Raw genomic sequence first — 112,871 nt, forward strand, 5'->3', positions numbered from 1 at the left:
CCGGGGGCCAGCGCCGCGCCGATCAGGTCGGCCGCCTGGAGGGTGAAGGTGCTGCGCAGGGTGGCGGGGTCGACGCCGGTGCCGGGAGTGAGCAGTGTGCCGAGGCGGCGTACCACCGCGGCCGCCTCGTCGCGCAGGGCCTGGGCGCGGGGAGTGGGGACCATGGTCTGGCCCGCCCGGACCAGGAGAGGGTCCTGGAGGATGCGCCGGAGGCGGGCGAGGGTGCGGCTCATGGCGGCGGGCGACGTGTGCAGGCGCGCGGCGGCGCGGGTGACACTCTGCTCGGCCAGCAGAGCGTCCAGCGCGACGGCGAGATTTGCGTCGATGACAGGGTCAGGACTGCTGCTCAAGGGCGTAATTCCATTTCAGGCAATGATTCCGTGCTCAAGTTCCCATTGTGGCAATGCCGTTGCCCTTCGCAGGATGAGGGACGTACCGATCCGGCACGACCCCCTGAGGTTTTCATGATCGTCATCACTGCTCCCACCGGGAACATCGGCCGCCACCTGCTGCCCCTGCTCCTGGAGTCCGCCCCTGCCCACGGCGAGGAGGTGCGGGTGGTCGTGCGCGACCCCGCCCGGCTCCCCGACCCGGTGCGCGAACGCGTCGAGGTGATCACCGGCTCGCACGGTGACGCCGGGGTCGTCGACCGGGCCTTCGAGGGCGCGGACGCCGTCTTCTGGCTCGTCCCCCCGGACGCCTCCCTGGCCCCGGAGGACGCCTACTGCGGCTTCACCCGCCCCGCCGCGAAGGCCCTCGCCGCGCACGGAGTCGGCCACGTCGTCGGTGTCTCCGCGCTCGGTCGCGGCACCCCGCTCGCCGACCGCGCCGGACTCGTCACCGCTTCCCTCGCCATGGACGAGCTGATCGCCGGCACCGGCGTCGCCTACCGCGCCCTGGCCAACCCCTCGTTCTACGAGAACCTGCTGGAGGAGGCCGACGCGATCCGCGAGAAGGGCGTCTTCACCGACGTCGTCGAGGGCGACCGCAGGGCCCCCCTCGTCGCCGTCGCCGACATCGCGGCCGTCGCCGCCGGCCTGCTGCTGGAGCGCTCGTGGACCGGCAGCGACAGCGTCCCGGTCCTCGGCCCGCAGGATCTGTCCCCCGACGACCTGGCCCGCATCATGACCGAGCAGTTCGGCCGCCCCGTCCGCTACGCACGCCAGCCGTTCGACGAGCTGTACACCGAGCTCGTCGGCTACGGCCTCAACGAGGCGTTCGTCCAGGGCATCGTCGACATGAAGCGGGCCAAGGACGAAGGCCTCGACGCAGGCGTCGCCCGTACCCCGGACACCGCCTCCCGCACCACCTTCGAGCAGTGGTGCGCCCGGACCCTCAAGCCCGCCGTCCTCTCCTGACGACGCACCACCCTTCACCGGACACACCATGCCCACCGCACCACAGCCACCCGCAGCCACTCCGGAGGCCCCCGTCATGCCCGCCGAGGACACCGCACCGCCGGTCACCGCGTTCATGCTCGTCAAGACCACACCCGAGTGGCTTGCCATGACCCCCCAGGAACGGGTGAACGCTTTCAGCACCCAGGTCATCCCGGCGATCAAGGCCAAGACCACCGGCGTCCGGTCACGCTTCTACGACACGGAGTTCTACTCCACCCGCGTCACCGACGTCTGGGTCTGGGAAGCCGACGACCACAACGCCTACCAGCTCCTCATCGACGCGCTGCGCGAAACCCCGTTCTGGGACCGCTACTTCGAGGTCGTCGACCTCCTCGTCGGCACCGAGAACGGCTACGCCCGCACCTACGGCGTCGACCCCGTCACCACCGTCAGCACCTGATACACCGCCCCGCCCGCGATGCAGGTGCGGTGCCCTCCGGCCCCTTGGAGCCGGAGGGCACCGGCGCAGGGCGCCTTCTCCAGCATTCCCGTGGAGAGATCAACTTCGGGAGTCAGGCAGTTCCGGGAGTCAGGCAGGGCGGTGAAGCCCTCCCTGGCGGAGGGTCCGCACGGCGAGTACCGGGTTGATGGGTGCGACGAGTTGCCCGACCGCAAGGGTCACGAGCCGGGGCGGCGGGGCTTCGCCGCGGAGCAAGGCGTTGACGTAGTCGAGCGCTTGGCCCGGAGAGAGCATCGCCAGTCTCTGCCGCAGGGCGCGCACGGCCTGCATGCGTCCTCGCGTGGCGGCGGTCTCGCGCAGCTCGTCGTGCAGCTCGTCCACCGCGGTTCGCACGCGCATCCCCCGGATCCGGGCGCGGTAATCCGCCTCCCACTCCCCGCCCCTCTCGGAGAGGACTCCGACCTGGTGCAGCCCTCCGTCGACGCGGTCCACCAGGTACGGCCCGTGGCCGATCAGCATGGCCGCGGGGTTCCGCGTACGGACGTACTCCTCGGACTGCCAGTAGACCTTCCAGACCAGCTCGTGTTCCGCCACGCGCAGCACTGCCGTGCGCACCGGCTCCACGCCCAGGGCCGACAATTTCTGATGCTCGCGGTCCAGCTCTTCCTCGACGAGACGAACCGCGGCTTCTCGCTCCACCACGCGTGCAGCTTGCCCTGCGGATCAGGAGCCGGCCAACAGGTTTCGCCCGCCGCAAGCACCGTTCGAAGCGCCCGCGCCTGCGCAGACATGCCTTTCCCGGGTTCTGGTTCAGCCGCGTTCCGGCAGGCGGATTGCTTCGATGTACGAGTCGTCGAGGAGGGCTTCGATCAGCGGTGCCGGTCCTGCGACCTTGGTGCCCCACAGGTCGTAGTCGGTGCAGGCGACCCAGGAGCGGTCGGCGGCCCAGAGGTTGGACGGGCTGAAGTCGGCTTCGGCGTTGTCGTACAGGGCTTTGGCGTCGCCGAGGCGTCCTGCGCGTACGTGCAGGTTGTCGAAGTCGCAGTGGAGCATGAGCGGGGTGTAGTAGGCCAGGCAGGAGGTGTCCGGGCCCGCGGGGCTCTGCTCGATCAGGATCTCGATGAGCCGGTCGTAGGTCTCGCGGTCCAAGCTGCCTTCGGTGGGCGGGCAGATGCCGAGCGGCCAGCTGCCGTTCTTCTTCGCCGAGGGGAAACAGTGCAGACAGGGCAGGTGGCCTTCGGGCACGAGCGGGTCGCCGGTTCGCTCCGCCAGCTCGGCCCAGCGCAGCCGTCGCCAGCCGTCCCCCGGGTGAGCGGCGCGGCCGAGACCGCCTCCGGTCGCGGTCCCCAAGGTGTTGAGGTCGATGCCGGCTACCGGATCGGGCTCAAGTGCCCCGTCAGCGACCAGGGCCCGGAGGTGATCGTCGTAGGAGATGCCACCCGGGCCCTGCTCGTGTTCGTACATGGCGTTCAGCACCCAGGCCGCGTCGGGCATGGGGGGCGGCATGAACCCGGTGACGCCGTCGCCGGCCAAGTCGTACAGCCAGTCGGTTTCGTCGGCCTCGGCAAGCGGCCACTGTGTGTTCAGCAGGCCGGACCGGACGGACCGGCCGGACTCCTCGGGCACCACGGGCATATCCGCGTCAATCCTCCTGGCGTAGGGCGGCCGTCCGTGCGGGAGGCGACCGCGTCTCGGGCCTGTCCGAGCGGGTCCCGCCCGGCTGGTCCGGGCGAGGCCACAGGTAGTGGTCGTGCGCGTGGGCCGGGCAGCAAGTGCGCCGGCCGGCCCGGGCGGCCAGGGCGTGCATGACGGCGACCGAGGACCTGCCGATGCGTGCCCCGGCGTTCCTGCGCCGGGACGGAGAAGCCAACCGTCTACGGCTGCCGCAGGCGCGGGAGCGGGCAGTAGCGATCGCCGCCTTCGGCCACCACGGTTTTCCCGGGGGCGATCTCCGTGAACCCGGCATCCGTCACCACGGGCAGACCGCTGCGGGTCAGCTCCTCCCAGGCCTCGCCCCGGGCGTACCGTACGGACAGCGGGAACCCTGCCGCGCGCCAAGCCGCCCGCTCTTCCCCGGACAGCTCCCACCACGCCAGCTGTGCAGCGTGCCCGGCCTGGGCCATCTCCTTGCCCGTCGACATCCCCAGCGCGGCGTTGAGCCACAGCACCGGGGCGCCGGCGACGGGTGCCCCGGGCGGCTGGGGATCGTCCAGCTCCGTGCCCGAGACCTGCAGCCGCGCCAGATCCTTCGGCCAGCCGTTCAGCGGCACCGGCGGGAAAACCCGCACCTCGGCGCGGTGCCCGGTGACCGTGATGCCCGGCAGCGCCCCGGCCCGGCGCCACTCCGCGCCGCGCGCTCGCCGCACCACCTTCCGGATCCGGGCGTCCTGCCAGTCCCGCACCGCCGCGGCCCACTCGCCGTCCCCGGCCGACCGCTCGTCCGACAGCAGCACCAGCACCGCCCGCGCCGCGGTCTCCAGGGCGTCCGTACGCGCCGGCGGCTCGGCCCGCTCGATCCGCGCGACGAGCGGCAGCACGAACTGGGGTGCCGCGTCGGGGGCGGTCTCTTCGCGGCGGACGGCGTTGTCGGCGTGGTTGCCGGGGTCGTTGCCGGGCCGGGCGGCGGCTTCTGCGCCGGTGCTCTCCGTGCCGGTGCTCTTTGCGTCGGCGCTCTCTGTGCCGGAGCTTTCTGCGCGGGCCACGGTCTCTGTGCTGGTCACCCGTCCAGTCTGCCAGCCGCCACTGACAGGGCCTCCGTCACCGACAGTCGTCACCGTCGGCCGCCGCCCGCTCGCCGCCCTACGGTGCCTACCGGCCGGCCGGTGGGCACCGTAGGGCGGCGAGCCAACATCGCCTGTCCGGCGCCGTGTTGCCGGCAGCACGCGGCGTACCACGCGCTGCGGCGGGCACCGGTAAGCCCACCCGGCTACTGTCGGGGACGGCGGAGCGGGCCGGGCCGCCGGGTGGCAGTGCCGGACAGCAGGGCCCGGTGGCAGTGCGGCGTGGCAGTGCCGGACAGCAGTGCCGGACAGCAGTGTTCGAGTGGTAGTGCCGGGTGGCGGTGGAGGTGCCAACACGTATGAGGCTGGACGGGGTAGGGCGGCGCTACGGGGTGCGGGGCCCCTGGGTGCTGCGGGACGTGCAACTGGAGGTGCCCCCGGGTGCGCTGCTGCGCATCGAGGGGACCAACGGCAGCGGGAAATCCACCTTGCTGCGGCTGCTGGCCGGGATCGACCGGCCCAGCGCCGGACGTATCACCGGCCGCCCGCGCAGCGCCTTTGTGCCCGAACGGTTCCCGGCCACGCTGCCCTTCACCGCCATCGACTACCTCACCCACCTCGGCCGTATCCACGGTCTGCGCGGCCCCGAAGCCGGGCGCCGTGGCACCGAATGGCTCGCCCGGTTCGGGGCGGCCGCGCACGCCCGCACCCCGCTGGCCGAGCTGTCCAAGGGGACGAGCCAGAAGGTCGCGGTCGCCCAGGCGCTGCTCGCCGAACCCGAACTCCTGGTTCTGGACGAGGCCTGGACCGGCCTGGACCAGGGCGCCCGGGACGTGCTCGACCGTGCGGTCGCCGAACGGGTCGCGGACGGCGGCACCGTCGTCTTCGTCGACCATGACCCGCAGCGGCTGGCGGGCGCGGCCGACGCCCGCTACCGCGTCGCGGACGGGCGGCTGCTGCCCCACGAGGAGAGCGGCCCGGCGGGGGACGAGGCGCCCGTGTCCGGCCCCGGAGTGGTCATCGAGGCCGAGGGCGCACCGGGAGCGCCGCTGCCCGGCGGGCCGGAGCAGACGCCCGTCGCCGGAGCACCACGGCTGCCCGGCGGCACGCGGGTCGTTCCCCGGCCGGACGGCACGACGCGGCTGACGGTCCCCGCCGTCCACTCCGACGCCTTGCTGCGCATCCTGCTCACCGCACGGCCGCCGTGGCACATCCGGTCGGTCACCGGTGCCGCGGCGGGGCCGGGGGACGGTCCCGGCGACGACGCCCAGGCGTCCGCCCCCGCATCCAGCCATTCGCCCGCCCCCGCACCCCCCTCTGCATCCGCACCCGCTCACACCTCCGCTTCCGCACCCGACGAGGCTCCCCTCCCGTGATCGCTCTTCTCCGCTATCAGGCGGCGCTGCTCATCCGCTCGCACCGCTGGCTGCCGCCGGTGATCCTCTACGCCGCCTGGCTGGCCATCGGCGTCCAGAGCGGTGGCCCCCTCCTCGACGGGTTGGGCTGGGCCGCCGGCGGTCTGCTGCCGGTCGCTGTATGGCTGACCCGGGCCTGTGTCACCAACGAGCCGCCGGCTGCCCGTAATTGCACCGTCGCGGCCGCCGGGCCCGGCCGGGCCCACCTCGCCGGAGTGCTGACCGCGGTCTGTACCGCGGTACTGCTCGCCCTCGCCGGTACGGCAGCGGTCGTCTTGGTGTCCGACCCGCACTCGGCCCGCCACCGGATCCCCGTACCGGTCCTGCCCGCGGCGGCCGCCGGGCTGCTCGCCGCGATGGCATGCGTGTTGGCGGGCACCGCGATCGGCGCGCTGAGCAACCGGCCGGTGCTGCGCAGCACCGGCTGGAGCATCCCGGTGGGAATGCTCGCGGCCTTGCTGCTGCTCGTGCTGGACGCCTCGCCCGCCAACGCCGCCGTCTCGGGCCTGGTCACCGGCTCTCTCGACGGCACGATCACCACCCCGTGGCTGCCGCTCGCCGCCACCGCGCTGATCGCGGCCGCCGCCACTGCCGTCGCCTGCGCCCTCAACTCCCGCCGGAGCTGAAGTGCCGGGGCGAGCGACCGGGGAGTTCTCCCCCGCCCCCTCCCCCCTCTCCCCCTTCGGGGGAGGGGCGGGGGGTGGGTTCGGGGGTGGGGGAGCAGCCGCACGCTCGACGCCCCGCCCCACGGCATCACGAGTGCCAAGCCCCACCCCGCCGTATCAGTGCTGCCAGGGCCCGGTCACCGCGAACGTGGTCCCCGGCGTATAGCAATTGACGTACATCGTCCGGTGGCCGGGCGAGAAGGTCACCCCCGCGAACTCACCCCACTCCGGCTTCTGCGGGGTGCCGATGTTCTGCCGGCCGCGCGCCATCGCATAGACCTCGCCGCGCCGGGTGAGGCCGAAGACGTGCTGGGCGCCCTCGCCGTCCTCGCAGACCATCAGGCCGCCGCTGGGCGCGAGACAGATGTTGTCGGGGGACTCGCCGGGCAACTGGAGGTCGCTGTCCGGGCCGAAGACGACGACCTGGGTCAGCCGCCGCTTCTTGGGGTCGTACTTCCACACCTGGCCGTAGTGGTCGGCAGCCGAGCCGGCGTCCCGGTGCGCAAAGCTGGAGACGAAGTAGACGCAGGAGCCGCCCCAGTAGCACCCCTCCAGCTTCTGGGCGTGGGTGATGCCGCCGGGGCCGAAGTCCTGGAAACGGACCGGGGTCTGACGGGCGAGCGGGTCCGGCACATCCACCCAGGTGACGTGGTCGAAGGTGGTGCCCGGTTGCTGGACGGTGGAGAGGTCGGGCACACCGGGGACCCGCAGCGCCTGGAGCCGGCCACCGGCCCGGAGCGAACCGCGGCCCCCCATCGGCTTCTCGGGCAGAAAGCGGTAGAACAGGCCGAACGGCTTGTCGAAGGCGTCCTCGGTCTCGTAGACGGTGCCGGTGCCGGGGTCGACGGCGATCGCCTCGTGCTGGAAGCGGCCCATGGCGGTCAGCGGGACCGCGCCGGTGCGCCGCGGGTCGTACGGATCGACCTCGAAGATGAAGCCGTGGTCCTTGGTGTAGTTCTCCTCACCGGCCCGGAGCTCGGTCTCCTCGCAGGTCAGCCAGGTGTGCCAAGGAGTGGGGCCGCCGGCGCAGTTGGTGGACGTACCGGCGATGGCGACCCGTTCCGAGCGGACGGAGTTGTCCCGGCCGAGTTCCAGGGCCGTACAGCCGCCCTCGCCACCGGGGTCGTACGTCAGCTCGCGGACCCTGGGGACGGCCTGGCGGGAGCCCGTACGGTTCTCGTGGTTGCGGACGAGGACGGTGCCGCCGCGGTGCCCGGGAGAACCGTGCGAGCCCGGAGAGCCCGCGAAGGCAGCCATACCGTCGCAGTTGCTGGGGACCTTGCCCTCCCCCGAGCGCAGCGGGTCGCCTTCCCGGGACAGCACCTGGTAGCGGAAGCCCCGGGGGAGATCGAGCAGGCCGTTCGGGTCGGGGACCAGCGGGCCGTAGCCGCGCCGTCCCATGCTCTGTGCTGTCGCGGTCCCCGTGAAGAGCTCCGTGAGGTTTCCGGAGAAGGCGATTCCGGCCCCCAGCGCGCCGGTTCTCGCCAGGATCTGACGTCGTGTCGCGGACATGGGCAACTCCCTGTTGGCGGACAGGTGACGTGACCCGCTCGTGTGTACCACGGGGCCGGGCCGCCGGGAACCAGGCGGCGGCCCGGGTGTTGCCGTGGGAGCGTCTACCGGGAGCCGTCGGCCACCAGGGTGCCCGCGTCGCGCGCCAGGGCCGTCAGCCGGGAGATCGCCCGGAAGTACTTCTTGCGGTAGCCGCCGCGCAGCATCTCCTCGCTGAACAGCTCGTCGAAGGCCTTGCCGGAGGTCAGCACCGGCACCTCGCGGTCGTAGAGCCGGTCCGCGAGGACGACCAGACGCAGCGCGGTGGACTGGTCGGGCACCGCCTGGACGTCGGTGAGGCAGACCGCCTCGATGCCGTCGCACATCGCGCCGTAGCGGCTGGAGTGCACCTTCGACAGGTGCTCCAGCAGGGAGGGGAAGTCGTCGAGGGAGGCGCCGGGCGTGCGGTACGCCGTGCGGGTGACCGTCTCGTCGTCGTACGGGGCGGGCGCCTCGGGCAGGCCGCGGTGGCGGTAGTCCTCGCCGTCGATCCGCAGCGGACGGAAGTGAGCGCTCAGACCCTGGATCTCCCGCAGGAAGTCGGCCGCGGCGAACCGGCCCTCGCCCAGCTTGCCGGGCAGGGTGTTGGAGCTGGCGGCCAGCGCCACCCCGGCGTCGACCAGCTTGCCGAGCAGGGTGGAGACCAGGACTGTGTCACCGGGATCGTCCAGCTCGAACTCGTCGATGCACAGCAGCTTGTGCTCGCCGAGGGTGCGGACGGTCTGCTGGAAGCCGAGCGCGCCGACGAGGTTGGTCAGCTCGACGAAGGTGCCGAAGGCCTTGCGCTCGGCCGGGGCGGGGGTGGCGTGCCACAGCGAGGCGAGCAGGTGGGTCTTGCCGACGCCGTAGCCGCCGTCCAGGTAGACGCCGCGCGGGCCCCGGGGGGCCGCGGGCTTCCTGGCGAACCAGCGCCGCTTGCCCGAGCCGGCCTGCCCGGCGTCGATGCTCTCCGCGAAGTCGCTCAGGACCTGGACGGCCTCGGCCTGGCTGGGCTGCTTCGGGTCCGGGATGTAGGTGTCGAAGCGGGCGCCCTGGAAGCGTGGCGGCGGCACCATCTCGGCCACCAGGCGGTCGGCCGGGACGTGCGGGGCGCGGGCGGTGAGCGCGGCGGGCGCCGCGTCGTCCCCGTCGGCCGGCGGTCCGGCTATCGGGTCGGGCTGCGGGGAGGAGTGCTGGGAAGGCGACACAGCCGTCCAGCCTATCTCCTGTGCGGGGGCCGCCGGTCCGGTGAGAGGGGCATGTCACACTGCCGCCATGCGACGCCTGTTCCCTCTCCCCGCCCCGTCCGCACCGGCCCCTGCCGCCGAGAACACCGAGGTGGGGGCGCTCGACCCCGCGGACCGTGCCTGGCCGCTGCACGAGCTGGCCGACGCCTACGCGTACCCGGCGGCGGACGACCCGGTGCGCTCGGGGCGCACCGGGTGGCTGCGGGCGAACATGGTGTCCTCCGTGGACGGCGCGGCCCATCACGAGGGCCGCTCGCAGCCGCTCTCCAGCGATGCCGATATGCGGATCTTCGGGGTGCTGCGGGGCCTCGCGGATGCGGTGGTGGTGGGCGCGGAGACGGTGCGGCAGGAGGGCTACCGGCCGGCCCGCGCCCGTGAGGCCTTCGCCGCCCGCCGGGCCGCCGCCGGCCAGGGCCCGGCCCCCGCCATCGCCGTGGTGACCGCCGGCCTCGCGCTCGACTTCACCCTGCCGCTGTTCACCGAGCCGCTGGTCCCCACCCTGCTGCTGACCGGCGCGGGCGCGCCCGCGGACCGGGTGGCACAGGCCCGTGCCGCGGGCGCCGAGGTGCTGTTCGCCGGCGAGGGGCAGGGCGTCGATCCGGCCCGGGTGACCGGGGTGCTGGCCGGACGGGGGCACACCCGGCTGCTGACGGAGGGCGGGCCGATGCTGCTGGGGCAGTTCGCGGCGGCCGGCGCGCTGGACGAGCTGTGCCTGTCGCTGGCCCCGGTGGTTGCCGTGGGTGACGCGCCGAGGATCATGAACGGTCCTGCTGTTCCGGTACCGGAGCGGTTCGCCCTGGCGTCCGTACTGGAGGAGGGCGGGTTCCTCTTCACTCGCTACCGCCGGGCATGACAATCGGCGGAATTGTCTGTTCCGCTTAGCTTCTGTTGGGCACACTAAAAGCCAACAGTCCCGCACGGCTACGGGGCAGGATGGTGTCTGTCGGGCTCCGCGCCATGCGGCGCCCCGAAGAGAAGAAGGGCGTCCGTCGTGTTCACGAGCGTATTGATGATCGAGAAGCCACTGACGCCCGCCGATGTGGAGTTTGTGACCACCCTGCACGGCGATGACCGGATCTCGTTCGTCGTGCTCATGCAGCCTCGCGGCAAGCAGGATGTTCTGCTAAGGGCCATCGACGACGTGGCCCTCGGTGAGTTCGACGACGCCGTACGGGAGGGCGAGGAACCGGGCGGCGCCCGGGCGGAGGCCCCCGCCGAGCTCGCCCTGGCCCACACGCTGCAGGCACTGCGCGACACCGGCGCCCAGGCCGTCGGGCAGGTGGTCGAGGACCATCCGCTGGACCTGCTGCGGTCCGTCGTCGGCGAGACCGGCGCGGACGAGGTGATCGTGCTGACCACCCCGCACTTCGTGGAGGAGTTCTTCCACCGCGACTGGGCCTCCCGCGCCCGCCACAAGGTCGGTGTCCCGGTCCTCAAGCTGTTCTCCCATGCGGCGGACGACCAGCCCCAGGGGACCGCCGGGGGCTGAGCGGTCCACCGGCACCGGGGACCCGCCCCGTATGCCGGGCCCCGTCCGCCGGGTCCCGCCGGCGGTCAGGGGCGGGTGACGGACCGGGGGCGCAGCCGGCCGTCCCGCACCTCGGCGACCGTGTCCGCCACGTCCAGATGGGCGGGGTCGTGGGTGACCAGCACCGTCGCGGTGGCGCGCTGCCGGGTGAGCGTGCGCAGCAGCGTGAGCACCGCGGCGCCCCGCTCGTGGTCCAGGGCGCTGGTCGGCTCGTCCACCAGCAGCACCGCGGGCTCGTTCATCAGTGCCCGCGCGATATTGACCCGCTGCCGCTGACCGCCCGACAGCTGATGCGGCCGCCGGTCGGCCCGGCCCTCCAGTCCGACCGCCGACAGCAGCTCCCGTGCCCGCGCCCGGGTTCGTGCCCGCGCCGTACGCGACGCGCGCCCGTCCAGGTGGGCCATCACCTGCAGCTGTTCGGCGGCGGTCAGCGACGGGAGCAGACTGGGCTGCTGGAAGACCGTGCCGATGGCGGTGCGGCGCAGCGTCGTCAGCGCGGCCCGGCCGAGCCCCGCGGTGTCCGTGCCGTCGATCACCACCCGTCCGCGGTCCGGGGAGATCAGTGTGGCGGCGACCGCGAGCAGGCTGGACTTGCCGGATCCGGACGGGCCGATCACCGCGGTCAGACGCCCGGCGGGCACGGTCAGCGAGACCTTGTCCAGCGCCGTCAGCCGGGCGTCGCCGTCGGGGTAGGTGAGGGTGACATCGGTCAGTTCGAGGCTCATCGGGCACTTCCCAGGGCGGTCAGCGGGTCCACGGACGTGATGCGGCGGATGGCGAGCGCGGCGCCTGCGGCACCCAGCGCGATCATGATCAGGGCGGGCGTCAGCACGGTGGCCGGGGCGAGCACAAAGGGCACCGTGCCGCCGATTCCGGCGCCCACCGCGGCTACCACGGCGCTGCCCAGGGCGGTCCCGGCCATCAGCAGCACGACGGCCTGTCCGAGCGCGTCCCGCAGCAGCGAGCGGGTCGAGGCGCCCAGCGCCTTCAGCACGGCGACATCGCTGCCGCGCTGGATCGTCCACACCGTGAAGAACGCCCCGATGACCAGCGCGGAGATGGCGAACAGAAAGCCGCGCATCAGCTGCAGGGACCCGTTCTCGGCGGAGTACGAGCCGATGGCCTGCAGGGCGTCCTCGGCGGCGACGGTCCTGGTGCCGAGTGCCCGGTCGGCGGCCGCCAGACCAGCGGTGCCGGAGGTCGAGAGGGCGAGGAAGGTCGCTCCGACGGTGCCGTCGGGTGCGCCGTTTCCCGCGGATGCGCCGTTCCCGCCGGGGGCCGGCTGTTCACCGGAGGCGGGGTGGTCACCGGCGGCCGCCCCGGTGCCGCCCGCCAGCCGCCGCCAGTCCTCCAGCGACGTCCAGACCACCGGCGTATGGGCGTACATCGCCGCGCCCGACACCGCCGCCACCCGGACCGTGCGGCCGCCGAGCGTCAGCGTTCCCCCGGCCCGCACTCCCAGCGAGGCGGCGGCCTTCGAGGACAGCACCGCCGCGCCGTCAGCCACTCGCGCAGGCGCCGGCTCCGAGCCCGGCCGCACGCCGAACAGCGACACCGCGGCGGTCCGGCCGCCGGACTCGGCCTTCGTCGTCGAGACCCCCAGCGGGTCGGCGCGCCGTACGCCCGGCACCCGCGCCCAGGCCCGTACGGTCCGCTCCGTCAGCCGCGAATCGGTGAAGGCGACGTCCCTGCCGTCGGCGGGCGCCGAGAACACCAGGTGGTCGGCGGGCAGCGCGGTGATCGCCGAGGTGTTCTCCCGGCCCAGGCCCGCAGTCAGGCCCGACAGCAACCCCACCAGCACCGTGATCAGCACGATGACGGTGCCCATCAGGGCGAACCGTCCCTTGGCGAATCTCAGGTCCCTCCAGGCGACGAACACCGGTGATGCCCTCCTCGGATCCGGGTGCCGGACTCCACTGCCCGGCATCGGCCTCCACCGTCGCGTGCCGGGCGGGCCGCGGACATCGCGCCGGGGAGTGGTCCCTCCGGATCGAAAGGAGTGCCCCGGCATCAACCCTTTGGTTGATGCCGCAGGTGGGGAGGGCACTTAGCCTGAGGGAGCCGTGACCGAAGAAACCGCGACCGAAGAAACCGCGACCGAAAACACCACGACCGGGGAATCCGCGACCGGGGAATCCGCGAGCGCCCCCTCCCTCACCCCCGTCCTGAGGGTCCTGCGCAGCTGTCTGCACCTGCTGGTGGCCGCGCTGCTCGCGCTGGCCTGCGTGCGCGCGGTCGCCGAGCACGCCCCCGCCGCCCCTGCCGTGACCGCCGCCGCGGCCGCTCTGTTCGCGGTGTACGTGACCGGCCCCCGGCTGCCCCGCCTCCGCAGCTCCACCGGCGCCGCCGCCCTCTGGCTGAGCGTGGTGGCACTGCTGTGGCTGGTGCTGCTCGCTCTCACCCCGGACGGCGTCTGGCTGGCCTTCCCGCTGTTCTTCGTCCAGCTGCATCTGCTCCCGCTGCGAGGGGGACTGGCCGCCGTCACGGCCACCACCGCCGCCGCCATCGCCGGATTCGGGCTGCACACCCACACCCTGAGTCTCGGCACGGTGCTCGGTCCCGCCCTGGGCGCCGCCGTGGCCGTCGCCGTCGTCCTCGGTTACGAGGCCCTCTACCGGGAGAGCGAACAGCGCCGCCGCCTCATCGAGGAGCTCACCGCGGCGCGCAGCGAACTGGCCGCCGCGGAACACGCCGCCGGGGTGCTCGCCGAACGCGAGCGGCTGGCCCGCGAGATCCACGACACCCTCGCCCAGGGCCTGTCCAGCATCCAGCTGCTGCTGCGGGCCGCCGAGCGCGCCCTGCCGCGGCAGCCAGGCACCGCCCTGGGCCATGTCCGGCAGGCCCGCACCACCGCCGCCGGCAACCTCGCCGAGGCGCGCCGCTTCGTCCGTGCGCTGAGCCCGCCCGACCTGGAGGCCGGATCCCTGTCCGCCGCCCTGGAGCGGCTGTGCGCCACCACGGCCCGTACCTCCCCGCTCGCCGTGCACTGCCAGGTCTCCGGCACGCCCACCGCGCTCCCCACCACGCACGAGGTCGCCCTGCTGCGCATCGCCCAGTCCGCGCTCGCCAACACCGTGCGGCACGCCGGTGCCGGACGGGCCGAGCTGACCCTCAGCTACATGGACACCGAGGTCGCGCTGGACGTCGTCGACGACGGCGCGGGATTCGTCCCCGCCGAGGTGCCCGCCCCGGGCTCCGCGGCGGCGGGCGGCAGCGGCTTCGGTCTTGCCGCGATGCGCGCCCGGGCCCGCGCCCTCCAGGGCACCCTCGTCGTGGAGTCCGCCCCCGGCGAGGGCACCGCGGTCGCCGTCACCCTGCCCTGTCCCGCCGCCCCGCCCGACGCCGCCCTGGAGGCCGCCCCGTGACCGCGACGGACACCCCCGTCCGGCTGCTGCTCGCCGACGACCACCCCGTCGTACGCGCCGGGCTGCGTGCCGTCCTGGAGACCGAGGACGACTTCGAGATCGTCGCCGACGTCCCGACCGCCGAGCAGGCCGTCGGCCTCGCCGCGCGGCTCGCCGTCGACGTCGTCCTCATGGACCTCCAGTTCGGCGGCCGGATGCTCGGCTCCCAGGCCACCGCGGAGATCACCGCCCGCCCCGGTGCCCCGCGGGTCCTCGTGCTGACCACGTACGACACCGACGCCGACATCCTCGCCGCCATCGAGGCCGGCGCCACCGGTTACCTCCTCAAGGACGCCCCTCCGGAGGAACTGGCGGCCGCGGTCCGCACCGCCGCCGCCGGGAAGTCCGCACTCGCCCCCACGGTCGCGCTGCGCCTCATGGACCGGATGCGCACCCCCGCCACCGCGCTCTCCCGCCGGGAGACCGAGGTCCTCCAGCTCGTCGCCGACGGTCTGCCGAACGCGGCGATCAGCAAACAGCTCTTCCTCAGCCAGGCGACCGTCAAGTCCTACCTCGTCCACATCTACGCCAAGCTGGGCGTGGACTCCCGCACCTCCGCGGTCGCCGCCGCCACCGCCCGGGGCCTGATCCGCCGCTGAACGCCGCGCGCCGGGCCGCATCCCGGACCCGGCCGGGGCCGGCATCCCGCACCCGTCAGGGGTCCACGGACCGGCACTGTCGGTGCCGGGTGCGAGAATCATGGACAGCACCACCGCTCGCGATGATCGACGATCAGGGAGACCCACCCATGGCACCCGCCATCCCAGCCTCGATGGACCGGCCGCACTTCATCGGCATCGGCGGAGCCGGCATGTCGGGCATCGCCAAGATCCTCGCGCAGCGCGGCGCCCAGGTGGCCGGCAGCGACGCGAAGGACTCCGCGACCGCCCAGGCCCTGCGCTCCCTCGGCGCCACGGTCCACATCGGCCACGCCGCCGGGCACCTGGCCGCGGACGCCACCAGCGTCGTCGTCTCCTCCGCGATCCGCCCGGACAACCCCGAGCTGGCCGCCGCTCACGAGCGCGGCATCCCGGTGGTCCACCGCTCCGACGCGCTCGCCTCCCTCATGGACGGTCTGCGCCCCATCGCCGTCGCCGGCACCCACGGCAAGACGACCACGACCTCCATGCTCGCCGTCTCCCTCGGCGCCCTCGGCCTCAAGCCGTCCTACGCCATCGGCGGCGACCTCGATGCCCCGGGCTCCAACGCCGAGCACGGCTCCGGCGAGATCTTCGTCGCCGAGGCCGACGAGAGCGACCGCAGCTTCCACAAGTACGCCCCCGAGGTCGCGATCATCCTCAACGTGGAGCTCGACCACCACGCCAATTACGCCTCGATGGAAGAGATCTACGAGTCCTTCGAGACCTTCGTCGGCCGCATCCGCCCCGGCGGCACCCTGGTCATCGCCGCCGACCACCCCGGCGCTCGCGAGCTGAGCGAGCGGATCTCCGGCCGCTACGACATCGAGGTCGTCACCTACGGCGAGTCCGCGGACGCCGACGTCCGCATCCTCAAGGTCAACCCCCGCGGAATGACCAGCGATGTCACCGTCACCCTCACCAGCGGCAAGATCCTCACCTTCACGGTCTCCGTCCCGGGCCGCCACTACGCCCACAACGCCGTCGCCGCCCTGGCCGCCGGCGTCGCCCTGGGCCTTGCGCCGCACAACCTCGCCTCCGCGCTCGGCAAGTACACCGGCGTCAAGCGCCGCCTCCAGCTCAAGGGCGAGGCGGCCGGCGTCCAGGTCATCGACTCCTACGCCCACCACCCCACGGAGATGACCGCCGACCTGGAGGCCATCCGCGGCGCCGCCGACGGCTCCCGGGTGCTGGTCGTCTTCCAGCCGCACCTCTTCTCCCGCACCCAGGAGCTGGGCACCGAGATGGGCCAGGCGCTCGCCCTCGCCGATGCCTCCGTCGTCCTGGACATCTACCCGGCCCGCGAGGACCCGATCCCGGGCATCACCAGCGCCCTGATCATCGATGCCGCGCGCACCGCAGGCGCCGACGTCACCCCCGAGAGCGACCAGGCCGCCGTCCCGGAGGTCATCGCAGGAATGGCGAAGCCCGGTGACCTTGTTCTCACCATGGGCGCGGGCGATGTGACCGACCTCGGCCCCGCCATCCTGTCCCGCCTGGGCAGCTGAGCTGAGGAGGACCCCAGATGCCGTACGAGATCGACAAGCCCGACGAGCAGTGGCGCGCCGAGCTGACCCCCGCCGAGTACCAGGTGCTCCGCCAGGCCGGCACCGAGCCCGCCTTCGTCGGTGAGTACACCGACACCAAGACCGAGGGCGTCTACTCCTGCCGCGCCTGCGGCGCCGAGCTCTTCCGCTCCGACACCAAATTCGAGAGCCACTGCGGCTGGCCGTCCTTCTACGACCCCAAGGACTCCGCTGCCGTCGAGCTCATCGAGGACCGCACCCACGGCATGGTCCGCACGGAGGTCCGCTGTACCCGCTGCGGCTCCCACCTGGGCCACGTCTTCGAGGGCGAGGGCTACCCGACCCCCACCGACCAGCGGTACTGCATCAACTCGATCTCGCTGCGGCTGAGCCCGGACGAGCAGTGAGCGGTGCGCCGGACGGCAGGTAGCGGACGCGCCCCCGGGGTGCTGAGCCGGCGGACCGCGGTGGGTCGTCCTGGTCCGGTCGCTGCCGGGTGGCCTGATCACCGGCAGGTGAGTTCGGGGTCGCCCCAGTCGGCGTGGTCGGAGTCGTTGCCGTTGCCGCCGTCGGTGACCACGAGGCGCAGTTGGCTGCCGCCGGAAAGGTCTGCGGTGAGGCGCTTCGCGGGCTGGTCGACCGTCATCAGGCCGCTGTCGGCGACCTGGGTGCCGTCCCGGTAGACCTGGAAGACCACGGAGCCGTTCGCGCTCACCTCGTCGTCGAGGCCGACGTCCACGGTGAGGGCGGAGCAGGAGCCGCCGAGGTCGTAGGTGACCTCGTCGTAGGCGTGCGCGCCCAGTCCCTGGGAGTAGGTGGCTCCCTGGATGGTGAGGGGATGTCCGTCGATGCTGCTGTCCTGCCTGAACGGCGCGAAGCTGTATTTCTGGGAGCTCCACGGCCGGTTGCCCAGCGGCACTTTGTGACCGTTCGGCGGTGTGTCCGCGGGACCGGGGCGGGTCGAGTGCGACGGCTTCGCCGGCGACGAGGGCCGGGAGCTCGGGTGCTTCGGCTTCTTGCTGTGCGTGGGGGACGGGGAGCTCGACGGCGATCGGGAAGCGGTCGCGGAGCTCCTGGCGGACGCCGACGGCGGCTGGCCCGTGGCGGGGGCCGAAGAGTGGTCCGACCGGTCGCGGTGCCCGGCCGCGGCATCGCCGCGCTCCGGACCGAACAGGGGGCCGACGGATATGGCGACGCCGGCCAGGACGGCCACGGCGACTGCGAGCACGGTGATCCGCGCCGGTGAGAACCGCGCCCGCCGGGGCTTGTCCGGCGCGTCGGGCGAGACCGTCCCCGAGAAGCTCATGCCGGCCGTGGACGCGCCGCCGGCGCCGGACGGCCGGGCGCCGCCGGCGGGGCCGGGGCCTTGTGCCGGCTGGGCGGCCAGCCAGGACGCGAAGTCGTCACGCAGCTCGGTGTTCCGGGCCGTGCGGTGCCAGGCGGCGGCGGTATGGCGTACCGCCGCGAGCAGGGCGGCCCGCCAGGGCGGATCGTCACCCTCGTCCGGGCCGGGGGAGTGCAGGACGTGGTTGATGGACTCCTTCGCCAGATCCGCCGAGGCCTGGGACGAGCGGCAGCAGTCACGGGCGTAGGCCAGCACGGCCGCGTAGTGCCGTTGGTGGAACTCGTTGAGGGCTATCTGGCCCGTCCGGGCCGTGCCGTCCGGAGCCGGTGTGCCGAACGGAGTGTCCGCCGCCCGGTCGCCGGACAGGGATGCCGCACGGATGCGCCGGACCAGCTCGGTATCGGAGGGTGCTGTCCCACCGGTGGTGTCGCAGTGCTCTTGCATGAGTGGGCTAATGACCCTTCAACGTCCTGACGGGCCATGAAAAATACCGCAAGCAGGACGGGTATCCGGCGGCCGGTGCGTCGTTCGGCACCGGATGGGCCGCGGGCGGCCGGCCCCCGCGGCCCGCCCCGTCACCTCATTTCCACGATTGCCGTCACCACCAGCCCGGACCCGATGAGCCACCCGCCGCTGAAGGCGGTCAGCTCCCTGCCGTCGATCACCGGGCCGGGGACGAGGAGTTGGGCGGTGAAGGTGGCGTCCGACGGGTCGAGGGTGAGGAGCGCGTCCTCGAAGCCGAGCCAGCGGTGGGTGAGGGGGTACCACGCCTTGTAGACGGACTCCTTCGCGCTGAACACCAGGCGGTCCCAGCAGACTTCGGGCTGGGCGCCGGCCAGCCGGCGCAGCTGGGTGCGTTCCTCGGGCAGGGTGATGAGGTCGATCACGCCGGGATCGTCCACGGGCAGATGGGGTTCGGCGTCCAGGCCGACGGTCCGTACGTCCGCGGAGCGGGCCACGGCGGCGGCGCGGTAGCCGGCGCAATGCGTCATGGCGCCCACGATGCCCGCCGGCCACAGCGGCTCCCGTTTGGGGCCGGGGAGCAGGGGCGCCGGGGCGATGCCCAGTTCGGACAGTGCGCTGCGGGCGCAGCGGCGTACGGTGCCGAACTCCTTCTGGCGCTTGGGCACGGCGCCGGACACCAGCGCCCACTCCTCGGGATACATCTCGGCCACCGGGGCGTCGTCAAAGGCCTCGGCGGTCACGACCGGGGCCGGCAGCAGTTTGTCGATCACGCGGGGGTCCCGGTGGTTCCGGCGGCGACGGGGGCGGGCGCGGGCAGGATCCGGACCGGCCGGCCCGGTGCGCGGGAGCGGCGCTGCCACTCCCGCGGATAGCCGAGCGACACCTCCTGATGGGGTACGCCGTCGCAGACCAGCAGCCGCGGGATGTGGAGGTGGCCGTAGACCACCGTGGCGGCACGGAACCGGCGCGGCCAGTCGGCGGTCGCCTCGGTGCCGCACCACAGCGCGAAATCCGGGTACCACAGGGGAGCGGTGGGCTCGCGCACCACCGGCCAGTGGTTGACGAGCACCGTGGGCATCTCCGGTGGCAGGGCGGCGAGCCTGGCCTCGGTGGCGGCCACCCGCGCCTGGCACCACGCCTCCCGCGTCGGATACGGGTCGGGGTGCAGGAAGTGCTCGTCGGTGCAGACCACTCCGGCCTCCACCGCCTGTGCGAGCGCCGCTTCCTTGGACGTCGTGCCCGGCTGCCGGAAGGTGTAGTCGTAGAGGAGGAAGAGCGGTGCGATGACGGCCGGGCCGCCGGCGCCCTCCCAGACCGGATACGGGTCCTCGGGGGTGAGGACGCCCAACTCGCGGCAGATCTCCACCAGATGCTCATAGCGCGCCACGCCGCGCAGCTGCACCGGGTCCTGCTCCGGCGTCCACAGCTCGTGATTGCCGGGCACCCAGATCACCTTGGCGAACCGGCTGCTGAGCAGGGTGAGCGCCCAGCGGATGTCGGAGACGTACTCGCCGACGTCGCCGGCGACCAGCAGCCAGTCGTCGTCGGACTCCGGTCTTAAGCCCTCGACGATGTCGCGGTTCTCCTGGTAGCGGACGTGCAGATCGCTGACGGCCACCAGGGTGCCGCGGTGGCCGCTGCCTTGGGGGGAGCCGGGAGCGGGTGTGGGGGCGGTTGTGGGGGTGCTCCCGGCGGCGCCGGGAGGGAGGGTGCGGATCTCGTAGGTCACCCCCGAAGTAAAGACGGTACGGGGGAGAGAGTGAAGGGCGGCCCGGGTGGCGGGGCTCCGCGTCACCGGCCTGGCGGTGGGGATCCGCGTCACCGGCCGCGCGGTGGGGGAGCGGGCCGGCCGCCGGACCCGCCGGCCCCGGAGCCGATGGACCCGCCGGGCCTGCCGGACCCGCCGGGCTTGCCGGACCCGCCGAGATTGCCGGAACCGCCGGGCCTGCCGGTCCCGCCGGACGGGGCGCTGCCGCCGCGGATACGGGTGGCCAGCCAGAGGTCGAAGCGGTCGTCGGGGTCGTCGAGGCGGCGGCCGGTGAGGTCCATGGCCTTGTCGAGGCGGTTGCGCACGGTGTGCCGGTGGACGCCGAGCCGCCGGCTGGTGGCGTCCCACGCGCCGCCGGTCTCCAGCCAGGCCGCGAGGGTGGCGATCAGCTCCTCGCCGTGGTCCGCGAGGTCGAGCGGGCCGAGCACGGCGTCGGCGTAGCCGTGCAGCGTACTGCGGTCGCCCAGGTCGAGCAGCAGCCGGCTGGCCTGGCTCTGCCGGGCCTCCGCGGGCTCGTTGCCCGCCCTGCTGACGGCGAGCAGCCCGGCCGCCTGGCGCAGCGACACCCGGACCGCTTCGGGGGCGGTGGCCGGCCCGATCCCGGCCGGGCAGCGCGGGGCGAAGCGGGCGAGCACTTCGCGGATGTCCAGCTCCTCACCCACCACCGCCTCGATGACCGCGCCCGGCGCCCCGTCCACGACCCTGACCAGGCCGCCGGGCACCGCCAGCGCCAGATCGGCGGCCATCTCCTGCGCGGCGCCGTCGGCGGGCCGGGTTCCGTCTGCGGGCTGGGTCCTGTCCGCGGACCCGTTTCCGCCCGCGGACTCGGTCTCGTCCATGGGCGCGGTCCCGGTTGTCGACCCGTGTCCGTTCCCCGTTCCCGTTCCCGCTCCCGATCCCGCTCCCGTTCCACTTCCGGTTGCGGCTGACGCGGTGCGCGCTGCCGTATGGCCCCCCGGGGCGTCCTCCGCGGCCACCACGACCCCCCGCACCCGCTCGGCCGTCAGTCCCACCGAGCGCAGCATGTCCCGGGCCCGGTCGGCGGACGGATCCTCGTCGGCCAGCAGCTCCGACAGCAGCGCCGACCGGCGGCGGCGCTCCGGCTCATCGCGGAGATGGCGGCGCTCCAGCTCCAGCGAGAGCAGCGAGACCAGGCCCGGTACGACCGAACGGGCGGCGTCGTCCAGCCGGCCGGTGAGCAGCAGCAGTCCGCGCAGCCGCCGCGCGCCCAGCGGCTGCACCTCCAGCTGCTGCCCCGCGGCCGTGCTGGACGCGCTGCCGCGCAGTCCCCGCGCGGCGACCCGGTCCAGCAGCTCGTGTGCCTGCGCCGGCAGGGGCCGCGACTCGCGCTCGCTGGTGGCGAGCAGCCGTCCGAGCGGGTCGAGCACCGCCGCGCTCACGCCGGTGGCGGCCGCCCACTCCGCCAGCATCGGCCGCAGCCCGTCGCCGGTCGCCGCGGCGGTCAGCCGGCGCTGGGTCGCGAACGCCCGCTGCAGCAGCGCGCGCTGTTCGTCGGCCCGTGCGTCGAAGACCGCCTTGGTGACGGCGATGAACGGCACCTCGTCGGGCACCGTCAGCAGCGGCAGACCGGCCTCCTCGGCTGCTCGCACCAGTGGCTCGGGCGCCTCCTGGTACGGCAGTCCCTGCCCCAGCCCGAGCGCCAGACAGGCCGCCCCGCCCTCGGCCGCGTCCCGGACGTACGCCCGGCAGGCGGCCGGCTCCATCGGCAGCAACAGGCCGATGGTCATGAGGAGTTCGCCGCCCTGCAGCCACTTCCCCGGCGTCGGCAGGTCCGAGACCGTCGCCGCTTCGATGGTGCGGGCCAGCTGCTGCGGCGGCACGTCGTAGGTGACCGACAGGCGGAGATCGGGCCGGGCCAGCAGATCGGAGAGATGCAGGGGCATGGACACAGTGTCCATCAGTTGCCAAGAGAATGGACGATCGGGCGAGGGGGGCATCGGGCGATCGGGCGTGAACGGGCGATCGGGCGAACGGGGTGGTGGGCGGTGAGTGGCGGCGGCCGTGGCGGACGGTTTCCGGGGACGGCCGACGGGCTCCCGGGACGGCTAGCGACTTCCGGGAACGGCCGACGGGCTCTGCGGATGAGCCCCTGCGCCATCGCCCGTTATGGTCGAGAGGTGGGGGAGTGAGACTGCTCCTCACCTCCCGGCCCGATCGATCGACGGAGGGACGTGAGCAGGTATGCAGGCGGCGTTTCTGGTGGCTACCGAGGGCACCGAGCAGGTCGAGCTGACCCGGCCGTGGCAGGCGGTGACCGACGCGAGCGGCGGCCCGACGCTGGTCTCCACCCGCGCGGGGAAGGTGCAGGCGTTCCACCACCTGGACAAGGCGGACACCTTCCCCGTCGACCTGACGGTGGACGAGGCGACCGCGGCGGACTTCGACGGGCTGGTGCTGCCCGGCGGCGTGGCCAACCCGGACGCCCTGCGCCTCGACGAGCGGGCCGTGGCGTTCGTCAGGTCGTTCTTCGACGCCGGGAAGCCGGTGGCCGCCATCTGCCATGCACCGTGGACGCTCATCGAGGCCGATGTGGTGCGCGGCCGCACGCTGACCTCCTGGCCGAGCCTGCGCACCGACCTCCGCAACGCGGGCGCCACCTGGGTCGACGAACAGGTCCAGATCTGCACCGGCGGACCGAACACCCTGATCACCAGCCGGAAGCCGGCCGATCTGGAGGCCTTCTGCGCGGCGTTCGTCTCGGAGTTCTCGCACTGAGGCCCCGCGACTGAGACCCGAGGGCTGAGGCGCGGGGAGTATGGCCCGGCGACCGCATCTACGGCCCGAGCACCACTACCGACTCCGGGGGCAGCCGCAGCACACCGTCCGCCCCGGGAAGCCGGGCACCGGGCCAGCCCGCGAGCGCCTGCAGCGCGCCGGCGCCGACCGAGCCGGTGCCGTCCGAGCCGGTGCCGACGGAGCTGGTGCTGACCCAGCCGTTGCCGTTCGTGTCCGCACCCCCGCCGCCCCGGCCGCCCCCGCTGCTCCCGTCGCCCGGGCCGTCCCCGTCCGCGCCGTCCCCCGTGACCGGAATGGCCGCCGTGGTCTCCCGCGCGAGATTGACCGCCACCTGTAGCGGTCCGCGCCGCAGCAGGAGCCAGCGGGCCCGCTCGTCGTAGTGGACGGCGGTGTGGCGTGGATCGGGGTCGGTCAGCGGCGGCAGCTCGTGGCGCAGCGCCAGCAGCGTACGGTGCCAGGCCAGCAGCGCGGTGTGCGGCTCCACGGCGGGTTCGCTCCAGTCCAGGACGCAGCGGTCGCGGGTCGCGGGGTCCTGCGGATCCGGCCAGTCCTCGGCTTGGCCGGCCCAGTCGTACGCGGCGAACTCGCGACGGCGCCCGGCGCGTACCGCCTCCGCCAGCTCCGGATCCGTGTGAGCGGTGAAGTACTGCCACGGGGTGGTCGCGCCCCACTCCTCGCCCATGAACAGCATCGGGGTGAAGGGCGCGCACAGCACCAGGGCGGCCGCGCAGGCCAGCAGCCCCGGGGAGAGCCCGGCCGCGAGCCGGTCGCCGAGCGCACGGTTGCCGATCTGATCGTGCGTCTGGGCGTAGGCGAGCAGCCGGTATGCGGGCGTCACCCGCAGGTCGAGGGGCGCGCCGTGCACCCTGCCGCGGAAGCTGGAGTACGTCCCGTCGTGGAAGAAGCCGCCGGTCAGCGTCTTGGCGAGGGCAGCGAGCGGGGCGCGCGCGAAGTCGGCGTAATAGCCCTGGGATTCGCCGGTGAGCGCGGTGTGCAGGGCGTGGTGGAAGTCGTCGTTCCACTGGGCGTGCAGCCCGTGCCCGCCATCGGCCCGCGGAGCGGTGGTGCGCGGATCGTTGAGATCGGATTCGGCGACGAGGAACAGCGGGCGCCGCAGCTGCCCGGCCAGCGCGTCGACGGCGGCGGAGAGGGCGCCCAGGAAGTGCGGGGTGCCGTCGTCGTGCAGCGCATGGACGGCATCCAGCCGCAGCCCGTCGAGCCGGTAGTCCCGCAGCCAGGACAGCGCGCAGTCCAGGAAGTAGTCGCGCACCTCGTCGCTGCCGGGGGCGTCGAGGTTGACCGCGGCGCCCCACGGCGTGTGATGGGTGTCGGTGAAGTACGGCCCGAACTCCGGGAGATGGTTGCCGGAGGGGCCGAGGTGGTTGTGCACCACATCGAGCACCACCCCCAGGCCGTGGCCGTGCGCCGTGTCCACGAACCGCTTGAACCCGTCCGGTCCGCCGTACGGTTCGTGCACCGCCCAGGGCGCGACCCCGTCGTAGCCCCAGCCGTGGTTGCCGGGGAACGGGCAGACCGGCATCAGGGAGACATGGGTGATGCCCAGGTCGGCGAGGTGGCGCAGCCGCGCGGCCGCGGCGTCGAAGGTGCCCTCGGGGGTGTACGTCCCGAGGTGCAGCTCGTAGAGGACCGCGGCCGGCAGCGGGCGGCCGGGCCAGGGATGCCGCCACCCGAACCGGTCGTGCTCGACGACCGCGGCCGGGCCGCCGGGGCCGTCCGGCAGCCGCGCGGCCCGCGGATCGGGCAGCGGCGGCCCGCCGTCGAGCCGGAAGCCGTACCGGTCCCCGTCGCGGGCCGGAGTCTCGGTACGCCACCAGGCCGCGCGTCCGGCGTCGCGCTCCAGCGGGACGTCCGGCTCGCCGGCCCGTTCACCCGCCCACTGGAGAGCGACCTGCGCGGCCTTCGGAGCCCACACCTCGAACAGCACGGCCGTCCTCCTTCGTTCGCTCCGGTCCCGACGGAGAAAGCATGCCCGTCCGCCGCCCGGCAGCCCCTCCCGGCGACACGGGCTCTCGTGCCGTCCGGCCCGGCCGTCCGCCCCGGCCGTCACTACGAGCCGTGCACCCACCTGCACCGCCGCCCCCGTGCCCACCTGCGCCGCCCCCCTCAGTACTCACCCGCACCCACCCGCACCCACCTGCACCGCCCCCGCGCCCACCTGCAAGGTCCCCGCGCCCAACACCGCCTGGACAGCGGGTCGTGGTGGCCGGAGAATCACGCTATGACTTCGCTCGAGTTCCCCGCGCGCCCCGCGCGCCCGTCGGATGCGGACCGGGAACGCGCTCTTGATCTGCTGCGCGACGGCGCGGCACAGGGACGGCTGTCCCAGGACACCTTCCTGCGACGACTGGAACTCGTCCTCACTGCCCAGCAGCAGTCCGAAATCGAACTGGTCACTGCCGACCTGGCCGACCGGGGCAAGGTCCAGGGCACCCTCCTGCGGATGGTGGGCCGCGCCTCCGCGTTCCACATCCGGGTACGCCGCGCCTGGCGCCGCGAGCGGCTGCCGAAGCTGCTGCTGCCCGAGCCGGGCCCGCTGCCGCTGCTCATAGGGCGGGCGCCGGGCGTCGGCCTGCGGCTCAACCACGACACGGTCTCCCGCGCCCACGCCGAACTCCGCAGCGCGGGCAACGGCTGGCTGCTGCGCGACCTCGGCTCCACCAACGGGACCTGCGTCAACGGCCGCCGGGTGGTGGGCGAGGTGCCGGTCGGCCCCGGTGACCACATCACCTTCGGCCAGGTGGATTACGTCCTGACGCAGCGGTGAACGGGCGGCGCGGCCGGACCACCGCGCCGGTCCCCGACGGCCGCGCCGCCGCACCCCGCCCGGGGCGCGGCAGCCGCCGACTCATCCGGACGCACCGTGCGGCGCCGCATCCCGCCGCACCGGCCGGTCGCCCGACGGGTACGACATCCACACCCCTTCACCATGCGTCAGACCGGGCAACAGCCCCTGGAACTCCTGGACCCTGCGGGCCGGGAGCGAACCGCTGACCAGCCAGGAATGCCGCCCGCCGGTGGTCTCGGCGAATTCGGCGCCCAGGGCCGCGAGACGGGCGGTCACCGCGGCGAGCGCGGCGAGCGGGACCTCGGCCTCGAAGGCGTGGTACGGCTCGTGGACCCGGGTGCCGGCCGCCCGCAGCGCCCGCTCCAGCACCGGGGCCGTGACCGCACGGAAATCCCCCGCGGTACTGAGCGGGCCGACGAAACCGGAACGCGTCAGCACCACCCGGCAGTCCGTCACCGCCCACCCGTGCGGTCCGCACCGCAGGGTCGCCAGGGCGGTCTCCTCGATGGCCTGGTGGAAGCCGTGCGGCAGGGCGCCCAGTTCGGTCTCGTAGGTGAACACCGGGCCGGAGCCACGGGTGCCCGGCTCGACCCGGAGGCCGACCGTGGCCCAGGGACCGGTGTGCCCGCGCCTGGCGATCTCCTGGCAGGCCTCGCCCACCCCGGACGGCCGCTCGACGCACACCACCCGGCTGGGCGCGAACTCCGCCTCGATGCCGTGCTCCTGGCGCACGGTGGCGGCGATGATCTCCTTCTGCACCTCGCCGTGCAGCAGCACCGAGGTCGCGCCGCCCGGCGCGGGGCGGGCCCGTAGCAGCGGGTCCTGGTCGGCGAGCGCCAGCAGCGCGGCACGCAGCGCCGCGGCCTGTGCCGGACGGCGGGCGCTGACCAGGGTTTCGAGGGTGGGGGCGGCGAACAGGGCGCCCCCGGCGGGGACCTCGGCGGGGTCCTCGGCGGGGTCCTCGGCGGGGTCCTCGGCGGCCGGCCGGAGACGGTCACCGGTCCGCACGCCGGGCAGCCCCCGGACCACCCCGATATTGCCCGGGGTGAGCGGCCCGCCGTCGCCGGGCGGGCGGCCGACGACCTGGAGAGCGGTGATCCGCCCGGTCAGGTGCCCGCCGGGGCCGTCCGCCGCCCCTGCCCGGTGCAGCTCGACCTGCTGCCGGGGCCGCAACTCGCCCCCGTAGAGCCGGATATGGGCGGTCCGTTCGCCGTTCGGCGGCTGCTGGACGGCGAAGACCGTGCCCCGTGGAGTGGTGCCCGGGAGGGCGGGCGCCGGCGGAATCAGCCGGACCATGCCGTCGATGAGCGCGCCGACGCCCTGACCGCCGAGCGCGGAGCCGAAGTACACCGGGTGCAGCGATCCGTCGGCGGTCCGGGCGGCGAGCGCGGCGCGGAGCCGGTCCGCGGTCAGCCCCGGCCCGTCCGGCCCCTCGCCGTCCCGGCCGCGCTCCCGCCCTTCGGCGCCAGGCCTCGCCGGCCCCGGCGGACCCACAGGACCCGCCGGCCCTGCTGGTCCCGCCGAATCCACCAACCGGGCCAGGACCGACTCGTCCACCTCGGCCACCACTTCGGCGATCTGCTCGCGGGCCCGTGGGGCCTCCGGCGAGTACGGCACCACCTCGGCCCGCGAGGTGCCGAGGCCGGTCACGAACGTCATCGGGACGGCGGCCGGAGTCAGCAGCCGGCGGATGTCCGCGAGCAGCTCCTCGTCCCGGGCGCCGGCCCGGTCGATCTTGTTGACGAACAGCAGGGTGGGCAGCCGCAGCCGCCGCAGCGTCTTCATCAGCACCCGGGTCCTGGCCTGGACGCCCTCCACCGCGGACAGCAGCAGTACGGCACCGTCGAGCACCCCCACGGCGCGCTCGACCTCGGCGATGAAGTCGGCATGGCCGGGAGTGTCGATGAGGTTGATCTGCACCTCGCCGACGGTGAAGGAGGCGACGGCCGAACGGATGGTGATACCGCGCTGCCGCTCCAGCTCGCCGGTGTCCGTTTGGGAGTCACCCGCGTCGACACTGCCGAGCCGGCCGATGGCACCGGTGTCGAACAGCAGCCGCTCGGTGAGGCTGGTCTTACCCGCGTCGACGTGGGCGAGAATCCCGATGTTCAGGGTGTGCGAAACAAGCATGGAAAGGGGTTTCCTCAAGAACTGTCGTCCGGCTGGGGCGATGAGTAGTTCCGAGGAATCCGCGCATTCCATGCTCCTGGTGTGGGGAAAAACGGGCGTACGGGGTCATGGTGCCAGCCGTGCGCGGGGCCGCAACCGAATTAACGGGCGGTGGCCCGGGCCGCCGTTCTGTGCTGGTGCAGCCCCCGGCCCGCCAGCGTCATGAAAGCCTCGCCGACCGCCTCCGACAGCGTCGGGTGCGCATGGAGGTGCGCGGCGACATCGGCCGGTTCGGCGTCCCAGGCCACGATCAGCTGGCTCTCCGCGATCATCTCCGAGACGTGCGGCCCGACGAGATGGACGCCGAGCACCGCGCCGGCCGCCTCGCCGCCCGCCCCGTCCGCCGCGGCGATCACCTTCACCATGCCGCCCTGACCGTGCACCTTGCCCTTGGCGGTGGCGGCCAGCGGCAGGGTGTTGACCTTGACCTTCAGCCCGCGGTCGCGCGCCTCGGCCTCGGTCAGGCCGACCGAGGCGGTCTGCGGCGAGGAGTACGTCACCCGCGGCACGGTCGCGTAGTCCACCGCCCGGCCGGGCAGGCCCGCCAGCGTCTCGGCCACCAACAGGCCCTCCGCGAACGAGGCATGGGCCAGCCCCAGGGAAGGCGGCGGCAGCAGGTCACCGACCACATGGATGCCCGGCACGGCGGTCTCCAGCCGCGAGTGGTCCGCCGGTGCGACGAACCCCCGCTCGTCCGCCGACAGCCCGGCGGCCGCAAGGTCCAGCCCGTCCGTCACCGGGACCCGCCCCACCGCCACCAGCAGCCGCTCGGTCTCGATCACCAGCTCCTCGCCCCCAGGTGTGCGCACCGTGGCCCGCACACCGTCCGGCAGCAGCTCGGTGCCGGTCAGCGTCGAGCCCGTACGCACCGCGATACCGCGCCTCTTCAGCCCGCGCGCCAGTTGGCGGCCGACGTCCTCGTCCTCCAGTGGAAGCAGCCGCTCCGCCGCCTCGACGAGAGTGACCTCGGCGCCCATGGAGCGGTGGAAGGACGCGTACTCGACCCCGATCGCGCCGCCGCCCAGGGCCATCACGGACGCCGGGAGCCCCGGGGCGAACAGCGCGTCGTCGCTGTTCACGACGCGACGGCCATCGGCCGCCAGGCCCGGCAGCAGGCGTGGCCGGGAGCCGGTGGCAAGGACGATGCCGCGCCGCGCGGTGAACTCCCCGGCGCCCTCGATGCGGACGCCGCGGGGGCCGGTCAGCCGTGCCGTTCCCCGGACGGTCCGTACGCCTGCCGCCTGCAGGCTCCCCACCACACCTTGGTGGTTGCGGGCGACGAGGGTGTCGCGGGTGGCCACCAGGGCCGGCCAGTCCAGGGAGTCGACGGTGGCCTTGACGCCCCACCGCTCGCGGGCCTCCGCGATGCCGTCCACCAGCTCGGCGGCGTGCAGCATGGCCTTGCTGGGGATGCAGCCACGGTGCAGGCAGGTGCCGCCGACCAGGTCACGCTCGGCCAGCACCACCCGCAGACCCAGGGACGCGGCGCGCAGCGCGGTGCTGTAGCCACCGGTGCCGCCTCCGATGACCAGGACGTCCGTCGTGTGCATGTCTGTCTGACTCATGTGAGCAGACTCCGCCCACCTGCGGTGATGAGTCCAAGGCAATGTTTCCATGGAGTCGATGAAGAGGCTTCATGGGGTGTGGCTTCATGAGGCGGGCCGGGCGCAGGGGGAGGGGCGGGCATGAGCCTGCGGCAGATGGAATACCTCGTCGAGGTCGTCGAGCGGGAGTCCTTCACCCGCGCCGCCGAGGCGCTGCACGTCACCCAGTCCGCGCTCTCGCATCAGATCAAGGCGCTGGAGAGGGAGGTCGGCGGCCCGCTGCTGGAACGGATGACCCGCGGGGTGCGGCTGACCGCGATGGGGCGGGCCTACTTCCCGCACGCCGAACTCGCCGTCCGCAGCGCCCGGCAGGCCCGTCGCGCCGCGCTCGCGGCGGGCGGCGCCCGGAGCGGCGAACTGCATATCGCGACGGTGCACGCCCAGGCGATCGGGGTCCTCCCGGAGGTCTGTGCCCGCTGGGCCCGCGAGCATCCGGGCGTGCGCCTGGTGCTCCACGAGTACGCCACCACCGAGGAGCTGTCCGACCAGATGGCCCGCGGCGTCGCCGATATGGCGCTCGGCCCGCCTCCCCGGGACTGGCCGGGCCCGGTCACGGTCGTGGGACAGGAACGGATGGTGCTGGTCGTCCCGCACGGTGACCCGCTCGCCGCCCGGGAGTCGGTACGCCTCGCGGAGCTGGCGGACCGCCCGTGGGTGCGCTGCAGCCTGGAGCCGGTGGTCGGCGGACGGCGCTGGCTGGACCTGGAGTGCGAACGGGCCGGCTTCACACCGCGTACCGCCGTCCGCACCCAGCACAGCTCGACTGCCGTCCGGATGGCCGCGGCGGGCGTCGGCGTGCTGCTGACCGCGGCCCATGAACTCGTCGGCCTGGACTGTGCGTCGGTGCCCACCGACCCGCCCTGGCGCCGCGATATCACCGTCTTCTCACGGGTCGAACTGACCGGCGCCGCCGTGGAGTTCACCGGGTACCTCCGCGCGGCGGGGCACACCGGCGACGCCGCGACCTGAAGCCCCTCACTCCGCCACGAACAGCGCCACCGGAGACACCGCCAGCAGCTCGCTCAGCCCCACCGCCGCGCCCCCCGGCAGTTCGCGGCCGGTCAGCAGTTCGCGCCAGGGGCCGCCGGCCGGCAGCCGTAGCAGGGTGTCCCACCAGCCGCCGGTCTCCACCAGGCGCAGCGACAGACGGGTCACCACCGTCAGCACCCGGCCACTGCGGCAGAACGCCACACAGTGCTCGGCCGCCGGGCCCTCCGTGTACACCGGCTCGTACGACGCGGTGGCGCCGAACCACTGGGGACGGGCGCGCCGCAGCCGCAGTGCCGCGGCGGTCAGCCGGAGCTTTTCGTCGGACAGGTCGCGTGGCGCGACTCCGGCGTCCAGTTCGGACAGCAGCTCCGGACCGAAGCGGGCCGGCCGCCGGTTGTCCGGGTCGACCAGCGCGGCATAGGCGCGTTCGGTGCCCTGATAGAGGTCGGGGACGCCCGGCATGGTGAGATGCAGCAGCGCCGCGCCCAGCACATTGGCGCGGACGAAGGGGGCGACTTCCTCGTCCAGCGCGGCGAGCGGTGCGCCCGTGGGACCGCACGGCCCGTTGCGCACGAACTCCTCGACCGCCTCCTCGTAGCCGGTGTCCGGCTCCGTCCACGAGGTGCGCAGCCCGGCCTCCCGTACGGCCTTGAGGACCGCGGGCGCCACCCGCTCCGCCGCGGCTCCGTCGCGGGGCGCCCCCAGGCCGAACGCGGTCTGCCAGGCCAGCCACGACACCATCGGGTCCGCCGGGCCTGCGCCGCCCTGCCCACCGGCGCCGACGTCGCACACCGCCCCCTCGGCCATCGCGCCCAGCACGTCCCGCCACCGGTCCGGGCACTCCGAGAGCACCGCGATCCGGGCCCGGACATCGGCGCTGCGCTTGGTGTCGTGCGTGGAGAGCACCGTGCCGGCCGCCGGACGGTCCCGCTGCACCCGTGCGCAGTATGCATGGAACGCCTCCGGGGGGAGCGCCGGCTCCCCGGGGGCGCCGCCGACCTCGCAGGCCGACAGCAGCACCGGATAGCGGTAGAAGGCGGTGTCCTCCACGGACTTGGCGTGCAGCGCGGACGCGGTCTGGGCGAACCGCGCGGCGAAGTCGGCGCAGTCCCTGCGGTCGTGATCCGGGTGGTCCGGCAGCCGGCCGAGCGCCAGATCGTGGATCAGATCCACCGCCCGCGCCTCCTCGGGCACCCGGAAGGCGGTGCGCGCCCCCGCCGCGGCCGTGCCCAGCATCGCCGCGTCCTGCTCGGCCTGCCCCGGGTCCGCGGGGTACGGGCGGTAGACCGGCAGCCGCACCATCAGCTCACGGATGGCGTGGCGCAGCGCCCACGGCGCATGGTCGCCCGGGTCGGGGACGCGTGCGCTGATCCGGGTCGCGGTCCGCACCAGCCGCTCGACCTCGGCGGCCAGATCGTGCGTGATGACCTCGTACGCGGCCCGGCGCACCGTCTCCTCCCAGTCGCCGCCCTCGTCGGCCAGCGGGGTGACGAAGTCCCGGTAGTGGGAGAAGAGCCGCCCTGCGCCCTGCGGGCAGACGAACAGACCGTCGATGTGGCGCAGGGCGTCATAGCCCGTGGTGCCCGCGCAGGCCCAGCTCTCCGGCAGCAGTTCGCCGCCGGTGAGGATCTTCTCGACCACCGTCCAGCGGCCACTGGTCCCCTCGTGCAGGCGGGCCAGATAGCCGCCGGGGTCCACCAGGCCGTCCGGATGGTCGATGCGCAGCCCGTCGATGACACCCTCGCGGATCAGCCGCAGCACCGTGCCATGGGTCGCCTCGAAGACCTCGGGGTCCTCGGCACGGACCGCGATCAGCTCCGCAATGGTGAAGAAGCGGCGGTAGTTGAGCTCACTGCGAGCCAGCCGCCACCAGGCGAGGCGGTACCACTGAGCTTCCAGGAGGCGGGTCAGTTCCAGCCCCTCCGTACCGGGGCGCAGCGGAAAGGCATGCTCCTGATAGCGCAGCACGTCGCCCTCGACGCGGAAGTGCCGCGCCTCGTCGCCGAGCCGGCCCCCGAGCACCGGCAGCAGCAGCCGGCCGCCGTGTCCGGCGTCCCAGTCGATGTCGAACCACCGCGCGTACGGGGACGCCGGGCCGTCGCGCAGCACCTGCCACAGCGGTCCGTTCAGCGACACCGGCGCGGGCACGGCCATGTGGTTCGGCACCAGGTCCACGACCAGCCCGAGGCCGTGCGATCTGGTCGTCGCCGCCAGTGCCCGCAGCCCCGGCTCGCCGCCCAGCTCGGCCCGTACCGCCGCGTGATCGACCACGTCATAGCCGTGTGTGGACCCCGGCACCGCCTCCAGGACCGGCGAGAGATGCAGATGGGAGACGCCCAGCGCGGCCAGATGCGGGACCGCCCGCTCGGCGGCGGCGAACGGGAAGTCCGGCTGGAGCTGCAGCCGGTAGGTGGCGGTCGGCGACGGACTCGGTGGCTGCGTCATGGGGACACCCGTACCCCGCTGACGGCCCGTTGTCTCCTCCCCGCCCGGCATGGGTGTCGTCCCTTCCTCCAACGGGGCGGGCACAACGGCCGTAGATCTTCGTACGTCCGGTGCGTGGGGTGCGCGGACCGCGCCCGATAGCGTCCGGCAATGACCGCTGCAACAGCCACCTATCGCCGGGTGCTGGCCCTGAGCGGGCCGGTGCTGCCCGTCGTCTCCTTCCTCGGCAGACTCCCGACGGCCATGTGCCAGCTCGGCAGTCTGCTGCTGGTGGCGAGGACAAGCGGCTCGCTGGCGACCGCGGGCCTGGTGGGCGGCGCGCTGGCGGCGGGTCAGACGGTGGGCGGGCCGCTGCTGGGCCGGCTCGCCGACCGGCACGGTCAGCGGCCGGTGGTGCTGGCCGCCTGCTGGTTCGATGCGGTCGCGGTGGCCGCGCTGGTGGCCGCCGCCCTCGCCCGGGCCGGCGCGCTGCCGCTCGCCCTGGCCGGGCTGCTGGCCGGCGCCGGCGTCCCGCAGATCGGGCCGCTGGCCCGTACCCGGCTCGTGGCGCTCGCCCACCGCGTCCGGGCCGACGACCGCCTGGTCAACACCGCCCTGTCCTTCGAAGGCACCCTGGACGAGATGTCGTTCGTGCTCGGCCCGGCGCTGGTGGGCCTGTCCGCCACGGTGGCCCACCCGGCCGTGGCGCTCGGCCTGGCCGCGCTGCTGCTCGCGGTCTGCGGCTCGGCGTTCGCGCTGCATCCGACGGCGGTGGCCGTGCAGCCGCCGGACGGACGCCGCGGCCTGGCTCCCCGCGTGGGTCCGCACCGCGACGGTCCGCACCGCGCCCGGGTTCCCCGCGCCCGTCCGCACCGCGCCCGGGCGCCTCGCGCCCGGATGCCCCGCGCCGTGCACGGCCTGCGCGCCTCGATGGCGTTGCAGGGCGTGATCTTCGGCGCCTGCCAGGCCGGCATCACCGCGCTCACCGCACGCCTCCACCAGCCCGCCCAGGCCGGACTCGTCTACGCCGCGATGGGGGTGATGAGCGCCGCCGCCGGACTCTCGCTGGCGCTGGTCCCCGCCCGGATCACCCTGCCGACGCGCCGGCGGGCGGCCGCCGCCGCGCTGCTCGTGCTCTCCGTTCCGCTGCTGTGCGTACGGTCCCTGGGCACGCTCTATCCGGTCGTCGTGGTGCTCGGGGTGGCCATCGCCCCGCATCTGATCACGGTCTTCGGCCTCACCGAACGGCTGGTGCCGGCCGGCAGACTGGCCGAATCGATGGCCTTCCTCACCAGCGCGGTGGTCGGCGGCCAGGCCCTGTCCCTGGCCGCCTCCGGCCGGCTCGCCGAGGCCCACGGCCCCTCCGCCGCCTTCGCCGTCGCCGTCGGAGCCGCCGCAGCGATCCTCGGCCTCGCCCTCGGCTCCCCGGCCCGGCGCCCCGCCGCCACTAGGCAGGTCGCTGCAGCACCAGCAGGCTCCGGCCGATGAGCGTCAGCCGGTCGCCGGCCTTGACCTTGGCACCGCCCCCGTCCGCCACCGCCTGCGGCCGGTCGGTGTCCACCACGATCTGCCACTGCCGGCCCAGGTGCTCGGGGACGATGAACTCCTTCTCCTGGTCATGGGCGTTGAACATCAGCAGGAACGAGTCATCGGTGACCGGTTCGCCCCGCGGACCCGGCTCGGAGATCGAGCTGCCGTTGAGGAACACCGCCAGCGACTTGGCGTGCACCGACTGCCAGTCGCGCGGCCCCATCTCCTCGCCGCCCGCCGTGAACCACACGATGTCGGACAGCTCGTCGTGGGTGCCCTCCATCGGGTGCCCCTGGAAGAACCGCCGGCGCCGGAACACCGGATGGTCGCGCCGCAGCCACACCATCTGCCGGACGAACTCCAGCAGCGTCCACTGCTCCGCGTCCCCCTCCGGCGTAGCGCCCCCCTCCGGCACCGCGTCCCCCGACGACGCCTCATCCGCCTCCGATGCCTCGTACGCCTCGTCCGTGGGCCCGGGCTCGTCGGCTGCGCCGGCGCTCCCGCCCGGCCCCCGCTCCGGCCAGCGCACCCACGACAGCTCGTTGTCCTGGCAGTACGCATTGTTGTTGCCGTCCTGGCTGCGGCCGAACTCGTCCCCGTGGCTGAGCATCGGCACGCCCTGCGACAGCATCAGCGTGGCGACGAAGTTGCGCATCTGCCGCGCCCGCAGCCGGCGCACCCCGGGATCGTCGGCCGGCCCCTCGGCACCGCAGTTCCAGGACCGGTTGAAGCGCTCACCGTCCCGGTTGTCCTCGCCGTTGGCCTCGTTGTGCTTCTCGTTGTACGCGACCAGATCGTGCAGCGTGAATCCGTCATGGCAGGTCACGAAGTTCACCGAGGCCAGCGGCCGCCGCCCGTCCTCCTGATAGAGGTCCGAGGAACCCGTCAGCCGGGACGCGAACTCGGCCAGGGTGCGCGGTTCGCCCCGCCACAGGTCCCGCACGGTGTCGCGGTACTTCCCGTTCCACTCGGTCCACAGCGGCGGGAAGTTCCCCACCTGGTAGCCGCCCTCGCCGACGTCCCACGGCTCGGCGATCAGCTTCACCTGGCTGACGACCGGGTCCTGGTGGACCAGATCGAAGAACGACGACAGCCGGTCCACCTCGTGGAACTGCCGGGCCAGCGTCGCCGCCAGATCGAAGCGGAAGCCGTCCACCCGCATCTCCTGCACCCAGTAGCGCAGCGAGTCCATCACCAGCTGCAGCACATGCGGGCTGCGCATCAGCAGCGAGTTCCCGGTGCCGGTGGTGTCCATGTAGTACTGCTTGTCGTCCGACAGCCGGTAGTACGAGGCGTTGTCCAGCCCCCGGAACGACAGCGTCGGGCCCAGATGGCTGCCCTCGGCGGTGTGGTTGTAGACGACATCGAGGATCACCTCGATACCGGCCTGGTGCAGTGCCCGCACCGCCGTCTTGAACTCCAGCACCTGCTGGCCGCGGTCGCCCCAGGACGCATAGGCGTTGTGCGGGGCGAAGAAACCGATGGTGTTGTAGCCCCAGTAGTTCGTCAGCCCCGCGTCCACCAGCCGGTGGTCCTGGACGAACTGGTGCACCGGCATCAGCTCCAGCGCGGTCACCCCGAGCTTGGTGAGGTGGTCGATGATCGCCGGATGCGCCAGCGCGGCGTAGGTGCCGCGCAGCTCCTCGGGAAGCTCCGGATGGCGCATCGTCAGGCCCTTGACATGGGCCTCGTAGAGCACCGTCTCGTGATACGCGGTGCGGGGCGGGCGGTCGTCACCCCAGTCGAAGTACGGGTTGACCACCACCGACGCCATGGTGTGCGGCGCCGAGTCGAGATCGTTGCGGACCTCGGGACGCCCGAAGTGGTAGCCGTAGACGGCCTCGTCCCAGTCGATCCGGCCGCTCATGGCCCGTGCGTACGGATCAAGCAGCAGCTTCGCCGAGTTGCAGCGCTGCCCCCGTTCCGGTTCATAGGGACCGTGCACCCGGAAGCCGTAGCGCTGCCCCGGCATCACCCCCGGAAGATACGCGTGCCGCACATTGGCGTCGCTCTCCCGCAGCTCGACGGCGGTCTCCGAACCGTCGTCGTGCAGCAGACACAGTTCGATGCGCTTCGCGGCTTCGGAGAACACCGCGAAGTTGGTGCCCGCCCCGTCATAGGTGGCACCCAGCGGATACATCTGTCCCGGCCAGACCTGCATGGGTAGACTCTTCCACTTTCTTCTCGGGCGCAGCGGCGACTCCACGACGCACATCCGCGAAACGAATCGAAATCCTTCCCCAACTTTTCGCAACTTCTCGCACACAGAGGGCTTTTCGCGGGATCTCCGCTCAATGGTGGAGCAACCTGTCCCGATGTCGGATCGTCCTACTGGCTGGTCGTCCTGTTGGAGGACGGACGGGGGATCCGGCATGCATGTCATGGAATGTGACAGCAGGGGGGAACCGTGCGCCACCTGATGCACCGCCACCTCGGCAAGGTCCTCGCGGGCACCGCCCTCGCGCTGACCGGCACCGCCGTCATGGCCGCGATCACCTTGCCCGCCGGCGCGGACGCCGCCGACGGAGCGAGCGGCCGGAGCCGGCCCGGTGCGGCCGGCCCATCCGTGCCGGGGCACGATCCGGGGCCACCGCCGCCCGGCGTCGTCGAGGCAGCCGGACCCCAGGGCGAACGCGGCCGGGGACGGGACCCGCTCACCGGCGACGAACTGAGACGCGCCCGGGATCTGGCCCTGCCGCGCACCCGGCGCGGCGTCGCCGCCGACGTCACCGGACGGCCCGGGCCCGAAGCGCTCACCACCGACCTGGCCGAACCCGCCCCCGCGGAGGCCGGGCTCGCCGACCCGCCGCGCCGGGCACTGGTCTCCTTCTACGACTACCGGAGCGACAGCTACCTCACCACGACCGTCAACCTCACGACCTCGAAGGTGGAGTCGACGGACACCCAGCACGGCGTCCAGCCGCCGCCCAGCCACGCCGAGGCCGTCGAGGCGTCCCGGCTGCTGATCGCCGACCCGCTGGGAGCCGGGCTGCGCCAGGACTACCGCGAGGCCACCGGACACGACCTCACCGGTCCCGACCCGCTCGCCGTGACCGGCTTCGTCTACCGCGGCCGCGCGGAAGGCGAGGCGCCGGGCGCCCTGGGCGACTGCGGGGAACACCGCTGTATCCGCCTCTTCACCAAGGTGAAGAACGGCCCGTGGATCGACACCCGCCGCTTGGTGATCGACCTCAGTGCCCGCACCGTCGCCCGCCTCGGCTGACCACCCTGCGCACCGCCGACCCCGCCACTCCTTCCCCGGGAGCCCTTGTATGCCCGAAAGACGCCCCGCAGGTACCCGCCGCCCGCGCCGCCGTGCCGCAGCCCTCACCGCCGTCCCCGTGCTGCTCATGGCGACCGCCCTGCTGACCGGCCCCTCCGCCCAGGCCGCCCCCGAAGCCCCCGTCGCCCCCCTCCGTGCGGCCCCGGCCGCCCCCGCCCCCCGCTGCAGCGCCGCCTACCGCATCACCCAGACGCTGGAGGGCGGCACCGTCTGGCGGATGTGCTGGCACTACGAAGGCAATGCCGGCCTCGTCCTGGACGACGTCTCCTACCAGCCCAAGGGCGAACGCGCCCCGATCAAGGTGCTCACCACCGCCAAACTCGCCCAGGTGCACGTCCCCTACGACGACGGCGGCAACGAGTACGACGACCTCACCGGTCAGGGCTTCGCCCAGGGCCTGATGAAGCTCGATCCCGCCGAATGCCCCGGCGGCACCATCAAGACGGTCAGGGTGCCCGGTGCCTACGACGCCGCGCACCCCGACGTCAGCGGCCTGTGCGCCACCACCCGCGCCCGCGGCCACGCCTACCGGATGGGCCCCTACCCCGGCGAGGCCGCCAGGACCTACCAGCTCCAGGGCAAGGACCTGCTGCTCTACACCGTCAACAAGACCGGCTGGTACGAGTACATCAGCGAGTGGCGGTTCTCCGGCGACGGCACCATGACCCTGCAGATCGGCGCCACCGGCACCCTCTCACCCAGCGACTTCGACGCCGGCGACGGCCGTGGCACGCCGATCGGCAAGGGCGCCAAGGACTACGCCACCAGCCACAGCCACAACGTCTTCTGGCGGCTGAACTTCGGCCTGGACGGCAGCGCCGCCAACAAGATCGAGCAGTTCGACTCCGCCACCACGATCCGGCCCGGCGGCAGCACCCCCACCATCCGTACCACCCGTACCCCCGTCACCAAGGAGCTGGCCGGGGACTCCGGCCCGCTGCGCTGGTGGCGGGTGGTGAGCGACACCGGAAAGAACCAGGACGGCCACCCGCGCTCGTACCAGATCGTGCCGGGCCCCTCCACCAAGTACACCGGACGCAGCTACACCACACATGACATCTACTTCACCGAGTACAACAAATGTGAGCAGTTCGCCAGCAACAACCTGGCCAACTGCGGCCCGCGGGCCGGCAAGAGCGTCGACACCTGGGTCAACGGCCAGCCGCTGAAACACCCCATCGCGTGGGTCAACATCGGGTTCCACCACATCGCCAGGGATGAGGACCAGGAGCCCATGCCTGTTCACTGGCAGGGCTTCCAGCTGGTTCCCCGTGACGTCACCGCTATGAATCCGCTCACTCCACCCGCACTGTCCGGGCACAACGGGCACTATGGGTAAGGGGAGTTGGTAACCGACTCGATCCATCCTGCTGCACCGCCTCCCGCACCGCAGTAGTCTGCCTTGATCGTTGGCACGGGGGTTCGGAAGGCGGTGGCAGGTGAGCGGCGGGCTGGAGTTGCCCCCTGGTGACGAGAGTCATGAGGGCCATGAGGGCGGCTCCGTCGACGCACCGCCCGGCGCGGTGTCCCTGGCACGCCCGCTGGAAATCGGGGCGGAGCTGGACTGGGGCGCCGACGCCTGGAGCGAGGTGCGCACACGAGCCCGGCGGGCCGGCCGCGCCTACATCTGGCTGAATCTCGTCGAGCAACGACTGCGGGCCGTCGTCGCGGCCGTGCTGCGGCCCATCTACGAGCCGGTGCACGGCGACGAGTGGGTCGTCGCGGCGGCCGGCCCGGCCGGACAGGAGTGGGTCCAGCGCGCGGTGGCCGTCCGCGAGGTCAGCCGCCGCAAGGGCTACCTCCTCGACCCCGCCGACGACAACATCGTCAGCTTTCTGACGCTGCCGCAACTCCGCGAACTGATGGTCCAGCACTGGCCCTGCTTCGAGCCGTACTTCGACGACCGCCGCGAGGTCGAGCTGGCCCTCGACGAACTCGAGGTCGCCCGCAACATCGTCTCCCGCAACCGCGCCCTGTCCGAGACGGTCCTCGCCCAGGCCGAGCGCGCCTCCGCCCGCCTCCTGGACATCCTCGGCTCCGGCGTCGGCACCCGGATCTCCGGACGGCTGCCCATCGACGCGGTGGAGGACCTGGTCGGCGACCGCTATGCCGACGTCATCGGGGTGCACTCCGACCGGGTGCGGCTGCAGCGCCAGCTCCCCGCCGAGGACCTGTTCGGCAACGCCCGCCGGCTCGACGCCGTCGGCATAGGACTGAACCTCCTGGTCCAGAACTATTCGGGCCGCCGGCTCGTCCGGCTCGCCGAATCCGGCTGCCGGGTCCGCCTGCTCTTCCTCAACCCGGCCAGCAGCGCGGTCCGCCGCCGGGAGCGCGAAATCGGCCTGAAGAAGGGCGAGATGAGCCGTTCCATCGAGATGAACATCCTCCACATGCGACGGGTACGCGCCCGGCTGCGCGACCCCGGCGCCTTCGAGATCCAGGTCTTCGACGAGACCCCGCGCTTCACCGCCTACCTCGTCGACGGGGACGGCCCCGACGGCGTGGCCGTCGTCCAGCCCTACCTCCGCAAGAGCCGCGGCATGGAGTCCCCCGTCCTCGTCCTCCGCGGCGGCGGCCGGGAGGTCGTCCGCCAGGACGCCCGGGACGCCCGCGACGGCGACCACGGCCTCTTCGAGACCTACCGGGAGGAATTCGAGAGCATGTGGGCGGATTCGCGGCCGGTTTCCTGACCGGCGGTCCTGCGGCACCGGGAGGCGCGGGGCGGAGGCGCGGGGCGGGGATCCGTCTGCGGACGCGTTCCGCGGGCACGTCTGCGGGCACGTCTTACGGGGTGCCCGTGATGCCTCCGTCGACCCGCAGCTCGATCCCGTTGACGTAATCGGCGAGCGGGCTCGCAAGGTAGGTGACCGCGGCGGCGATGTCCTCCGGGCGCCCCAGCCGCCCGCTCGGGTTGGGTGCATACTCCGCAACGATCTCCGCTTCGTCCGGTCCGTCCCCCGGGCCCTCGCCCCCGGCCGCCCGCTCCTCGAACATCCGGGACATGGAGGGTGTGACGATCACTCCCGGACTCACACAGTTCGCGGTGACGCCGGTCCCGGCGAGATGCCGGGCCAGGCTGGTGGTCATGTTCACCACGGCGGCCTTGGCAGCGGAGTACGCCACCATGTTGGGCAGCGGTGTCCGGACCGCCCGGCTGCCGATGGTGATCACCCGGCCCCACCCGTGCGCCCGCAGCGACGGCAGCAGCGTCTGACTGACCCGCACCGTCGGCAGCACATTCCCCTCAAAGGCGGCCCGCCAGTCGGCCGGCCGGGAGCTCTCCCAGTCGTGCTCGGCGAACGGACCGGCGTTGTTGACGAGGATGCGGGCCCCGAAGTCGCGTGCGGTGAGGGCGACCTGCTCGGCGACGCCCGGCTCCGTCAAATCTCCGAGCACCACCTCGGCCCGTACGCCGCGGGCCGCGATCTGCTCGGCGACGGCCGCTGCGGCTCCCGCACTACGCCCGTGGACGAGCACGTCGCAGCCCTCGTCCGCCAGCATCCCGGCGATCGTCGCCCCGATCCCCGAGCTGCTGCCCGTCACCAGCGCGCCCTGTCCTGCCAGCCGTAGGTCCATGGCGGTCAGCCTAGGGGTGGCGGGTCGCCTGTGGCTGCCCTGTCGCGGCAGGCGGCCGGTCGATTGTCAGTGGTGCGTGGGAGAGTGGGCGAGCAACGGGGGAAGTACCACCGGAGGAGGCCGCATGAGCGAGCGTAGCGAGGATTCGGCATGAGCTGGCATCAGGAGCTGTTGGTCAGCTTCGACCTGGAGACCACGGGCACCGATGTCGAGCGGGACCGTATCGTCACCGCCGCGCTGATCCGGCTGGAGGGGGACGGCCGCGCGGCCGGGCAGCAGACCTGGCTGCTCGACCCGGGGATCCCGATTCCCGAGGAAGCGGCGGCCATTCACGGCATTTCCACCGCATATGTCCAAGAACACGGCCGCCCGCCGGCGACCGCCATAGAGGAAATCACCGAGGCGCTGGCCGAGGCGCTGCGCGCGGACATCCCGCTGGTGGTGATGAACGCCCGGTATGACCTCTCCCTCCTGGACCGCGAGTGCCGGCGCCACGGCCTGCGGACGCTGACCGAACGTCTCGGACACGCCCCCGCGCCGGTCATCGATCCCCTCGTCCTGGACAAGCATGTGGACCGCTACCGCAAGGGGAAGCGCGCACTGCAGGCGCTCTGCGGCCACTACGGCGTCCGGCTGGACGGTGCCCACGAGGCGGGTGCCGACGCGGCGGCAGCGGCCGGGGTCGCCCGGCGCATCGGCGAGACGTACCCGGCCGTCGCCATTCCTTCGCCCCGTGCGCTCCATGCCCTCCAGGAGCAGGCGGCCGCCGAACAGGCCGCCTCGTTCCAGGCGTATTTGCGCCGTTCCGGCGACCCGCAGGCGATAGTCGAGCGGGCCTGGCCCCTGATTCCGTACCAGGCGGCGGCCGGGGCCAGGAACGAAGCCGAGGCCTGAGGGAGAGCGGAGGGAGTCGTCACAGCCGTGGCGGCGCGTGCCGGGGCCCGCGGAACCTTCATCAGACAGCGAAGCCCGGTCCCGGCCTTTGGCCCCAGGCCCCGGCGGTGCCTCTCAGAACGGATACCACCGCACCGTCGCGTCCTTGTCGCGCAGTGAGGCGATCCGGCGCCGGAACTCCTTGAGCGCCGCCGGGTTTCCGGGCGCGTGCTGGGATACCCAGGCGCAGCTCGCGGTCTCCCGGGACCCGCGCAGTACGGCGCAGCCCTCCCAGTCCCGGACGTCCCAGCCGTAAACGGACACAAAGGTGTCGTACGCGTCCGGGGACAGGCCATAGCGGTCCCGGCTCAGCGCCATGACGACCAGGTCGTGTTCCCGCAGATCGAAGGAGAAGGTTTCCAGGTCGACCAGCACCGGTCCGTCGGGCCCGACATGAACGTTGCGGGTCAGTGCGTCGCCATGGATGGGGCCGCGGGGCAGATGCGGTTCCAGGGCCGTGGCGGCTGCCGCGAAGGCGTCCCGCCGCCCGCGCAGATACTCCGCGTCGGGCGCCGACACCGCGTCGCCGGCCAGCCGCAGCCATCGCTCGACGCCACCGAGCAGTTCGCGCCGCGGCAGCGCGAACGGCGGCTCCGGCAGGGCGTGGACCAGCTTCAGCAGGGCGGCCAGATCGTCCGGCCCGGCCGGCCGGGCGGCCTCCGGCAGCCGATGCCAGTAGGTGACGGGATGTCCGTCGACCAAGGTGGCCACGGGCTCCGCGGCCCGTACGGCCGGCACTCCCTCGGCCGCCAGCCACCGCGCCACCGCCAGTTCCCGCTCGGCCCGCTCCAGGAGTTCGGCGCTGCGGCCCACCCGTACGACCGGCCCGTTGCCGCCGAGGGCGAAGACGGCGTTCTCGCCGAGCGAGAGCAGCGCGGCGTCGGCTGCCGCATCGGGCCGGCCGGCCGAGGCCAGTACCTCCCGGGCGCGCGCTTCCGTGAAAGCGGCGGGGCTCGGTTCGGTCATCGGGTGCCTCCTGGGGTACCTCCTGCGGCGCGTGAACGCGACCAGTCTCGCAGGTCCGCCGAAGCGGCCCGGAAACCTCCGAGGCGGGGATCCTCCGAGGCGGGGGGATCCTCCGAGGAATCCGGCCAGGACCTTGACGGGATGTGGCACCCGTCACGACGATGACGGCGACCGGAAGCGATCGGGAGCGATCGGGAGCGGCGGGGAACGGCCGGAAGCAGCCGGGAGCAACGGAAGCGACCGCAAGCGATCGGAAGTGGCTGGGAACGGCCAACGGGGAAAGCCGGGCGGGGGAGAGGGAACGGGATGGCAGGCGCGCCGACCGCGAGGGCACACGACGGCAGACCGGCCGGGCCGCGCCCCGAGGAGCCGCTGCCGTGACCCTGGCGACCGCGCCACCGCGGTCTCCCGGAGCGGCCGCGGACCGTGCCGCCCGAACCCGGCGTGCTCAGGGCGCCTGGTTCCTCGTACTGCCTGCCCTGATCCCGATCCTGCTGCTGAGCGTCGGACCGCTCCTCTACGGCATCGGACTGGCGTTCACCGACGCCCAGTCGGGCCGGACCCAGGCCACCCGTTTCGTGGGGCTGCTGAACTTCTCCGACCTGCTCCACGACACCCTGTTCTGGGACTCGTTCCGGATCGGGCTGGTCTGGGCCTTCGGGGTCACCGTCCCGCAGTTCTTCCTCGCCCTCGGCCTTGCCCTGCTGCTCCACCTCCCGCTGCGGCTGCGCTGGCTTGCCAGGGCGCTGGCGATCATTCCCTGGGCGATGCCGGAGGTGGTCGTCGGCATCATGTGGCGGCTGGTCTACCACCCGGACGCCGGCATCCTGAACGAGACGCTGCGCAGCCTCGGCCTGTCCGGCGCCACCGACGGCCGGGACTGGCTGAGCGGCCTGGCCACCGCCCTGCCCGCGGTCATCGTCGTCGGCGTCTGGGCCGGGATGCCCCAGACCACCGTCACCCTCCTGGCCGGCCTCCAGAACGTGCCCCGCGAACTGCACGAGGCCGCGTCCATGGACGGCGCGGGCGCCTGGCGCCGCTTCCGTACGGTCACCTGGCCCGCGCTCAGGCCCATCGCGCTCGCCGTCACCGCGCTCAACTTCATCTGGAACTTCAATTCCTTCGCCCTGGTTTTCGTGCTGACCGACGGCGGGCCCGGCGGCCGGACCCGGCTGCCGATGCTCTTCGCGTACGAAGAGGCCTTCCGCTACGGGCAGTTCGGCTATGCCGCCACGATGGGCCTGGCCATGGTCGCGGTGGTCTCGGTCCTGCTGGCGGTCTACCTGGCCGGCCGGCTGAAGGGGGACGAGGACCGGTGAGCGGACGACGACCGGTGAGCGGCAGGGAGAGCAGCGGCACGGGGGACGGACCCACCGCCCGACGGCACACGGCCACCACCCGCACCACCCGCACGCGCCAACGGAGTGCCACCCCCGCCGCCCGGCGCACCACCACCCGCACCGCCACCGCCCGCACCGGCCAATACGCCGCCCTCGTCGCCTATCTCGCCTTCCTCGCCTTCCCGTTCCTCTGGCTGATCTCCACCGCCTTCAAGCCACCGCGTGAACTCGGCAGCATCCACCCCACGTGGATCCCCGAGGCGCCCACCCTGGAGAACTTCCGGCAGGCGTTCACGCAGCAGCCCCTGCCGGCGGCCGCGGGCAACAGCCTGCTGGCCGCGGCGGTTTCCGCGCTGATCGCGATCGTGCTGGCGACCCCGATGGCGTATGTCCTGGCCCGCTACCGCAACCGCCTCTCGCGGGCGGCCACCGGCTGGGTCGTGGTCAGCCAGGCCTTTCCGCTGGTGCTGGTGATCATCCCGCTCTTCCTGATCCTGAAGGGGCTCCATCTGGTGGACTCCCGGATCGGTTTGATCATGGTCTATGTGGTCTGGTCGCTGCCGTTCGCCCTGTGGATGCTGACCGGCTATGTCCGCGCCGTACCACCCGAGTTGGAGGAGGCGGCGGCCGTGGACGGCGCCGGCCGGCTCCGTACGCTCCTCTCGGTCACCGCACCGCTGCTCGCGCCGGGCATCGTCGCCACCGCACTGTTCGCCTTCATCACCGCCTGGAACGAATTCTTCTTCGCCCTGGTCCTGCTCAAGTCGCCCGGGAAGCAGACGCTGCCGGTCGTCCTCACCCACTTCCTCGGGGCGGAGGGCGTGGCCGACCTCGGGCCGCTCGCCGCCGCCGCACTCCTCGCCACCCTCCCGAGCCTGCTCCTCTTCGCGGTCATCCAGCGTCGGATCACGGGCGGGATGCTCGCCGGGGCGGTGAAGAGCTGATGCCCCGCGGCGACCACACCCCCACGCCCCCGGCTCGTTTCAGCCGGCGGGGCCTGCTCGCGACCGCCGCCGCACTGCCCGCCGCGGCCCTGCTGCCGGGCTGTTCCGTCGGCCGGCGAGGGCGCACGCCCGGCGGCCGGATCACCCTGCGCTTCCAGTCACTTGCCTGGCAGCAGGATTCCCTCAAGGCCACCAAGCACCTGGTCGCCGAATGGAACGGACTGCACCCCGAGGTCCAGGTGCAGTACGTCCAGGGTGCCTGGCCCACCGTCCACGACCAGCTGCTGACCTCCTTCGAGGGCGGCGAGGCGCCGGACATCATCCACGACGCCGCCGACGACCTCGCGGACTTCGCCTACGGCGGGAATCTCGCCGACCTCGGCTCCCTCCTGCCGCCGCGCCTGAGGCGCGACATCCCGCAGCGGAGCTGGGAGACCGCCATCTTCGACGGCCGGGTGTACGGCGTCCCGTTCCTCCAGGAACCACGGGTGCTGATCGCGAACCGCGCGAAGCTGCACCGGTCAGGAGTGCGCATCCCGACTCCCGGACACCCCTGGACCTGGGAGGAGTTCAGGGAGGCGGCGCGGCGGCTGACCCGCGGCACCGGCCACGGGGTCGCCTGGCCCCTGAAGGAACCGGTCTCGGCGACCCTCAACCTCGCCCTGTCCACGGGCGGCCGGATGTTCCACCGTCGTCCCGACGAGAAGGTGGAGGTCCGCTTCGACGCCGCCGACCAGGTGGTGCCGCGCACCATCCACGACCAGGTGAACGTGGACCGCAGCGCCTCCCGTACGACCCTGGGCATGGGCGGCTCCGACACCCTCCCGGGCTTTTTCGCCGGGCGCTATGCCATGGTGCCGCTCGGCTTCTCCTACCGTCAGCAGATCGCCCAGCAGGCGCCCAAGGGGTTCGACTGGACGGTGCTGCCCGCCCCCTGTGGCACCGCCCCGGACCAGGGGGTGAGCCCGCAGACGCTGTCGATCGCCGAGGACTGCCCGCACAAGGAAGCGGCGATGGCCTTTATCGACTTCCTCCTCCGCCCGCCGAACATGGTGCGGCTCGCCCTGGGGGACTGGCTGTTGCCGACGGGACGGGAAGCGCTCAGGGATCCGGCACTCCGGGTCGCCCGGTACGACTGGGCGGCAGGCACCGCGCTGGCGAGCTCCCTGCGCTCCGCCCCGGCCCAGTCCGTCCGTGGCTACCCGGAGTGGAAGGACAAGATCGCCACCCCTGGCCTGCAGGAGTACTACAGCGGTGCCATCGACCTGGACACCGTGCGGCAGCGGCTCGTCCGGGACGGCAATCTGGTCCTGGCCCGCTATCAGCGCTGACGGGCCGCAGCGCGCGCCTGACCGCGGTCCGGCCCCTCTCTCAACTGGCCCTGAAATAAGCCGCAATGAGCGCGATAAGCACTCGCATGACACGCCTCGTCCGACGGGCGAACTGCGATCGGCCGAAGGCGCCGTCCACCCCGACGTCACCTTCTATTGCGGCTGTGTAAACGGAGTTGAGTCGGCCCGGTTCAACTAGCCGTTCCTTTTGACCACTTCTGAAACCTTTCCCAATTCACCAGCCTTGTTGGCTATCTCACACGCTCTGGCGAGCCTTGAATTGAACTCATCAATCAGACAGGGTTTCGAACCAGTCCGGCGCAGATCTTCCGGTCTCGTCGGGCTATTGCGCAACGCTTTCCCCCCACACCACGAACGAGGAGAATCCTCGCAATGGCTCACAAGCGTTCCAGCAAGAAGCGGCTCGTCACGGCGATATCCGCCGCGGTAGCCGCCACTGGTATCGCCGTCGTCACCGCGGTCACCGCGGGTGCGTCGCCTGCAGCCGAAGGCAAGATCTACGGAGCCGAGGCCAAGGGCGCCGTGAACGGCAGCTACATCGTCATGCTCAAGAAGTCGGTCCGTACCGCCGACAGCGGTGACCTGGCGTCCAAGTACGGAGGCAAGGTCAAGCGGCAGTACTCCTCCGCCATCGACGGCTTCTCGGCAAGCGGTCTGAGTGAGGAAGAGGCCAAGCAGCTCGCCGCCGACCCGTCCGTCGACAAGGTCGTGCAGAACAAGAAGTTCCACATCGACGGCAGCCAGGCCAACCCGCCGTCGTGGGGCCTGGACCGTATCGACCAGGCGGACACCAAGGGCGACAAGAAGTACACCTACCCCGACGCCGCGGGCGAGGGTGTCACCGCCTACGTCATCGACACCGGAATCCACATCAGCCACAAGGACTTCGGCGGCCGGGCGTCGTACGGCTTCAACGCCATCGACAAGGGCGGCAAGGCCGAGGACGACAACGGCCATGGCACGCACGTGGCCGGCACCATCGCCGGTACCGAGCACGGTGTCGCCAAGAAGGCCAAGGTCGTGGCGGTCAAGGTCCTCGACGGCCAGGGCTCCGGCACCACCGAGCAGGTCGTCGCGGGCATCGACTGGGTCACCAAGAACCACAAGGGCCCCTCGGTCGCCAACATGTCGCTCGGCGGCGGCGTCGACGAGGCGCTGGACACGGCCGTGAAGAAGGCCATCGACGCCGGTGTCACCTTCGGCGTCGCGGCGGGCAACGAGTCCTCCGACGCGGGGCAGAGCTCCCCGGCGCGCGTGAAGGAGGCCATCACCGTGGCCTCCAGCACCAAGAACGACGAGCAGTCCGACTTCTCCAACTTCGGCAGCGCGGTGGACCTTTACGCCCCCGGTTCCGACATCACCTCGGACTGGAACGACGGCGCCACCAAGACCATCTCCGGTACGTCCATGGCGACCCCGCACGTCGTGGGCGCTGCCGCGGTCTACCTGGCCGGTCACAAGGACGCCAAGCCGGCCGACGTGGAGAAGGCCCTGACGGCCGGTGCCACGCCCGACAAGATCAGCAACCCGAGCGAGGGTACGCCCAACAAGCTGCTGAAGGTCGTCAAGTAGTCACCTGACCACCTCGGCTCCACCCGCCGGCCGTCGCGCTCGCCCCCACGGTGCGCGGCGGCCGGCGTCTTGGTGTTCCGCGGCAGCAGCCCGAGGGTGGGCCAGGGCCGCAGGCGTGGGCGGTGGTCCGGACGGCGGCGAACCGAACACAGGTGCGCACCACAAGCATCCCTGGATAGCCTCGCGTTGACCCGCGCCGGGCCGGGGGCGCGACGTACGTGTTCGGACAGACCCCGACCGACCACGCATGCGACCAGGACGGTGGTAATCCACATCCATGGCAGATCACGACCTGACCGGCTTTGACCGCAGCACCTTCACCCATGGCGGCGCCACCCGCCGTATTCTGCGGCGCGGTACGGGGCCCGCGGTGATCGTGATGGCGGAAATACCCGGCATCACGCCCAAGGTTCTGGCGTTCGCGGAGCGTGTGGCCGACCTCGGCTGCACCGCCGTGCTCCCGGTGCTGTTCGGTACGCCCGGTCGCGATGCCGACCCTGCGTCCGCCGGCCGGCTGAAGTCCGGGCTCTACACGGCCTCATCGCTGTGGAAGGTGTGCGTGAGCCGGGAGTTCACCGTGCTGGCCACGGGGAAGACCTCCCCCGTGGTCAGCTGGCTGCGGGCCCTGGCCGCGCACGAGCACCAGCGCTGCGGCGGCCCCGGCGTCGGAGCTGTCGGGATGTGCCTGACCGGCGGCTTCGCCCTGGCCATGGCGGCCGATGAGCGCCTGCTCGCCCCCGTGTTGTCCCAGCCGTCCCTGCCGCTGCCTCTCACCAGGAGCCGGGCCGCCGGTATCGACATCTCCGCCGAAGACCTGGCCGCCGTGCGGGGCCGCTGCGAGCGTACGGACCTCCGGGTCATGGGGCTGCGGTTCCGTTCGGACCGGTTGGTGCCGGGCGACCGGTTCGCCTTCCTGCGCCGCGAACTCGGTGCGGCGTTCACCGCCGTTGAACTGGACGACGACGCCGCGAACCCCGATGCCGTGCTGCCGCCCCACTCCGTCCTGACCGAGCACCTCATCGACGAACCGGGCCAGCCGACCCGCGCCGCGCTGGACGACGTACTCGACCTCTTCCGCACCCGCTTGCTCGCACAGCAGCAGGGCGGCACGGCGGCAGCCGGAACCCCGGCCACCCCCGAAGACGCGTGACCCAACGCGTCCACGCGCGCTGACCCGCTACTCCGGCACAGGGCTCTCGTCCTGGCAACTCCGCAACTCCTGTGGATGGCTCCTCCCTGACTGGTTATCCACAGGAGGCGGCCTCCGGAACCATCGGACGGCTCATCCCCCTACCGTCGGTGACATGCACGGAGGACTGCCGTTCATCGGCATCAGCACCATGGTCTACGGCCTGATCGGACTGTTCACGGTCGTAGTCGGCGCGATCCGCAAGACAGGGGGAGATCGAGTTGCACACCATCACCGTCATCGTGCCCGCTCACAACGAGGAGGAAGGGCTGCCGGCCACACTGGAGTCGCTGGCACACCAAACGCTCCGGCCTGACCGGATCCTGGTCGTGGACGACGCCTCCACGGACCGCACGGGCGAGGTGGCAGCCTCACACGGCGTCACGGTCCTGCGCCCGCCCCGCAATCTCGGCAGCAAGGCCAAGGCACAGAACTACGCCCTGCCACACTGCACCACCGACCTCGTCCTGGCCGTCGACGCGGACACCGTCCTGGCACCGGACTACATCGAGACCGTCCTACCCGTCTTCGACGACCCAAGCGTCTCGGTAGCGGCAGGCACGGTCCGCACCCGCCATACCCGCACGCTCTGGGAACGCGGCCGCTCGACCGAGTACCTCTTCGGCTTCCACTGGCACCGCCCCATCCAGGCCCGCGCCAATAGCCCCATGGTCTGTTCGGGCTGTTGCTCCGTCTTCCGTCTCTCCGACCTGACGGCCTTCGGCGGCTTCCCCGAACGGACCATCGTCGAGGACATGGATTACACCTGGTCGCAGCAGATCGCGGGCAGACGCGCGGTCTACGTCTCCGACGCCGTGGCCCTCGCCGCCGACCCGGAAGACCTCACCTACCTCCGCAAACAGGTCTGGCGCTGGATGGCCGGCTTCTGCCAGAACGTCCGGCTCCACCTCGGACGACTGGTCGTCCGTAAACCCCTGCTGGCGGTCTGGGTGCTCCTCGCCCTCCTGGAAATCCTCACCGCACCACTCTGGTGGGCAACCCCCTTCGTGATCGCCGCGACCACCGACCAGCCACCCGCACTCGCCTTCACCTGGTGGGCCGGAGCCGAACTCCTCCTGACGATGCCCCCGCTCATCTACGCCGCCCACCGCCGCAAACTCCCGCTGCCGGGTGTGCTGCTGAACATCCCCTGCGTCTACGCCACCAAAGCCGTCAACCTCGTCTACGCCTGGAAGGCCCTCATCGTGGAACTGCTGCTGGTACCACTGCACTTGTCGCGCGGACTGACCGTCTACGAGAAGGGCCGGGCCGATACGGCGGCGGTGCGAACGGCGCTGGCCGGCGGGTAATACGCGCTACGACTCCGACCGGCGTTGCGGAGCTTACGGAACGGCCCCTCCCGGTATCCCCGGCATCCCCGGCATCCCCGGCATCCCCGGTATCTCCGGTGTGCCGGGAGGGGAGGGGCCCGGCGCCCGGCGGCGCCGCGCGACGGTCCGGGGCCTGAGGTCGTCCAGAACGTCTGGACGGTTCCGAACGATGCGGCGAACTCCGGGGCGCGGTAGAGGGTGTGGGCGGCAGCGTCTCGGCGCCGATGCCGACCGGCGGCTGGAGGAAGTGGCCCGGCGTGCGGCAGGGGCACGGGGACCTCATAGCCTGATGACCGAACTCGGTCCGGCACGCCGGGCAACCACATCAACCGCATCACCACAGGGGGACCCGTATGTCTGCGTACTCACCGCCACCACAAGGGCCGACTCCCTATGGCCGGCAGCCCGGCCCGAATCCGTACGGGCCGCCTGTAGGCCATGACGGCCCGGCCTCCTACGGGCCTCCTGCAGGTCAGGGTGGTCCGACCCCCTACGGGCCGCCTGCCACCGGTCCGCTCCTCCACGGCCACCAGCCTGGATACGCGCCCTCGCCGGTCCAGCAGTCCGGTGTCCCGATGTTCACGCCGACGGGGCCCGCGCGACGTCCTTGGCTCCGGCCGCTCATCGCCCTCGGCACCGTGGCGTTGGTCTTCGCGGGGTTTGGGGTATTGAGCATGCTGACCGATGACGGTAAGCCCCCGGAGAAAGTCGCCCGCGACGCCGTCGCCGGGGACTGCCTGGACAACCGCGGCACACACGCGGACCCAGTCCTTTTCACCGTCCCCTGCAGTGACACCAAAGCCGACTACAAGGTCATGTTCAGTGCCACCCGCCAAAGAAAATGCCCACCGGAATTCGACGAGTACACCGAGCGGGGCAGCCGCCTTGGCGATACCACGCTGTGCCTGACCCGGGTCCATCCCTAGTGGATCACTAGTGCCTCACCAGGCCGGAAGGAGTCTTCTGCCGCCACCGGTTCATCGGGTCCATCGTCCCGTCCTGGCGCTGAACCGCCCGCCGCCAGGGCCGGATACCGTCGCGAGGCATCCCGCCATCCATTTCCGCCGTGGAATTCCGCCGCCGGCGCCCGTCCAAGCTCTATGCGGACAAGACTGACGAGTACGACCACGACCATCTGCGCCGCCGGCATCGCCATGGCATCGCCACGGACAGCGAGGCGCCCGGACTCGGGGGTCATCGGTGGCTATCGGGGGCCATCGGGGACCAGAGGAACCATGGTTGTTGGCAGTGGTACCACTGGTCCCCAAGGCAGAGGTGTTACTTGAGGTTGATCACCAGGCCGAAGTCGTTGCCCCGGTGCCAGCCCGTGCTGATCTTCGGGCTGCCGTGGGTGTGGTCGGCCCAGCCGTAGAAGTGCTGCCAGGTCACATCGTCGCCGTACCAGTGGTTGTAGTCCGTTTCCGCGTACGCCTGGACCGCCTTGCCGTCGCGCCTGGTGTCCCACAGGTAGAAGGCGCCGGAGACGTACGACTTGCCGCTGACCTTCTTCGTGCACTCCATGTACTTGGCGGCGCCGCCGGTGATGTGGATCTCCTTCCAGCCGGAGCACTTGTTGGCGGCGGCCTCCACGTGCCCGGCGGACGGCGTCGACGGTGCGGCCGGGGCGGCGGTCGCGGCCGGGGCGGCAGCGAGGCCGCCCGCCAGCATCAGTCCGGCGGCTGCGAGAGCGATGCGCTTACGTGACATCACGGTCGGTCCCTTTCGTCGGCCGGCGGACGGTCCCCCGTTGGGACCCCGTGGCCCGTCGGCACCACACCACCGTGCCCGGCCGCTCCGGCCCGCCCCAACGGTCTCGGGGCAAGTGACGTCCTCCTGGGATCCCACGCTTGTGACCTGCCAATTCGTCGCCAGGGGTGGGACGCGAAGGGGGACGGTACGGCGGGCCGGCACCGGCGCAGCGGGCCGGTACCGCAGGCCGGTACGCGGGATGCCCCGGTGGGGGACAGGGCAGGGCAGAGCGGTGGGCGGACTGACGCTGCCGTGTGCTCTGCCCGCCCGCCGACCCCACCCCGTGCAGCAACTACTCCAACGCGCCGGCCGGCGCCTGGTCGGTTTGCTCCACGGCCTCGACGAGGGGGAGACCCCGAACTTTCTATCTCTGCCCGAGCACTCGACTCCGCGACTCCGCGACTCCACAGGCAACGGAGGTTGAACGACAAGCTCAGAGCTGTGCCGTAGTGCCGGTCAGACCGATTCCCCGGGCCTCAGATACCGGTAGCCGTTGTCGGTCTCCTCGGTGAGCCAGCCGTTGACGCTGTTGAGGCCGCGATCGTTGAGTTGGGCGTCGTGTATCGCAAACGCCCGCTGGGGTGCGATCGCCTTGACGAAGCCGATCGCCTCCGATGTCTTCATCCAGGATCCTTGGACCGGGACCAGGAGCGTTTCCACCGGTTGCCCGGGTACGTGGAACGAGTCACCAGGGTGGTAGACCGCCTCGTCGACGAGGTAGCCGAGGTTCACGCAGTCCGGCCGGCCGTCGTGGACAGGCGCGTGACGGCCGCCTACCGCCCGTGCCCGGAAGCCGGCCGCCGTGAACTCCTCGTCGGGCGACACCCGGAGAACGTCCAGTCGTGGGATGTCCGCCCCGGCCGGGGCGTAGACGGGCACGCTGAGCCCGGCCAGGCGCAGGACGTCGATGTGATCGGCGTGTTCGTGTGTCACCAGTACGGCGTCGGCGCCGGCCAAAGCGGCCGGCTCGCTCCATATGCCGGGATCGATCACCAGCACCCGGCCATCGTGTTCAAGCCGCACACATGCGTGGGTGTATTTCGTGAGCCGCATGTCCTGCCAACGTACCCGATGCACCCGGGCGGAGGGGGGAGGCATTGGGCCCGCTAACGGTGGGGGTGGGGGTGGGGTTCGGTCTGGTGTCGGGTGGCGTGGAGGGAGCCGAGGAGGTGGAGGGCCTGGGCGCTGGGGCTGCCTGGTTCGGCGTGGTAGATGACGAGTTGCTGGCCCGGGGCGTCGCGTACGTCGAAAGCCTGGTAGGTGAGAGAGAGGGGGCCGACGCCCGGGTGGCGGAGGTGCTTGGCGTTCTGGGTCTTGCCGCGCACGGTGTGGGAGTTCCAGAGCCGGCTGAAGTCCGCGCTGTGCTCGGTGAGGGTGCGGACGAGTTCGCGCAGTCGTGGATCGTCCGGATCAAACCCGGCTGCCTGGCGCAGGTTGGCGACGGTGGCCTGGGCCGCCCGGTTCCAGTCCGTGTAGAAGTGCCGGCCCGCGGGGTCGAGGAAGGTCATACGGGCCAGGTTGTCCCTCGGAGCGAACGGGGCGTACAGGGCATCCGCCAGGGCGTTGGTGGCGAGAAGGTCCATGGCCCGGCTCATGACGAACGCCGGCGTGTTCGGGTAGCCGTCCATCAACTGGCGCAGCGCGGGACTGACCCGCTCGGCGGTGTGGTCGGGCCGCTGGTCGCTCGGTGTGGCCCCGGCCAGCCGGTACAGGTGCGCCCGGGCATCCGCGTCGAGGTGCAGCGCGCGGCTGAGGGCGTCGAGTACCTGGGGTGAGGGGTTGCGTTCGCGCCCCTGTTCCAGGCGGGTGTAGTAGTCGGCGTTCACGCCGGCCAGGACGGCGACCTCCTCACGGCGCAGGCCGGCGACCCGGCGAGTCCCGTAACTCGCCATGCCGACGTCCTCCGGCTGCAGACCGGCGCGGCGTGCGCGCAGGAAGTCTCCCAGGTGGTTGTCGTCCATGTACTCAGGTTAGGCGGCGGCCTCGGTGTGCTGCCCGGGTGTGTGGCACCCAGGCAGCGCATGTCCTGGTTGGCGGCCGCTGACCTGCCCAGACTCGGTGCTGCAGAAGGAAATCGGAGCAACCGGGAGAGGGGGCCGCCATGGGCGGGACCACTGATGACGTCACCACTGATGACGTCACCGCTGGTGAAGACACCGCGGGTGATGACACCGTGGATGTGGTCGGAATGTGGGTGACCGCGGACGGTCACATCCGCCAGGAGCTGTTGCCGGACGGTCGCTACGACGAGGCCCGCGGTGGGCGGCGCAGCGCGTACACGGGCCGGTACACGGTGACCGGCAGCCACCTGGACTACGTCGACGACCCCGGGTTCAGCGCGACGGGCGACATCCGGGACGGGGTGCTCTACCACGAGCATCTGGTGCTGTACCGGGAGGAGGTGGCGTCGTAACGGGCCGGCCACGTCCTTCAGATTCCGGGGTGGTCGGGGTGTCCGGGGCGTCCTGGGCGCCTGGGGTAGCCGGGGTGTTTGGGGTGTCTGGGCGTCCGGGGCGTTCTGGTCTCCGGTGACGCTGCTGCAGATTGCGGGCGCCTTCGTTCCCCTGGGCCTCGTGGATGGCACGCTGGCGCCCGTCGCGGGACGGCTCGCGGCCCGGTTCGGCGCCCACCGGTGATCGCCCCCGCCCTGGTCGCTGATGACGTCGCTCAGCCCCTGGCCCATGACGCAGTCTGCCGGTCGGCGTCAGCGGGGCGTTATGGTGGATCACGAGGGCCTCCTGGGCATCGGTGCAGACTTCGCAATCCACACCGAAACCAGAAGGCCCTCGCCTCTTTCAAGGACCACTCACGGCATGTCGCCTGTCACCAACGTCCCGGGACAACACACCTAGCGCGCGGCGAGCCGTTCCAGCAGGGCGGCGCTGCGCGCCAGCACCTCGCGCTCCTCGCCGGTGAGTTCGAGTTCGATGGCCTGGGCGAGCCAGCCGGCCCTGCGCCCGCGCTCCGCCTCAAGAGCGGTGTGTCCCGCAGGGGAGAGTTCCACCAGGGACTTGCGGCCGTCCGTGGGATGCGCCCGGCGGACGACGAGCCCCTGATCCATGAGCAGCCCGACCGCGCGGGCCATGGACTGGGGCCGTACGCGCTGGTCCGCCGCCAGATCGCTGGTGGTCATGGGCCCGTTGCGATCGAGGGTGCCGAGCACGGAGGCCTGGCCGAGCGGGATCCGGTCCTCGTGCTTCACGCGCCGCGTGAGCTTGCCCATCGCGGTACGCAGTTCGGTGGCGACGGCGGCGGGTTCCGGGGTGGGCATAGGGCACTTTAACCGGTGACCAGCAGCGAAGCCGTACCCCTCACCTGCGCAGCCGAGCTGAACAGCGCAACTGAACAGTTCAACTGAGCAGCGTAACTGAACAGGCAAACTGAACAGCATTGCTGTAGACTCGCCATTGTCGCGGCACGCGCCAGCGTTGTCGCAGCAGGGCCGCGGCGTGCAGCAACGCGAAGGACCTCCCATGGTTTCCACGGCAGTTGAGTCCACCGTCATTCAGTCCGTCACCGCACGCAGGGTCCTCGACAGCCGGGGCAACCCCACCGTCGAGGCCGATGTCCGCCTCGCCGACGGATCCCTCGGCCGCGCCGCCGTCCCCTCCGGCGCCTCTACCGGCGCACGGGAAGCCGTGGAGCTGCGTGACGGGGACCCGGGGCGCTGGCACGGCAGGGGAGTCGACCGTGCGGTCGCCCACGTCAACGGCGACATCGCGTCAGCGGTCGTCGGGCGCGATGCCGACGATCAGGCGGGACTCGATGCCGCGCTCGTCGCGCTCGACGGCACGGCCGACAAGTCACGGCTCGGCGCCAACGCGCTCCTCGGCGTCTCCCTCGCCGCCGCAAAGGCCGCCGCCACGGCCCACCGCCAGCCGCTCTACCGCTACCTCGGCGGCGCCGACGCCCGCCTTCTCCCGCTGCCGATGATGAACATCGTCAACGGTGGCGCCCACGCCGACAACCCGCTGGACTTCCAGGAGTTCATGATCGCTCCGGTCGGTGCGGAGACCTTCGCGGAAGCCGTCCGTATGGGCTCCGAGGTCTTCCATACGCTCCGTCGCACTCTGCTGTCCGCCGGGCACGCCACGGGCGTCGGTGACGAGGGCGGCTTCGCGCCCGCGCTCCGTACCGCCGAGGAAGCGCTCGACTTCGTCATGACGGCCATCGAGCGCACCGGTTACCGGCCGGGTACGGACATCGGCCTGGTCATGGACCCGGCCTCGTCGGAGTTCTTCCGGGACGGTACGTATGTGTACGCGGGTGAGGGGGTGCGCCGTACGCCCACCGAACACGCCGACTACCTGGCCAAGCTGATCGACGCCTACCCGATCGTCTCCATCGAGGACCCGATGGCCGAGGACGACCTGGACGGCTGGCGGGAGCTGACCGCCCGTGTCGGTGATCGCTGCCAGCTCACGGGCGACGACGTGTTCTGCACCAATGAGAATCTGCTGCGCGAGGGCATCCGCACCGGTGCCGGCAACTCGGTCCTGGTCAAGGTCAACCAGATCGGCACCCTGACCGAAGCCCTCGCCACCGTCGCCACCGCGCACCGCGCGGGCTGGACCGTCGTCATGTCGCACCGCTCGGGCGAGACGGAGGACACCACCATCGCGGACCTGGCGGTGGCGACGGGCTGCGGCCAGATCAAGACCGGCTCGCTGTCCCGGTCCGACCGTACGGCGAAGTACAACCAACTCATCCGGATCGAGGAGGAGTTGGGTGCGTCCGCGCGGTACGCGGGCGGAGCGGCGCTGGCCCGTTCCTGACGAACTGCAGCGCCTTTTCGTGGTGTGTCATTGCCGAGGCCGCGGCGCGGTATCTCTGCGCGGTTGACGCTGCCCCACTCATTCACAGCCGCGGGGCCGGACGTGATCCGGGCCCGCGGGGCGGTGTCGGCGTCCGCTCCCTGTTCTCCTTGGAAGGGAAGGACGCCGAACCGCCCTGCGGCCTCTAGAGGTGTGGTTAACGTGCTCTCATCCTGCAGCGGCCGACTTGGTGTTCAGTAGGTTCGGCCTGCTGGGGTGATAGCCGTCGGCGTCCGGGTAAACGTCACGGTATATGGCGCGGGAAACGGCCTCTATTGTTTCTATTCCCTCGCCCCACCCTTCGTTTGCGGGGTGGCCTTTGGGGACCCTGTTGTTCTCGGTGAGCACGGCCAGCCCGGAGTCGTAGCCGTTGCCCGTGAGAGCCGCCATGCTGTTCACTTTCCAGTCGCCTCTGTCGAACGGCTCGACATCGGGGTTCTGGCTACGCTGCATCCAGCCGTTCTTCACATGGATCACGGAGTCGAGCGGAGCGCCGGCTGTGGCTCCCCACCGCTGGCTGCTCTGGACCTGGTGCATCAGGTCGAGCGCGTAAGCCCGGCTCTTTCCCCCGAGGACCGAGTCGTCGTCACCCGAGAAGATGCGCAGGAGCTTGGCTTGGTCGCCTGCCGTGATCTGGGTGAGGCCCCAGGTGCCTTCCTGGTCGAGGACGGTTTCCTTCATTCCGGCCTTGTCGAGGAATTCCTGGATCCTGACGGGCTTCGGCTTCGCGGGATCCTTCAGGTCGGACAACTGCTTCCACAGTGTGGTCGCGGAGTCGTTGTCCGAATCGATGATCATCTTGCGTGCGAGAGCGTCTTCCGTCCCGGTCAGGGTGCCGTCGTTCTGGTACAGCAGGGCTCCGAGGATTATTGTCTTTGCGGTGCTGGCCGCGTCGTATTTTTTCGAAGCGTCAGAAGTGCACTTGGTTCCGGTGGGCCGGTCGTAGAAGGAGAGCGACGCCAAGCTCTTCCGGCTTTCCAGTGCCTTGGATATGTCGCTCGACAACTTATTGGCCAGCTCTTGATGATGGGAGGTGCATCGCACCGTCGAGGTGGCTGCCTTGGCGCTCTGCGGTGCCGCGGCCGACGGCGTAGCCGCTGCGATGGATCCGGCGACCGCTCCCGCTCCTATTGCCGCTGCGGTGAGCTTCGAAAGCCATCTCATGTCTGATCACTGTCCTTTCGGGGTGCTGGAAAAATCGGCTCGGGGTGGCCTGAAACTGAACAATCGGCTTGAGGGCCGGGGGCACTGCCCCGTCGCGACGGCAGTGCCGCCGCAGGAGGTGGATGACGACAGCGGCGGGGGGCAGGGCCTCTCTTCCCTGAGAGGCACCCGACGGGCCCGGCCCGGAATTCCGGCAGACGGTGACGTACCGTCAAATCCCTGCATGTCACAGTATCGATGCGCCCAAGGAAGATGCCCGCCTGATGGACGCCATGGACGCTGATGTGAAGCGGCTGCAGCGCCACGGCGGAGGGACGGCGGACCGTAAGTTGATGCCCGTGCCGCAGGCACAGCAGCTTCGTAGCGGCTCCGGCCACGGGCGATGCCGCGCCCCCAAGGTGGACGACATGACCTACGAGCACACTCCCTTGCACCGATGAAATCCCGCGTCCCTTGCCGAAGTTGCTGACCGGTTCTGCGACCTGATGGTCCCCTGGTGGGTGGCGGGTGGTGGGTGGTGGGTGGCGGGTGGCGGGTGGCGTCGCCATTGAACTCGCGGTGGGCCACCGCACCGAGACCACAGTGACATCGACATCCTGCTGCTGCGGCGGGATCAGCGCGCCGTGCAACAGGTTCTGCCGGCCTGGCAGTGGTGGGCCGCCGATCCGCCGGGGAGTCTGCGCCCGTGGGCATCGGGCGAGGTTCTTCCCGAGAGCGTTCATGACATCTGGCGTCAGCCGGCGGCAGGCGAACCCTGGCGCATCCAGATCATGCTCGAGGCCCATGACCAGGAATGGGTGTCACGCCGTGATCCGCGAGTACGTCGTCCGATCGACGCGCTCGGCCTGATCTGCGCCGACGGTATTCCCTACCTCGCACCGGAGGTACAACTCTTCTACAAGGCCAAGGAGCCGCGCGCCAAGGACGAAACAGACCTCGACGCAGCCCTGCCCACGCTCACCCGCCAGCGACTCTGGCTCGTCCACGCCATCACCCAGGCGTACGGATCGCATCCGTGGGCCGACCGGCCGGCCTGACCGCACGGCTGATTCGACTGACCCGGCAGAACGGCTGCCCCGACTGAGCCGGCAGAGCCAGCAGAACGGCTGCCCCGGCCGACCCGGCCGAACGGGCAGGGCGGCCGGACCCGGTGGCCTTCGCCTCAGAACGGCGGGATCTGCTCGGGGACGAGTCCGGCTTGGCGGAGGAGGCCGTGCAGGTCGGTCTCGCCCCAGAACTCGACGATGCGTCCGCCCCGGAGCCGGTAGGACTTGACCCCGGTCATGGTGAGGTCCCGGCCGGTGCGGTCGTGGGTGTAGGTCAGGGTGAAGGCCACGGTGACACGGTCGTCCGCCGCGAAGAGGTCATCGACCTGAACGCGGCAGTGGGACAGGCCCGGTGTGAGCACTGACTGCTCGGGATAGTGCCGCCCCTGGACGTGCCGGCCGGCGCCGTGGACGAGTACGTCCTCCGCTACGAGTTCGGCGAGATCGGCAACCTGCTGCGTCTCGAAGACGCGGAGGTAGCGGCGGACGACATCGGCGTTGCGCTTGCTGGTGGCCACGGCGGAGTCAGACATGGACGGACCGTATCCACCGGCCGGCGTCGCCGGACTCGCCGGTGCCGGCCGCGTGGCGGGCGATGAGTTTGCGCCGGTCCGGGAGTCAATACGGGGGCGGGCTGATTCCGCACCCGGCCGATTCCGCATCCGGCTTCCTCCGCACCCGAAAGGCAGCGTCATGAGCAAGCTGATCGTCACCGCATTCGTCACTCTGGACGGCGTCATGCAGGCCCCCGGCGGTAAGGGCGAGGACGTCGACGAAGGGTTCGAGCACGGCGGCTGGCAGGTTCCGTACGTCGATGACGACTTCATGGGACTGATGACGGAGATCTTCGAACGGGCCGCCGACCATCTCCTGCTCGGCCGGAAGACCTACGAGATCTTCGCCGCCCACTGGCCCCGCGTCACCGACGAGAACGACCCGATCGCCGTGAAGCTCAATGCCATGCCCAAGTACGTCGCCTCGCGCACCCGGAACAGCCTGGAGTGGAACAACTCCCATCTGCTGAAGGGCGACGTCGCCGAGTCCGTCGCACAGCTCAAGGCGCAGCTCGACGGCGTGATCATGACGCAGGGCAGCAGCGACCTCATCCACACCCTGCAGCGGCACGATCTCGTCGACGAGTACCGGCTGCTCGTCAACCCCGTGATCCTCGGCACCGGAAAGCGGCTCTTCGCCGAGGGCGCCGCCCCTGCCGCCTGGACACTCACGGAATCCCGGGCCACCAGTGTGGGGGTGCAGTACTGCGCCTATGAAAAGGCGGGGAAGCCCGCATATGGATCCTTCATGCTGGACGAGCAGGACTGAGCAGGACTGAGGTTGAGGACGCTCGACGTGCACCTCGTCGTGGCCGATGCGTGAATGGGCGGGTCCCGGACACATTCCGTGGCCCACGTCCCGTGGGGCGGCCGCCGAGGCGTACCGTCTCGGCCGCGTCCGAGAGCGACACCTCACCAGCGGCCGGGGCGCACCACTTCGGCCCCACGGGTCACCACGGATTCAGCTCCTTACGCGGCCGGCCAGCAGGGTGCCCGCGGTCGCCAGGACCAGTCCGCCGAGGGTCAGGGGGCCGAGATGCTGGTCGAGCAGCAGGGCTGCGAAGCCGGCCGTGACCATGGGGACCAGGTAGAAGAGGCTGCTCACCTGGCTGGTGCCGTGGCGTTGCAGGAGCCCGTAGAGCAGGCCGACACCGACGATGGAGTTGACGAGTGCCGTCCACAGCAGCACCGGCCAGTAGCCGGCGGTGAAAGTGACGTCGAAACCTTCCGCGAACAGGGCGGGCAGCAACGCGGCGACGGCGGCGGCCAGCAGCTGTACGGCGTTGCCGGAGACCGGATCCATGCCGCGGCAGAACCGCTTCTGGTAAACGGTGCCGGCCGAGATGCCGAGAAGCGCCAGGATGACGAAGCCGAGGCCGGCGAGGTAGCCGGCGTCGAAATGGAGCCCTTCTCCGACCGCGAGCGCGACCCCGCCGAGCCCCAGTACGAGGCCCAGGCACTGGCCACGGGTGACGCGTTCGTGCAGGACGGGGACGGCGATCAGCGAGGCCGTCAGCGGGTAGAGCGCGATGATCAGCGCGGCGAGCCCGGATGGGACGCCGAGATCCATGCCGACGTAGATGCTGGAGAACTGGACGGCCTGCACCAGGACACCGGCGACGGCCAGATGCGCCAGCAGCCGGCCGCGGGGTAAGGCACGCCGGCTGACCAGGGCGATCACCAGCAGGACCCCGCCGGCGAGGGCGAAGCGCAGGGTCGCGAAGGTGTATGGGGCGGAGTGGCGCAGGCCGATTTTGCCGGAGATGAAGCCGGAGCTCCAGACGAGTACGAGGGCGACGCGGGCCAACAGGTCGGCACGCCCGATGCCGCGTGGTGCGGTGGTGGCCGCGCTCGTGGTGGCGTTCATGGCCGGGGGAGGGGCGGAGGGCGGGGTGACTTGGGTGGGGTTCAACTGCATGGAATGTCCTGATCTCTTGGTGCTGTTCGCGGCCGTGGAGCGGCGCCCGTCGGCGCAGTGGCGTGGCGTGCGTGGTGTACTGGCGTGCGTTAAAGCGCACGCCAGTACAGAATAACGTTCAGGCGCGGGGAGGGCCGGCAGATTCCATGCGGGTCTCCTGCAGCAGGAACAGCAGGAACAGCAGGAACAGCAGGAACAGCAGGAAGAGGCAGGAAGAGGCAGGAAGGCCAGGAAGGTGCAGCCCCCGGAACGGCACACGGAAAAGCCGGGGCACGTCAGGTGCCCCGGCTCACCACCGGCCCGTCCCGTCTCCGGGGGGCGAAGCCGTCAGTAAAGGCTGGAGAAGAGCAGCGCGACCATCCGCGCGGGCTGGTCGGTGTCGTTGCGGAAGGAGTGCGGGTACCCCGCCGACCAGCGCGCGCAGTCCCCAGTCCGCAGGGTGTGGTCGACGCCGTTGTACCGGGTCACCAAGGTGCCCTCGGTCACGATGATCAGGTCCGTGCCCTCGTGCTGAAGGTCCTCGCCCAGCGCGCTGTGCGGGGCGAAGTCTCCCTGGACCACCTGGTACCCCAACTCCGGTGCACGCAGCACCCGGTAGGTGATGCCGGGCGCGCGCTCGATCACCGGCTGTTCTCCGAACGGGAACAGGGACGGCGCCGCCTGGCCGGGCGAGAAGCCGAGGAAGGACCCCACGTTGTGCCCGAACACCTTCGCCAGCCGGCCGAGCCGTTCCAGCGCGATATCGGTCTCGCCCCGCTCCAGCGACGCCAGGAACGAGACCGAAAGACCGCATTCGGCCGCCACCTGACGCAGCGACATGCCCCGCTGGGTCCGCAGCCGGCGCAGGACCTCCCCTGGAGCCGGAAAGCCCAGTTCGGGGTCCGGGCGGTGGGCTGCCGGATGCGTCGGGGAGTCCGGGGCGGTCATGGCCGCATCCTAGTCGAGTGCGTCAGGTGTCCCGTTTCGTCCTCCTGCTCGGTGCCGGAGGCAGCAGCAAGGTGCCTGCCCGTTTGAGGGTGCGGATGACCGGGGCGGTCTCGATGGTGCGGATCGCGTCCAGGGAGGCGATCCGTTCCGTGAGGTAGCGGGAAAGGTCTTGTGCGTCACGGCAGTTGACGGCGGCGAGCAGGTTGGTCGGACCGGTGGTCATCGCCACCAGAGAGGCCTCCGGGTGGCCGGCCATCGCGGTTGCCACGGTGGTGAGCTGCGAGGGTTGGACGGACATCCAGAGCCGGGCTTCGGCGCGAAAGCCCAGGGCGGCCGAGGGGATGTCGACCAGGAAGATCAGGACTCCGGCTCGGCGCAGGGTGGCGATGCGGCGCCGGACGGTCGCGTCCGACCAGCCGGTGACGGTGGCGAGTTCGGCGTAGCCGGCCCGGCCGTCCCGACCCAAAGCCTCGAGGAGGGCGCGGTCCCCTTCCCTCAGATCCATCGAGGCATCCGCGTCCACCTCCGCGTCCCGGTCGGCGGCGGGAGGCGGGGTGAGGAGGGCGGCCTGTTCCGGGGTGAGCCACGCGGGCCCCGCCCAGTTGTTGGGCAGGGCGTAGTGGGTGAGCAGGAGATGCGCCGAGACCGAGGTGACGCGAGCGGTGCGGGGCAGCTGGTGCAGGAGCAGCGCGTCGCTCTCGTCGCTGGAGCGGGTCTGCGTACTGAAGGAGATCTCCGTACCGCCGGACAGCAGATGGACGAAGGAGATGTCGTTGCGCTTGGCCAGTGCCGTGGCCATGGACCCGGCCGCGTCGGGGGTGCAGCGCAGCCGGATCGTCCAGGCGCTGTAACCGAGCCGGGCGCCGTTCAGGGTGCCGACCACACGCAGGAGACCGGCGGTACGCAGCCGCCGGTAGCGGCGGGCCACGGTGTTCTCGGAGACGCCAAGGGCCTCGCCGATGGCGCGGAAAGCGGCCCGGCCGTCGATCTGCAGGGCGTGCACCAGCCCTCGATCGACCTCGTCGAGAGTGACGGTATCTGACTTCACCGGACCCACCATGCCAGCATCCGGCACGGAGCGAGCCGTGGCTGGTGGAATCCATGCCCGCCGCCGGAGCGTGTGAGCGATCCCCTCCCCGCCTCCCGTGAGAGGAAAGCTCATGCGCCCCTGGTGGCCGCTCGTGGCGATCTGCCTCGGCACCTTCCTGTTCCTGCTCGACACCACCGTCCTGAACGTCGCCCTGCCCGCCCTCGGCACCGACCTGCACGCACCCCTGTCCGGGCTGCAGTGGGTGGTGAACATCTACACCCTCGCCCTGGCCGTGCTGATGCTCCCCTTCGGCTCCCTCGCCGACCGGTTCGGCGCCCGCAATGTCTATGTCGCGGGTCTCACCGTCTTCGCCCTCGCCTCCCTGGGCTGCGCACTCGCGCCGGACACCGGGCTGCTGATCGCCTCGCGTGCGGTGCAGGGCGTCGGCGGCGCGGCCATGTCCGTGTCGACCTTCGCACTCATCGGTGCCGTCTACCGCGGCCCCGACCGAGGCAAGGCGATGGGCGTCTTCGGCGCGGTCACCGGCCTGGGTGCCGCCGTCGGCCCGATGCTCGGCGGCGTACTGACCCAATACCTCAGCTGGCGGGCCGCCTTCCTCCTCAACCTCCCCCTGGTCGCCGGCGCCGTCGCCCTCACCCTGCGCGTCCTCGCCAACGACCGCCGTCCGCAGGGCCACCGCATCGACCTGCCCGGCACCGCCGCGTTCGCCGTGTGCACCGGCGCCCTCGTCCACGGCCTCACCCGGGCCGGCGAGGACGGCTGGACTCCGACCGTGTACGCCTCGATCGCCCTGGCTGCCGCCGCGCTGGTCGTCTTCGTCGTCCTCGAACGCCGCAGCGCGCACCCGATGTTGGACGTACGGCTCTTCGGGCGGGCCTCCTTCGTGGCGGTGATGGTGTGCGTCCTGGCCTCCTCTGCGGCCTTCGCGGCGCTCCTGTTCACCTCGGTGTGGCTGCAGTCGGGCCTCGGCCTCGGTCCGGTACGCGCGGGGGTGGCCCTGATGCCCCTGGCCCTCGCCTCCTTCGCCACCTCACTGGTCGCGGGACGGACCCTGCACGGCACCTCGCCCCGCCTCGTCGTCGGCACCGGGCTCCTGCTCAGCGGTATCGGCTGCGCCCTGCAGAGCGGTCTCGACGCCACGTCCACCGCGGGCTCGGTGGCCCTTGGTCTCACCGTCACCGGTATCGGCATCGGCGTGATGGGCCCGGCCATGGCGGGGGCCGTCTTCGCGGCCGTTCCCGCCGACCGCGGCGGCATGGCGGCCGGGACGATGACGACCTTCCGCCAGCTCGGCCCGACCCTGGGCATCGCGTTCTTCGGCGTCCTGTTCCGGACGGGTTCCGGCGCCGCACCGGCCGAGGGCCTGAACCGGGTATACGTCGCCGCCGCGGCCGCCGGCCTGATCGGCGCGGCCCTCGCCTACGTCTTCGTACCGAAACCTGCACCTGTGCCGGCGGCTGAGGAGGTGTCTCCCCCAAGGGGCTGGCGCTCCGCCTGACTCCCCACCGGCGGCGGCCCCGTGCTGCCGCGTGGGACGAGTTCGGTCGGTAGCACTATGTGGCGTTCGTGTGCGCCGTCGGAGTCGTCGATCACCGCCCGGGTGAGGCGCACGGCGGCGCGTCCGAGCTCCACGGCGGGCTGGGCCAGGGTCGTCAGGCCCATGACTCCCGCCATGACGTGGTCGTCGAAGCCCATCACCGAAATCCGGCCCGGTACCGGGACGTTGGCCTCGCGCAGGGCCGCCAGCAGCCGGAAGGCCATGTCGTCGGTCTCGGTGAACATGGCGGTCGGCGGGTCGGGGAGGCTCAGCAGCCGGCCCGCTGCCGGGGCCATGCCGCCGCCCTTCCAGTCCGGCACGCTCATCACGAGTGAGTCGTCGTGCTCCAGACCCGCTTCGGCGAGCGCCCGCAGATGGCCGGTGAGGCGGTTCTTGCTGCTCCAGGCGAAGCCCGTGGTGTCGTGCGTCTGGAGACAGGCGATCCGGCGGTGCCCGAGGTTGATCAGATGACGGGTGCCGCGCAGGGCGGCGTCCTCGTCGTCCACGTAGACGCTGGGGCGCCCCGGAGAGTGCTGGCTGACGAAGACGAGGGGCATGCCGAGGTCGTCCAGGCGGGCGCGTTCGGCGGGGGAGAGCGAGAAGCTCACCACGAGCAGGGCGTCGGCGTTGCGGCGGGCGGGCAACCGGTCGAAGAAATCGGCGCGTTCGTGCACATCGGTCACGCTGTAGACCAGCAGGTCGAGGCCCGCCTCGCGCAGTGCGGGTGCCATGCCGGAGAGAGTCGAGCTCAGGAACCACGTCGCCAGGTTCGGCATCAGCACGGCGACTCTTCCGGTGCGGCCGGTGACGAGGCTGGAGGCGCTGCGGGTGATCGCGAACGAGAGTTCGCGGGCTGCGGCTTCCACCCGGGCGCGTGTGGTGTCCGAGACCGTCGGCAATCCGCGCAAGGTGCGCGAAACGGTGGACACCGAAACCCCCGCCCGATGGGCCACATCGGCCATCGTGGCCTCGCTCTGCGCTGAGGACATGCGGGGACGCTAGCACAAAGAGTCGATGACAGCGTTGCCAAGAAATCTTCCCGGAATCTCTCGTTCACGATCCGTTGACCTGGCCACTGAGGCACTTCTAGCCTGCAAGCGCTGTCATCGACGACAGCCAAGACGTGAGGAGCACTCATGGCCTTGAGCCGCAGAACCCTGCTCGTGAGCGGTCTCGCCGCCGCCGGAGCCGGGCTCACCAGCGGTTGCGCGGGCAAGCCCTTGGACACCCTGTTGACCCAAGCCGCCCAGGTCCCGCGTACCCCGGCCACTCTCACCTGGTGGGTATCCGAAATCCCTTCCCGGAAGGGCCCCGTGGTGGCAGACCTGATCATCCGCGCCTTCGAGCGCCGCCATCCGCAGATCCGTGTCCGAAAGTCGAACGCCCTCAGCGCCACCGACAGCAACCGTGCCGCGGTCACCACGCAGCTCGCGGGCGCCTCACCCACCCCTGACGTCTATCTCGGGGACACCACCTGGCCGGCCCAGTTCGGCAGCAACTCCCTTGCGCTGCCGCTGCAGACGCTGCTTCCCAAGGATTTCTGGGACGGCTACCCGGCGGCCCTGCGGCGGGTGAGCGAGTACCGCGGCGCCGTGTACGCGCTGCCCTTCTTCACCGACAGCGCCTTCCTCTATTACCGGAAGGATCTGCTGGCCAAGCACGGCCGGCCGGTGCCCCGTACCTGGGAGGAGCTGGTGCGCACCGCGCGCACCGTCCAGCGGGCCGGGGACGCCCCTTACGGGTTCCTCTGGCAGGGGTCCGTATCGGAGTCGCTGACCTGCAACGTTGCCGAGTTCCTGGCCGATGCCGAAGCTCCCGTGCTGGACGGTGCGGGCCGTGTGGCGCTGGGCGGAGCGGGCGCGGAGCGGGCCTTCGCCATGATGCGGGAGTTCACCGAGACGGGCGTGACGCCCGCCACCGTCGGCACGTATGTGGAAGCGGACTCGCAGGACGCTTTCACCGGCGGCCGTGGTGTCTTTCTGCGCAACTGGTCCTACGCCTGGGGCAATGCGGCCGACCGCTCGGTCTCCAAGGTGGCGGGCCGGGTCGGTGTCGCGCCCCGCCCCGGCTTCGCCGGTGACGGCCCCCGCGGGGTGAGCTGCGCCGGAGGCTGGAGCAATTTCGTCAACCCCAACTCCCGGCACCTCGGGGCCGCGGTCGCTTTTGCCCGGTTCTGTGCCGGTGAGGAGGCGCAGATGATTCTGCTGAAGAACGCCGGGGTGATCCCGGCACTCGACGAGGTGCTGTCCCGGCCCGAGGCCCGTGCGGTCGGCGATCCGACGCTCACCGGGGTCCGCCAACTGCACCTGGTCGCCCGGCCGGTGCAGTCCCCTTACTACCCCGAGGTCAGCAAGGCGCTCTACACCCGGGCCAACGCGGTGATCGGCGGCCGGACCACACCCGCCCAGGCCGTTCGCGCGGCCCGCGCCGATATCCGGACCGCGCTGGAAGGCAGGGCGCTGTGAATGCGATGACCTCCTCCGCCGCACCCGTGTCGCGGCGACCGGCACCCGAGCCGGCCGGCCGGCGGACTCCGCCTGCGCCACGCGGGGGCGGCCCGGCCCGGGTGAGCAGACGTCGCCGGGCGCGTACCGGCTGGCTCTTCGCTTCCCCGGCGCTGCTGGCCATCACCGCCGTGACGGTCTTCCCGGTGCTCTTCTCGGTGCTGCTCAGCTTCGCCGATGTCCGCCTGGAGTACGGCGGGTTCCGCATCCTGTCCCTGACGGGCGACCATTACGCCGCCGTGCTGAGCAGCCCGGAGTGGCGCCAGGCGCTCGCCTTCACCTTCGGGTTCACCGCCGTCACCGTCCTCCTGGAACTGGTGCTGGGCACCGCCGCCGCGCTCGTGCTGGAACGGCTGGGGGCAGCCCGCGGCTGGGTCCTGGCGGTCCTGCTGCTGCCCTGGGCCCTGATCAATGTCGTCGCCGCCCAGCTGTGGGGGTATCTCTACAACGGCACCTACGGCGGGCTGACCTGGCTCTTCACCCAGATTCTGGGCCACCAGCCGGACATTCTCGGGCAGCCCGCCTCCGCCATGGGCGCCATGGTGGTGGTCGATGTCTGGAAGACCACGCCCTTTGTCGCGATTGTCGTCCTCGCCGGGCTGATGCTGATTCCCGGCGACGTCTACGAGGCGGCAGAGATCGACGGCGCCGGCACCTGGACGACGTTCTGGAAGGTGACCCTGCCGCAGCTGCGCCCGATCATGGCCATCGCCGTCCTCTTCCGCATCCTGCAGGCCTTCGGCATCTTCGACCTGCCCTTCGTCCTGACCCAGGGCGGTCCGGGCACCGCCACCGAGTCCCTGGCGATCCTCGGATACAAGACGCTCTTCCAGAACCTCGCCATCGGCCGCGGCGCGGCGGTGGCAACCACCACCGCCGTCATCGTGATCACGTGCTGTCTGCTCTTCCTGCGGGTCTTCAAGGCGCAGGCCGACGAAGGAGGGCGGGCATGAGCCGCCGTGCACCGGCGTCCGGCATCCGCCGGTACGTCAACGCCGTCAACCTCGGCGGTCTGGCCATCGTCGTGCTGTCGGCGCTGCCCCTGTACTGGATGATCGCTTCGTCCTTCAAAGGGCCGGGCGAGATCAGCGCCGACCCGCCGAGCCTGGTCCCGAAGGCGGCGACGCTCGGCAACTACGCCGAGGCCTTCGTCCGCAACGGCATCGGCCGGTATCTGCTCAACAGCGTGCTGGTGGCGTCGGTTTCCACGGCCGCCGTGCTGGGGCTGTCCTTCTTCGCGGGCTACGCCCTGGCCCGCACCCCGCTGCGGGGCCGCGGCGCCATCATGACCGCACTGCTGATGCTGTCCGTCTTCCCGCCGATCGCGCTGGTCGTTCCGCTCTTCCTGCTGGAGCGGCAGCTGGGGCTGCTCAACAGCTATGCGGGCCTGATCGTGCCCTATGTCGCGCTGAACCTCCCGTTCGCCATCTGGATCATGCGCAACTACCTGGTCGGGGTCCCGCGTGAGCTGGAGGAGGCGGCCACCGTCGACGGCGCGGGCCCGCTGCGTACCGTCCTGACCGTCATCGCCCCCCTCGCCCGGCCGGGGCTGTTCACCGCGGGGATCTTCACCTTCACCGCGACCTGGTCGGAGTTCCTGCTGGCGCTGACCTTCAACAGCGAGGACGGTCACCGCACCGTTCCGGTCGGCATCGCCCTGTTCACCAGCCAGTACACCGTCCCCTACGGGACGCTCTTCGCGGGGGCCATGGCCGCCACCGTCCCCATCGGCGTCCTGGTCATGATCTTCCGCCGCTCGATCGTCTCGGGCATGACCTCAGGGGCGGTGAAGGGATGAGACCGGCGGCCCCGGGGTGCGCCGGCCCCTCCCGCCCCGCCGCACCCGACCGCACCCGACCGCACCCGGCGCCGCACCGCGCCGCCCCCAGCTACCGCTGGGAGGTGCCCCCACCCCAGCTACCGCTGGGAGGTGCCCCCATGCGACCGCTCCCGTACCGAAAGGCCCTTCCGTGACCGCACAGCACCTCGGCTCCGACCGCAACACCACTGACTGGTGGCGGCAGGCCGTCGTCTACCAGGTGTATCCGCGCAGCTTCGCCGACGCCGACGGCGACGGCATCGGAGACCTTCCCGGTGTGACCTCCCGGCTGCCCTACCTCGCCGACCTGGGTGTGGACGCCGTCTGGCTGAGTCCCTTCTACCCCTCACAACTGGCCGACGGTGGCTATGACGTCGACGACTACCGCAATGTCGACCCGCGTCTCGGCACCCTCGACGACTTCGACGCCATGGTGGCCGAGGCACACCGGCTGGGCCTCAAGGTGATGGTCGACATCGTGCCCAACCACTCCTCCGACCAGCACCTCTGGTTCCAGGAGGCGTTGCGCGCCGAGCCCGGATCCGCCGCCCGCGAGCGGTACGTCTTCCGCGAGGGCAAGGGCGAGCTGGGCGAACTGCCGCCCACCGACTGGGTCTCCTGCTTCGGCGGCCCCGCCTGGACCCGGCTGCCCGACGGCTGGTGGTACCTCCACCTCTTCGCCCCCGAGCAGCCCGACTTCAACTGGGACAACCCCGAGGTCCGCGCGGACTTCCGGCACACCCTGCGCTTCTGGTCCGACCGCGGCGTCGACGGCTTCCGGGTCGATGTGGCCCACGGCCTGGCCAAGGACCTGGCCGCGCCGCTGCGCGACATCGGCACCGTCGAGGGCTACACGCCGGGAGACCTGCCCGAGGACGGCAGCCACCCCTTCTGGGACCGCGACGAGGTGCACGACATCTTCCGCGACTGGCGCAAGGTCTTCAACGAGTACGACCCGCCGCGGGTCGCCGTCGCCGAGGCCTGGGTGCGCAGCTCCCGCCGTACCGCGTACGCCACCCCGCAGGAACTCGGCCAGGCCTTCAACTTCGACTTCCTCAAGGCCCCGCTGCACGCCGGGGAGCTGCGCGCGTCCATCGACACCGCGCTCGCCGACGCACGGGCGGCCGGGGCGACCGCGACCTGGGTGCTGTCCAACCACGATGTGATCCGGCACGCCTCCCGGTACGGCCTGCCGGACGGCCGCGACGAGGAGGCCTGGCTGCTCTCCGACGGACAGGAACCCGTCCTGGACCGGGAGTTCGGGCTGCGCCGGGCGCTGGCCGCCACCCTGCTGATGCTGGCGCTGCCCGGCTCCGGCTACGTCTACCAGGGCGAGGAACTGGGGCTGCCCGAGGTCGCCGAGCTCTCCCGGGACAGCCTCCAGGACCCGGTGTGGACCCGTAGCGGAGGCCGGCTCAAGGGGCGGGACGGCTGCCGGGTGCCGCTGCCGTGGCGGCGTGAGGGCAGCTCGTACGGCTTCGGCAGCGGGGGTGCCTGGCTGCCGCAGCCGGCCGGCTGGGGCGAGCTGTCCGTCGAGGCGCAGCAGGGTGTGGCGTCCTCGCCGCTGGAGCTGTACCGCGCGGCGCTCGCCACCCGCCGCCGGCTGCTGGCCGACGAGGCGCTGGAATGGGCCGATGGCGCGCCGACGGCTCACCCGGACGTCCTGCACTTCCGCCGCTCGGGCGGCTGGGAGTGCGTGACCAACCTGTCGGACGAGCCCCGGCCGCGGCCGGCCGGTGAGCTGCTGCTGGCCTCCGCGCCGGTCACCGGCGACGAGCTGCCGCCGTGGACGACGGTCTGGCTGCGCACCGCGCAGGCCTGAACCGCCGCGCCCTGGGGACCCGTCAGGCGGTGAGCGCCCGTCAGGCGGTCAGCGCCGTCAGGTCTCCACGGGCACGGTCCAGGACCGCCCCGTCGTAGCGCCGCAGCAACAGGCGGGCCAGCTCGGGCGCCGGGCCGAGGACGGGGGCGAGGACATCGGCCCCGGCCTCGCGGGCCCCGGCGGCGATGCGGTCCGGGAGGAAGCCTGGGGCGATGACGTACGGGGCCACGGCCACCCGGCCGACGCCCTCGGCACGCAGTGCCCGCACCGCGTCGGCCGTACGGGGAAGAGATGCGGAGGCGAACGCAGGTCGCACGGCACACCAGCCAGCGGTGTGCCGCCACTCCCGCGCGATTTCAGCGATCACTGCGCTCGCCTCCGGGTCGGAGGAGCCCGCCGAGGCCAGCACGACCCCGGTCGAGCCACGGTCGCCGGGCCGCACCCCGGCCTGCGCCAGCCGGCGCTCCAGCGCGGCGGTCAGCAGCGGCGAAGGGCCCAGCACGTCGGCCTGGCGGACGCTCAGCAGCGGCAGCCGTGCCGTCGCCGCCCGCAGGACCGCCGGGATGTCGGACTTCGCGTGGAAGGCGCGGGTCAGCAGCAGCGGCAGCGCCACCACCTCCCGCACGCCCTCTCCCGGCCCGCCACGGCGTCCGGACGAAGACGCCGCGCGCCGCCCCTCGGCCTCGGCCTCCGCCGACAGCCGCTCCAGCACCCGCGGCACCCGGGGCGCGTTGAAGTCGAGGTAGCCGACCTCGACGCGCAGCCCGGGCCGCAGCGCCCGCACCCGCGCACAGAGCGCGGAGACGGCCGCGGCGTGCCGCGGATCGCGGCTGCCGTGGGCGACGACGAGAAGCGTGGGGCGAGGGGGGCACAGGTCCATGGTTCAGCTCTTCACGAGGAGGCCGCGGCTGCGCAGCACCCGGCGTTCGATCGGGGCGAAGATCAGCAGCTCGATGCCGATGCCGACGATGAGGATGAGGAGGATCGCGGCAAGCACCCAGGACATGTCCTGGAACTCGCGGCCCTGCTCCAGCAGCTGGCCCAGACCGGTGCCCAGATCGGGCGCGTTGACGATGAGCTCGGCGGCCATCAGGGAGCGCCAGGAGAACGCCCAGCCCTGCTTGAGTCCGGCGATATAGCCGGGCAGCGCGGCCGGGAGCAGCACATGGCGGATGCCCGCCAGGCCGGTGGCGCCGATGGTGCGGCCGGCCCGCAGGTAGAGCGGGGAGATCTGGTCGACGCCCGCCACCAGGCCGTTGGCGATGGACGGGACGGCACCGAGCAGCACCACCGCGTAGATCGTGGCGTCGCTCAGCCCGAACCAGATGATCGCGGCCGGGACCCAGGCCACCGACGGCAGCGACTGCAGACCGCTCAGGATCGGCCCGATCGCGGCCCGTACGGGCCTGACCCGGGCGACGATCAGCCCGAGCACCGTACCGAGGGCCACCGAGGCGACGAAGCCGAGGGCGCCGCGGGAGACGCTGGTCCACACAAAGCTCAGCAGGGTGCCCTCGAGCCACTTCTGCTGCAGCGAGTGCGCGACGTCGACGGGGCTCGGCAGCAGGTAGTGCGGCTTCAGCTCGAAGTGGTAGGCGAGCTGCCACACCACGAGCACGATGACGATCGCGACGAGGGGAGGAAACGCCTTCGAGACGGCGGTGCGCAGCCACGGCTGCCGGTCGACGACCCGGGATTCCAGGGCGTCGAGCCCGGCCTCCAGGCCGGCGATATCCCCGGCCGCGGGGGCGTCGCTGCCGGTCGCGGTGCCCCCGGCACTCCGGGCGCCGGCGGACCGGTCCTTGGTCTCAGTGCTGGCCATGGCGGCGGATCTCCCCACGGAGCTGTTCGGTGATCTCGATGGAAAGGTCGGCGACCGCGGAGTCCTCGATGCGGCGCGGCTGCGGGATGTCCACCCGCCACTCGCGGGCGATCTTGCCGGGGCGGGAGGAGAGCAGCACCACCCGCTCGGCGAGCCGCACGGCCTCGCGGACGTTGTGGGTGACGAAGAGGACGGAGAGGTTGGTCTCTCGCCAGATGCGGGTGAGCTCGTCGTGCAGCACATCGCGGGTGATCGCGTCGAGCGCGGCGAACGGCTCGTCCATCAGCAGCAGTTGGCTGTCCTGGGCCAGGGCACGGGCCATCGCCACGCGCTGGCGCATCCCGCCCGACAGCTCGTGCACCCGCTTGCCGTGGGCGCCCTTGAGCCGGACGAGTTCCAGCAGCCGCTCGGCCTCGTCCCGGCGCTCCGCGCGCGGCACCCCGCGCAGCCGCAGCGCCAGTTCGATGTTGCGGCCGGCGGTCAGCCACGGGAACAGCGCATGCTCCTGGAACATCAGGGCCGGCCGGCCGCCGGGCGTCTCGATGGCGCCGGCCGACGGCGCGTCCAGACCGGCCACGAGGTTGAGGAGGGTGGACTTGCCGCAGCCCGAGGCCCCCAGGAGGCAGACGAATTCGCCGGGCGCCACATCGATACTGATGTCGTCCAGGACATGCTGCTGTGCGCCGGTGCGGCCGAACGACTTCGAGACATGGTCGATGCGGGCCGCGTACGGCACGGTGGTGCCCGTCTCCGCCGTGGCGGGTTGCTGCTGGGTGAGCGTGGTGGTCGTCATCGGTGTCACCTCCTGGGGGAGTGCGGTACGGAGGGGCGGGGCTACTTGCTGCCGAGTCCGGCGTCGGAGACCGGCTGCTTGCCCTCTGACCTCAGCACCTTGTTGAGCAGGGTGAGGTCGTAGATGCCCTTGAGGTCGGGCTTCTTGAGCAGACCCGCCTTGACGGCGTGATCCGCCTCCTCCTGGAGGGTGGCGGCCAGCGGGTCATCGGTGACATCGACGTTCTTGAACGCCGGGTCGATGACGTTCTGCGGCAGTGCCTTGCCGGCGACGTCCGGGGAGGCGAGCTTGTCGTTGAGGGCCTTCTTCGCCTCGGCCGGGTGCGACCGGATCCAGGCGTTGGTCTGCACCGAGGCCCGCAGCACCGCCTCGACGGCCTTGGGGTGCTCCTTGAGGAACTTCTGCGAGACGATCATGTTCGTGATGACGAACTTCCCGTCCTTCCACAGCTTCTTCTCGTCCAGCAGCGTCTTGCCGCCCTCGGCGACGAGCTTGGAGGCGGTGGGCTCGGGCACCCACGCGCCGTCGATACCGCCCTGCTGGAAGACGGTCGGCGTCACCTTGTTGTCGGTGCGCTGGACGGTGACATCGCCCTTGCCGGTGGTGGGGTCGACCTTGAGGCCCTTCTGCGACAGGTAGTTCAGCAGCGCGACGTCCTGGGTGTTGCCCAGCTGCGGGGTCGCGATCTTCTTGCCCTTGAGGTCGTCGACGCTCTTGATCTTCTTGGGATTGACCACCAGCGAGACACCGCCGGAGGCCGAACCGCCAATGATCTTCAGGCTCTTGCCGTGCGACTTGACGTAGCCGTTGATCGCGGGGGAGGGGCCGATCCAGCCGATGTCGACGGCGCCCGAGTTGAGCGCCTCGATCTCGGCGGGGCCCGCGTTGAAGGGGGCGGCCTTCACTTCGGTGCCGCCCAGTGCCTTCTGGAACGCGCCGTTCTGCAGGCCGACCAGGGGAGTGGCATGCGTGGTGTTGCCGAAGAAGCCGATCGTGAGGTGATCGAGCCCGTCGGTCTTGGCACCCTTGGGCGCGACACCGGCCGCGGTGTCCTTCTTGGCCTCGGAGCCGTAGCCGCAGGCGCCCAGCGCCCCGATCAGGAGCGGGACGGTGGCGGCGGCCGCCAGCAGGCGGTGTCGAACGGCAGACACGGGAGGGGGTCCTCTCGGAGGGCCGGGTCAGTACGCGCCTTCTATGGCGCGCCCGGCAGATCGATGGATCTTCGGAAGGGGGGTGCGGGAGTTACGGAGCCGTGCATCGTCAGCGCACACATCGGCCGACTCCGCCCTGCCCGCTGCCCAGGGCGCCGCTGCCGATGCGGCCGCCCTCCTTCGCGAAGGTCGAGAAGATGTCCTGGAGCATGCTCAGAAGTCCCATCCCTCGTCGTCGTCCGCGCCGTCGGCCACAGCGGCCTCGGCGGCCGCCTCGGCGAAGGCGTTGCCCGCCATCCCCGCGGTCAGCGTCGTCCCGTCCGCCGGGTCGATCAGGAGGAAGGAGCCGGTGCGGCGGGAGTCCGCGTAGGCGTCCAGGGCCAGGGGCTCGGCGGTGCGGAGGGTGACGCGGCCGATGTCGTTGGCGGCCAGTTCGCCGGGGGCCGGGTGCTGGGAGAGGTCGTCGAGGGTGAGGCGGGAGGGGATGTCCTTGACGAGGGCCTTGACGGTGCGGGTGGTGTGCTTGAGCAGCACGCGCTGGCCGATGGTCAGGGGACGGTCCGCCACGTGGCAGACGGTTGCCTCGATGTCCTGCGAGAGGTCCGGTGCGGTGGCCGTGGGGGCGATCAGGTCACCGCGGGAGATGTCGATGTCGTCGGTGAGGCGGACGGTGACCGACTGCGGTGCCCAGGCGGCGTCCACGGCCTGGCCCAGGGCATCGATCGCCTCGATGGTGCTGGTGTTGCCCGAGGGCAGGGCCGTGACGGCGTCGCCGACGCGCAGCACACCGGAGGCGATCTGGCCCGCGTAGCCGCGGTAGTCGGGGTGTTCGGCGGTCTGCGGACGGATGACGTACTGGACCGGGAAGCGCGCCGGGTCGTCCGACGGGTCGGCGACGACGGGCACGGTCTCCAGGTGCTCCAGCACCGTCGGGCCGCCGTACCAGTCCATGGTGGCGGACGGGGACACCACGTTGTCGCCGGCCAGCGCCGAGATCGGGATGGCGGTGATCTCCGGGACGCCCAGCGAGGCCGCGTAGGTGGTGAACTCCTCGGCGATGGCGGCGAAGACGGGCTCGGCGTAGTCGACCAGGTCCATCTTGTTGACGGCCAGCACCACATGCGGGACGCGCAGCAGGGCGGCGACCGCGGCGTGCCGGCGGGTCTGCTCGACCACGCCGTTGCGGGCGTCGACCAGCACCACGGCCAGCTCGGCGGTGGACGCGCCGGTGACCATGTTGCGGGTGTACTGCACATGCCCGGGGGTGTCGGCCAGGATGAACCGGCGCCGCGGGGTGGCGAAGTAGCGGTAGGCGACATCGATGGTGATGCCCTGCTCGCGCTCGGCGCGCAGCCCGTCGGTCAGCAGCGCCAGGTCCGGCGTCTCCTGGCCGCGGCCCAGGGAGGCGCGCTCGACGGCCTCCAGCTGGTCGGCGAGCACCGACTTGGAGTCGTGCAGCAGCCGGCCCACCAGCGTGGACTTGCCGTCGTCGACGGAGCCCGCGGTGGCGAAGCGCAGCAGCGAAGCGGCACCCGCCTCGACGAAGTCGGCCGCGTCCGCACCCGTGCCGGCGTCCGTGCTCGCGCCGGTGCCTGTGTTCGTGCTCATGTTAGAAGTACCCCTCGCGCTTGCGGTCCTCCATGGCGGCCTCGGACATCTTGTCGTCGGCCCTGGTGGCGCCCCGCTCGGTGAGCCGGGACGCGGCGATCTCCGCGATCACCGCCTCGATGGTGTCGGCGTCGGAGTCGACGGCACCGGTGCAGGACATGTCGCCGACGGTGCGGTAGCGCACCTGCCGCCGCTCCAGGCTCTCGCCGTCCTTGGGGCCGCCCCACTCGCCGGGGGAGAGCCACATACCGCTGCGGGCGAAGACCTCGCGCTCGTGGGCGTAGTAGATGGCGGGCAGCTCGATCTTCTCGCGGGCGATGTACTGCCACACGTCCAGCTCGGTCCAGTTGGACAGCGGGAAGACGCGGACGTGTTCACCGGGGGAGTGCTTGCCGTTGTAGAGCTGCCACAGCTCGGGGCGCTGGCGGCGCGGGTCCCAGCCGCCGAACTCGTCACGCAGCGAGAACACCCGCTCCTTGGCGCGCGCCTTCTCCTCGTCCCGGCGGCCGCCGCCGAAGACCGCGTCGAAGCGGCCCTTGTCGATGGCGTCCAGCAGCGGGACGGTCTGCAGCGGGTTGCGGGTGCCGTCCGGGCGCTCGCGCAGCTCACCGCGGTCGATGAAGTCCTGGACGGAGGCGACGTGCAGCCGCAGGCCGTGCCGCTCCACGGTGCGGTCGCGGTAGTCGAGGACCTCGGGGAAGTTGTGCCCGGTGTCGACGTGCAGCAGCGAGAACGGCACCGCGGCCGGCGCGAACGCCTTCAGCGCCAGGTGCAGCATGACGATGGAGTCCTTGCCGCCGGAGAACAGGATCACCGGCCGCTCGAACTCACCCGCCACCTCACGGAAGATGTGCACCGCCTCCGACTCCAGGGCGTCGAGGTGGGAGAGGGCGTACGGGTTGTCGGCGTCCTCGGCGTTCTCGGTCACGGCAGTGACGGTCGTCATGCCAGTCCCCTTTCGGTGAGCAGCGCATGCAGTGCCGCCGCGGACTCCTGCACGGTCTGGGTGTGCGACTCGATGCGCAGGTCGGGTGAGGCGGGCGCCTCGTAGGGGTCGTCCACGCCGGTCAGGCCGGAGATCTCACCGGCCGCCTGCTTGGCGTAGAGCCCTTTCACATCCCGCTCGGAGCACACCTCGACGGGCGTGGCCACATGCACCTCCAGGTAGGGGGTGCCCTCGCTCTGGTGGCGCTTGCGTACGGCCTCCCGGCTGTCCGCGTACGGCGCGATCACCGGCACCAGCGCCTTGACGCCGTTGCTCGCCAGCAGCTCGGCCACGAAGCCGATGCGCTGGACGTTGGTGTGCCGGTCCTCGCGGGTGAAGCCGAGACCCGCGGACAGGAACTCGCGGATCTCGTCGCCGTCCAGCACCTCGACGCGGTGGCCGTCGCCGCGCAGCTTCCCGGCCAGTTCGTGCGCGAGGGTCGTCTTGCCCGCGCTCGGCAGACCGGTCAGCCAGATCGTGGCGCCCATCATGGATATCTCCTGATGCTCGGTCATCCGTGCAGCCCGCACTCGGTCTTGTTGCTGCCGGCCCAGCGGCCGGCCCTGGCGTCCTCGCCCTCCAGCACCCGGCGGGTGCAGGGCGCGCAGCCCACGGAGGCGTAGCCATCCGTCAGCAGCGGGTTGGTGAGCACCCCGTGCTCGTCCACGTACGCGTCCACATCGGCCTGCGTCCAGCGGGCGATCGGGGAGACCTTCACCTTGCGGCGCTTGGGGTCCCAGCCGACGACCGGGGTGTTCGCCCGGGTGGGCGACTCGTCCCGGCGCAGGCCCGTCGCCCAGGCGTCGTAGCCGGCCAGGCCCTCTTCGAGCGGCTTGACCTTGCGCAGTGCGCAGCACAGGTCCGGGTTGCGGTCGTGCAGCTTCGGGCCGTGCTCGGCGTCCTGCTCGGCGACCGTCTGACGCGGCGTCAGGGTGAGGACGTTGACGTCCATCACCGCGGCCACCGCGTCCCGGGTCCCCAGCGTCTCGGGGAAGTGGTAGCCGGTGTCCAGGAAGACCACGTCCACGCCCGGGAAGGCCCGCGAGGCCAGGTGCGCGACGACTGCGTCCTCCATCGAGGAGGTGACGCAGAAGCGCGGACCGAAGGTCTCGGCGGCCCATTCGAGGATCTTCAGGGCGGGCGCGTCCTCCAGGTCGCGGCCCGCCTGCTCGGCGAGCTGCTGGAGGTCGGTAGCGGTGGTCACGGGGTACCTCCGTCGGAAGCGGAAGGGGTGCTGCCGGTGCTTCCCGGCGTCAGCAGGCCCAGGAACTTCAGCCGGAACGCGCGACTGCAGGACCGGCATTCCCACGCCCCGTGACCCTCCTCGGAGGGCCGCAGGTCCTCGTCCCCGCAGTAGGGGCAGTAGAACGGCGCCGCACGTTCGCTCACTTCAGCGCACCCTCTTCCGCCCGGGCCGCCCAGGTGGCGAACCGCTCGTCCTCCTCGCGCTGCGCCTCGAAGTTGCGCAGCACCCGCTCGACGTAGTCGGGGAGTTCATCGGCGGTGACCTTCAGACCGCGGACCTTGCGGCCGAAGCCGGCCTCCAGGCCCAGGGCGCCGCCCAGGTGCACCTGGTAGCCCTCGACCTGGTTGCCGTCGTCGTCCAGGACCAGCTGGCCCTTGAGACCGATGTCCGCGACCTGGATACGGGCGCAGGCGTTCGGGCAGCCGTTGAGGTTGATGGTGATCGGCTCCTGGAAGTCCGGCATCCGCTGCTCCAGTTCGTCGATCAGCGAGGCGCCACGGCCCTTGGTCTCGACGATGGCCAGCTTGCAGAACTCGATGCCGGTGCAGGCCATCGTGCCGCGCCGGAACGGCGAGGGATTGACCTGGAAGTCCAGCGCCTCCAGCCCGGCGACCAGCCCGTCGACCTGGTCCTGCTCGACGTCGAGAATGATCATCTTCTGCTCGACGGTGGTGCGCAGCCGGTCGGAGCCGTGTGCGGCGGCCAGTTCGGCGATCTTGGTGAGGGTGGCGCCGTCGACCCGGCCCACGCGCGGGGCGAAGCCCACGTAGAAGCGGCCGTCCTGCTGACGGTGCACCCCGATGTGGTCGCGCCACTTGGAGACCGGCTCCTCGGGCGCGGGGCCGTCGGCCAGCTTGCGCTGCAGGTACTCGTCCTCCAGCACCTGGCGGAACTTCTCCGGGCCCCAGTCGGCCATCAGGAACTTCAGCCGGGCGCGGGTGCGCAGCCGGCGGTAGCCGTAGTCCCGGAAGATCCCGACCACGCCGGCCCAGACGTCCGCGACCTCGTCCAGCGGCACCCAGGTGCCCAGGCGCTGGGCGAGCTTGGGGTTGGTGGACAGGCCGCCGCCGACCCAGAGGTCGAACCCGGGGCCGTGCTCGGGGTGGACGACGCCGACGAAGGCCACGTCGTTGATCTCGTGGACCACGTCCTGGACGGGCGAGCCGGAGATCGCGGTCTTGAACTTCCGCGGCAGGTTGGAGAACTCCTTGCTGCCGATGTAGCGCTCGTGGATCTCGTCGACGGCCGGGGTGCCGTCGATGATCTCGTCCGCCGCGATACCGGCCACCGGGGAGCCGATGATCACGCGCGGGCAGTCGCCGCAGGCCTCCGTCGTGGACAGGCCCACCGCCTCCAGCTTCTCCCAGATGGCGGGGACGTCCTCGATGCGGATCCAGTGCAGCTGGATGTTCTGCCGGTCGGTGATGTCCGCGGTGCCGCGGGCGTACTGCTCGGAGACCTCGCCGATGGCGCGCAGCTGGGCCACGCTCAGCCGACCGCCGTCGACGCGGACCCGCAGCATGAAGTACTTGTCGTCCAGCTCCTCCGGCTCCAGGATCGCCGTCTTGCCGCCGTCGATCCCGGGCTTGCGCTGGGTGTACAGGCCCCACCAGCGCATCCGCCCGCGCAGGTCGTTGGGGTCGATGGAGTCGAAACCGGACTTGGAGTAGATCGTCTCAATGCGTGTCCGCACATTGAGACCGTCGTCGTCCTTCTTGAACTGCTCGTTGCCGTTGAGCGGCGTGTGGTGGCCCACGGCCCACTGGCCCTCGCCGCGGTGGCGTCCGGCCTTGCGGCGGGTCGTGGCAGCTGCGGGGACTTCGGGGGAGGCGGCCATGGGTGTACGTCCTTCTGGGCGGGCTCAAGGAATGCGGACGGGGCGCCGAGCACCCGCGCTGACCTGCGCAGGCATACCGAAAAACGGCGCGTGATGCACGCGTCGAAGGGTCTGCGGGTCGAGGGGTGTCAGCGCGTCCGCGACGATGGGGACGGCATGAGATGCGGTGGTGCTGGGCGCTGCCAGGGGCCGAAAACCCCTGGAGAATGCGGCCTCAGCCCGCCCGACAAATGGCGCTGGACATGCGGCCGAGGTCGACGTGCCGCCGACTCACCAAGGCAATTCCAGCTCGAGACATGACGGAAGCGTGGCACGCCGCTCTCCGGCCAGTCCACCGTTATCCAGAATCCGGACACCTGTGTCTTGCATCGCGAGACGGTGTGGCGCCGGTCACGTACCGGCGGTGCGTCGGTCGCTCGCCGCAGGGGGCGCCGGCCACTCCCCGGCGGGCGCGCCGGGGGTGGTGGGTCCTGCGCCGGGCCAGGGGCCGGGTGCCGGTACGTCGGGCTCCTCGGTCACCGTGGTGTCGTACACGCGGAAGCCGCGCCGCTCGTAATTGGCCTTCGCGTGCGGGCCGTCCTTGCTGCACGTGTGTACCCACACCCGCGTGGTCGGCGCCAGTCCAGGCCACCGCTCGGCCAGGTCCCAGGCCCGCTCGGTGCCGTGGGCGAGCAGGTGCCCACCGATCCGGCGCCCCCGGAAGTCCGGGACGAGTCCGAAGTAAACGATCTCCGCGGAGCCGTCCGCCTCCGCCGCCAGCTCGATGAACCCGGCGGGCGTACCGCGCTCGTACGCCACCCAGGTCTCCACCCCGGGGCGTCCGAGGTGTGCCACCCACTGCGCGTACGACCAGCCCAGCCGGTCGGTCCAGGTGACGTCACCGCCGACCGCCGTATAGAGGAAGCGGCTGAATTCGGGCGACGGCACCTGTGAGCGGACGATCCGGACGTCCTGCTCGACCGCCGGCCCCGCGGCGGGAGCCAGGTCGGCGCGCGAGGTCTGCTCGAGGTACCACGTGGTGACCGGGATGTTCATGCGGTCAGCACATCACACCGGGGGCGGGGGGCCGGGGGTGGTCAGGGGGAGAGGTGGGGAGAGAGCCCGGGGCGGGGGCCGGACGCAGGTCAGGGGCTGCCTGGGGCCGGGCAGGCAGGGCGAGGCCTCGTCCCGAATGGTGAGACACCTGCTCACAGTGTGGGGACGGCTCTGCTGCCGGGAGGCGTACCCGACGGCCGCCGGGGCCGACCGGGGGAAGAGGCGGAGAGCGCGCGGTCGGTCCGATGCGCGCCTGGAGAAGCGGATACGCGTATAGGCGGATACGCGGTACGCGGATACCGGGACCCGCAGGAAGTCCCCGGCGCATAATTGACGAAACGTCGGCCGGGAGCGTGCAAGGTGCTCCCGGCCGGTTTATGTGTGGCTCGTGAAAGCAAGGGTGGCATGTCTCTGCAATTCACCGGGTGTTCCTTCCGCTACGGCCGGAAGGTGCCCGTTCTCAACAGGCTTGATCTCTCCATCGATCACCGGGCAACCGTCCTGCTGGGGCCGAACGGCGCGGGTAAATCCACGCTTTTAGGTATCGCCGCCTCCTGGATCTCCCCTACCGGAGGAACGGTGACGTGGAAGGGGATGAACCCCGGCCGGCGGCATGCGCGAGCTGCCTACCGCAAAGCCGTGGGCTGGCTTCCGCAGCACGTCAAACCGATGCCGGGGCTCACGGTCCGGGAAAACGTCGCTTATATCGGCTGGTTGAAAGGCATGTCCCGCGCCGACGCCTGGGACCGGTCACACGAGGCCCTGGAACGTGTGAAGCTGGGCAGCCTGGCCGGCCGGAAGAGCCACCAGCTCTCGGGCGGGCAGCTGCGGCGCATGGGCATAGCGGGCACTCTCGTCCACCACAGCGAGATCGTGCTGCTCGACGAACCGACCGCAGGACTTGACCCCTCGCAGCGCCATATCTTCCGCGAGCTGGTGACCGACCTGCTGGCCGACATTCACGTCGTGGTCTCCACCCACCAGACCGAAGACCTCGACACCCTGTACGACCACGTCGTCATCCTCGACAAGGGACAGGCCCGCTTCGAGGGCGACACCGATGCCTTCCTCGCCCTCGCCGCCCCCGGCACGCCGGAAGGGCGACGCGCCGAAGGTGCCTACACCCAGCTGATCGCCCAGGAGGTGTGAGCCGTGCTCTGGCGTACTGTCGCGCGCTCCTCCTCCGCCACATGGCTGGCTCCGTTGCTGGCGGCCTTCGTCGCCGTGCTGCTGTCGGACGACCTCACCGCGTCGGTGACCCCCGGCTACTGGCCCAGCGCCGTGGGCGCCGCCACCTTCGCGCTGCCCTTCGTCGCCCCGGCCTGTGCGGCCGCCGGTGCCTGGGAGGGCGCACGCTTCACCCGCGGCAACGTGGCCGGCTGGGCGCCGGCCCGCTCGGGGCTCGCCATCGCCCTCCCCCTGTTGCTGCCCGTCATCGTCCTGGGCGCCCTCGGCATGGCGGTGGCCGCAGCGCTGACGATCTCCACGGCACACCCGCAGACCGGCCTGCCACCGGTCGGCATGGCCTTCGTGTGGCTGGTCGTGCTCACCGCCCACGCCCTGGCCGGCTTCCTGCTCGGCAAGCGCCTCCCGCTGGTCGTGGCGGTCTCCCTGGCCCTGGTACTCAGCTTCGTCCTGACCGCCTACCCGGCCGCCGTGGAACCCGTCTGGCTGCGTCACATGGTCACCGGCGGCATGACCTCCTGCTGCTCCCTCGGCCAATCCCCCGACTGGCAGGCCGCGGCCAGTGCCGCGGTGCTGGCCTGCGGCGTTGTCGCGGCCGCCGCCGTGGCCCTGACCGCGTGGGCCGTGCGCCTGCGCAGGGCCCTGATCGGTGCGGCGCTGGCGGCCGGCCTGGTCGGCAGCGGGCTCCTTGCCCATGGTCTGCCGGCCGATCCGGCGGTCGCCCGGGCGGCGGAGCAGCTGCGGTGTGCCGGTGACCATCCGAGGGTGTGCCTGTGGCCGGAGCTCTCCGGCAGCACAGGGATGGTCCGTCAGAACGCCGCTGGGGCATGGCGGCGTCTGCAGCACGCCGGCCTTGCCGTACCGGACACCCTCACCATGGAAGATCACCCGGGCAAGAGGGCCGCGTTCATCGGCTCCTGGCCGGAGCCCACACCATCCATGGTGCGCGCAGGAGTGGGTGCGAGCCTGCTCCCCTCCGGCCCGCCCGCCTGTGCACAGTCAGGCAGCTCCTTTCCCGGCGCCGATGCCTACGGCCCCGCCGCGGCATGGCTCTCCCTGGCCGCCGGTGCCGCCTCCGAGGACGTCGCCAGCCACTACGGCGCGAAGGAAACCGCCGTCGCCGCGGCTGTCGGTCACGCGGGCGGTGCCGAGCAGCTGCGGTGGTTCCGGCAGAACAGCAAGGCGCTGCGGGACTGCACCACCCACCCCGCGCCTGTCCCCGCACACCGGTCCGGGGAGACGGCGCGATGATCTGGTGGCTCAAGGCCAGGAACGTCCCCGCAGTCCTGCTGGCTCTCTTCGCGGTCTACCTCGTGGCGGTCCTGGTGCGTCAGGAAGCCATCCCCGTACCCGCCGTGGTGGGCCCCTCCGGTCGGCTGCTGGTCACTCAGATCCTGGGGATTCTGCCGGTGGTGCTGCTCCTGCACGGGCTCGACCGCGGCGACACCGTCACCGAGGAGGTGGCGTTGCGCCACAACGGCCGGCGCAATGTGCTGCTGTGCGTGGCCTTCGCCCTGCTGGCCCTCGTGACGGCAGCGGGAGTCCAGCTCCTGTGGGACCGGCCCGAAGCCCTGTCCCTTGCCCGCAACTGTGCCGGCTTCCTCGGTACCGCCCTCATCGTCCGCGCCGTGCTGGGGCCGGGTGTCGGCGCGATCTGTGTCGCCGCCCTGCCCCTCGCCTGCGCCGCAGCCGGACGCCGCCCGGGAGGATCCGCCCAGCCCTGGGCCTGGCCCATCCAGGAACCTTTCTCGTACCTGGGCGCCGGCGAAGCCGCCTTCCTCTTCGCCCTGGGGTGCGCGCTCGCCGTGTGGAAGAACCGGCCGGTGATCGATCCTTTCGCACGGACCACCTGAGGATCACGGTCTGCGGCTAGCCGGACTCCGTCATCCGGGCGAAGACCACCACGTTGCCCGCGTAGCCGGATCCCGCCTCGTAGTGGCCGCCGCAGGTCAGGACGCGCAGTTCGGGGCGTCCGGTGGGGCCGTAGACCTTTCGGGCGGGGAACTTGTGCTTGTCGAAGACCTGGATGCCGTAGACCTCGAAGACCGCGGTGCGTCCGTCCTCGCGGGTCACCCGGATCGTCCTGCCCTTCTCCAGGGCGCCCAGCCCGTAGAAGACGGCGGGGCCGCCGCGGCTGTCGACATGTCCGACGATGACGGCGGTGCCCTTCTCGCCCGGGGTCGGTGCGTGCGCGTACCAGCCGGCCAGCCGGGGGGAGTCGGCCGGCGGGGCCTCGATCCAGCCGTCCTTGTCCAGGCCCAGCGGCATCAGCGGGGCCGACACCTCGATCGACGGAATCGCCACCCGGGCCGGGGCGGAGCGGGGCAGTGGCGGCGGCGCGGGGCCGGAGGGCGGGAGGTCGCCGGGGAAGAGGGCGGTGTCGGCGCCCGGCTGCGGCGGCCCGTCGGCCTCACCGGACAGTCCCTGGCGCACCATGCCGATGCCGATGAGCCCGGCCAGTACCAGCACGCCCCACCTGGGCCGGCGCGCGGGCGCCGGCTGCCCGGGTGCCGCTTCCGGTGGGTCCGTCGGGCTCATCGCTCACCTCCCGTGACCGCGCTTCCCGGCGCGCCTCTCCCTGGGCTGCACGGTCCGCTGTCGGCACGCTAGGCGGGCGCCAGGGCGGTGGCGAGCGCAGACGGCCGAATGGGCGGTGGAGGCCGGACGGCGGTGCCGCCGTATCGCCGTCCGGCGGCTCGCCACACCGCCGCCCGTCGACCCGCTGACCGCCGGTCTCGGCTCGCGCGCCGCCGCTTGTCCGTCCGACCGCCCGCTCACGAACCGGGCGTGCCGACCGCTACGACACCGGAAACACCGCGTCGGCCAGCCGCTCGACCTGGTCCGGGTCCGGGGACCAGCAGTAGAGCATCACTTCGTCCGCGCCGATCGCGCGGAACGCGGCTACCGCCTGGCGGATCTGCGTCCCGGTGGTGAGCAGGCCCTTCACCGGCTTCCTCCGAGGATGCCCCGTCCTTTAGGGCGGGGGGAATCGGACTCCTGCGGAGCAGGGCAGAGGTAGCCGTTTCGCCGCCAGGGCGAAATGGTGTTCACCCCACGGCGGGGCGAGGGAGCCCACCAAGATCGATTGTTCTCAACTGTCAGTCCTCCCCGATAGGTTGTGGTGTATGACGACGGAAGCGAAGACGGAGGATGCCGGGCATGCCCGGTGGACGTTCCGGCTGCGCGTGTCGTCCACCGCCCGAACCGCCCTTGAAGCGGAGTGGGGCCGGTGCCGGTGGGTCTGGAATGAGTCTGTTGCCAAGTCCAAGGCCATCCACCTGCACAACAAAGCCACCGGCGAGAAGCGGACATGCGGTCCGGCCCAGCTCGACAAGATGCTGACCGAGGCCCGCTCGCGAACGCCGTGGCTGCGTGAGGGCTCCTCGGTGCCGCAGCAGCAGTTGATCCGCGACTTCGGCAAGTCCAAGTCCAAGGCTCAGAAGGACATCAAAGACCGGCTGCCGATGCGCCGCCGGGCTGGTATGCCGAGGTGGAAGAAGAAGCGCGAGGCGCTGCCGACGCTGAACTACACCAAGCGGGGCTTCCGCCTCAAAGACGGCCGTCTGCACCTTGCGGGCGGCATCGCGGTGACGGTGGTGTGGTCGAGGGAACTTCCCGCCGACCCGTCCAGCGTGCGCGTCTATCAGGACAGCACGGGGGAGTGGTACGCGTCCTTCGTCGTACCCGCCGAGGTCCAGCCGCTGCCGGAGACCGGCCGTGTGATTGGTATCGACTGGGGCGTGAAGGAGACCGCGACCACCACGTCCGACGCCCATGACCTGCCCCATGCCCAGCACGGGAAGACGGCTGCGCAGAAGCTGGCCCGCTATCAGCGGATGATGGCCCGCCGCAAGCCGCCAAGGGGCAAGCCGGGGTCGAAGGGCTACAAGGCCGCGAGGCGGCAGACGGCGAAGCTGCACAAGAAGGTGGCCCGGCAGCGCAAGGACACCGGTCGTAAGTGGGCGAAGTCCGTGGTTCGCGACCACGATGCTTTGGCTGTCGAGGACTTCAAGCCGAAGTTCCTCGCGAAGTCGACCATGGCCCGCAAGGCCGCCGACGCCGCTATCGGGGCCACCAAGATGGCTCTGAGCGAGATGGGCCGCAAGCACGGCCGTGCCGTGCACCTGGTACACCCCGCGCACACCACGATGGACTGCTCACAGTGCGGAGCGAGAACCAAGCACGCGCTACCTCTCTCAGAACGAACCTATGCCTGCACCGTGTGCGGAGCCGTATCCCCCAGGGACAAGAACTCCGCACGCGTGATGCTGGTCCGGGCTGGTCTCAACCCGGCTAGTGCTGATCGCGGAAGACCAGACGGGGCGCTGCCCCGCCTGGCGGCGTGAGCTAGAAATCCCCACATCAGCCCTGGAGGGTGAGGAATCCCCTCCCTTCAGGGAGGGGAGGATTCAAGACATGGTCGGTGTAGCTGCTCGGCTGGTAATACGCGGTCAGTTCCTTGCGGGCGCGGTCGAGGGTGGGCTCCGGGCCCAGGGCGACATTGACCTGGGCCAGCAGCCGGGGCCGGCCCGTACGGCCGGCCCGGGACCAGGCCGTCTCCACCGCACGGAACAGGCCGTCCATCTGCGGGGCCGGGAGCGCGGCGCCGAGGAAGCCGTCGCCCCAGCGGGCCACGCGCTCCACCACGGCGGGCACAAAGCCGCCGAACAGCACCTCGGGCCCACCGGGACGTGCGGGGGCCGGACCGATCGGACTGATGTCCTCGGAGAGCGGTGCACCGGACCAGACGCGGCGCAGGGTGGCCAGCTGGCGGTCGAGCCGGCGGCCGCGGGTGCGCAGGTCGACACCGGCGGCCAGATAGTCGTCGTCGCGTCCGCCGGTACCGATGCCGAGGGTGAAGCGGGAGCCCGACAGCAGATCGAGTGTGGCGGCCTGCTTGGCGAGCAGCGTCGTACGGTGCAGCGGGGCGAGCAGCACCTCGGTCTGCAGCCGGATCCGGGAGGTGGCGCCGGCGAGGGTGGCCAGCGTGATCAGGGGCTCGGGGTTGCCGAACACCAGCCGGTCGAGCAGGGCGACGGTGGTGAAGGGGGTGGCTTCGGCGCGCCGGGCCCAGCTCAGCAGCTGTGCGGGGTCGCCGATGGGGAGGCCAAGGCCTACGGGCATGGGGGTCCTCCAGAAGGACAAAGGGCAAAGGTCAAAGGGCGTACGGGCAGGAGTGAGCGCGGACTGTCGTGTCTCGTGTCGCCTACTCATTCGGCTCCGCGCGTTCGCTGCGCGCGGGCTGCTCCCGTTCTGCGACGTCCTTCTGGAGAGCTGGGGTCAGAGTGCGGCCACTTTATGAGGGGGGAGATCACGTCCGCACCGGGTTTTTCGCCCCGGTACCCGCCCGGCCGGCCGTGGCGCGCGCTCTTCGGTCCTGCCGGCTGCCCCGGCCCCCGGCGGTCCCGCGGCCCCCGGCGGTCCCGCGGTCCCGCGGCCCTGCGGTCCTCCGGGGCTCCGCCGTCGCCCCGCCCTGCCGGCTGTCCCGGGCCCCGCCGACCGCCCCGGGCCCTGCCGACCGCCCCCGGGCCCCGCAGCCCCTTCACCCTTGCCGCCCCGTCACCCTCCCACCCCGTCACCGCAAACGCGCCGCCGCCACCGCCGGTGCCGAGGACTGCGGCAGCAGACGGTCGGGCCGTGGCGGCAGCCGGAGCTCCACCTCCACCCCGTCCGCGAAGCGGTACGGCCGGTGCGCCAGTAAGCCGGCGAGATGGCGGCGGAGCCGGGACAGCTCGGCCCGGACGGTGACCGTACGGCTGTGGTCGCCGAAGAGGTCCCGGGCGAGTTCGGCGGCGCTGCGGCCCTGCGGATGCGCGGCGAGGACGAACAGCAGCTCGGCATGGCGCGGGGTCAGCTCGTGCGACCAGCTGCCGGCCGGTCCGCTGACGGTGACCGTCGAGCCGTCCCGGCCGCTGACGTCGAGCACCACCCGGCTCGGCCCGAGGTCCCGTTCCTGGCCCCCGACCCGGATCAGCCAGCCGCCGGGCAGCGGCTCCAGCGCACATCTGCCGTACCGCGGCAGCCACAGCGGCCCGGCCTCGGGCGCCTTGGGCAGTGCCACCCGGTCCGGCGGCGTCAGGCCCGTCACTCCCACGACCCAGCCGCTCGGGTCGACGGCCAGCGCCCGCCCGCCGATCCGCGCCAGCACCGGTGCCGCGCTCGACCGCAGCCGTTCCAGGGACAGATGGTGGCGGGTGCGCAGCTCGCCCTCGGCGAGCCGGGCGACGGCGGACACCAGCGAGAGCGTCGTGGGGTGGAAGGAGGGCGCCGGACCGCTGAGGTCCACCGCGCCCAACAGGCGCCCGTCGCGCGGGTCGTGGAGCGGTGCCGCGGCGCATGTCCACGGGTGGTGGCTGCGGACGAAATGCTCCGCGGAGTGCACCAGTACCGGCCGGCCGGCCACCAGGGCCGTGCCGATGGCGTTGGTGCCGACGACGTCCTCCGTCCAGTCGGCGCCCTTGTCGAAGCCCAGCCGGTCGGCCATCCGCCGGACCGGCGCGCTGCCCTCGCGCCACAGCACCCGGCCCTCGGCGTCGGTGACGACCATGATCTGCTGTGCGGCGTCGGCGGACGGTAACAGCCCCGCGCTGAGCATCGGCAGCACCCCCGCCAGCGGGGACATCTGCCGACGCTGCTCCAACTCCGCCGTCGACAGGGGGATTTGGGGGCGGTCCCGGTCCGGGTCGACACCCGAGACCCGTACCCGGTGCCAGGATTCACCGATCACCGGGCGCGGCGTGCCGGAGACCCGGCCCGGCGTCATCTCGCCCGCGAGCACCGCCTCGTGGACCGTGGCGAGACGGTGTGCGGTGGCGCGGTGGTCCCGGTCCGACCAGATGGCGCCGTCGATCGCTCTGTCGCTCACGCTGTTCTCCGTACTGCCCGGTCCCTCGGGTGGTGCCCCTCATACGCTCACCGGTCCATCCTGGAGCCGCCCATTCTCCCGGTAGGCCCGAGGGCGCTGCAACGCAGTGCAACCGTTGTCGCCCGGGAGGCGTTCCGGGGAGGGTGACCGAAGCGGCCGATGGTGTCTCGCCACCGCGGGTGCGCCGGTCACCCGTCGGGGTGCCCGCCGGTGTCGCCGGAGATGCCATCGGCCGCCCTGCGCGACGTCGGCACGGTGCGGGAGGGGGCTCAGTGCCCTGACGCCCCTGGACGGTGAGCGGTGCCGTGTCGGCGCGGCACCGCTCGCCGACCGACGCGGCGGTGGTAACCCCCTGCCCCCGTTGCCTCGTGAGGCGATGCCCGAGGTAACGGGGGAGCCGCCGCCGCGTCGGGCCGTGCCGCGTCGTGCTGCCGGTGCTGCGTCGGGCAGCTCCCGCACACGGCCGGTGCCGTGTCGGGCCGGTGCCGCGCTCAGTCGTCGGCCACCGGCCGGGCCCGCGCCACCACGGCCGCGAGATCCAGCGTGTGCGGCAGCGTCCCGAAGGCCGTGCCCGCTTCGCCGCCGAGCCGGCCGGCGCAGAACGCGTCCGCGACCTCGGGCGGCGCATGGCGCACCAGCAGCGACCCCTGGAGGACCAGTGCCATCCGCTCCGCCAGCCGCCGGGCCCGGGCCTCGATGCCCTCCAGGTCGGCGAGTTCGGTGAGCATTCCGGTGATGGCGCGGTCCAGCCGGTGGTCCGCGCCCCGTGCCGCCCCGACCTCGGTCAGGAACGCGTTCAGCGCCTCCGGTTCGTGCCGCAGGGCCCGCAGGACGTCCAGCGCCTGGACATTGCCGGCGCCCTCCCAGATCGAGTTGAGCGGCGCCTCACGCAGCAGCCGCGGCAGCCCCGACTCCTCCACGTAACCATTGCCGCCCAGGCACTCCAGTGCCTCGGTCACCATCGGTGTGCAGCGCTTGGTCACCCAGTACTTCGCCACCGGCACCGCCAGCCGCAGAAAGTGCCGTTCCTGCTCGGTGCCGTCGTCGTACGCCGCCGCCAGCCGCAGCGCCAGGGTGGTCGCCGCCTCCGACTCCAGTGCCAGATCGGCCAGCACATTGCGCATCAGCGGCTTGTCGGCCAGCCGGCCCCCGAAGGCCTCCCGGTACGTGGCGTGGTGCACCGCCTGGGCCACCGCCTGCCGCATCACCGCCGCCGACGCACTGACACAGTCCAGCCGGGTCGCCGCGACCATCTCGATGATGGTCGCCACCCCGCGCCCCTCCTCGCCGACCCGGCGCGCCCAGCTCTCCCCGTCGAACTCGACCTCCGCCGAGGCGTTCGAGCGGTTGCCGAGCTTGTCCTTGAGCCGCTGGATGCGGAAGGAGTTACGGCTGCCGTCCGGCAGCACCCGCGGCAGCAGAAAGCAGGTGAGACCTCCCGGCGCGCGGGCCAGCACCAGGAAGGCGTCCGACATCGGCGCCGAACAGAACCATTTGTGTCCGGTCAGGACGTATTCGCCGGATGCGGCCAGCGGCTCGGCGCGGGTGGTGAGGGCCCGCAGGTCGCTGCCGCCCTGCTTCTCGGTCATGGCCATCCCGGCCAGCGCGCCGCCCTTCTCGGCGACCGGCCGCAGTTCGTGCTCGTACACCTGCGAGGTCAGCAGCGGTTCCCACTCGGCCGCCAGCTCGGGTTCGGCGCGCAGCGTGGGCACCGCCGCATGGGTCATCGACACCGGGCAGCCGTGCCCCGCCTCGGCCTGCGTCCACACGAGGAAGCCGGCGGTGCGGCGGACATGGCCGTCGGGGCGGGACCAGGCGCCGGTCAGGCCGGCCGTGACCGCATGGCCGAGCAGCCGGTGCCATGCCGGGTGGAACTCCACCTCGTCGATCCGGTGGCCGTAGCGGTCATGGGTGCGCAGGACGGGTGGGTGCGCGTTGGCCTGTTCGCCCCAGCGCCGGGCGTGCGCGGAGCCGGCCGCCTGCCCCAGTGTGCTCAGCTCTTCGCGTACCTCGTCGAGCCGGACATCGGAGACATGCCGGGTGATGCCCTCGGTCAGGGCCGCGTCGCCGGCGAAGACGTCATATCCGACCAGCGGCGGGGGCTGGTTCGTGACCGTGTGAGTGGTGGCTGCCATGCGGATACGGTAAGGAGGTGCAGCCGGCAAACGAACCAACCGAGCGGCCCGCGGGCCGTCTGACCAAGGCCCGGGCCCTCTACCGCAACGTCTCCAAACGCCGGCTGGCCTGGCTCCTGCTCAAGGACACCGTCAACTCCTGCATGAAGTACCGGGTCACGGGGCTTGCCGCCGAGGCCGCCTTCTGGAGCCTGCTCTCGCTGCCGCCGCTGATCCTGGGCCTCCTGGGTGTGCTCGGCTACACGAACGCCTGGATCGGGCACGACACCCTCGACAGCGTCCGCCGGCACATCCTCGGCGCCGCCGGCACCGTCCTGTCCGCCAAGGGCGTGAACGAGATCGCCCGGCCGCTGCTCAACGATGTCTTCACCGGCCGCCGCCCGGACGTCATCTCCCTCGGCTTCGCCATCGCCCTGTGGTCCGGGTCCCGGGCGATGAACGTCTTCGTCGACACCATCACCATCATGTACGGGCTCGACGGCCGGCGCGGCATCATCAAGACCCGGCTGCTGGCGTTCGCGCTGTACCTCGCCGCGCTGGTCGTCGGCGCGGTCGCGCTGCCGCTGATGGTTGCCGGACCGGACACCGTCGTGAGCTGGCTGCCGGCCGGCGAGCACATCATCCGGGCGCTGTACTGGCCGGTCGTCCTGCTCCTGTCGGTCGCCTTCCTGACCACGCTCTACCACGCGTCGGTACCGGTCCGTTCGCCCTGGCCGGAGGACATTCCCGGTGCGGTGGTCGCGCTGGGCATGTGGGTGCTCGGCAGCTTCCTGCTGCGGCTCTACCTCACCTCGACGGTCGAGGGGCCCACCATCTACGGCTCATTGGCCGCTCCGGTCGCCGTACTGCTGTGGATCGGGGTGTCCGCCTTCGCGGTGCTGGTCGGGGCCGCGATGAACGCCTCACTCGACCGGGTGTGGCCGTCGGTCGCCACGGCCGCGGCCCGCGAGGAGGTCGCCCGCCGGGCGGCAGCCAAGGCGGAGGCGGCGGGGACGAGGACGGGGACCGGGGCGAAGACGGGGACGGGAGCCGGTGAGGCGGGCGCTGATCGGGCGGGAGCCGGCGACGAGCGGGGGGCGTCGGCGGACGGGGGCGAGCACGATGGTGGTGAGCGCAACGGTGGCGACGGCGGCGGTGAGCATGACGGTGGTGAGGGCGGCAGTGGTGAGCACGGTGGTGACGGTGCGGGAGGTGGCCCCCGGCGCGACTGACCTGACGCCGGTTCAGCGGGCCCCGCGGTAGCGGACCAGCAGCATCGCCGCGTCGTCGTGCAGCGGCCCCTCGGCATGCTCGACCAAGTCCTCGCGCACGGCGCGCAGCGCGGTCTCCGGATCGGGGTCCTTGAGCAGCGCGGCACGCTCGTCGAGGGGGTAGAACCGCCCCACCGCGTCGCGGGCCTCGGTGACGCCGTCCGTGTAGAAGAGCAGTTGGTCGCCGGGGGTGAATGGCACCTCGTAGGGGACGGGCGCCACCGAGCCGTGCAGGCTGAGGCCGAGCGGGAGGGCGCGGTCGGGCGGGGCGGCGAAGGCCACCGAGCCGGTGGGGCGGACGACCAGCGGCGCCGGGTGGCCGAAGTTCAGCAAGGTGGCCCGCGGACCGTCACCGATCTCGGCGAGCACCGCGGTGACGAACCGTTCGCCGGACAGATGGCGGTTCAGCGCCCGCTCGACCCGCTCGCCGACGGCCGGCAGGTCCGGTTCGTCGTGTGCCGCCTCCCGGAAGGCGCCCAGTACCACCGCCGCGCTCTCCACGGCCTCCAGCCCCTTGCCCTGCACATCGCCGACGATGATCCGCACCCCGGCGGGCGAGGTCACCACCTCGTACAGATCGCCGCCTATCCGGGCCTCGGCCACCGCCGAGGTGTACGAGACCGCGATCCGCAGCGGGCCCGCGCCGCGCGGCACCGGGCGCAGCAGTACCCGCTGGGCGACCTCGGCGATGGACCGGACGCTGGCCAGCTCCGCCTCGCGCCGCTGCCGCATCACCGCGGCGACCACCCCGGCCGCGGTCACCCCGGCCACCGACAGCAGCGCGGTCAGCCCGCGCCGGCTCTCGAACAGACCGTTGTAGACGCCCAGGCCGAGGCAGAGCACGAACGCCGTCAGCCCGACCACGGCGGTCCGCCGCCACCCGCCGACCAGCCCGGCGAACGCCGGTCCCAGCGACACCAGCGGCAGAAACCCGACCTCCGGGCCCGCGGTGAGGTCGACCGTGGTGACCACGGCCATGACCGCATAGGGAAGCGCGGGCAGCACACGGGAGCCGGTGCGCTGCTCCCCGTTGTCCACGGTCAAGGTGTTCTCCGACGGTGTCAGGTGAGGTCAGGTCAGGTCACATGGGGTGAGGTGAGCGGGCGAAGCCGGGCAAGGCCAGGCGAGGGCGGGGCAAGGGCGAGCAAGAGGAGCCTCGGCCGTCGGAGTGTCCGAAAGTAGCCCCTCGGCCCCCGATCTGAGCATAGGCAACATATGCCGTACCGAAATACCTCGAATGCGTCCTGTTACCGAATTGCAGTGGCCCGGATGGCGGTGAGGCGGTCGGCCGGGGGCGCGGGCCGGGGCCGTCCATACCGGGCCGCGGATCTTACGGACCCATGACACGACGGCTCATGCGCGGGTCGCAGCGACCTGTCCCGCTTAGCGTGACCGGCATGCGTGTACTGGTCACCGGCGGCGCCGGATTCATCGGATCGCAGGTCGTCGAGGCGCTGATGGCGCGCGGGCACGAGCCTGTCGTGCTCGATGCGCTGCTGCCCTCGGCGCACCCCGGGCCCCCGCCGCCGCGCCCGGGAGTGCGGTGCGTCGTCGCCGACGTACGGGATCGGGCGGCGGTCGACGAGGCCCTGCGGGGCGTACGGGCGGTCTGCCACCAGGCGGCGATGGTGGGCCTGGGCAAGGACTTCGCGGACGCGCCCGAGTATGTGGGCTGCAACGACCTGGGCACCGCGGTACTGCTGGCCGCGATGGCCGGGGCCGGGGTGCGCGAGCTGGTGCTCGCCGGGTCGATGGTGGTCTACGGGGAGGGCCGCTACACCTGCCCCGTCCATGGGGTGGTGCGGCCCGGCCCGCGGGCGCCGGCCGAGCTGGACGCCGGACAGTTCGAGCCACGCTGCCCGCACTGCGGCGCCGCACTGCGGCCGGGACTGGTCGGCGAGGACGCGCCCACCGACCCGCGCAACGTCTACGCGGCCACCAAGCTCGCCCAGGAACATCTGGCCGCCTCCTGGGCCCGCGCCACCGGCGGCCGGGCCGTCGCACTGCGCTACCACAACGTCTACGGGCCCGGGATGCCGCGGGACACCCCGTATGCGGGGGTGGCCTCCTTCTTCCGGTCGGCGCTGGCCCGCGGCGAGGCACCGACGGTCTACGAAGACGGCGGCCAGCGGCGGGACTTCGTCCATGTGCGGGATGTCGCCACGGCCAACGCGGTCGCCCTGGAGGCCCTGCCGGACCGGGCGGCGGGCACCCTGACCGCGTACAACACGGGCAGCGGAGTGCCGCACACCGTCGGCGAGATGGCGCGGGCCCTGGCCGAGGCGTGCGACGGGCCGGCGCCGGTGGTGACGGGGGAGTACCGGCTCGGCGACGTACGGCACATCACCGCCTCCTCGCAGCGGATCGCCGACGACCTCGGCTGGCGGGCGGCGACCGGGTTCACGGAGGGGATGCGGGAGTTCGCCCGGGAGGGGATGAGGGCGGCGCCGACGGGGTGACCCACGCCGCCGCCCCGCCGCCCCCGCCGCCCCTGCCAACCGTTGCCGCCTCCGCCGCCCCGCGACCTCGTGGCCTCCGCAGCCACGGGGCCCCGCCGCCCCTCCCTCCCGTCGCCCCCACCGTCCCTCCGGCACCCGCGTGCCACAGGAACCTCCAGCCCCACCCCCACCCCACCCCCTCGTCCGCTTCTGATGCATAGGTGAAGGCGTGACCCACTCCCCTCCTCCCACCCCCCGACCCGCCTCGGTGGATGTCGTCCTGCCCTGTCTCGACGAGGCCGCCGCGCTGCCCTGGGTGCTGGCACGGATCCCGGCCGGCTGGCGGGCGATCGTCGTGGACAACGGCTCCACCGACGGCTCCGCCGAGATCGCCCGCGGTCTGGGCGCCACCGTGGTGCACGAACCGCGCCGCGGCTTCGGCGCCGCCTGTCATGCCGGGCTGCTGGCCGCCGACGCCGACATCGTCTGCTTCTGCGACTGCGACGCCTCCCTCGACCCCGCGCTGCTCGTCCCCTTCGTCCGCGCCGTCCACGACGGCGACAGCGATCTGGTGCTCGGCCGCCGCCGCCCCCAAGGCCGCGGCGCGTGGCCGCCGCACGCCCGGCTCGGCAATCTCGCCCTCGCCCATATGCTGCGCCGCCGTACCGGCCTGCGGCTGCACGACCTCGGCCCGCTGCGCGCCGCCCGGCGTACCGGACTGCTCGGCCTCGGCCTCACCGACCGCCGCAGCGGCTACCCCCTGCAGATGGTCGTCCGGGCCGCCGACGCGGGCTGGCGGGTCGACGAGCGCGAGGTGCCCTACCTGCCGCGCACCGGCCGCTCCAAGGTCACCGGCACCTGGCGCGGCACCTGGCACGCGGTGCGCGATATGCGCACCGTCCTGCACCAGCCCCCGCTCCCGTCCCGTACCGAGGAGACCGCCCGATGACCGCCCCCGCCCACCGTCCGGAGCAGCCAGGACCGACGACGCTCCTGGTCATCGCCAAGGAACCGGTGCCAGGCCGGGTCAAGACCCGCCTCACTCCGCCGTACACCCCCGACGAGGCCGCCCAGTTGGCCGAGGCGGCGCTCCACGACACCCTCCAGGCCGTACGCGCGACCCCCGCCCGGCGGCGGGTGGTCGTCCTCGACGGCCGCCCGGGCGACTGGCTGCCGGAGGGCTTCGAGGTCCGGCAGCAGGGGGCCGGCGGTCTCGACGAACGGCTTGCCGCGGCCTTCGCCGGCAGCACGGGCCCGACCCTGCTCATCGGCATGGACACCCCGCAGGTCACCCCGCAACTCCTCGCCCCCGCAACGGACTTCGACGCCTGGGACGGCTGTGACGCCTGGTTCGGGGCGGCCGAGGACGGCGGATTCTGGGCGCTCGGCCTGGCCGTCCCCGACCCCCGGCTGCTGCGCGGCGTCCCCATGTCCACCAGCCGCACCGGCGCCGCCCAGCGCGCACGGCTGACCGCCGCCGGGCTCCGGGTGCGGGATCTGCCGCCCTTGCGGGACGTCGACACCGCCGGCGATGCGGAGCGGGTCGCCGCCGCGGCCCCCGCCGGCCGGTTCGCCGCCACCCTCGCCCGGTTGACCCCGGTCACCGGCCGATGAGCACCGCCCTGCCGCCCACGGCACCAACCGACCGGCACGACACCGTCACCTGGGGCGCGGACCCGTACGCCGATGCGCTGCGCCGCGGCCGTGGCCCGCTCTTTCTGCGGCGCAGCGACGGCTGGCTGCTGCCGCTGGAGGTCGAGCGCTGGTGCGCCCGGGCGGATGCCGCCGATCTGTCGGCGCTGCGCCGCTGCGAGGGCACCGTCCTCGACATCGGCTGCGGCCCCGGCCGGCTGGTTGCCGCGCTCGCCGCTCAGGGCCGGCGGGCGCTCGGCATCGACGTCAGTGCGGCCGCGGTGGCCCGGACCGCCGCGGCCGGCGGCTCCGCACTGCACCGCTCCGTCTTCGACTCCGTGCCGGAGGAGGGGAGTTGGGGCACCGCCCTGCTCCTCGACGGCAACATCGGCATCGGCGGCGAGCCGTACGCCCTGCTCACCCGTACTGCGGAACTGGTCGCCCGGCACGGTCTGCTGATCGTGGAGACCACCGCGGCGGACCTCGACGAGCAGGTCCAGGTCCGGGTGGAGCGGGGAGACCACCTCGGCCCCGGTGCCCGGCCCGCGCCGGGCGAGCCGTTCCCCTGGGCCCGGGTCGGCGCCCCCGCGCTGCTGCGCTACGCGGACGCCGCCGGCTGGACCCTCGTCGAACAGTGGACGGTCAGGGACCGGGCCGGTCAGACACCGGACGCCGAACGCTGCTTCGTCTCGCTGCGCCGCCGGAGCGCCCCGCGCAGCCGCCGCTGAACCGTACGGCCGAGCAGCCACAGGGCGGACAGCGCGCACAGCCCGGCGGTGACCAGCAGCCAGCGGTCCAGGAACTCCCCGCCGGGCAGCTGCGTCGTGGCCTCGTAGTGCGCGGCCGAGCCGCTGCCCGCCGAGCCGGCGATCAGCGGGAACCACACCAGCAGCAGCAATCCTGACAACGCGGCGGGCACCCGGACGTACGCGGTCCTGGCCCGGTGCGGCCCGCTCCCCGCCGTCCAGCGGACCACCACGCGGTCGGCGAGCGCATACAACGGCAGCAGCACCAGATCGTGCAGCAGCGCCGCCCCGGCGAACCAGGCGAGCACCAGCGGCCACTGCCCGCCGGCCAGCAGCCGTACCCCGGCGTAGCCGGTGAGGGCGAACGAGGCGAGCATCAGCAGCAGATGCAGCGGCCCCTCGCCGTAGCGGCGGGGGAGGCGCAGCGCCCCGAGCGGCCGCCCAGCCCCGAGCGCCCGCCCCGCCCGTTCCCGCACGGCCTGCAGCTTCCCGTGCACCATGACCCTGCCCCTCACCGTCACCACTCCCCGAACGTCAGCCGTGCCACCCACTTGGTCTGGAGCACCCCGGGAGCCGCCGGGACGATGATCCGCGCCGGATAGCCATGGTCGGCGGACAGCTCGGCGCCACCCACCCGCAGCGCGAGCAGCGATGACGGATCCCGCACCTGGTTGTCGCGCAGTGCGGCCCGGCGGAACGCGCCGTGCAGCTGAAGCGACTCCACCAGCACACCGGGAGGCCGTTCACCGAGCCCCACCAGCGCGGCGAGGTCCCGCAGCCGCACCCCGCTCCACTGCTGATCGCCCGTCGACCAGCCCTCGACACAGGCGATCGGCAGCGCCGCCGTCTGCTGGGGCAGCGCCAGCAGCTCGGCGCGGCCGAGCCGCACCCGCCGCCCGCCACCCTCGATCGTCAACCGCCATTCGTCGCCCGTCTCCTGGGCTCTGATGCCCACGGCCGCGGCGGTCTTGTTGATCTGGAAGCCGTTCGGGCCGCTGCCCGGGTCCCGGCCCCCGTGCGGCGCCAGCAGGGCCGTCCGCCGCCACCATCCGCCGACGCTCTGCCCGGCGGTCGTCGTGAACAGCAGCAGCGAACCGGCGCCGACCAGGCCCAGCGCTCCCCGCCGGGTCACCGTCGGCCGGTCCGGCCGGGCCGCCACCAGCCCGGTGTCATCGGCCGCCGGATCCGGGTCGGTGCGCTCGCGCAACGCCCGTACGGTCCGCGGCAGTCGCAGCACCACATGGACGGCGAACGCGCCCATGAACACCCACGCGCCGTAGAAGTGCAGCGGATAGAACGACCCGGGGAAGACGTACTCCAGCTGGATGTTGAGGATGCCGGTGACGAACTCGAAGAGCGCCCCGCCGACCAGCAACAGCAGGGAGAGCCTTTCCAGCGCATGGCCGGGGGACCGGGCGGGCGGCAGGGTGAAGAGCTTGGGGATCACCGACCACAACTTCGCCAGCAGCACGGGCACCAGCGCGATCCCGACGGTGACGTGCAGCCCCTGGGTGAGCCGGTAGAGCCAGGTGGGGCCGGTCGGCCAGCTGAAGAGGTAGAAGCCCAGCAGGCCCTTGCCGGGCGTCTTGTCGTTGACTCCGCCGCCCAGGTCCGGGTTGTACGCGGCGTACGACAGCAGGCCGGTCACGAACAGCAGCGTGATCCCGGCCAGCAGGACCACGCCGAGCAGCGCGGTCAGCCGCGGTCCGCGCAGCGGACTGCGCCAGACGGACGGCGCCGGGGACGGGGAAGGGGACGGGGAAGCGGAGAGGGAGGAGGAAGGAGAAGAGGCGGGAGGGCCGGAGAAAGGGCGCGGGGGAGGGGCACTCATATGTGTGTCCTTGGCGATTGGCGCGGCGCGGTCCGCCGCCTGGCCGGTCCGGCGCTCGGGGCCGGAGGGGCGTGGCTTCGACGGTATGCCGCGAGGGGGGCGCCGGACGGGCCGTGACGCATGACGAAACTCTGACGTCGCGGGGCAGAGCGTCCTTCGCCGGCCGGGGCCGGGAGAAATCTGACGGAACGATGACGCCAATGCCGCCGTACGGCCGTTGCCGCCGAACGGCGCCTAGCGTGCCGCTGTGACCTCCCGTGCGACCCCCCGTCCGGCCTCGCCGCCGGTCTCCCGTCCGTCCGACCGTCCGGCCCCCGAAGGCCCTGCCGCGGAACGCACCGCGCGCCGCCGCGATCTGCTGGCCGTCGCGGGCGCCGCCCTCCTTGTCGCGGTGGCCGCGCTGGTCGGTACCGTCATCGAGCGCGCCAACGGCAGTCTGCATGTCAACTGGCCCCCGCTGTACGCCTCGTGGTTCCCTCACCTGGGTCCCGGCACCCCCGCCGCCCTGGCGGTCGCCGTCGTGGTGATCGTCCACGGGCCTTCCCTGGCGGCCCGGTTGTCCTGGCGCCGGCTCGTCGTGTCGGGCTGGGTCGCCGCCCTGGCCTGGACGGGGGCGCTGGCGCTGATAGACGGCTGGCGCACCGGTATCGCCGGCCGGCTCACCACCGCCTACGAATACCTGACCGTCATCCGCCGCTTCGACGATGCGGGGCCGGCGCTGCGCGACTTCACCCACCACATCCTCAACAACGCGCCGGACCACTGGCCCGCCCATGTCGCCGGGCACCCACCGGCCGCCGTCCTCACCTTCGTCGGCCTGGACCGCATCGGTCTGGGCGGTGGCGCCTGGGCCGGCATCTGGTGCATCACCGTCGGCACCTCCGCCGTGGCCGCGGTCCTCATCGCGCTGCGCGCCCTCACCGACGAGCCGACCGCCCGCCGGGCCGCGCCGTTCCTCGTGCTGACCCCGGCCGCCGTCTGGGTGGGCACCTCGGCGGACGGCTACTTCGCGGCCGTCGCCGCCTGGTCCCTGGCGCTCCTCGCCCTCGCCGCCACCCACCCCACGCTCCGCCGGCGACCGCCGGGAGGCGCCCCCGTCCCGGCTGCCCCCGTCCCGGCCGCCGCCGCCCTCGCCTCCGGGCTCCTCCTCGGCCTGACCTGCTATCTCTCCTACGGCCTCACCCTGATCGCCCTGATCGCCGCGGCGATCCTGCTGCTCACCCGCACCGCACGGCCGCTGCCCTTCCTGGCGGCCGGGGCGCTGGCCGTCGCGGCCGTCTTCACCCTCGCCGGATTCCGCTGGTGGGAGGGGTACGAGCTGCTGGTCGAGCGCTACTACCAGGGCGCCGCCGCGGTCCGCCCGTACGCCTACTGGGTGTGGGGCAATCTCGCCTGCACCGTCTTGATCACCGGCCCGGCGACGGTGGCAGCTCTGCGCCGCACCCTCACCGCGGCCCCCACCGCCCTGCGGGGCCTCGGCCCGTCCGCCGGACCACTGCGTGCGCCCACCGCCAGGCTGGCCGTCCTCATGGCGGCCGTACTGCTGGCCGTGCTGACCGCCGACCTCTCAGGGATGAGCAAGGCGGAGACCGAACGCATCTGGCTGCCGTTCGCCGTCTGGCTGCCGGCCGCCTGCGCGCTGCTCCCCACGGCCCGGCACCGCCGCTGGCTGGCCGCCCAGGCGGTACTGGCACTGCTGATCAACCACCTTCTGTACACCGGGTGGTGACGGCTCATCAGCAATATGAGGCAGGGTCAGGCGAGGTAGGGGCGGGTCGAGTTGACCCGGCCGGGGCGCAGGATGCGGATCGGGCCGAGATTGCACGACGGGCAGTCGGTCAGGGTCAGCGGGGAGCGGACCCGGGCACCCCTGGCGAAGTAGTCGGCGCGCCGGTGGCCGGCCAGATCCGTGGTGTGCCGGATCTCGTACTCCTCCTCCCAGCCGTATCCGCAGTGCAGACAGACGAAGGAATAGGCCTCGTGAACCGTCTCGGTGTCCCGTTCCATGGTCATCACGCCCTCTCGGGCCCGCCGCGCCCGCGCCGGGCCGCATGCATGCCGCACTTCCCATTATTGCGCTCTGCAGGGGGGTTCGCGGGGGCGGATTTCCGGGCCCCCGATGACCATGGGCAGGGCCCGCCACCAGGCACGATGCTCCGGGCGGGGAGAAAGGCGCCATGGGGCACGACGCGCAGCGCGCACCGCGGCAGGCCGGGGCGTCCGCGCCCGGCGGCGATCTCGATCACGACGTCGAGGAGGTCATCGCCGGGGTGCTGACCGCCCCCGGCTGCCGGCCGCCCAGCGCGCCGGGCTCATCGACTCGTTGCGGGCCCTCACCGATGCGGCGGGGGAGCCTCCGGTGGCGCCGCGACCGGCGCCGCCGCCCCAAGCGCCCGCTCCCTGAGGCGTCCTGCGCCGGGCCGCCGGGTCTGCGCCAAGGCCTGGTACACCGCCCGGACCAGGCCGCGGTTGCGCGGGTCGTCGCCGGTCGTGCCACCGCCGTACTTGTTCATGGTGTACGCGAAGGACAGCCGGTTCTCCGGATCCGCGAAGGCGTACGAGCCGCCCGCGCCACCGTGCCCGAACGCCCCGGGGTTGGGCCCCGCCTGGCCCAGGTGGTTGAGCATGTAGCCCAGGCCCCAGCGGTGTTCGTGGCCCGCGGGGGCGAGCGCGTCGATCGTCAGATCACGTTCGCCCGGCAGGCTCTGCGACCGCCGCATCGCTTCCAGGGTGCCGGGCCCGACGAGCGTGCCGCCCGCCAGCGCCCCGTAGACGGTCGCCAGCCCGTGGGCGCTGGCGTGAGCATTGCCCGCCGGGATCTCGGCCGACCGGTAGGCGGCGCTGTTGACGTCGCCGGTGGGGATGGACATCAGCGCCAGCATCACCACGGCGAGCGGATGGTCGGCGAGCGTGTGGAACGGTGGCTTCGGTACGCCGGGAAACTGCGCGGCGATCCGTGCCTCGTCCAGCCGTCCGACCATGTCCGCGCAGCGGGCGTGCTCCTCCGCGGGGGTGCCGATGAACACCCTCGCGCCCAGCGGCCCGGTGATCTCGCTGCGCAGGAACGCGCCGAGGGACTGCCCGGTGATCCGCCGTACGACCTCGCCCACCAGGTATCCGAAGGTCACCGCGTGGTAGCCCTGCGCGGTGCCCGGCTCCCACCACGGCGGGGTCGCGGCCAGGGCGGCGCACACCCGGTCCCAGTCGTAGGCGCACCCCTCGGGGAGCGGCACACGGGGCGCGATCAGACCGGCGCGGTGGCTGAGCAGCCAGCGGACGGGGATGTCCTGCTTGCCGGCCTGCCCGAACTCGGGCCAGTACCGGACCACCGGCGCGTCGAGGTCCAACTCGCCCCGGTCCACGAGGAGATGGGCGCACAGCGCGGTCATTCCCTTGGACGTCGAGTAGACATTCACCAGGGTGTCGTGCTCCCAGGCGCGGGTCCCGGCGGCGTCCGCACGGCCGCCCCACAGATCGACCACCGCCTCGCCCTCCACGGTCACCGTGACCGCCGCGCCGACATCGCCGTGCTCGCGGAAGTTTTGCTCGAACGCTTCCCGTACGCCGGTGAAGCCCGGTGCGCAGTGGCCGTCGACGGTGGCTGGTCCCACGGTGGCTCTCCTCGCGTCGTCCGAGTGCGGTCATCCCGTACGTCCGTACGGACATGCGTCCGTACGGGCGTGTGGCGTCTACCGGATGATCCGTCCGGGCCGATGCCCGTGGCAACTATGTGGGTCCGGACGGCTCAGCGGCGCGTGTCCGGATTCCGCCCCTGCCCCCGCCGCCGTACGGCCGGTGCCGGGCCGGGTGGTGGCGCCCGTCCTGCCCCCGGCCCTTGCGGTTCTCCGGTCGCACACAGCGGTCCGTGGGGCGAGCCTGGAAGCGTTCCGCTCCCGGAGGACGGCCGCAGAGGAAGGTCCCACAGTGAACAGCGCGAAACCGGCAGGCACACAGCATGTATCGGCCGAGGTGGTGGTGGAACTGGAGAGCTGCGCGACGCAGGACGCGCATGCCGTCTTCAGCGCACTGCGCACCTCCTTCACCTCCGACCGGGCCGCGGACGACGTACCCGAGGAGGTCGCCGGGCCGGGCTCGACCGTGTGGACCTCGACCTTCGACGTGAGCGACCGCAAGTCCGCGGCCGAGCCCCGCCGGCTGACCGCCCCCGTCCTGGTCAGCCTCCAGGGCGGCTACTGGGCCGTCGACGAGCTGTGCAAGGGCCTGGAGTCCGCGTTCGCGGTACACGTCCTCGGCACGGCGGCCGGCGATCAGGAGAAGGAAGTCGAGCTGCGGCTGGAGACCCGCTAGGGGGTGTTGGTGCGGCCGATTGCGTGACGTCCCGCTCACCCCGGACAGGGCCCTGATCCGGCGGGGGACCGGCCGGGGCGGAGCCGTGTCCCGGGGGCTCGGGCGGCCCGTGATCTGTTGCGGAACCCGCCCCGCGGGGTCACCATGACTAATGACCCATACGTGATAAATGCTCACTCTTCGTGTTTCGGGGTTCGTTGGTCCAACGAGGTGAAGGGCGTGAGCCTCGCGGTGAGGAGCCACGACATGACACTTCCCGGCGACCGGCACTACACGGTCGAACTGCATGCTTCGGCGGAGCGTGTGCCGCAGATCCGGCGGATCCTTGCCGCGCACCTGCGGTACTGGGATCTCGAACTGCATATCCCGCCCGTATGCCGGGGAGTGGCGGAACTCCTGACCAATGTCCATCGCCATATCGGCCCGGACGCCCGGTGCGTCGTCGAACTCCGCTGGAGCGGCCGCCACCTCACGGCGTCGGTCGCCGACGAGGGGCCGCGGCTGCCGAAACTGCGCTCAGCGGCCGGCGGCGGGCTCGCCACAGTGGCGGCGCTCAGCGACAGTTGGGGCACCTGTGGTACCCCGGACGGCAAGGTCATCTGGTTCACCCGCCGGGTCGAGGCGACCCGCAAGTCCCGGCTGACCAGCCGCACTCCGCTGCGCAGCGTGCCCGACGCGAAGGGCCAGCCGGTGGTACCTCCGGCCGTACCGGTCGAGCCGCTCGTCGAGCCCGTACCCGAGGCTGCACCCGAGGCCGCCGCCGCGGCCGCCGCCGAGGCCGCCCCGGCATCGTCGTCCGGGGTGCTGGTCGTCTGACGCACCTCTGGTTCCCCCTCGCCCGGCCCGCCACCGGCCCGCCGGTGAGGCACTGACGAGGCGCTGACGAGGCGCTGACTCCAGCCTCTGTCACGCCTCACGGGCGGGCCGCTATCCGTCCGCCCGGCCGCCGGCGGCGCGCGCCACGCCGGCGCCGTGGAGACCTCGCCGCCCGGAAGGCACCAGCGCCGCCCGGGCACGGCGTTGCGCGGATAGGGCGCTGAGCGGGTACGGCGCTAAGCGGATACGACGCTGAGCGGGCACGACTGCTGCGCGGGCCCGGCGCTGCCCGGACACACCGCCCCGCACTCCTGCCGACACGGCAGTTGAGGAGTTCACCGGAGGTTCATCGGAGGCTCATCGGAGTTCACCGCCGTCGTACCGCCGTGCTGCCGTGCCACCCTGCGGTCGTGCCGTCGTCCTGCTCGCCTCCCGCCCCGCTCCGGGCGTTGCCCCGCCCCGCTCCAGGCCCCGCCCCGCCCCGCGTTGACCTGCCGTGAAGCCGCCCGGCGGACGTGCGGCCGCGCCTGCCCTCCTCGCGCGTCCGGGCCCCGGCCGCCGCCCCGCCCGCCGCACCTCCGTGCCCGCATCCCCGCGGGATGCCCGCCCGCCCCGCACGACGAGGGAGTTCGCCGTGCGTACGGCGATGTGTCACACCTGGGACACCCCCCCTTCCCCGCGTGCCGTTGCTCTTGGAACACTCTGCTGACCCGGTTTCCTCACAGCTCCCGGTACCACCGCACAGCACCGAACCCATATCGCGAACGCCCCCCACACACACGACATGAGGTCCCCATAGTCATGGCTGAACTGAATCGGCGCCGTTTCCTCCAGATAGCCGGCGCCACCGCGGGCGTCTCGGCCCTGTCGAGCAGCATCGCCCGTGCGGCTGCCATCCCCGCCGCGCGGCGCACCGGCTCCCTCAAGGACATCGAGCACGTCGTCGTCCTGATGCAGGAGAACCGTTCCTTCGACCACTACTTCGGCTCGATGAAGGGCGTACGCGGCTTCGGCGACCCGCGCCCGCTCATCCTCGACAACGGGAAGTCCGTCTGGCACCAGCCGGACGGCTCCAAGGACGTCCTGCCCTACCACCCGGACGCCGAGAACCTCGGTATGCAGTTCATCGAGGGCCTCAACCACGACTGGGCGGGCGGTCACAAGGCCTGGAACGACGGCAAGTACGATAGCTGGATCCCGGCCAAGGGCACCGGGACGATGGCCCATCTGACCCGCAAGGACATCCCGTTCCACTACGCACTCGCCGATGCGTTCACCATCTGCGACTCGTACCACTGCTCGATCATCGGGGCCACCGACCCCAACCGCTACTACATGTTCTCGGGCCACGTCGGCAACGACGGCTCGGGCGGCGGCCCGGTCCTGGGCAACGAGGAGGCGGGGTACGGCTGGACCACGTACCCGGAGCGGCTGGAGAAGGCCGGGATCTCCTGGAAGGTCTACCAGGACATCGGTGACGGCCTGGACGCCGACGGCAAGTGGGGCTGGATCGAGGACGCCTACCGCGGCACCTACGGCGACAACTCGCTGCTCTTCTTCAACCAGTACCGCAACGCCAAGCCCGGCGACCCGCTCTACGACAAGGCCCGCACCGGCACCAACGCCAAGCAGGGCGACGGCTACTTCGACCACCTCAAGGCCGATGTGAAGGCCGGCAAGCTCCCCCAGGTCTCCTGGATCGCCGCCCCCGAGGCCTTCTCCGAGCACCCCAACTGGCCCGCCAACTACGGTGCCTGGTACGTCTCGCAGGTGCTGGACGCGCTCACCTCCAACCCCGAGGTGTGGAGCAAGACCGCCCTGCTCATCACGTACGACGAGAACGACGGCTACTTCGACCACGTCCTCCCGCCCTTCCCGCCGGCCTCCGCCGACCAGGGCAAGTCGACCGTCGACAGCAAGCTCGACAGCTTCGGCGGCAACGCCACCTACTCGGCCGGCCCCTACGGCCTCGGCCAGCGCGTCCCGATGCTCGTCGTCTCCCCCTGGAGCACCGGCGGTTACGTCTGCTCCGAGGTCTTCGACCACACCTCCATCATCCGGTTCCTGGAGCGCCGCTTCGGTGTGCACGAGCCGAACATCTCGCCGTGGCGGCGCGCCATCTGCGGCGACCTGACCTCCGCCTTCGACTTCCGCCTGGAGAACACCAAGCCGGCCGCGCTCCCGGCCACCGACGGCTTCCAGCCGCCGGACAAGGAGCGGCACGACAGCTATGTGCCGAAGCCGCCCGCCAACCCCGTCCTGCCCAAGCAGGAGCCGGGTTCCCGGCCGTCCCGTCCGCTGCCGTACGCGCCGCTCGTCGACGGGACCGCCGCCCCCTCCACCGGCCGCTACACGCTCACCTTCAGCGGCGGTGACAAGGCCGGCGTCTGCTTCACCGTCACCGGGGGCAACCGCACCGACGGCCCCTGGACGTACACCACGGAGGCCGGCAAGAAGATCTCCGACACCTGGAACACGTCCTACTCCAAGGACACGTACGACCTGTCGGTGTTCGGTCCCAACGGCTTCCTGCGCACCTTCAAGGGCGACGGCAAGAAGGCAGGCCCCGAGGTGACCGCCCGCCACGACGCGCGGACCGGCCGCATCGAACTCACCCTGACCAACCACGGCAGCACCGACTGCCACCTCACCGTCACCCATGCCTACGGCGGGGCCAGCGAGACCTACCCCGTCCGCGCGGGCGCCACCGTCAAGAAGCAGGTCGACCTGCGCGCCAGCAAGCGCTGGTACGACCTGTCGGTCACCGCCGACACCGACGGCACCTTCCTGCGCCGGTTCGCCGGCCATGTGGAGAACGGCGAGCCGGGCGTGAGCGACCCGGCGCTCATCACCGGCTGAGCGAGCGGACGGGTCCGGCACCCCACGGGCGCCGGACCCGGCCCGCCCGCCGTCAGGAAGCCGCGCCGGGCAGGCCCCCGCGGGCCTCGCGGGCCGCGGCGACCAGGTTCTCCAGGGCGGCCCGCACCTCGGGCCGGCCGCGGGTCTTCAGACCGCAGTCGGGGTTGACCCACAGCGGCTCGGCCGGAGGGCGGACGTAGCGGGTGCCTTAGGACCGGACCCAGCCGTGCCGGGTGGCGAGGTAGCCGGTGAGCTGAACCGGGCCCCGACCGTCGGCCGCGCCTTGCGCTGGAGTGCGCTCCAGCTCCTAGCGTGAGCGGCACGACCGGAGAGCTGGGCTGATCGAAGGGAACCACGTGCGCTACACACTGTTCGGCAGGACCGGCCTGCGGGTGAGCGAGCTGAGCCTGGGCGCCATGACCATCGGCGAGGACTGGGGCTGGGGCGCGGGCAAGGACACCAGCGGCCGGATCCTGGACGCCTACGCGGAGGCCGGCGGCAACTTCATCGACACCGCCAACAACTACACCAACGGCGCCTCGGAGCGGATCCTTGGGGAACTGCTCGAAGGCCGCCGGGACCGCTTCGTGCTGGCGAGCAAATACACCTGCGCGACCCGCAAGGGCGATGTGAACGCGGCGGGCAACCACCGCAAGAACCTGGTCCGGTCGGTGGAGGAGAGCCTGGCGCGGCTGCGCACCGACCACCTCGATGTGCTGTGGGTGCACGCACGGGACAACTTCACGCCCGTGGAGGAGGTGATGCGGGCGCTCGACGACCTGGTGCGCTCGGGAAAGGTGCTCTACCTCGGCGTCTCCGACTGGCCCGCCTGGGAGATCGCGCAGGCGAACACCCTGGCCGAGCTGCGCGGCTGGACCGCGTTCGCCGGCTCGCAGCTGCGCTACAACCTGCTGGAGCGGACGCCGGAGCGCGAACTGCTGCCGCAGGCCCGCGCCTTCGACCTGGCCGTGCTGGCCTGGGCGCCGCTCGCGGCCGGGCGGCTCACCGGAAAGTACCGCCGCGGAGAGACCGGCCGGCTGGACGTCGTCGGCGAGACGGACCGCTCCGACCACCGGACCGAGGAGACCGTCACCGCGGTGCTGGAGATCGCCGAGCAGGGCGGCTGGAGCCCGGCGCAGGTGGCGCTGGCGTGGCTGCGCGGCCGGCCCGGCAACATCATCCCGATCGTCGCCGCCACCAGGGAGAGCCAGCTTCTCGACAACCTCGCCGCGGTGGATGTCACCCTGGACGCCGACGCGCAGGCGCGGCTCGACCGGTGCAGCGCGGTACCGCTGGGCTTCCCGCACGACTTCCTGCGGGAGCCGGGCATCACCGAGAACGTCTACGGCGACCGCTGGACCGAGATCGACGACCGGCGCTCCACCTACCGCCGTACGGCGAACGAGATCCGCTGACCGGCACGGCCACGGCGACGGCGACGGCCGCGGCGGCCGCGTCACCGCCACCGCCCCGCCGTGCACGGAACGGCGGCGGCGCCCGGCCGCCCGGTACGCCGAACGCCGCCGCCCGGATGGCCGGGCGGCGGCGTCTGAGGTCTATTGAGGTGAGTGCGGCCCGACGGGACCGGGGCGACGGCACCGGGCCGCCGGACCGAAGGCCCAGGGGGACACCCCCACGGACCGGAGGCCCAGCAGGAGGCACCCCCGGCTCACCGTCTCACCGCCCGCTGTTTCGGCTACGGCCGCCCACCGAGAGGCTTGGAGAAGCCGTGGCACCAGACCACTCCGTACCGCACCACGCACGGCCGTCCGGCCGCGGGCGGTCCGGCCGGGCCGCCCGCGGTGTCGCACGGTTGCTGGCCGCGGCCGGCCTGGCACTGGACACCTACGTCCACGCCCGGCTCGCCGGCCGCTACGACGGGGTCACGGCGACCATCAGCCAGGGCCTGCTCTTCCGTATCGAAGCCGCGCTGGCCGCACTCGCCGCCGTGCTCGTGCTGGTCTGGCGCCGGCCGGCCGGCGACACCTTCGCCTGGCTCGTCGCGACCGGCGGACTCGCGCTGCTGCTCCTCTACACCTATGTGGACATCGGCGCGCCGGGCCCGCTGCCGGACATGTACGAACCGGGCTGGAGCGCCGACAAGAAGCTGGCGGCCCTGGCCCAGGCCGTCGCCGTCCTGGCCACCGTCTTCCTGCTGCTCACCCGCACCCGCGGCCCCGTCAGGCAGCGCAGATGACCGACGGAACGCCGACCGCGCGGGTCAGTGCTGCAGCGCGCTGCGCTGCTGCCACTGCGTCCAGCTCTCCTGCCAGACCTCCAGGCCGTTACCGACGTCGGTCTTGTTGGTGTTGCTGGTGCCCTTCACCTCGACGGTGGAGCCGATCGGCAGGAAGTCGTAGATCTTCTTGGCGTCCGAGGTGCTCATACCGAAGCAGCCGTGGCTGTTGTTGACCACGCCGAGCGACTTGTTCCACGGGGCGGAGTGCAGGAAGGTCCCGGACGCGGTGAGGTGGGTGACCCACTTGGAGTCCAGCATCCACTCGGAACCGTGGCCGATGGTGGCGGAGTCCATGGTCTCGGCGGCGTTCTTGCTGCGTACGGTGTGCACACCGCCGCGGGTCGGGTCCTGCGGGGAGCCCGCGGAGCCGGTGATGGTGCCGACGCTCTTGCCGTTCTCGTACATGGTCAGGGTGTGCGAGGGCACATCGATGACGGCCTTGTGGTCGGCGCCGATGCGGAAGCCGAAGTTGTAGTCACGGGCGAACCAGCCGCCGTCGTCACCGGAGTTGATCCCGGACAGCGCGCCCTTGACGGAGACCTTGGTGCCGGACGGCCAGTAGTCCTTCGGCCGCCAGTCGATCCGGTCCTTGCCGGAGTAGTCCTTGACCCAGCCCCACGCGCCCTCGACCTTCGGCTGGGTGGTGACCTTCAGCGCCTTCTCGATCTCGGCGCGCCGGTCCTTCGCCACCGGGTGGTCGAAGAGGATCGATACCGGCATTCCGGTGCCCACGGTCTGCCCGCCGCCGGGGGTGTTGGTGAGCTTGTTGACCTTGCCGGCCTGCTCCGTGGTGAATTCCGAGGTGGCGGCGGCCTCCTTGCCCTGCGCCGACTTCGTCCTCGTCCGCACGGTGTAGGTGGTCTGCGGCTTGACCTTGCTGTCCGACTTCCATGACGTGCCGTCACCGGCGAGCTGCCCGCTGACCGTGCCGCCCTTGTCGTCCTTGACCTCGACCGAGGTGAGCTTTCCGCTGTCGGCCCGCACGGATATGGCCGAGCCGAGCTTGACCGACTTGCTTCCGGCGGCCGGGGTGACGGTCACCTTCGCCGCAGGCTCGTCCGCCTTCGGCGCATCGTCACCCGGCCCGCACGCGGTCAACAGCGTCCCCGCCGCTATCAGGGCGGGTATCAACCGTATGGAGTGGCGGCGTGATCCGGCGTACACGGGGGTCCTTCCCAAGCAGAACAACTGACAGTGGCGGAGCGCGGCCCCGTGCGGGGGTGACCGTCAAGGGCTGTCCATGCCCCACCGCATAGGCAGAGGGCCTGTGCGCTTCGGTGGTTGTCCGGTGCACGGGATCATTAGGACACAGTTCGATATCGGGCCCGCGGGAGAGCGGGAGGCCGGGAGAGCCGGAGAGCGGGAAGGGGACCGGCGTCCTTCCTGCCGCCCGCCGCCCGCCGCTTGACGCCGTCCGCAAGCGGGGTGCCGCGCCGGTGCTTACGGTGGTGTGTGATCCCGGGCACCCCGTGTATCCCGGGCACCCCGTGCATGCCGCGGACCGTGGATTCCGGACGGATCGTCGGCAGGCGGTCCCGTGACCGGCAGGAGAGAGCGTGAGCCAGATGCGAGGCCCCGCGCCGGCCGATTCGCCGGGCCCGGTGCGCCGCCGCGGCGCACCGCCCGAGGTCCGGGCCTGGGCGGAAGCGCTCGGCGCGGCCGTGGCGGGCGTCGTCACCATGATCGTGGTCGCCGCGCTGGGCCTGTGGGCGGCGGGTGCGGCGGACCTTCCCGGCGGGGCGTTCCCCTCCGTGGTCGCGGCCACGGTGCTGGTCGCGGCCGGCGGTTCGGTCGGTCTCTCCGGCGATGTCGGCGGCCTCGCGCAGGCCGATGCCGCCCTGGACGTCGTACCGCTGTCGGTCACGCTCGCCGGTGCGCTGGTGACCGCCGCCGTCTTCCTGCTGCCGCTGCGCCACCGCGCGGTGGCCGGCACCGGGGAACTGCTCGCCCGGGTCGCCCGGACGGCGGTGTGCTGGCTGGTGCTTCTGCTGCTGCTCACGCTCGCCGCCCGGCACAGCTTCCGGATCGCCGTGGGCAACGACCTGGCCGACCGGATCGGCGCCGAGCTGGGCGCCACCCCCACCGTCGGCTTCCGCGCCGATGTGCCCGCGACGCTCGGGGCCGGACTGCTGTGGATCCTGGCGCTGCTCGTGCTGACCTTCCTGGTCTCGCGCCGGGCCCCGCTCTCGCCCCGGCTGCTGCGCTTCCAGGACTCCGTACGGCCGCCCGCCTTCGCCATGCTGCTGACACTGCTCTGCTACGTCGCGATCGGGCTGGTCATCGGCATCGTCGAACTCATCACCAAGGACCACCGGGCCGAGACCTGCGCCGCCATGCTCCTCGGGCTGCCGAACCTCGCCTGGATGGC

Annotated in this window: 102 protein-coding genes and 2 pseudogenes (2 of these 104 cut by a window edge); 50 read left to right on the forward strand and 54 right to left on the reverse strand. The window is 72.1% G+C overall.

Annotated features, from left to right (window positions below; all coding sequences use genetic code 11):
• A protein-coding gene (locus ABR737_RS34850; RefSeq protein ID WP_502964430.1) for a LysR family transcriptional regulator crosses the window boundary here: on the reverse strand, positions 1–350 show its beginning. Its footprint begins 598 nt before the window's first position; the window shows 350 of its 948 coding nt (coding positions 1–350); the start codon lies at positions 348–350; its stop codon lies off the left edge, out of view.
• Between the two features lie 114 nt (positions 351–464).
• On the opposite strand from ABR737_RS34850, the gene ABR737_RS34855 reads away from it, so the two are divergent.
• Together ABR737_RS34855 and ABR737_RS34860 are read left to right on the forward strand one after the other, a co-directional pair.
• Positions 465–1,358 (forward strand): NAD(P)H-binding protein, encoded by an 894-nt coding sequence (locus ABR737_RS34855; RefSeq protein ID WP_350254997.1) that lies wholly within the window; start codon positions 465–467, stop codon positions 1,356–1,358.
• Positions 1,359–1,434: 76 nt separating this feature from the next.
• Positions 1,435–1,800, forward strand: coding sequence for a darcynin family protein (locus ABR737_RS34860; RefSeq protein WP_350257045.1), 366 nt, complete (start codon positions 1,435–1,437; stop codon positions 1,798–1,800).
• 129 nt (positions 1,801–1,929) lie between these two features.
• On the opposite strand, the gene ABR737_RS34865 is transcribed toward ABR737_RS34860, so the two are convergent.
• The 3 genes from ABR737_RS34865 to ABR737_RS34875 all read right to left on the reverse strand — a co-directional run bounded on the left by ABR737_RS34865 (position 1,930) and on the right by ABR737_RS34875 (position 4,520).
• Positions 1,930–2,502, reverse strand: a complete 573-nt coding sequence (locus ABR737_RS34865) for a YrhB domain-containing protein (protein WP_350254998.1) — start codon at positions 2,500–2,502, stop codon at positions 1,930–1,932.
• A gap of 108 nt (positions 2,503–2,610) precedes the next feature.
• A complete protein-coding gene (locus ABR737_RS34870) occupies positions 2,611–3,435 on the reverse strand; it encodes a hypothetical protein (RefSeq protein ID WP_350255000.1) in 825 nt (274 codons plus the stop codon).
• Between the two features lie 239 nt (positions 3,436–3,674).
• Positions 3,675–4,520, reverse strand: a complete 846-nt coding sequence (locus tag ABR737_RS34875) for a peptidyl-tRNA hydrolase (protein ID WP_350255001.1) — start codon at positions 4,518–4,520, stop codon at positions 3,675–3,677.
• A 359-nt stretch (positions 4,521–4,879) separates the two neighbouring features.
• On the opposite strand from ABR737_RS34875, the gene ABR737_RS34880 reads away from it, so the two are divergent.
• Together ABR737_RS34880 and ABR737_RS34885 are read left to right on the forward strand one after the other, a co-directional pair.
• Positions 4,880–5,896, forward strand: a complete 1,017-nt coding sequence (locus tag ABR737_RS34880; protein ID WP_350255003.1) for an ATP-binding cassette domain-containing protein — start codon at positions 4,880–4,882, stop codon at positions 5,894–5,896.
• Entirely contained in the window at positions 5,893–6,561 is a 669-nt protein-coding gene (locus ABR737_RS34885; RefSeq protein ID WP_350255005.1) for an ABC transporter, read from the forward strand. The genes ABR737_RS34880 and ABR737_RS34885 overlap by 4 nt, the downstream gene beginning before the upstream one ends.
• A gap of 156 nt (positions 6,562–6,717) precedes the next feature.
• Here the strand turns inward: ABR737_RS34885 and ABR737_RS34890 are convergent, their stop codons facing one another.
• Positions 6,718–8,112: an alkaline phosphatase PhoX gene (locus ABR737_RS34890; RefSeq protein WP_350255006.1), complete on the reverse strand. Its 1,395-nt coding sequence runs from the start codon at positions 8,110–8,112 to the stop codon at positions 6,718–6,720.
• Between the two features lie 104 nt (positions 8,113–8,216).
• The gene (gene zapE / locus ABR737_RS34895) at positions 8,217–9,338 is read right to left on the reverse strand and encodes a cell division protein ZapE (protein ID WP_350255008.1); all 1,122 of its coding nucleotides are present in this window, start codon (positions 9,336–9,338) and stop codon (positions 8,217–8,219) included.
• Positions 9,339–9,405: 67 nt separating this feature from the next.
• On the opposite strand from zapE, the gene ABR737_RS34900 reads away from it, so the two are divergent.
• Positions 9,406–10,230 (forward strand): dihydrofolate reductase family protein, encoded by an 825-nt coding sequence (locus tag ABR737_RS34900; protein WP_350255009.1) that lies wholly within the window; start codon positions 9,406–9,408, stop codon positions 10,228–10,230.
• A 138-nt stretch (positions 10,231–10,368) separates the two neighbouring features.
• The gene (locus ABR737_RS34905; RefSeq protein WP_350255010.1) at positions 10,369–10,866 is read left to right on the forward strand and encodes an indole-3-glycerol phosphate synthase; all 498 of its coding nucleotides are present in this window, start codon (positions 10,369–10,371) and stop codon (positions 10,864–10,866) included.
• Between the two features lie 65 nt (positions 10,867–10,931).
• On the opposite strand, the gene ABR737_RS34910 is transcribed toward ABR737_RS34905, so the two are convergent.
• Both ABR737_RS34910 and ABR737_RS34915 read right to left on the reverse strand, forming a co-directional pair.
• Positions 10,932–11,630 carry an ABC transporter ATP-binding protein gene (locus ABR737_RS34910; RefSeq protein WP_350255012.1) on the reverse strand — a complete coding sequence of 233 codons (699 nt, stop codon included), beginning with the start codon at positions 11,628–11,630 and terminating at the stop codon, positions 10,932–10,934.
• Positions 11,627–12,784 carry an FtsX-like permease family protein gene (locus ABR737_RS34915; RefSeq protein WP_350255014.1) on the reverse strand — a complete coding sequence of 386 codons (1,158 nt, stop codon included), beginning with the start codon at positions 12,782–12,784 and terminating at the stop codon, positions 11,627–11,629. The genes ABR737_RS34910 and ABR737_RS34915 overlap by 4 nt, the downstream gene beginning before the upstream one ends.
• A gap of 286 nt (positions 12,785–13,070) precedes the next feature.
• On the opposite strand from ABR737_RS34915, the gene ABR737_RS34920 reads away from it, so the two are divergent.
• The 4 genes from ABR737_RS34920 (at position 13,071) to msrB (ending at position 16,880) form a co-directional block, all read left to right on the forward strand.
• On the forward strand, positions 13,071–14,270 hold the full coding sequence (locus ABR737_RS34920) for a sensor histidine kinase (protein WP_350257046.1): 1,200 nt from the start codon (positions 13,071–13,073) through the stop codon (positions 14,268–14,270).
• A complete protein-coding gene (locus ABR737_RS34925) occupies positions 14,267–14,908 on the forward strand; it encodes a response regulator (RefSeq protein ID WP_350255016.1) in 642 nt (213 codons plus the stop codon). Before ABR737_RS34920 ends, ABR737_RS34925 begins: the two co-directional genes overlap by 4 nt.
• A gap of 149 nt (positions 14,909–15,057) precedes the next feature.
• Positions 15,058–16,455 (forward strand): UDP-N-acetylmuramate--L-alanine ligase, encoded by a 1,398-nt coding sequence (gene murC, locus ABR737_RS34930; RefSeq protein WP_350255017.1) that lies wholly within the window; start codon positions 15,058–15,060, stop codon positions 16,453–16,455.
• A 17-nt stretch (positions 16,456–16,472) separates the two neighbouring features.
• On the forward strand, positions 16,473–16,880 hold the full coding sequence (msrB, locus tag ABR737_RS34935) for a peptide-methionine (R)-S-oxide reductase MsrB (protein ID WP_350255019.1): 408 nt from the start codon (positions 16,473–16,475) through the stop codon (positions 16,878–16,880).
• A 98-nt stretch (positions 16,881–16,978) separates the two neighbouring features.
• Here msrB and ABR737_RS34940 read toward each other — a convergent pair whose 3' ends face one another.
• The 4 genes from ABR737_RS34940 to ABR737_RS34955 all read right to left on the reverse strand — a co-directional run bounded on the left by ABR737_RS34940 (position 16,979) and on the right by ABR737_RS34955 (position 21,955).
• Positions 16,979–18,262, reverse strand: coding sequence for an NPCBM/NEW2 domain-containing protein (locus ABR737_RS34940; protein ID WP_350255020.1), 1,284 nt, complete (start codon positions 18,260–18,262; stop codon positions 16,979–16,981).
• A 131-nt stretch (positions 18,263–18,393) separates the two neighbouring features.
• Positions 18,394–19,053: a 4'-phosphopantetheinyl transferase family protein gene (locus tag ABR737_RS34945; protein ID WP_350255022.1), complete on the reverse strand. Its 660-nt coding sequence runs from the start codon at positions 19,051–19,053 to the stop codon at positions 18,394–18,396.
• Positions 19,050–20,012 (reverse strand): metallophosphoesterase family protein, encoded by a 963-nt coding sequence (locus tag ABR737_RS34950; protein ID WP_350255024.1) that lies wholly within the window; start codon positions 20,010–20,012, stop codon positions 19,050–19,052. Before ABR737_RS34950 ends, ABR737_RS34945 begins: the two co-directional genes overlap by 4 nt.
• Positions 20,013–20,101: 89 nt before the next feature.
• On the reverse strand, positions 20,102–21,955 hold the full coding sequence (locus tag ABR737_RS34955) for a PucR family transcriptional regulator ligand-binding domain-containing protein (RefSeq protein ID WP_350255025.1): 1,854 nt from the start codon (positions 21,953–21,955) through the stop codon (positions 20,102–20,104).
• A gap of 298 nt (positions 21,956–22,253) precedes the next feature.
• Between ABR737_RS34955 and ABR737_RS34960 the strand changes: the two genes are divergently transcribed.
• Positions 22,254–22,787 (forward strand): type 1 glutamine amidotransferase domain-containing protein, encoded by a 534-nt coding sequence (locus ABR737_RS34960; protein WP_350255027.1) that lies wholly within the window; start codon positions 22,254–22,256, stop codon positions 22,785–22,787.
• Between the two features lie 58 nt (positions 22,788–22,845).
• Here ABR737_RS34960 and treZ read toward each other — a convergent pair whose 3' ends face one another.
• Positions 22,846–24,753, reverse strand: a complete 1,908-nt coding sequence (treZ, locus tag ABR737_RS34965) for a malto-oligosyltrehalose trehalohydrolase (RefSeq protein ID WP_350255028.1) — start codon at positions 24,751–24,753, stop codon at positions 22,846–22,848.
• A 294-nt stretch (positions 24,754–25,047) separates the two neighbouring features.
• Between treZ and ABR737_RS34970 the strand changes: the two genes are divergently transcribed.
• The gene (locus ABR737_RS34970) at positions 25,048–25,593 is read left to right on the forward strand and encodes an FHA domain-containing protein (protein WP_088800562.1); all 546 of its coding nucleotides are present in this window, start codon (positions 25,048–25,050) and stop codon (positions 25,591–25,593) included.
• Between the two features lie 81 nt (positions 25,594–25,674).
• On the opposite strand, the gene ABR737_RS34975 is transcribed toward ABR737_RS34970, so the two are convergent.
• Both ABR737_RS34975 and ABR737_RS34980 read right to left on the reverse strand, forming a co-directional pair.
• Complete coding sequence (locus ABR737_RS34975; RefSeq protein WP_350255030.1) at positions 25,675–27,744, reverse strand: GTP-binding protein; 2,070 nt, start codon at positions 27,742–27,744, stop codon at positions 25,675–25,677.
• Positions 27,745–27,884: 140 nt separating this feature from the next.
• Positions 27,885–29,348 (reverse strand): dihydrolipoyl dehydrogenase, encoded by a 1,464-nt coding sequence (locus ABR737_RS34980; protein ID WP_350255031.1) that lies wholly within the window; start codon positions 29,346–29,348, stop codon positions 27,885–27,887.
• A gap of 120 nt (positions 29,349–29,468) precedes the next feature.
• On the opposite strand from ABR737_RS34980, the gene ABR737_RS34985 reads away from it, so the two are divergent.
• Positions 29,469–30,356 carry a LysR family transcriptional regulator gene (locus ABR737_RS34985; RefSeq protein ID WP_350255032.1) on the forward strand — a complete coding sequence of 296 codons (888 nt, stop codon included), beginning with the start codon at positions 29,469–29,471 and terminating at the stop codon, positions 30,354–30,356.
• A 6-nt stretch (positions 30,357–30,362) separates the two neighbouring features.
• On the opposite strand, the gene treY is transcribed toward ABR737_RS34985, so the two are convergent.
• On the reverse strand, positions 30,363–32,822 hold the full coding sequence (treY, locus tag ABR737_RS34990; RefSeq protein ID WP_350255034.1) for a malto-oligosyltrehalose synthase: 2,460 nt from the start codon (positions 32,820–32,822) through the stop codon (positions 30,363–30,365).
• Between the two features lie 150 nt (positions 32,823–32,972).
• Here treY and ABR737_RS34995 point away from each other — a divergent pair, with 150 nt between their 5' ends.
• Complete coding sequence (locus ABR737_RS34995; RefSeq protein ID WP_350255035.1) at positions 32,973–34,289, forward strand: MFS transporter; 1,317 nt, start codon at positions 32,973–32,975, stop codon at positions 34,287–34,289.
• Here the strand turns inward: ABR737_RS34995 and glgX are convergent.
• Positions 34,249–36,492: a glycogen debranching protein GlgX gene (gene glgX / locus ABR737_RS35000; protein WP_350255037.1), complete on the reverse strand. Its 2,244-nt coding sequence runs from the start codon at positions 36,490–36,492 to the stop codon at positions 34,249–34,251. The two genes, ABR737_RS34995 and glgX, sit on opposite strands and share 41 nt — an antisense overlap.
• Positions 36,493–36,738: 246 nt before the next feature.
• Here glgX and ABR737_RS35005 point away from each other — a divergent pair, with 246 nt between their 5' ends.
• The 3 genes from ABR737_RS35005 to ABR737_RS35015 all read left to right on the forward strand — a co-directional run bounded on the left by ABR737_RS35005 (position 36,739) and on the right by ABR737_RS35015 (position 40,304).
• The gene (locus ABR737_RS35005) at positions 36,739–37,554 is read left to right on the forward strand and encodes a Tat pathway signal sequence domain protein (RefSeq protein ID WP_350255039.1); all 816 of its coding nucleotides are present in this window, start codon (positions 36,739–36,741) and stop codon (positions 37,552–37,554) included.
• Positions 37,555–37,603: 49 nt separating this feature from the next.
• Positions 37,604–38,953, forward strand: a complete 1,350-nt coding sequence (locus ABR737_RS35010; protein WP_350255040.1) for a copper amine oxidase — start codon at positions 37,604–37,606, stop codon at positions 38,951–38,953.
• A gap of 100 nt (positions 38,954–39,053) precedes the next feature.
• On the forward strand, positions 39,054–40,304 hold the full coding sequence (locus tag ABR737_RS35015) for a DUF5919 domain-containing protein (protein ID WP_350255041.1): 1,251 nt from the start codon (positions 39,054–39,056) through the stop codon (positions 40,302–40,304).
• A 94-nt stretch (positions 40,305–40,398) separates the two neighbouring features.
• Here the strand turns inward: ABR737_RS35015 and ABR737_RS35020 are convergent, their stop codons facing one another.
• Positions 40,399–41,190, reverse strand: coding sequence for an SDR family NAD(P)-dependent oxidoreductase (locus ABR737_RS35020; RefSeq protein ID WP_350255043.1), 792 nt, complete (start codon positions 41,188–41,190; stop codon positions 40,399–40,401).
• Positions 41,191–41,340: 150 nt separating this feature from the next.
• On the opposite strand from ABR737_RS35020, the gene ABR737_RS35025 reads away from it, so the two are divergent.
• Positions 41,341–42,084 (forward strand): exonuclease domain-containing protein, encoded by a 744-nt coding sequence (locus ABR737_RS35025; RefSeq protein WP_350255044.1) that lies wholly within the window; start codon positions 41,341–41,343, stop codon positions 42,082–42,084.
• A gap of 114 nt (positions 42,085–42,198) precedes the next feature.
• Here ABR737_RS35025 and ABR737_RS35030 read toward each other — a convergent pair whose 3' ends face one another.
• On the reverse strand, positions 42,199–43,089 hold the full coding sequence (locus ABR737_RS35030) for an aminoglycoside phosphotransferase family protein (RefSeq protein WP_350255046.1): 891 nt from the start codon (positions 43,087–43,089) through the stop codon (positions 42,199–42,201).
• Between the two features lie 377 nt (positions 43,090–43,466).
• On the opposite strand from ABR737_RS35030, the gene ABR737_RS35035 reads away from it, so the two are divergent.
• From ABR737_RS35035 to ABR737_RS35065, 7 genes are all read left to right on the forward strand, one after another.
• Entirely contained in the window at positions 43,467–44,408 is a 942-nt protein-coding gene (locus tag ABR737_RS35035) for a carbohydrate ABC transporter permease (RefSeq protein WP_350255048.1), read from the forward strand.
• Entirely contained in the window at positions 44,405–45,373 is a 969-nt protein-coding gene (locus ABR737_RS35040) for a carbohydrate ABC transporter permease (protein WP_350255049.1), read from the forward strand. Before ABR737_RS35035 ends, ABR737_RS35040 begins: the two co-directional genes overlap by 4 nt.
• A complete protein-coding gene (locus ABR737_RS35045; RefSeq protein WP_350255050.1) occupies positions 45,373–46,704 on the forward strand; it encodes an ABC transporter substrate-binding protein in 1,332 nt (443 codons plus the stop codon). The genes ABR737_RS35040 and ABR737_RS35045 overlap by 1 nt, the downstream gene beginning before the upstream one ends.
• A gap of 393 nt (positions 46,705–47,097) precedes the next feature.
• Positions 47,098–48,297 (forward strand): S8 family peptidase, encoded by a 1,200-nt coding sequence (locus tag ABR737_RS35050; protein WP_350255052.1) that lies wholly within the window; start codon positions 47,098–47,100, stop codon positions 48,295–48,297.
• Positions 48,298–48,574: 277 nt separating this feature from the next.
• Positions 48,575–49,447 (forward strand): dienelactone hydrolase family protein, encoded by an 873-nt coding sequence (locus ABR737_RS35055; protein WP_350255053.1) that lies wholly within the window; start codon positions 48,575–48,577, stop codon positions 49,445–49,447.
• 260 nt (positions 49,448–49,707) lie between these two features.
• On the forward strand, positions 49,708–50,796 hold the full coding sequence (locus ABR737_RS35060; protein ID WP_350255054.1) for a glycosyltransferase family 2 protein: 1,089 nt from the start codon (positions 49,708–49,710) through the stop codon (positions 50,794–50,796).
• A 695-nt stretch (positions 50,797–51,491) separates the two neighbouring features.
• Positions 51,492–51,743, forward strand: coding sequence for an LppU/SCO3897 family protein (locus tag ABR737_RS35065; RefSeq protein WP_350255055.1), 252 nt, complete (start codon positions 51,492–51,494; stop codon positions 51,741–51,743).
• A gap of 352 nt (positions 51,744–52,095) precedes the next feature.
• On the opposite strand, the gene ABR737_RS35070 is transcribed toward ABR737_RS35065, so the two are convergent.
• From ABR737_RS35070 to ABR737_RS35080, 3 genes are all read right to left on the reverse strand, one after another.
• Positions 52,096–52,524 (reverse strand): hypothetical protein, encoded by a 429-nt coding sequence (locus ABR737_RS35070; protein WP_350255056.1) that lies wholly within the window; start codon positions 52,522–52,524, stop codon positions 52,096–52,098.
• 498 nt (positions 52,525–53,022) lie between these two features.
• Entirely contained in the window at positions 53,023–53,619 is a 597-nt protein-coding gene (locus ABR737_RS35075; protein WP_350255058.1) for an MBL fold metallo-hydrolase, read from the reverse strand.
• 53 nt (positions 53,620–53,672) lie between these two features.
• Positions 53,673–54,527 (reverse strand): helix-turn-helix transcriptional regulator, encoded by an 855-nt coding sequence (locus ABR737_RS35080; RefSeq protein WP_350255060.1) that lies wholly within the window; start codon positions 54,525–54,527, stop codon positions 53,673–53,675.
• Between the two features lie 227 nt (positions 54,528–54,754).
• On the opposite strand from ABR737_RS35080, the gene ABR737_RS35085 reads away from it, so the two are divergent.
• Entirely contained in the window at positions 54,755–54,979 is a 225-nt protein-coding gene (locus ABR737_RS35085; RefSeq protein ID WP_350257047.1) for an Atu4866 domain-containing protein, read from the forward strand.
• A 435-nt stretch (positions 54,980–55,414) separates the two neighbouring features.
• Here the strand turns inward: ABR737_RS35085 and ABR737_RS35090 are convergent, their stop codons facing one another.
• The gene (locus ABR737_RS35090) at positions 55,415–55,837 is read right to left on the reverse strand and encodes a MarR family winged helix-turn-helix transcriptional regulator (protein ID WP_350255062.1); all 423 of its coding nucleotides are present in this window, start codon (positions 55,835–55,837) and stop codon (positions 55,415–55,417) included.
• Between the two features lie 202 nt (positions 55,838–56,039).
• Between ABR737_RS35090 and eno the strand changes: the two genes are divergently transcribed.
• A complete protein-coding gene (gene eno / locus ABR737_RS35095) occupies positions 56,040–57,341 on the forward strand; it encodes a phosphopyruvate hydratase (protein WP_350255064.1) in 1,302 nt (433 codons plus the stop codon).
• 207 nt (positions 57,342–57,548) lie between these two features.
• Here eno and ABR737_RS35100 read toward each other — a convergent pair whose 3' ends face one another.
• Positions 57,549–58,544: a serine hydrolase gene (locus tag ABR737_RS35100; protein WP_350255066.1), complete on the reverse strand. Its 996-nt coding sequence runs from the start codon at positions 58,542–58,544 to the stop codon at positions 57,549–57,551.
• A 623-nt stretch (positions 58,545–59,167) separates the two neighbouring features.
• On the opposite strand from ABR737_RS35100, the gene ABR737_RS35105 reads away from it, so the two are divergent.
• Entirely contained in the window at positions 59,168–59,581 is a 414-nt protein-coding gene (locus ABR737_RS35105) for an amino acid transporter (RefSeq protein ID WP_350255067.1), read from the forward strand.
• A 125-nt stretch (positions 59,582–59,706) separates the two neighbouring features.
• Here ABR737_RS35105 and ABR737_RS35110 read toward each other — a convergent pair whose 3' ends face one another.
• The gene (locus ABR737_RS35110) at positions 59,707–60,123 is read right to left on the reverse strand and encodes an ester cyclase (protein ID WP_350255069.1); all 417 of its coding nucleotides are present in this window, start codon (positions 60,121–60,123) and stop codon (positions 59,707–59,709) included.
• A 160-nt stretch (positions 60,124–60,283) separates the two neighbouring features.
• Between ABR737_RS35110 and ABR737_RS35115 the strand changes: the two genes are divergently transcribed.
• Positions 60,284–60,913, forward strand: coding sequence for a dihydrofolate reductase family protein (locus tag ABR737_RS35115; protein ID WP_350255070.1), 630 nt, complete (start codon positions 60,284–60,286; stop codon positions 60,911–60,913).
• Between the two features lie 192 nt (positions 60,914–61,105).
• Here the strand turns inward: ABR737_RS35115 and ABR737_RS35120 are convergent, their stop codons facing one another.
• The 4 genes from ABR737_RS35120 to ABR737_RS35135 form a co-directional block, all read right to left on the reverse strand.
• Positions 61,106–62,062: a DMT family transporter gene (locus ABR737_RS35120; protein WP_350255072.1), complete on the reverse strand. Its 957-nt coding sequence runs from the start codon at positions 62,060–62,062 to the stop codon at positions 61,106–61,108.
• Between the two features lie 118 nt (positions 62,063–62,180).
• Positions 62,181–62,336, reverse strand: a complete 156-nt coding sequence (locus ABR737_RS35125) for a hypothetical protein (RefSeq protein ID WP_350255073.1) — start codon at positions 62,334–62,336, stop codon at positions 62,181–62,183.
• Between the two features lie 53 nt (positions 62,337–62,389).
• Positions 62,390–62,989: a cupin domain-containing protein gene (locus ABR737_RS35130; RefSeq protein WP_350255075.1), complete on the reverse strand. Its 600-nt coding sequence runs from the start codon at positions 62,987–62,989 to the stop codon at positions 62,390–62,392.
• A gap of 22 nt (positions 62,990–63,011) precedes the next feature.
• Entirely contained in the window at positions 63,012–64,037 is a 1,026-nt protein-coding gene (locus ABR737_RS35135) for an Lrp/AsnC family transcriptional regulator (protein WP_350255076.1), read from the reverse strand.
• Between the two features lie 112 nt (positions 64,038–64,149).
• Here ABR737_RS35135 and ABR737_RS35140 point away from each other — a divergent pair, with 112 nt between their 5' ends.
• Positions 64,150–65,538, forward strand: coding sequence for an MFS transporter (locus ABR737_RS35140; protein WP_350255078.1), 1,389 nt, complete (start codon positions 64,150–64,152; stop codon positions 65,536–65,538).
• On the opposite strand, the gene ABR737_RS35145 is transcribed toward ABR737_RS35140, so the two are convergent.
• The gene (locus ABR737_RS35145) at positions 65,460–66,566 is read right to left on the reverse strand and encodes a LacI family DNA-binding transcriptional regulator (protein WP_350255080.1); all 1,107 of its coding nucleotides are present in this window, start codon (positions 66,564–66,566) and stop codon (positions 65,460–65,462) included. The genes ABR737_RS35140 and ABR737_RS35145 overlap by 79 nt on opposite strands.
• 147 nt (positions 66,567–66,713) lie before the next feature.
• Between ABR737_RS35145 and ABR737_RS35150 the strand changes: the two genes are divergently transcribed.
• The 4 genes from ABR737_RS35150 to ABR737_RS35165 all read left to right on the forward strand — a co-directional run bounded on the left by ABR737_RS35150 (position 66,714) and on the right by ABR737_RS35165 (position 71,722).
• Complete coding sequence (locus ABR737_RS35150; RefSeq protein WP_350255081.1) at positions 66,714–68,042, forward strand: extracellular solute-binding protein; 1,329 nt, start codon at positions 66,714–66,716, stop codon at positions 68,040–68,042.
• Between the two features lie 101 nt (positions 68,043–68,143).
• Complete coding sequence (locus ABR737_RS35155) at positions 68,144–69,034, forward strand: carbohydrate ABC transporter permease (RefSeq protein ID WP_350255083.1); 891 nt, start codon at positions 68,144–68,146, stop codon at positions 69,032–69,034.
• Entirely contained in the window at positions 69,031–69,879 is an 849-nt protein-coding gene (locus ABR737_RS35160; protein ID WP_350255084.1) for a carbohydrate ABC transporter permease, read from the forward strand. Before ABR737_RS35155 ends, ABR737_RS35160 begins: the two co-directional genes overlap by 4 nt.
• A gap of 172 nt (positions 69,880–70,051) precedes the next feature.
• Positions 70,052–71,722 (forward strand): glycoside hydrolase family 13 protein, encoded by a 1,671-nt coding sequence (locus ABR737_RS35165; protein ID WP_350255085.1) that lies wholly within the window; start codon positions 70,052–70,054, stop codon positions 71,720–71,722.
• A gap of 40 nt (positions 71,723–71,762) precedes the next feature.
• Here the strand turns inward: ABR737_RS35165 and ABR737_RS35170 are convergent, their stop codons facing one another.
• From ABR737_RS35170 to ABR737_RS35225, 12 genes are all read right to left on the reverse strand, one after another.
• Positions 71,763–72,602 (reverse strand): sirohydrochlorin chelatase, encoded by an 840-nt coding sequence (locus ABR737_RS35170; protein ID WP_350255087.1) that lies wholly within the window; start codon positions 72,600–72,602, stop codon positions 71,763–71,765.
• A gap of 3 nt (positions 72,603–72,605) precedes the next feature.
• Entirely contained in the window at positions 72,606–73,544 is a 939-nt protein-coding gene (locus ABR737_RS35175) for an ABC transporter permease (protein ID WP_350255089.1), read from the reverse strand.
• Positions 73,531–74,337 (reverse strand): ABC transporter ATP-binding protein, encoded by an 807-nt coding sequence (locus ABR737_RS35180; RefSeq protein WP_350255090.1) that lies wholly within the window; start codon positions 74,335–74,337, stop codon positions 73,531–73,533. The genes ABR737_RS35175 and ABR737_RS35180 overlap by 14 nt, the downstream gene beginning before the upstream one ends.
• A gap of 41 nt (positions 74,338–74,378) precedes the next feature.
• A complete protein-coding gene (locus ABR737_RS35185) occupies positions 74,379–75,488 on the reverse strand; it encodes an aliphatic sulfonate ABC transporter substrate-binding protein (protein WP_350255092.1) in 1,110 nt (369 codons plus the stop codon).
• Positions 75,489–75,701: 213 nt separating this feature from the next.
• Positions 75,702–77,096 carry a sulfate adenylyltransferase subunit 1 gene (locus ABR737_RS35190; RefSeq protein WP_350255094.1) on the reverse strand — a complete coding sequence of 465 codons (1,395 nt, stop codon included), beginning with the start codon at positions 77,094–77,096 and terminating at the stop codon, positions 75,702–75,704.
• A gap of 1 nt (position 77,097) precedes the next feature.
• Entirely contained in the window at positions 77,098–78,042 is a 945-nt protein-coding gene (gene cysD, locus ABR737_RS35195) for a sulfate adenylyltransferase subunit CysD (protein WP_350255095.1), read from the reverse strand.
• A complete protein-coding gene (cysC, locus tag ABR737_RS35200) occupies positions 78,039–78,572 on the reverse strand; it encodes an adenylyl-sulfate kinase (protein ID WP_350257048.1) in 534 nt (177 codons plus the stop codon). Before cysC ends, cysD begins: the two co-directional genes overlap by 4 nt.
• A gap of 20 nt (positions 78,573–78,592) precedes the next feature.
• Complete coding sequence (locus ABR737_RS35205; protein WP_350255097.1) at positions 78,593–79,285, reverse strand: phosphoadenylyl-sulfate reductase; 693 nt, start codon at positions 79,283–79,285, stop codon at positions 78,593–78,595.
• Positions 79,282–79,470 (reverse strand): hypothetical protein, encoded by a 189-nt coding sequence (locus ABR737_RS35210; protein ID WP_350255099.1) that lies wholly within the window; start codon positions 79,468–79,470, stop codon positions 79,282–79,284. Before ABR737_RS35210 ends, ABR737_RS35205 begins: the two co-directional genes overlap by 4 nt.
• Positions 79,467–81,164, reverse strand: coding sequence for a nitrite/sulfite reductase (locus ABR737_RS35215; protein WP_350255101.1), 1,698 nt, complete (start codon positions 81,162–81,164; stop codon positions 79,467–79,469). Before ABR737_RS35215 ends, ABR737_RS35210 begins: the two co-directional genes overlap by 4 nt.
• Before the next feature lie 214 nt (positions 81,165–81,378).
• The gene (locus ABR737_RS35220) at positions 81,379–81,462 is read right to left on the reverse strand and encodes a putative leader peptide (RefSeq protein ID WP_350257049.1); all 84 of its coding nucleotides are present in this window, start codon (positions 81,460–81,462) and stop codon (positions 81,379–81,381) included.
• Between the two features lie 92 nt (positions 81,463–81,554).
• Entirely contained in the window at positions 81,555–82,199 is a 645-nt protein-coding gene (locus ABR737_RS35225) for a GNAT family N-acetyltransferase (protein ID WP_350255103.1), read from the reverse strand.
• Between the two features lie 405 nt (positions 82,200–82,604).
• On the opposite strand from ABR737_RS35225, the gene ABR737_RS35230 reads away from it, so the two are divergent.
• Genes ABR737_RS35230 through ABR737_RS35240 form a run of 3 tightly spaced genes read left to right on the forward strand, consistent with a single transcriptional unit; the run spans position 82,605 to position 85,237 of the window.
• Positions 82,605–83,348: an ATP-binding cassette domain-containing protein gene (locus tag ABR737_RS35230; RefSeq protein WP_350255105.1), complete on the forward strand. Its 744-nt coding sequence runs from the start codon at positions 82,605–82,607 to the stop codon at positions 83,346–83,348.
• A 3-nt stretch (positions 83,349–83,351) separates the two neighbouring features.
• Positions 83,352–84,635 (forward strand): DUF7224 domain-containing protein, encoded by a 1,284-nt coding sequence (locus ABR737_RS35235; RefSeq protein WP_350255106.1) that lies wholly within the window; start codon positions 83,352–83,354, stop codon positions 84,633–84,635.
• The gene (locus ABR737_RS35240; RefSeq protein ID WP_350255108.1) at positions 84,632–85,237 is read left to right on the forward strand and encodes a hypothetical protein; all 606 of its coding nucleotides are present in this window, start codon (positions 84,632–84,634) and stop codon (positions 85,235–85,237) included. Before ABR737_RS35235 ends, ABR737_RS35240 begins: the two co-directional genes overlap by 4 nt.
• A gap of 16 nt (positions 85,238–85,253) precedes the next feature.
• Here the strand turns inward: ABR737_RS35240 and ABR737_RS35245 are convergent, their stop codons facing one another.
• Positions 85,254–85,922, reverse strand: a complete 669-nt coding sequence (locus tag ABR737_RS35245; protein ID WP_350255110.1) for a class F sortase — start codon at positions 85,920–85,922, stop codon at positions 85,254–85,256.
• A 259-nt stretch (positions 85,923–86,181) separates the two neighbouring features.
• Positions 86,182–86,328 (reverse strand): annotated as a pseudogene (locus tag ABR737_RS35250) (LLM class flavin-dependent oxidoreductase); the annotation flags it as partial.
• Positions 86,329–86,509: 181 nt separating this feature from the next.
• Here ABR737_RS35250 and ABR737_RS35255 point away from each other — a divergent pair.
• Entirely contained in the window at positions 86,510–87,730 is a 1,221-nt protein-coding gene (locus ABR737_RS35255) for an RNA-guided endonuclease InsQ/TnpB family protein (RefSeq protein WP_350251395.1), read from the forward strand.
• Positions 87,731–87,746: 16 nt separating this feature from the next.
• Here ABR737_RS35255 and ABR737_RS35260 read toward each other — a convergent pair whose 3' ends face one another.
• From ABR737_RS35260 to ABR737_RS35270, 3 genes are all read right to left on the reverse strand, one after another.
• The gene (locus ABR737_RS35260; RefSeq protein WP_350255111.1) at positions 87,747–88,508 is read right to left on the reverse strand and encodes an LLM class flavin-dependent oxidoreductase; all 762 of its coding nucleotides are present in this window, start codon (positions 88,506–88,508) and stop codon (positions 87,747–87,749) included.
• Positions 88,509–88,959: 451 nt separating this feature from the next.
• A complete protein-coding gene (locus ABR737_RS35265) occupies positions 88,960–90,249 on the reverse strand; it encodes a helix-turn-helix domain-containing protein (protein WP_350255113.1) in 1,290 nt (429 codons plus the stop codon).
• A 491-nt stretch (positions 90,250–90,740) separates the two neighbouring features.
• A complete protein-coding gene (locus ABR737_RS35270; RefSeq protein WP_350255115.1) occupies positions 90,741–92,384 on the reverse strand; it encodes an acyl-CoA dehydrogenase family protein in 1,644 nt (547 codons plus the stop codon).
• Positions 92,385–92,401: 17 nt separating this feature from the next.
• Here ABR737_RS35270 and ABR737_RS35275 point away from each other — a divergent pair, with 17 nt between their 5' ends.
• On the forward strand, positions 92,402–93,595 hold the full coding sequence (locus ABR737_RS35275) for a YihY/virulence factor BrkB family protein (protein WP_350255117.1): 1,194 nt from the start codon (positions 92,402–92,404) through the stop codon (positions 93,593–93,595).
• A gap of 12 nt (positions 93,596–93,607) precedes the next feature.
• Here the strand turns inward: ABR737_RS35275 and ABR737_RS35280 are convergent, their stop codons facing one another.
• Complete coding sequence (locus tag ABR737_RS35280) at positions 93,608–94,612, reverse strand: PP2C family protein-serine/threonine phosphatase (protein ID WP_350257050.1); 1,005 nt, start codon at positions 94,610–94,612, stop codon at positions 93,608–93,610.
• Between the two features lie 419 nt (positions 94,613–95,031).
• On the opposite strand from ABR737_RS35280, the gene ABR737_RS35285 reads away from it, so the two are divergent.
• The 4 genes from ABR737_RS35285 (at position 95,032) to ABR737_RS35300 (ending at position 98,432) form a co-directional block, all read left to right on the forward strand.
• A complete protein-coding gene (locus ABR737_RS35285) occupies positions 95,032–96,093 on the forward strand; it encodes an NAD-dependent epimerase/dehydratase family protein (protein ID WP_350255119.1) in 1,062 nt (353 codons plus the stop codon).
• 208 nt (positions 96,094–96,301) lie between these two features.
• A complete protein-coding gene (locus ABR737_RS35290) occupies positions 96,302–97,021 on the forward strand; it encodes a glycosyltransferase family 2 protein (RefSeq protein ID WP_350255120.1) in 720 nt (239 codons plus the stop codon).
• The gene (locus ABR737_RS35295; RefSeq protein ID WP_350255122.1) at positions 97,018–97,686 is read left to right on the forward strand and encodes a TIGR04282 family arsenosugar biosynthesis glycosyltransferase; all 669 of its coding nucleotides are present in this window, start codon (positions 97,018–97,020) and stop codon (positions 97,684–97,686) included. Before ABR737_RS35290 ends, ABR737_RS35295 begins: the two co-directional genes overlap by 4 nt.
• A complete protein-coding gene (locus ABR737_RS35300) occupies positions 97,683–98,432 on the forward strand; it encodes a methyltransferase domain-containing protein (protein ID WP_350255123.1) in 750 nt (249 codons plus the stop codon). The genes ABR737_RS35295 and ABR737_RS35300 overlap by 4 nt, the downstream gene beginning before the upstream one ends.
• Here ABR737_RS35300 and ABR737_RS35305 read toward each other — a convergent pair.
• Together ABR737_RS35305 and ABR737_RS35310 are read right to left on the reverse strand one after the other, a co-directional pair.
• Complete coding sequence (locus tag ABR737_RS35305) at positions 98,363–98,827, reverse strand: hypothetical protein (protein ID WP_350257051.1); 465 nt, start codon at positions 98,825–98,827, stop codon at positions 98,363–98,365. The two genes, ABR737_RS35300 and ABR737_RS35305, sit on opposite strands and share 70 nt — an antisense overlap.
• Before the next feature lie 140 nt (positions 98,828–98,967).
• Positions 98,968–100,281: a molybdopterin-dependent oxidoreductase gene (locus ABR737_RS35310; RefSeq protein WP_350255125.1), complete on the reverse strand. Its 1,314-nt coding sequence runs from the start codon at positions 100,279–100,281 to the stop codon at positions 98,968–98,970.
• A 247-nt stretch (positions 100,282–100,528) separates the two neighbouring features.
• Here ABR737_RS35310 and ABR737_RS35315 point away from each other — a divergent pair, with 247 nt between their 5' ends.
• Positions 100,529–102,010 (forward strand): hypothetical protein, encoded by a 1,482-nt coding sequence (locus tag ABR737_RS35315; protein ID WP_502964431.1) that lies wholly within the window; start codon positions 100,529–100,531, stop codon positions 102,008–102,010.
• 26 nt (positions 102,011–102,036) lie between these two features.
• On the opposite strand, the gene ABR737_RS35320 is transcribed toward ABR737_RS35315, so the two are convergent.
• Together ABR737_RS35320 and ABR737_RS35325 are read right to left on the reverse strand one after the other, a co-directional pair.
• On the reverse strand, positions 102,037–102,288 hold the full coding sequence (locus tag ABR737_RS35320; protein WP_350255126.1) for a hypothetical protein: 252 nt from the start codon (positions 102,286–102,288) through the stop codon (positions 102,037–102,039).
• Between the two features lie 326 nt (positions 102,289–102,614).
• A complete protein-coding gene (locus ABR737_RS35325) occupies positions 102,615–103,892 on the reverse strand; it encodes a serine hydrolase domain-containing protein (RefSeq protein ID WP_350255127.1) in 1,278 nt (425 codons plus the stop codon).
• A 313-nt stretch (positions 103,893–104,205) separates the two neighbouring features.
• Between ABR737_RS35325 and ABR737_RS35330 the strand changes: the two genes are divergently transcribed.
• The 3 genes from ABR737_RS35330 (at position 104,206) to ABR737_RS35340 (ending at position 108,264) form a co-directional block, all read left to right on the forward strand.
• Positions 104,206–104,589: a hypothetical protein gene (locus ABR737_RS35330; protein ID WP_350255129.1), complete on the forward strand. Its 384-nt coding sequence runs from the start codon at positions 104,206–104,208 to the stop codon at positions 104,587–104,589.
• 246 nt (positions 104,590–104,835) lie between these two features.
• The gene (locus ABR737_RS35335; RefSeq protein WP_350255131.1) at positions 104,836–105,405 is read left to right on the forward strand and encodes an ATP-binding protein; all 570 of its coding nucleotides are present in this window, start codon (positions 104,836–104,838) and stop codon (positions 105,403–105,405) included.
• Between the two features lie 801 nt (positions 105,406–106,206).
• Positions 106,207–108,264: a phosphocholine-specific phospholipase C gene (locus ABR737_RS35340; protein WP_350255133.1), complete on the forward strand. Its 2,058-nt coding sequence runs from the start codon at positions 106,207–106,209 to the stop codon at positions 108,262–108,264.
• A gap of 52 nt (positions 108,265–108,316) precedes the next feature.
• Here ABR737_RS35340 and ABR737_RS35345 read toward each other — a convergent pair.
• Positions 108,317–108,451: pseudogene (locus tag ABR737_RS35345) on the reverse strand (hypothetical protein); the annotation flags it as partial.
• A gap of 169 nt (positions 108,452–108,620) precedes the next feature.
• On the opposite strand from ABR737_RS35345, the gene ABR737_RS35350 reads away from it, so the two are divergent.
• Positions 108,621–109,679, forward strand: a complete 1,059-nt coding sequence (locus ABR737_RS35350) for an aldo/keto reductase (protein ID WP_350255135.1) — start codon at positions 108,621–108,623, stop codon at positions 109,677–109,679.
• A gap of 314 nt (positions 109,680–109,993) precedes the next feature.
• The gene (locus tag ABR737_RS35355; RefSeq protein WP_350255137.1) at positions 109,994–110,461 is read left to right on the forward strand and encodes a hypothetical protein; all 468 of its coding nucleotides are present in this window, start codon (positions 109,994–109,996) and stop codon (positions 110,459–110,461) included.
• 24 nt (positions 110,462–110,485) lie between these two features.
• Here ABR737_RS35355 and ABR737_RS35360 read toward each other — a convergent pair whose 3' ends face one another.
• On the reverse strand, positions 110,486–111,667 hold the full coding sequence (locus ABR737_RS35360) for a L,D-transpeptidase family protein (protein ID WP_350255139.1): 1,182 nt from the start codon (positions 111,665–111,667) through the stop codon (positions 110,486–110,488).
• 392 nt (positions 111,668–112,059) lie between these two features.
• Between ABR737_RS35360 and ABR737_RS35365 the strand changes: the two genes are divergently transcribed.
• Positions 112,060–112,871: the 5' portion of a streptophobe family protein gene (locus ABR737_RS35365; RefSeq protein WP_502964432.1), read on the forward strand. The gene runs 493 nt beyond the window's last position; the window shows 812 of its 1,305 coding nt (coding positions 1–812); it begins with the start codon at positions 112,060–112,062; its stop codon lies off the right edge, out of view.

Source organism: Streptomyces sp. Edi2 (genome assembly GCF_040253635.1).
Lineage (GTDB): Bacteria > Actinomycetota > Actinomycetes > Streptomycetales > Streptomycetaceae > Streptomyces.

Bases quoted from the DNA above. Each gene is read 5' to 3' on its own strand.
- ABR737_RS35065 (WP_350255055.1), top strand. From the start codon at position 51,492: ATGCTGACCGATGACGGTAAGCCCCCGGAGAAAGTCGCCCGCGACGCC.
- ABR737_RS35285 (WP_350255119.1), top strand. From the start codon at position 95,032: ATGCGTGTACTGGTCACCGGCGGCGCCGGATTCATCGGATCGCAGGTC.
- cysD (WP_350255095.1), bottom strand. From the start codon at position 78,042: ATGACGACCGTCACTGCCGTGACCGAGAACGCCGAGGACGCCGACAAC.
- ABR737_RS35075 (WP_350255058.1), bottom strand. From the start codon at position 53,619: ATGCGGCTCACGAAATACACCCACGCATGTGTGCGGCTTGAACACGAT.
- ABR737_RS35110 (WP_350255069.1), bottom strand. From the start codon at position 60,123: ATGTCTGACTCCGCCGTGGCCACCAGCAAGCGCAACGCCGATGTCGTC.
- ABR737_RS35120 (WP_350255072.1), bottom strand. From the start codon at position 62,062: ATGCAGTTGAACCCCACCCAAGTCACCCCGCCCTCCGCCCCTCCCCCG.
- ABR737_RS35175 (WP_350255089.1), bottom strand. From the start codon at position 73,544: ATGGCCAGCACTGAGACCAAGGACCGGTCCGCCGGCGCCCGGAGTGCC.
- ABR737_RS34855 (WP_350254997.1), top strand. From the start codon at position 465: ATGATCGTCATCACTGCTCCCACCGGGAACATCGGCCGCCACCTGCTG.
- ABR737_RS34995 (WP_350255035.1), top strand. From the start codon at position 32,973: ATGACCGCTGCAACAGCCACCTATCGCCGGGTGCTGGCCCTGAGCGGG.
- ABR737_RS35170 (WP_350255087.1), bottom strand. From the start codon at position 72,602: ATGGACCTGTGCCCCCCTCGCCCCACGCTTCTCGTCGTCGCCCACGGC.
- ABR737_RS35230 (WP_350255105.1), top strand. From the start codon at position 82,605: ATGTCTCTGCAATTCACCGGGTGTTCCTTCCGCTACGGCCGGAAGGTG.
- ABR737_RS35240 (WP_350255108.1), top strand. From the start codon at position 84,632: ATGATCTGGTGGCTCAAGGCCAGGAACGTCCCCGCAGTCCTGCTGGCT.
- ABR737_RS35220 (WP_350257049.1), bottom strand. From the start codon at position 81,462: ATGTCTCGAGCTGGAATTGCCTTGGTGAGTCGGCGGCACGTCGACCTC.
- ABR737_RS35145 (WP_350255080.1), bottom strand. From the start codon at position 66,566: ATGTCCTCAGCGCAGAGCGAGGCCACGATGGCCGATGTGGCCCATCGG.
- ABR737_RS35080 (WP_350255060.1), bottom strand. From the start codon at position 54,527: ATGGACGACAACCACCTGGGAGACTTCCTGCGCGCACGCCGCGCCGGT.
- ABR737_RS35115 (WP_350255070.1), top strand. From the start codon at position 60,284: ATGAGCAAGCTGATCGTCACCGCATTCGTCACTCTGGACGGCGTCATG.
- ABR737_RS35090 (WP_350255062.1), bottom strand. From the start codon at position 55,837: ATGCCCACCCCGGAACCCGCCGCCGTCGCCACCGAACTGCGTACCGCG.
- ABR737_RS35320 (WP_350255126.1), bottom strand. From the start codon at position 102,288: ATGGAACGGGACACCGAGACGGTTCACGAGGCCTATTCCTTCGTCTGT.
- ABR737_RS35130 (WP_350255075.1), bottom strand. From the start codon at position 62,989: ATGACCGCCCCGGACTCCCCGACGCATCCGGCAGCCCACCGCCCGGAC.
- ABR737_RS35150 (WP_350255081.1), top strand. From the start codon at position 66,714: ATGGCCTTGAGCCGCAGAACCCTGCTCGTGAGCGGTCTCGCCGCCGCC.
- ABR737_RS35070 (WP_350255056.1), bottom strand. From the start codon at position 52,524: ATGTCACGTAAGCGCATCGCTCTCGCAGCCGCCGGACTGATGCTGGCG.
- ABR737_RS34940 (WP_350255020.1), bottom strand. From the start codon at position 18,262: ATGCAAGAGCACTGCGACACCACCGGTGGGACAGCACCCTCCGATACC.
- ABR737_RS35055 (WP_350255053.1), top strand. From the start codon at position 48,575: ATGGCAGATCACGACCTGACCGGCTTTGACCGCAGCACCTTCACCCAT.
- ABR737_RS35025 (WP_350255044.1), top strand. From the start codon at position 41,341: ATGAGCTGGCATCAGGAGCTGTTGGTCAGCTTCGACCTGGAGACCACG.
- ABR737_RS35140 (WP_350255078.1), top strand. From the start codon at position 64,150: ATGCGCCCCTGGTGGCCGCTCGTGGCGATCTGCCTCGGCACCTTCCTG.
- ABR737_RS35180 (WP_350255090.1), bottom strand. From the start codon at position 74,337: ATGACGACCACCACGCTCACCCAGCAGCAACCCGCCACGGCGGAGACG.
- ABR737_RS34860 (WP_350257045.1), top strand. From the start codon at position 1,435: ATGCCCGCCGAGGACACCGCACCGCCGGTCACCGCGTTCATGCTCGTC.
- ABR737_RS34870 (WP_350255000.1), bottom strand. From the start codon at position 3,435: ATGCCCGTGGTGCCCGAGGAGTCCGGCCGGTCCGTCCGGTCCGGCCTG.
- ABR737_RS35300 (WP_350255123.1), top strand. From the start codon at position 97,683: ATGAGCACCGCCCTGCCGCCCACGGCACCAACCGACCGGCACGACACC.
- ABR737_RS35030 (WP_350255046.1), bottom strand. From the start codon at position 43,089: ATGACCGAACCGAGCCCCGCCGCTTTCACGGAAGCGCGCGCCCGGGAG.
- ABR737_RS34970 (WP_088800562.1), top strand. From the start codon at position 25,048: ATGACTTCGCTCGAGTTCCCCGCGCGCCCCGCGCGCCCGTCGGATGCG.
- ABR737_RS34890 (WP_350255006.1), bottom strand. From the start codon at position 8,112: ATGTCCGCGACACGACGTCAGATCCTGGCGAGAACCGGCGCGCTGGGG.
- ABR737_RS35295 (WP_350255122.1), top strand. From the start codon at position 97,018: ATGACCGCCCCCGCCCACCGTCCGGAGCAGCCAGGACCGACGACGCTC.
- ABR737_RS34980 (WP_350255031.1), bottom strand. From the start codon at position 29,348: ATGAGTCAGACAGACATGCACACGACGGACGTCCTGGTCATCGGAGGC.
- murC (WP_350255017.1), top strand. From the start codon at position 15,058: ATGGCACCCGCCATCCCAGCCTCGATGGACCGGCCGCACTTCATCGGC.
- ABR737_RS34880 (WP_350255003.1), top strand. From the start codon at position 4,880: ATGAGGCTGGACGGGGTAGGGCGGCGCTACGGGGTGCGGGGCCCCTGG.
- ABR737_RS34960 (WP_350255027.1), top strand. From the start codon at position 22,254: ATGCAGGCGGCGTTTCTGGTGGCTACCGAGGGCACCGAGCAGGTCGAG.
- glgX (WP_350255037.1), bottom strand. From the start codon at position 36,492: ATGCAGGTCTGGCCGGGACAGATGTATCCGCTGGGTGCCACCTATGAC.
- ABR737_RS35045 (WP_350255050.1), top strand. From the start codon at position 45,373: ATGCCCCGCGGCGACCACACCCCCACGCCCCCGGCTCGTTTCAGCCGG.
- ABR737_RS35225 (WP_350255103.1), bottom strand. From the start codon at position 82,199: ATGAACATCCCGGTCACCACGTGGTACCTCGAGCAGACCTCGCGCGCC.
- ABR737_RS35020 (WP_350255043.1), bottom strand. From the start codon at position 41,190: ATGGACCTACGGCTGGCAGGACAGGGCGCGCTGGTGACGGGCAGCAGC.
- ABR737_RS35280 (WP_350257050.1), bottom strand. From the start codon at position 94,612: ATGGCCGTGGTCACCACGGTCGACCTCACCGCGGGCCCGGAGGTCGGG.
- ABR737_RS35335 (WP_350255131.1), top strand. From the start codon at position 104,836: ATGACACTTCCCGGCGACCGGCACTACACGGTCGAACTGCATGCTTCG.
- ABR737_RS35085 (WP_350257047.1), top strand. From the start codon at position 54,755: ATGTGGGTGACCGCGGACGGTCACATCCGCCAGGAGCTGTTGCCGGAC.
- ABR737_RS35100 (WP_350255066.1), bottom strand. From the start codon at position 58,544: ATGAGATGGCTTTCGAAGCTCACCGCAGCGGCAATAGGAGCGGGAGCG.
- ABR737_RS35010 (WP_350255040.1), top strand. From the start codon at position 37,604: ATGCCCGAAAGACGCCCCGCAGGTACCCGCCGCCCGCGCCGCCGTGCC.
- eno (WP_350255064.1), top strand. From the start codon at position 56,040: ATGGTTTCCACGGCAGTTGAGTCCACCGTCATTCAGTCCGTCACCGCA.
- msrB (WP_350255019.1), top strand. From the start codon at position 16,473: ATGCCGTACGAGATCGACAAGCCCGACGAGCAGTGGCGCGCCGAGCTG.
- ABR737_RS35310 (WP_350255125.1), bottom strand. From the start codon at position 100,281: ATGAGTGCCCCTCCCCCGCGCCCTTTCTCCGGCCCTCCCGCCTCTTCT.
- ABR737_RS35260 (WP_350255111.1), bottom strand. From the start codon at position 88,508: ATGCCCGTAGGCCTTGGCCTCCCCATCGGCGACCCCGCACAGCTGCTG.
- ABR737_RS35305 (WP_350257051.1), bottom strand. From the start codon at position 98,827: ATGCTCGCCTCGTTCGCCCTCACCGGCTACGCCGGGGTACGGCTGCTG.
- ABR737_RS35270 (WP_350255115.1), bottom strand. From the start codon at position 92,384: ATGGCAGCCACCACTCACACGGTCACGAACCAGCCCCCGCCGCTGGTC.
- ABR737_RS35050 (WP_350255052.1), top strand. From the start codon at position 47,098: ATGGCTCACAAGCGTTCCAGCAAGAAGCGGCTCGTCACGGCGATATCC.
- ABR737_RS34900 (WP_350255009.1), top strand. From the start codon at position 9,406: ATGCGACGCCTGTTCCCTCTCCCCGCCCCGTCCGCACCGGCCCCTGCC.
- ABR737_RS35190 (WP_350255094.1), bottom strand. From the start codon at position 77,096: ATGAGCACGAACACAGGCACCGGCGCGAGCACGGACGCCGGCACGGGT.
- ABR737_RS34985 (WP_350255032.1), top strand. From the start codon at position 29,469: ATGAGCCTGCGGCAGATGGAATACCTCGTCGAGGTCGTCGAGCGGGAG.
- ABR737_RS34955 (WP_350255025.1), bottom strand. From the start codon at position 21,955: ATGCCCCTGCATCTCTCCGATCTGCTGGCCCGGCCCGATCTCCGCCTG.
- ABR737_RS35340 (WP_350255133.1), top strand. From the start codon at position 106,207: ATGGCTGAACTGAATCGGCGCCGTTTCCTCCAGATAGCCGGCGCCACC.
- treY (WP_350255034.1), bottom strand. From the start codon at position 32,822: ATGACGCAGCCACCGAGTCCGTCGCCGACCGCCACCTACCGGCTGCAG.
- cysC (WP_350257048.1), bottom strand. From the start codon at position 78,572: ATGATGGGCGCCACGATCTGGCTGACCGGTCTGCCGAGCGCGGGCAAG.
- ABR737_RS34975 (WP_350255030.1), bottom strand. From the start codon at position 27,744: ATGCTTGTTTCGCACACCCTGAACATCGGGATTCTCGCCCACGTCGAC.
- ABR737_RS35255 (WP_350251395.1), top strand. From the start codon at position 86,510: ATGACGACGGAAGCGAAGACGGAGGATGCCGGGCATGCCCGGTGGACG.
- ABR737_RS34910 (WP_350255012.1), bottom strand. From the start codon at position 11,630: ATGAGCCTCGAACTGACCGATGTCACCCTCACCTACCCCGACGGCGAC.
- ABR737_RS35215 (WP_350255101.1), bottom strand. From the start codon at position 81,164: ATGGCCGCCTCCCCCGAAGTCCCCGCAGCTGCCACGACCCGCCGCAAG.
- ABR737_RS35160 (WP_350255084.1), top strand. From the start codon at position 69,031: ATGAGCCGCCGTGCACCGGCGTCCGGCATCCGCCGGTACGTCAACGCC.
- ABR737_RS35245 (WP_350255110.1), bottom strand. From the start codon at position 85,922: ATGAGCCCGACGGACCCACCGGAAGCGGCACCCGGGCAGCCGGCGCCC.